We start from the raw sequence: 115,343 nt of genomic DNA, 5'->3' as shown, positions 1-115,343 counted from the left end.
CGCGAGACGAAGTCGCCGCCCGGGAACTCCCCGCCGAACAGGAACATCGAGATGTACGTTCCGACGATCGGCGTGGCGAGGATCGCGCCCTGGGTGAAGCGGACGCCGGTGCCGGAGAGCAGGTCGTCCGGGAGCGAGTAGCCGGTGAACCCGGTGAACATGCCGAGGACGAACAGCAGGAAGCCGAACATCCAGTTGATCTCACGCGGCTTGCGGAACGCGCCGGTGAAGAACACGCGCATCATGTGCACGAACATGCCGGCCAGGAAGACGATGGCCGCCCAGTGGTGGATCTGCCGGATGAGCAGACCGCCGCGGACGTCGAAGCTGATGTCCAGCGTGGAGGCGAAGGCCTCCGACATCAGCTGCCCCTGCAGCGGAACGTAGCTTCCGTGGTACTCGATCTCGTTCATCGAGGGGTGGAAGAACAGCGTCAGATACACACCCGTGAGGATGATGATGATGAAGCTGTAGAGGCAGATCTCGCCCAGCATGAAGGACCAGTGGTCCGGGAAGATCTTGCGCATGTTGGCCTTGGCCAGGGAGTAGATCCCCAGCCGGCCGTCGGCCCAGTCGGCGATCTTCTCGCCGGCCGGCGCCTTCTCGCGCGAGCGCGAGTCGGAAGTGGTCGTAGTGCTCATCCGCGCTCCCAGAATGCAGGACCGACGGGCTCGTCGAAGTCGCCGAGCGCCTCGAGGTACCCCTCGTCGTTCACACCGATCTGCAGCTGCGGCAGGGCGTGACCGGCCGGGCCGAAGATAACTCGGGCACCGTCGGCGAGGTCGAAGGTGGACTGGTGGCACGGGCAGAGGACGTGGTGGGTCTGCTGCTCGTACAGGGAGATCGGGCAACCGACATGGGTGCAGATCTTCGAGTACGCCACGATGCCCTCGTGGGACCACTCGAGCTCACGCTTGTCCTTGATGTCGTCCGGCTGCAGCCGGACGATCATCAGGGCCGCCTTGGCGATCTCGGTCTGGAAGTCGTGGTCGTGCTCCTCCAGGCCCTCGGGCTTGGCGAAGGTGAGCGAGCCCACGGCGACGTCGGAGGGACGCAGCGGCTCGTTCGTGTTCATGTTGACGAGCTGCAGTCCCTTGCGCCACAAGGTGTGCCGCAGCTTGTCCTCCGGCAGCGGACCGAGGTCGCGCAGCAGGACGATGCCGGACAGCGGGAACAGCGTCAGCGCGCCGAACATCGTGTTGCGGATCAGCTTGCGGCGGCCGAGCGCGGACTCCTTGGCGCCCTGCTTGAAGTCGGCCAGCACCTTGGCCTTGACCTCGGGCTCCGCCGCGATGGCGTGGCGCTCGTCGGTCATCTCCTCGTCGGACATCAGGGTGCGGGCCCAGTGGACCGCGCCCGCGCCGATGCAGAACAGCGCCAGACCGAGCGTCATGCCCAGGGCGAAGTTCAGTCCGCTGATGTGACCGAGCGGGAAGATGTAGACGATCTTGTCGGCGGGAATCGTCACGAACGACGCGATGAAGCCGACCGTGGCCAGCATCGACAGCGTGAACAGGAAGGCGACCGTGCGCTCGGAGCGCTTGGCGGCCCGCTCGTCGATGTCCTGGATCCGGTGCTCGTGCGGCGGCAGACCGGGGTCCGCGAACGGGTGTTTCTCGTCCGCGACACTCACGGCGCCGTGCGCGTGCTCGTCGTCGGCCCGCTCGGCGGGCAGGTTCTCTTCTGGGGTCTCTTGGCTACTCATGACTTCTTGGCCTTTGCGGTCCGGGCGGCGACCCACACGGCGACGGCGATCAGACCGCCGAGACCGAAGATCCAGCCGAAGAGGCCTTCACTGACCGGCCCGAGGCCGCCCAGCTCCAGACCACCGGGGCTCTCCGAGTCGTTGCTGTTGACCGCGTCGAGGTACGCGATGATGTCCTGCTTGTTCTTCTCCGTCAGCGTGGTGTCGGGGAAGGACGGCATGTTCTGCGGGCCTGTCTGCATGGCCTCGTAGATGTGCTTCGGGTCGACATCCTCCAGCGTCGGGGCGTACTTGCCGTTCGTCAGCGCGCCGCCCTTGCCGGTGAAGTTGTGGCACTGGGCGCAGTTGGTACGGAAGAGCTCACCGCCCTTGGCGATGTCCGCGCCCTCGGGGTTGTACTGCGCCTCGGTGGGCACCGTCGGACCGGCACCCAGCGAGGCGACGAACGCCGCGAGCTGGTCGATCTCGGCCTGCGAGTAGATGACCTTCTTCTTCGGTACCTGCGCGCCGGGCTGCTGGGCCGGCATGCGGCCGGTGCCGACCTGGAAGTCGACGGCCGCGGCGCCCACACCGACGAGACTCGGACCGTCAGTGGTGCCCTGACCGCCGGTGCCGTGGCAGCTGGCGCAGCCGACGGCGTAGAGCTTCTTGCCCTCGTCGATTGCTAGGGACTGGGCGGTTGTACCGGCCTGCGCCTCGTCCGCGGGCGCGAACGCGGTATACAGCCCCCCGGTGCATGCCAGCGCGAGGAGTAGGACGACGAGCGCCGCCAGCGGATGGCGTCGTCGTGCGGAGAGCTTTTTCACGGATTACCCCGGTGTCAGGATCTTCTGCGTCGATGCTTCTGGAATGTGCTCGGGAACGGGCCCGGCTACTTGATCATGTAGATCGTGGCGAAGAGGCCGATCCAGACGACATCGACGAAGTGCCAGTAGTAGGACACGACGATGGCGGCGGTCGCCTGCTCGTGCGTGAACCTGCGGGCGGCGTAGGTGCGCCCGAGGACAAGCAGGAAGGCGATGAGACCACCCGTCACGTGCAGGCCGTGGAAGCCGGTGGTCAGGTAGAACACCGAGCCGTACGGGTCGGAGGAGAGCGAGAGGCCCGCTTCCTTGACCAGTTCGGTGTACTCGAGGACCTGACCGCCGATGAAGATCGCACCCATGATGAAGGTGACGATGAACCACATCCGGAGCTTCTTCACGTCCCCGCGCTCAGCGGCGAACACGCCGAGCTGGCAGGTGAGGGAGGAGAGCACCAGGATCGTGGTGTTCGTGGCCGAGAACGGGAAGTTGAGATGTTCCGCCATCTCCTTCCAGTGAGTCGGCCCGGTCACCGATCGCAGGGTGAAGTACATCGCGAAGAGGGCCGCGAAGAACATCAGCTCGGAACTCAGCCAGATGATGGTTCCGACGCTGGTGAGGTTCGGCCGATTGACCGACGGGTGCGCGTGCCCGGTTTCTACTGTCGTTGCTGTCGCCACGACCGACATTATGTCGGTCGCTTATCTCGCCCTCACTCCCGGGGGTGCCGTTCGGAGTGTCTGTGGGTCGTGTCCAGCCCATATGGCCCATCGAAGCCCTGTCCGAACCGCTGTTGACCATGTGTTCAAGGGGGTAGCATCCGCGCATCGGACCCTGTCCGTATCTGTCTCTACGACGCTGACGTCCCGGAGGAAGAATGCAGCCGACCGCAACGGTGCTGGTCTACAGCGACGACTCCAACACCCGTGAGCAGGTGCGGCTCGCCACCGGCCGGAGGCCGGCCACGGACGTGCCTCAGGTCGAGTTCATCGAGTGCGCGACGCCCGCCGCCGTCATCAAGGAGCTGGACCGCGGTGGCATCGATGTCTGCGTGCTCGACGGCGAGGCCGTTCCCGCGGGCGGGATGGGGATCTGCCGGCAGATCAAGGACGAGATCTTCAACTGTCCGCCGGTGTTGTTGCTGATCGGGCGGCCTCAGGATGCGTGGCTGGCCACGTGGAGCCGGGCCGACGCCGCGGTGACCTTGCCGGTGGAGCCGGTGGAGTTTGCCTCTGCCCTGGCGGGGTTGCTTCGCAGTAAGCGGGCCCTGAGCGCCTAGTCGCCGCGGAATTGGTGTGATCTCGCGACTGCGGGCCGTGTGTGGCTGGTCGCGCAGTTCCCCGCGCCCCTTCGGGGCCCGTGGCCCCTCAGCCAGTCGAAATAGCTCACACGGACTCCGGGCGTAGCCTCAGGCGGGCTCCCGGGCCGGGGCCCTCCGGGGTGTCGGCCACCAGGGCGCTGCCCGTGCGCCATTTCTTCCAGGTGAGGTTCCAGTCGCCGAAGCCGTTGCCGAACGGGGCCATCATGTCGCCGGACGAGTTGACGACCTGGACGATGTCGCCGGCGCGGATGTTCTCGTAGAACCACTGGGCGTTGGCGGTACTCATGCCGGTGCAGCCGTGGCTGACGTTGGCGTAGCCCTGGGAACCCGTGGACCAGGGGGCGGCGTGAACGTACTCGCCGCTGTTGGTGAGCCTGACCGAGTTGTGGACGATCAGGTCGTAGAAGTCGGAGGAACCGATGCTGGCGCTGGTCATGCGAACGGTACCTTCCTTGCCCAGTACGACCTTGACGCCGTTGCGGGTGTCATAGCCCGGTTTGCCGGTGGTGACGGGGATCGACTTGATCGCCTCGCCGTTCCTGTAGACCGTCATGGAGTGCGCCGAGGCGTCCGTGACGGCCTCCACGCGGTCGCCCGTGGTCAGGGTCAGGGGCTTGGCCCTGCCGCCCCAGAGGCGCTCGGCGACCTTGATCCCGGACAGGTTGCTGTGGGCGCTGATGGTGGCCTGGGTGGGCCAGTACTCCTTGGGGCGGTAGTGCAGTTTCCTGTCGTCCACCCAGTGCCAGGCGCCGTCCACGGCGGGCCGGGAGTCGACCTTCAGTGAGCGCTCCACGACGGCGCGGGCGGCCTTGTCCTTGACCGGGAGGCTGAGCTCGGCGGTGACGGGCTGGCCGACGCCGTACGTGCCCTTGTCGGGCCCGAACTTCACGTCCAGCCGCTTCTTCGTGGTGGGCGTTCCGGTGTCGAAGTCGACAACCTTGCGGCCGGGAGCGCCGTCCTCGTCCTCGGTGCTCACGCGGAGCCTGTAGTGGACGCCGGCGGCCAGCGGGGAGGTGCTGTGCCAGCGGCTCCCGTCGGCTGAGAGTTCGCCCGCCACATACCGTCCTGTGGCGTCCGTGGCGGTCACGTCGGTGATGCGGCCGTCGGAGTCCTCCGCGGTGATCTCCAGGGGCTTGTCCGGGTCGGCCTTCTTGCCGTCGTCCACGGGGATGTTGAAGGAGATGTCCTCTGCGGCGTCGTACGGCTTGGCCGAGAGCGGGTGGCCGTCGGAGCCGCAGGCCGTGACCCCGGCGCCGAGGGCGACTATGAGTGCCGTGCTGACGGCTGTGCGGTATCGCGGTGTGTGGCTCATGACCTCACGCTAGGAAGCGGGGCCGGACCCGGCGCGTCGAGTGGGCCGTGCGAGGGATGAGCGGTGTGGCAAACGAGGGAAGCCCGGACCTCCTGACGGAGTGTCCGGGCTTCCTGTGCTCTGCGCGTGTTACTGGTTCTGGCTTTCTCCGCGGTAGTACTCGAAGACCCAGCCCCACAGGCCGATCATGATGATCGGGGCCGAGAAGTAGAGCAGCCACCAGCCGAAGATCACGCCCATGAAGGCGAGCGCGCCACCGATACCGAGGGAGAGCGGCTGCCAGCTGTGCGGGCTGAAGAAACCGACCTCACCGGCGTCGTCGGCGACGTCGGCCTCCTTGTTGTCCTGGGCGCCCACGTCGACACGCCGGGCCGTGAAGGCCAGGTAGTAGCCGATCATGATGCACAGGCCGAAGCCCAGGAAGAGCGCCGTGGTGCCGGCGGGCTCCTTGGACCACACGCCGTAGACGATGGCCATGGCCAGCACGAAGACGGCCAGCCAGATGAACATCTTGCCTTGGACCTTCACTTGCCGGCCTCCTTGCCACCAGCGAGGGCCTTCTCACCGTGACCGGCGTTCTCGAGCTGGTCGAGAGCGGCGATCTCCGGGTGGTGCAGGTCGAAGGCGGGGGATTCGGAACGGATCCGCGGCAGCGTGAGGAAGTTGTGCCGCGGCGGCGGGCAGGACGTGGCCCACTCCAGCGAACGGCCGTAACCCCACGGGTCGTCGACCTCGACCTTCTTGCCGTACTTGGCGGTCTTCCACACGTTGTAGAAGAACGGCAGGATCGACAGACCGAGCACGAACGAGCTGATCGTCGAGATCGTGTTCAGGGCGGTGAAGCCGTCGGCCGCGAGATAGTCCGCGTAACGACGGGGCATGCCCTCGGCACCCAGCCAGTGCTGGACGAGGAAGGTGCCGTGGAAGCCGATGAACAGCGTCCAGAAGGTGATCTTGCCGAGGCGTTCGTCGAGCATCTTGCCGGTGAACTTCGGCCACCAGAAGTGGAAGCCGGAGAACATCGCGAACACGACCGTGCCGAACACCACGTAGTGGAAGTGCGCCACCACGAAGTAGCTGTCGGAGACGTGGAAGTCCATCGGCGGCGAGGCCAGGATGACACCGGTCAGACCACCGAAGGTGAACGTGATCAGGAAGCCCGTCGCCCACAGCATCGGGGTCTCGAAGGACAACGATCCCTTCCACATCGTGCCGATCCAGTTGAAGAACTTCACACCCGTTGGCACGGCGATGAGGAACGTCATGAAGGAGAAGAACGGCAGCAGCACACCGCCGGTGACGTACATGTGGTGGGCCCACACCGTCACCGACAGGCCGGCGATGGCGATGGTCGCGCCGATCAATCCCATGTAGCCGAACATCGGCTTGCGGGAGAAGACCGGGATGACCTCACTGATGATGCCGAAGAACGGCAGCGCGATGATGTACACCTCTGGATGCCCGAAGAACCAGAACAGGTGCTGCCACAACAGGGCACCGCCGTTGGCGGCATCGAAGATGTGTGCGCCGAATTTCCGATCCGCCTCCAGCGCGAACAGCGCGGCGGCCAGGACGGGGAAGGCGAGCAGCACGAGGACCGCGGTGAGCAGCACGTTCCACACGAAGATCGGCATGCGGAACATGGTCATGCCCGGCGCGCGCATGCAGATGATGGTGGTGATGAAGTTGACCGCGCCCAGGATGGTGCCGAAGCCGGAGAACGCCAGACCCATGATCCACATGTCGGCGCCGATGCCCGGCGAGCGGACCGCGTCGGAGAGCGGGCTGTAGGCGAACCAGCCGAAGTCGGCCGCCCCCTGCGGGGTGAGGAACCCGCCGACCGCGATCAGCGAGCCGAACAGGTACAGCCAGTAGGCGAACATGTTCAGACGGGGGAACGCCACGTCGGGCGCGCCGATCTGCAGCGGCATGATCCAGTTGGTGAAACCGGCGAACAGCGGCGTCGCGAACATCAGCAGCATGATCGTGCCGTGCATCGTGAACGCCTGGTTGAACTGCTCGTTCGACATGATCTGCGTGCCGGGACGGGCCAGTTCGGCGCGCATGAACAGCGCCATCACGCCGCCGATGCAGAAGAACGCGAACGAGGTGACCAGGTACAACGTACCGATCGTCTTGTGGTCAGTGGTGGTGAGCCACTTGATCACAACGTTGCCGGGCTGCTTGCGCCGTACCGGTAGCTCGTTCTCGTACGAGTCTTCGGCCGCGGCGGCACCCTGAGGTTCATTGAGGATGCTCACAGGTTGTTCGTCTCCCGGTTCTTCTCGTGGTCCGTCTGCTCGATACCGGCCGGGACGTAACCGGTCTGACCCTTCTCGGCGAGCTCCTTGAGGTGGGCCTCGTAGCGCTCGGGAGAGACGACCTTCACGTTGAACAGCATCCGGGAGTGGTCGACACCGCAGAGCTCGGCGCACTTGCCCATGAAGGTGCCCTCCTTGTTGGGAGTCACCTGGAAGGAGTTGGTGTGGCCCGGGATGACGTCCTGCTTCATGAGGAACGGCACCACCCAGAAGGAGTGGATGACGTCACGCGAAGTGAGGATGAAGCGGACCGTCTTGCCCTTGGGGAGCCAGAGGGTCGGACCGGGGTTGCCGTTCTGCGGGTTCTTCGTGGCAGGCGTGCCGACGTCGTAGACGCCGCCGGCGTTCGCCGGGAACTGCTCCTTGAACCTGTTCGGAATCGCATCGAGGTTCTTGTCGGTCGCCGCGTCACCGGTCGAGCCGTCGACGTTCTCGATGTAGTTGAAGCCCCAGCTCCACTGGAAGCCGACGACGTTGACCGTCACGTCGGGCTTCTTGTCGAGGCTGAGGAGCTTCGTCTCGTCGCGGGCCGTGAAGTAGAAGAGCACCGAGACGATGATGAGCGGGACCACCGTGTACAGCGCCTCGATGGGCATGTTGTACCGGGTCTGCGGAGGAACTTCGACCTTGGTGCGGCTGCGCCGGTGGAAGAACGCACTCCACAGGATCAGGCCCCAGACCAGCACGCCCGTGACGAGCGCTGCAGCCCACGAGCCCTGCCACAGGGAGAGGATCCGCGGAGCCTCTTCCGTGGTCGGGGTGGGCATACCAAGACGGGGAAAGTCCTTGTATGTGCAACCGGTGGCGGTCGCCAGGACCAGGCCCGCAGTCAGTGCCTGCAGCAGCTTCCGCCGCATCGGGCGCCGCGGCATGGGGGTACCGCCCGCGCCCCCTGGGGCGTGGGGGAGGTCGGAGCCGTAGGGACTCACGTAGCGCCTTCCCGAGAGTCTCGCCCGCGCTGTTGGCTGCGGCCTTCTCGCTGGTCGGTCGCCGCCCTGCGTCGGGCAGGGGTTTGGATGTTTATGCGGACCAAACCCTACTGGACGCTTTTTGGGGTCGCGCGGGGAGGGTCCCCAACGCGCCGCGGCTCACCCCGAAGGGGTGGAATGCGGGGCTCCGGGCCGTATGTGACGGCCCGTCGCGGGGCGGCTGTGAGCTCGGGGGGTCCGGTTTGTCGGCGGGTGCGGGCCGTATGTGGTTGCTCGCGCAGTTCCCCGCGCCCCTGAAAGCGGGGCTGCGCCCCAGGCTTTTGCCTTTAGGGGCGCGGGGAACTGCGCGACCAGCCCCCACCCCACCCGCACCCGACGATCAAGCCCAACGCACCCGTCCCCCACCACACCGCATAGCGTGAGGTCGTGTCCTACTTCGACGCCGCATCCTCCGCCCCCCTCCACCCCGTGGCCCGCCAGGCCCTGCAGGCCTCCCTGGACGAGGGCTGGGCCGACCCGGCCCGCCTCTACCGCGAGGGCAGGCGCGCCCGGCTCCTCCTGGACGCCGCCCGCGAGGCCGCCGCCGAGGCGATCGGCTGCCGCCCGGACGAGCTGGTGTTCACCACCTCAGGCACACGGGCGGTCCACACCGGAATCGCCGGCACGCTCGCGGGACGCCACCGCGTAGGACGCCACCTGATCGTGTCCGCGGTCGAACATTCTTCGGTTCTCCATTCGGCCGAGATGCACCGGACCCAGGGCGGCACGGTGTCCGAAGTGCCCGTTCTGCGCACGGGTGCGGTCTCCCCCGACACGTACACCGAGGCCCTGCGCCCCGACACCGCGCTCGCCTGCCTCCAGTCCGCCAACCACGAGGTGGGTACGGAGCAGCCGGTGGTCGCCGTCGCCGACGCGTGCCGCGCGGCGGGCGTACCCCTTCTGGTGGACGCGGCGCAGTCGCTGGCCTGGGGGCGGGTCGAGGGCGGCTGGTCACTGCTGACGGGCAGCGCCCACAAGTGGGGCGGCCCCGCCGGGGTCGGGCTGCTCGTCGTGCGCAAGGGGGTGCGGTACGCCCCTCAAGGCCCGGCCGACGAACGGGAGTCGGGGCGCGCTCCCGGCTTCGAGAACATCCCCGGGATCGTCGCCGCGGCGGCCTCACTGCGGGCCGTACGCGCGGAGGCGGCCGCCGAGTCGGCCCGGCTGCGGGAGCTGACGGACCGGATCCGCGCGCGGGTGCCGGAGCTGGTCCCGGACGTGGAGGTGGTGGGCGACCCGGTGCGCCGGCTCCCCCACCTCCTCACCTTCTCCTGTCTCTATGTCGACGGAGAGACACTGCTGCACGAGCTGGACCGCGAGGGTTTCTCGGTCTCGTCCGGATCGTCCTGTACGAGCAGCACGCTGACGCCGAGCCATGTCCTGAAGGCCATGGGCGTACTGAGCGAGGGCAACGTCCGGGTGTCCCTCACCCTCGGCACCCCGGCACAGGACGTGGACCGCTTCCTGGACGTCCTGCCCGGCACGGTCGCGGCGGTCCGCGAGAAACTGGGCGCCCCGACGAGCGCCCCCGCGGTGACCGTCCAGGACGGCTCCCTCGTCGTGGACACCCTCGGCAAGCGCTGCCCGATCCCGGTGATCGAACTCGCCAAGGTGATCACCGGCGTCCCCATCGGCGGCACGGTCCGCGTCCTCTCCGACGACGAGGCCGCCCGTCTCGACATCCCGGCCTGGTGCGAGATGCGAAACCAGGAGTACGTAGGAGAGGAACCGACAGAGGGCGGAACGGCATACGTGGTCCGCCGCAAGGCGCCGTAGTCGTCTCAGGTGCGCGGGGTCGTATCCATTGCGGCTCCCGCGCACCGGTGTCTTCAGGGGCGCGGGGAACTGCGCGACCAGCCCCCACGCACCCGCAGACACAAACGAACAGCCGCGCCCCACCCAAAGGGCACCGGCACTAAGCCAGGTGCCCTTGGACCTCCGCCGCCGCGTCATGCCCGTACGCCTTCGTGAACCGGTCCAGGAAGTGCGACCGCCGCAACTGGTACTCCTGCGTGCCCTTGGTCTCGATGACGAGCGTCGCGAGCATGCACCCGACCTGCGCGGCCCGCTCGTGCGAGACCCCCCAGGCCAGCCCCGACAGGAAGCCCGCACGGAAGGCGTCGCCGACCCCCGTCGGGTCGACCTTCGCCGTCTCCTCCGGGACACCGACCTCGACCGGGTCGCCACCGACGCTCTCGATCCGCACGCCGCGCGCCCCGAGGGTCGTCACCCGGTGGCCGACCCTGGAGAGGATCTCGGCGTCGCTCCAGCCGGTCTTGGACTCGATGAGCCCCTTCTCGTACTCGTTCGAGAAGAGGTACGTCGCACCGTCGAGCAGCAGCCGGATCTCGTCGCCGTTCATCCGCGCGATCTGCTGGGAGAAGTCGGCGGCGAAGGGGATCGAGCGGGTCCGGCACTCCTCGGTGTGCCGGAGCATGCCCTCGGGGTCGTCCGCGCCGATCAGGACCAGGTCGAGTCCGCCCACGCGGTCGGCGACCGCCTTGAGCTCGATGAGGCGGGCCTCGCTCATGGCGCCGGTGTAGAAGGAGCCGATCTGGTTGTGGTCGGCGTCCGTGGTGCAGACGAAGCGCGCGGTGTGCAGCACCTCGGAGATCCGTACGGACGCGGTGTCGACGCCGTGCCGGTCCAGCCAGGCGCGGTACTCGTCGAAGTCGGAGCCCGCCGCCCCGACCAGGATCGGCGAGGTGCCGAGCTGGCCCATGCCGAAGGCGATGTTCGCACCCACGCCGCCCCGGCGTACGTCGAGATTGTCGACCAGGAAGGAGAGGGAGACCGTGTGCAGCTGATCCGCGACCAGCTGGTCGGCGAAGCGGCCGGGAAAGGTCATGAGGTGGTCTGTGGCGATGGAGCCCGAGACTGCGATACGCACGGCTAGGACACGCTCCTGCGAGGAGGGAGATTGACATCTAACGCTATCGGGTCCGCGCCGCGGCTTCGAAGCAGGCAAAACTACCCAATAGTAGGGCTTTTTTCGTAGGGCATGCGGTGCATACGGTTCCGCTATGACGAACCTCAAGATCCATGGCGATGCTCCGCTCGATCTCGACGGCGGTCTGGCCGAGCTGCGGGGTGACTGTGCCCGCATGGTCCCGCACTGGTCGGCTCCCGCCAGGATCGCGGCGCTTCCGGTGTCGCCGTCACTCATCCATGGCGTGACGGTGCCGTCGGCTTCCGCCCGGATGCTGGATGCGATGTCGGACTACGGCGACTAGTCGCTCCGCGGGGAGGGCCGGATTGAAGCTGCGGGCCCGCTGTGGCTGGTCGCGCAGTTCCCCGCGCCCCTAAAGGACGTAGGGCACCCCTCGCCCCTGAAAGGCGTGGGGAACCGGCCGCCCCTGAAGGCGTAGGGCACTGCCCGCCGCCAAGAAGCAGTATGGCGCCGCGCGCTCAAAAAGGTGAGCGGCGCCAATTAGGGAACCGTGCGCTCCCCCGTCGCGTCCCATCGCTGTCCCCCGTAAAGGGGAGGCAGGATACGACCCTGCTGTGTCCTGACCCGGTCAGGGGCGGGTCTCGTGGGACAGCGGTGCGGCAGAAGGAGCGATGCGGTGGACAGCGAGCGACCCGACAACGACGCGGCCGAGGCCGCCGACGAGGACAAGCCACGCAGGCGGCATTCGCCGGTGGTCGTCGCCTCGGTCGCGGCCGCGGTGCTGCTCGCCGGGGGCGGCGGGGCGTACTTCGCCACGACCGCGTCCGGCGGCGGCGGAAGCAAGGACAGCTCCGGTACTCCGGGCGACGACGGCACACCGCCACCGCTGGCCCTGGACGGCTACACCGAGGGCGGCGCGAAGGGCACGGACGGTACGAACGGCATCGCGCCCGGCGAGCCCGACCCGAACGGTGCGACCTACCGTGCCGAGGGCGAACTCCCCGACGGCCCCTCCTCCGCGGCGGTCCACCGTGCGAAGGGCGAGGTCACCGCGGCCGAGGTGGCGAAGCTGGCCAAGGCCCTGGGCGTGGAGGGCACTCCGAAGGCGGAGGGCGACGCCTGGCTGGTCGGCGCCACGAAGGACGGTTCCGGGCCGGGCCTGCGGGTGAACAAGAAAGCACCCGGCACCTGGACGTTCAACCGCTTCGTGCCCGGCACCGACAACTGCAAGAGCACCACGGTCTGCGCGAGCGGGACCACCAAGGGCACCGAGACCGACGCCAAGGGTGCCGAGACCGACCCGGTGGGCGTGGGCGCCGCGAAGAAGGCCGCCGCCCCCGTTCTCAAGGCGGTCGGCCAGGACGACGCGAAGCTCGACGCGAGCCAGCTCATGGACGCCGTACGCGTGGTGAACGCGGATCCGAAGGTGGGCGGGCTGCCGACGTACGGCTGGTCGACCGGCCTCCAGATCGGCCCGGACGGCCAAGTGGTCGGCGGCAGCGGCCAGTTGAAGACCCCGGTGAAGAGCGACACGTACCCCGTCATCAGTGCCGAGAAGACGCTCGCCCTGCTGAACGGTTCCGGGAGGGGCGGCGACCGCGTGGGGATCGGCGGGTGCGCGAGTCCCGTACCGCTGAAGGACAAGGACGAGAAACCCTGCGAAGCGTCGACCGTGGCGCCGAAGCCCGAGACGGTCGTCGTCGAGGACGCCGTGTTCGGTCTGGCCACGCACTTCGTGGACGGTCGGCAGGCACTGGTGCCGTCCTGGCTCTTCGAGGTACGGCCCTCGGGGGCGGGCGCCGGCTTCACGGTCACGCATCCCGCCGTCGACCCGCGCTATCTGACCTCTGCGCAGCCTCCGAGCGGCACCCCGAGCGACGACCCGACGGTGGCTCCGAGCCCGCGGACCAGCGAGCCGGGCGGCGGGACGACGGAGGCGCCGAAGACCGAGACCCGGGATGTCCGGGTCGAGGGCTACAGCGCGGACGGCAAGGAACTGACCGTGCGCTTCACGGGCGGAGTGTGCAGTGACTACAAGGCCTCGGCGCAGGAGTCCGGCGGCAAGGTGACGGTCAGGGTGACCGAGACGCTGAAGACGGACAAGGTCTGCATCCTGATCGCCAAGGTCTTCCACGAGAAGGTCGAGCTCAAGCAGTCGCTCGCGGAGCGGAAAGTCGTCGACACGGACGGCAAGGCGGTCCCGCTGGAGAAGGACCTGCCGAACCCGACCGGGACGAGGTAGCCGGGCACACCGGTACGCGAAAGGCGGCGCCCTGTTGGAGGGGGCGCCGCCTTTCGGTGTCGTCCGGGACGACGGACCCGGCCGTCATCCGTCAAACGCAAGCAGCAGGCTTAGCTGAAGGAGTCGCCGCAGGCGCAGGAACCCGTCGCGTTCGGGTTGTCGATCGTGAAGCCCTGCTTCTCGATGGTGTCCACGAAGTCGATGGAGGCGCCGCCCAGGTACGGAGCGCTCATGCGGTCGGTGACGACCTTCACGCTGCCGAACTCCTTGACGACGTCGCCGTCGAGGGAGCGCTCGTCGAAGAAGAGCTGGTACCGCAGGCCGGAGCAGCCGCCGGGCTGAACGGCGACACGCAGCGCCAGGTCGTCGCGGCCTTCCTGCTCCAGCAGGCCCTGGACCTTGGCCGCGGCGGCGTCCGACAGGAGGATGCCGTCGCTCACGGTGGTGGTCTCGTCCGATACGGACATCTGCTTCTCTCCCGGGTTGTACGGAGACTGCTTGCCGACGGTTGCAACCGGCGGAGCCGCGGATTCATTCCGCGCCGAGCGTTAAGTCTTTGGCTTCTCTCTTCATGCTCGCACACCCACCCGGAAGCGGAAAACGGCCTGTGGACAACCACCGCCCCCACCTCGCCGAACACGCCACGACCACCCCGTCGACCACCCCACGGGATTCACGTCACATGGACGCTATGGGCATCGTCAAAGTGACGTGAAGCGGTTATGATAGATAGCGTCATTTCGACGAAAAGGCTTGTTCTGCTTGATCGTCCCAGCCGGTCGATCCAAGCGGGCCGCAGAACAGAAAGGGTGCGTGTCGTGACCACCGCCCAGACCCAGGAGCTCGACGTACAGCCGACGCCCCTCGCCCTGCTGCTCCTCGGCCGTGAGGCCGACCCGAGGAGCGAGCGCGGCGTCGAATGTCCCGGTGACCTGCCCTCGCCGTCCGACCCGGACCTGGTCGAGCGCGCCCGCGCGGCCAAGGAGAAGCTCGGGAGCAAGGTCTTCGTCCTCGGCCACCACTACCAGCGCGACGAGGTCATCCAGTTCGCGGATGTCACGGGGGACTCCTTCAAGCTGGCCCGGGACGCGGCCGCGCGCCCCGAGGCCGAGTACATCGTGTTCTGCGGTGTGCACTTCATGGCCGAGTCGGCGGACATCCTGACCTCCGACGACCAGAAGGTCGTCCTGCCCGACCTGGCCGCCGGCTGCTCGATGGCCGACATGGCCACCGCCGAGCAGGTCGCCGAGTGCTGGGACGTGCTGACCGACGCCGGGATAGCCGAGCAGGTCGTGCCCGTCTCGTACATGAACTCCTCCGCGGACATCAAGGCGTTCACCGGCAAGCACGGGGGCACGATCTGCACGTCGTCCAACGCCCAGCGGGCCCTGGAGTGGGCCTTCGAACAGGGTGAGAAGGTCCTCTTCCTGCCCGACCAGCACCTGGGGCGGAACACCGCAGTCCGGGACATGGGCATGACGCTGGAGGACTGCGTCCTCTACAACCCGCACAAGCCGAACGGCGGGCTCACCGCCGAGCAGCTCCGCGACGCCAAGATGATCCTGTGGCGGGGCCACTGCTCGGTGCACGGCCGTTTCTCCGTCGACTCGGTCAACGACGTGCGCGCCCGGATCCCCGGTGTGAACGTCCTGGTGCACCCCGAGTGCAAGCACGAGGTCGTCGAGGCGGCCGACTACGTGGGTTCCACGGAGTACATCATCAAGGCCCTGGAGGCGGCTCCGGCCGGTTCCAAGTGGGCGATCGGCACGGAGCTGAATCTCGTACGGCGGCTGGCGAACCGTTTCGCGAGCGAGGACAAGGAGGTCGTCTTCCTCGACAAGACGGTCTGCTTCTGCTCGACCATGAACCGCATCGACCTCCCCCACCTGGTCTGGACCCTGGAGTCCCTGGCCCAGGGCAACCTCGTCAACCGCATCGAGGTGGACCGGGAGACCGAGCAGTTCGCGAAACTGGCGCTTGAACGGATGCTGGCGCTGCCGTAGGGCACGCCTCAAGGCAAAAAGATTGCGCAGTTCCCCGCGCCCCTGAAAAGGGGCGCGGGGAACTGCGCAATCGGTGACCTACACCCCCACTGCCTCCCGCTCGGCGGCAACCTCCCGCTTCGCCGCCTTCTTCTTCGCGCGGCGCTCCTTGCGGAGTTCGACCATCGCGTAGAGCGTCGGCACCAGGAGCAGCGTCAGCAGCGTCGACGTGATCAGGCCGCCGATCACCACCACCGCGAGCGGCTGGGCGATGAAGCCGCCCTCGCCGGTGATGCCGAGCGCCATGGGCAGCAGCGCGAAGATGGTCGCCAGGGCCGTCATGAGGATCGGGCGGAGCCGGTGCCGGCCGCCTTCCACCACGGCCTCGACAACCCCGTACCCCTGCTTGCGGTACTGGTTGATCAGGTCGATCAGCACGATCGCGTTGGTGACGACGATGCCGATGAGCATCAGCATGCCGATCATCGACGGCACACCCATCGGCGTACCGGTGATGACCAGCAGACCGATCGCACCCGTCGCCGCGAACGGGATCGAGACGAGCAGGATCAGCGGCTGGATCAGCGACCGGAAGGTCGCGACCAGCAGCATGAAGACGATCGCGATCGCCGCGAGCATCGCGAGGCCGAGGGACGCGAACGCGTCGTCCTGGTCCTCGGACACACCGCCGATGGCGGCCGTGGCACCGGCCGGCAGCTTCAGCTTGTCGAGCTTGGCCGTGAGGTCGGCGCTGACCGCGCCCGTGTTGTCACCGGTCGGCTTCGCCGAGATGGTGGCGGCGCGCTGACCGTCGATACGGGTCATCGAGACCGGCCCGTCGACCAGCTTCACCGTCGCGATGTCACCGAGCTTCACGGACCCGAGGCTGAGGCTCCTCAGCTCGGACAGCGTCTCGGCCGGCTTCGCCGACCTGATGACGACGTCGCGCTCGGTGTCGTCCAGGATCGCCTTGCCGCTGTCGGTGCCGCGCACCGCCTGGGCGACGGCCGCACCGAGGGTCGTGTCGTTGAACCCGGCCGCGGCGGCCTTGTCGTTGGCCTTGACCGAGATCCGCGGCACGGACTGGGCGAGGTCGCTGGTGACGTCGGTGACGTCGTCGAGCCCGGCGACAGCGTCCCGGACCTCCTCCGCGGCCTCGCGCAGTACGGCGGCGTCGGCCGACTTCACCACGACGCTGAGGTCCTGGCTGCCGAAGCCGTCACCGGCCGCGACCGTCGTCGTACCGATCCCGGAGAGCTTGCCGAGCCCCTCCTCGATACCGTCCTGGACATCGTCGAAGGAGGCCGAGTCGGCGACCTTGACGGTGTAGGAGGCCTGGTTGGTGTCCGTGCCCCCGCCGAACGCGGCCATGAAGCCGGAGGAGCCGACCGTGACCTGGTAGTCCTCGACGCCCTTGACGCCGTCGAGCATCTTCTCGACCTTCTTGGCCTCGGCGTCGGTCGCCGCCAGGCTGGTGCCCGGCTTCAACTCCTGCTTGACCGTGATGACTTCCTGCTCGCCCTGGTCGAAGAAGTTCGTCTTCAGCAGGGGCGCCATACCGAACGTACCGACGAGGACCACCACCGCGATCGCCACGCTGGTGAGGCGGCGCCGGGTCGCGAAACGCAGCACGGGCACGTAGAAGCGCTGGAGGCGGCTGCGCGCCTCCTTCTCCTCGGCCTTGCGGCGCGCTTCCTCCGGATCGATGCCCCGCACGTCCTTGGGGGCGCGCAGGAACCAGTACGAGAGCACCGGTACGACCGTCAGCGAGACGATCAGCGAGGCCAGCAGGGCCGCCGTGACGGTCAGGGAGAACGAGCCGAAGAGCTCGCCGACCATGCCGCCGGTCAGACCGATGGGCAGGAACACCGCGACCGTGGTGAGCGTCGAGGAGGTGACCGCGCCCGCGACCTCGCGTACGGCCTTGAGGATCGCCTCCTGGCGCTCCTCGCCGTAGCCGAGGTGCCGCTTGATGTTCTCAAGGACCACGATCGAGTCGTCGACGACCCGGCCGATGGCGATGGTCAGGGCGCCCAGCGTGAGGATGTTGAGCGATTCGCTGCGGGTCCACAGCACGATCAGCGCGAGGACGACCGACAGCGGGATGGAGACCGCGGTGACCAGCGTCGAGCGGATCGACGCCAGGAAGACCAGGATGACCAGGACCGCGAAGAGCAGACCGAGGGCGCCCTCGGTGGTCAGGCCCTTGATGGACTTGGAGACGGCCGGGCCCTGGTCGCTGACGACGGTCAGCGTGGCGCCGGAGCCGAGGTCCTTGCGCAGGCCGGACAGCTTGTCCTGGACCGCGTCGGAGACCGCGACCGCACTGCCGTCGTGGTCCATGGTGACGGAGACGGCCAGGCTGGGCTTGCCGTCGGTGCGGGTGATGGAGTCCGCCGTGGCGGGCTCCTCCTCGACGGTGGCGATGTCACCGAGGCGTACGGGCTTCTTGCCGCCCTCGCCGGTGACCATCAGGTCCTGGATCTGCTTGAGCGAGGTGAAGCCGCCGCCGACCTGGACCGTGCGGTTGCTGCCGCCCTCGTCGAAGGAACCGGCCGGGAGGGTCGCGCCGCCCGCCTGAAGGGCCTGGCCGAGCGCGGCCGTGGTCAGGCCGGCCTTCGCCAGCTTCGCGTCGTCGGGCGTGACCGCGACCTGAAGGTCCTGTACGCCGTCGACGGTGACCTGGCCGACGCCGTCGATGTCCTTCAGCGCGGGGACGACCGTGCGGTCGAGCTGGTCCGAGAGGGCCTGCTGGTCCTTGTCGGAGGTGACCGCGAGGACCACCGTCGGGATGTCGTCGGTGGAACCGGCGACGACCTGCGGGTCCACGTCGTCCGGGAGCTGTACACGGGCGCGGTTCACGGCCTGCTGGACGTCGGCGACGATCCGGGCGGAGTCGTTGCCGTAGTCGAAGGAGGCCATGATCAGGGCGTTGCCCTCGCTGGCCGTGGAGGTGACGCCGGAGATCCCGTCGACCGCTTCGAGGTTGTCCTCGATGGGCTCGACGACCTGCTTCTCGACCACGTCGGGGGACGCGCCCTGGTACGGCGCGATCACCGACACCATGGGCAGTTCGATGGTGGGCAGCAGCTGCTGCTTGAGCTGCGGGATGGCTATCGCCCCGAAGGCCAGGGCGATGATCGACATGAGCCCGATGAGGGCACGTTGGGCGAGGCTGAAGCGGGACAGCCAGGACATGGGTGGCGGGTCTCTCTTCTGTGGCTTGAGTCTTTGGAGCGGCAGAATGGGCTCATGTGAGCGTCCGCCTATCACTCTGAGCCATGGGTGAGGCCCTACCCTCGCCCCCAAGTCCCGTTTCCTTATGCCGCGCATACCGCGACCGCAGTATGTGCGGGTGGAGCTCACTCCACCCTTGGGCGTACCAGTCCGGACTCGTACGCGATGACCACCAGCTGTGCCCGGTCGCGGGCTCCCAGCTTGGCCATGGCCCGGTTGACGTGCGTCTTCACCGTGAGCGGGCTGACCGTGAGGCGCTCGGCGATCTCGTCGTTGGAGTGCCCGCCGGCGACCTGGACGAGGACCTCGCGCTCGCGGACGGTCAGCGCTTCGAGGCGTTCGGCGCGGCCGGGGTCCCGGTCGTCGTCATCACCGTCGCCCTGGGCGAGGAACTTCGCGATCAGTCCCTTGGTGGCTGCCGGTGACAGCAGCGCCTCGCCGCCGGCCGCGATCCGGATCGCGTTGAGCAGTTCGTCGGGCTCGGATCCCTTGCCGAGGAACCCGGAGGCTCCGGCGCGCAGCGACTGCACCACGTACTCGTCGACCTCGAAGGTCGTCAGCATCACGACGCGTACGTGGGCGAGGCCCGGGTCGGCGCTGATGAGCCGGGTCGCGGCGAGACCATCCGTGCCGGGCATGCGGATGTCCATGAGCACGACGTCGGCCCGCTCGTCACGGGCCAGCCGCACGGCCTCCGCCCCGTCCGAGGCCTCTCCCACGACCTCCATGTCGGGCTCGGAGTCGACCAGCACGCGGAACGCGCTGCGCAGCAGTGCCTGGTCGTCGGCGAGCAGGACGCGGATGGTCATGCGGGGTCCCCCGTGGGTGCCGTGGTCGGTGCCGCCGGTCTGGCTGCCGCTGCGGGTGCGGGTGCCGCCGCGGTGGACGCGGTGCTTCCGGTGCGGCTCTTGACCGGCAGGATCGCATGGACCCGGAAGCCGCCTCCGTATCGGGGTCCGGCGGTGCAGACGCCGTTCAGCGCGGTGACCCGCTCGCGCATGCCGAGCAGTCCGTGGCCGCTGTTCTCCTCAAGACGGGCCTCGGCGTCGTCGCCCGGCCCGTTGTCGAGGACGGTGATCTCCACGTTCGGTCCCACGCGTACGACGCTGACCTCGGCCTTCGCCTCGGGGCCCGCGTGCTTCTGCACATTGGTGAGGGCTTCCTGGATGACGCGGTACGCGGCCAGGTCGACGGCGGCGGGGAGGGTCGTGCCGTGGTCGGTGCGGGCCACCTCCACAGGCAGGCCCGCGTTGCGGAAGGTGCCGACGAGTTCTTCGAGGCGGTGCAGGCCCGGGGCCGGTTCGGTGGGGGCCTCGGGGTCGCCGGACTGTCTCAGCAGGCCGACCGTGGCGCGGAGTTCGTTGAGCGCGGAGCGGCTGGCCTCGCGGACATGGGCGAGGGCTTCCTTGGCCTGGTCGGGGCGCTTGTCCATGACGTGCGCGGCCACTCCGGCCTGCACGTTGACGAGGGCGATGTGGTGGGCGACGACGTCGTGCAGGTCGCGGGCGATGCGGAGGCGTTCCTCGGCGACGCGGCGTCTCGCCTCCTCCTCGCGGGTGCGTTCCGCACGCTCGGCGCGCTCTCTTATGGCGTGCACGAAGGCGCGGCGGCTGCGGACCGCGTCGCCCGCGGCTGCGGCCATGCCGGTCCAGGCGAAGATGCCGAGGTTCTCCTGCGCGTACCAGGGCAGGGGGCCGGCGAGCATGGCGATGCCGGTCAGGACCGTCATCGTGAGGAGGCCCACGCGCCAGGTGGTGGGGCGGTCGGTCGCCGACGCCACCGTGTAGAGGGCGACGACGGCGGACATCACCACGGGGGCCCTGGGGTCGCCCGTCACGAACTCCACGGCCGACAGGGCGCTCGTCGCGGCGAGGACCCTCAGGGGGTGGCCCCGGCGGAAGACCAGGGCCGTCGCGGCCAGCAGCATGAGGGTGAGGCTGAGGGCGTCGGGGGTGCGGGTGCCCCAGTCCGGGCCGCCGTGTCTTCCGTTCGGCTCCGCGAACGAGCCGACGACCATGCAGGCGAGGACTGCTGCCGCGAGGGCGCCGTCCACCACCAGCGGGTATGCCCGCAGACGGTTCCGGGCGCGCTCGAGTGTGCTCACGGTTGTTTACGGTACGGGGCCCTTGCGGGGGGCGGAACTGGTGCCACCGGTAATCGGGCCGGGGCCCACATTTTTCGCCCCCGCCGCCCCTACCCATTCCCGTCCCCCGGGGCTCCGCCCCAGACCCCGTGGGGGTGTGATTTCGGGTGCGGGCCCGGATGTGGCTGATCGCGCAGTTCCCCGCGCCCCTTGGGTATTTCAGCCTCTCCGGCGTTTGAGGAGCGGGGGTTCGGGGGCCGGCCCCCGAGTAGTGACGGGAATGGGTAGGGGCGGCGGGGGCGAAGAAAAATCAGCCCGGGATCAAGCCGTCGTCGTTCAGCATCTCCCGGACCTCGGAGAGCGTCGCCTCCGGGGACGGGAGGATCAGTTCGGAGGGTTCGAGGGCGGCGTCGGGGAGTGGCGCGCCGAGGCGGCGGACCGCCTCGAGGAGTGCCCCCAGCGTGCGCCGGAAGCCCTCCTCGTCACCGGACTGCATCTCCGCGAGGAGCTCGTCGTCCAGCTTGTTCAGTTCGGTGAGGTGGCCGTCGTCCAGCCTCACCTGTCCCTCCCCCATGATCCGTACGATCATGACGCCCTCCTCGGCGTGGGACTACCGCCTGCGACTACTGCTTGTCGAAGCGCGGAGTGTCCTGCGGCTGCTGCTGGGACTGAGTCTGGTCCTTGCCGCCCTCGATCGCCTGCTGGGACGAGGAACCGCCGGCCAGCTCGGCCTTCATCCGCTGGAGCTCCAGCTCCACGTCCGTGCCGCCGGAGAGCCGGTCGAGCTCGGTCTGGATGTCGTCCTTGGCGAGCCCGGAGGAGTCGTCGAGGGCGCCGGAGGCGAGCAGCTCGTCGATGGCACCGGCGCGCGCCTGGAGCTGCGCGGTCTTGTCCTCGGCGCGCTGGATGGCCATGCCGACGTCGCCCATCTCCTCGGAGATGCCGGAGAAGGCCTCTCCGATGCGGGTCTGCGCCTGGGCGGCCGTGTACGTCGCCTTGATCGTTTCCTTCTTGGTCCGGAAGGCGTCGACCTTGGCCTGGAGCCGCTGCGCCGCGAGGGTGAGCTTCTCCTCCTCGCCCTGGAGGGTCTGGTGCTGCGTCTCCAGGTCGGTGACCTGCTGCTGGAGCGCGGCACGGCGCGACAGCGCCTCACGGGCCAGGTCCTCCCGGCCGAGCGCGAGCGCCTTGCGGCCCTGGTCCTCCAGCTTGGAGGACTGGTTCTGGAGCTGGTTCAGCTGCAGCTCCAGGCGCTTGCGGGAGGTCGCCACGTCGGCGACTCCCCGGCGCACCTTCTGCAGCAGCTCCAGCTGCTTCTGGTACGAGTAGTCGAGGGTTTCGCGCGGGTCCTCGGCCCGGTCAAGGGCCTTGTTCGCCTTCGCGCGGAAGATCATCCCCATACGCTTCATGACACCGCTCATGGGCTTCGCGCGCCCCCTTCTGACGGACTCCAGCTCCAGCGACTGCAACAGAACCCACAGTACGGGCCCTGCATCCATTACCGCACTGTTCGGGGACGGATGCGCTCATCCCCAAGGACGACTGTGAATGATCTTGCTCCGGCGTAGGGAGTAGGTGTCCCCCTGGGTTCGTCCCGGGGTCGGCCCGGAGAACCGTGGGCAGCCACCCCTTTTCAGGCTCCCTTGTCCCCCTACAGACGACCGGTGTTGCCGGATCGTTCCCCACTCGGCTGACGTCCATGCCTCCGTACCCATTACCCTTGGGTTTTGTGTTCCGTAGCCGTGCCAAGGATGAGAAGGCCCCCGCCGACAAGGCGCTGACCGACTCCACTCAGCCCCGTGACCCGCAGGCCCCCAAGGGTCGGCCCACGCCCAAGCGCAGTGAGGCCCAGTCCCAGCGCCGCAGCGTGGCCAATACGCCGACGACGCGCAAGGAGGCCGCCAAGCGGCAGCGTGACGATCGCCGTACCCAGATGGCGAAGCAGCGCGAAGCGCTCGCCAGTGGGGACGAGCGCTATCTGCCCGCCCGTGACAAGGGCCCCGTGCGCAAGTTCGCGCGCGACTTCATCGACTCGCGGTTCTGCATCGCCGAGTTCTTCCTGCCGCTGGCGGTGATCATCCTCGTCCTGAGCATGGTCCAGATCGCCCAGCTGCAGAACGTGGCGCTGCTGCTGTGGCTCTTCGTGATCGTGATGATCATCGTCGACTCGATCGGCATCGCGATCCGCATGAAGAAGCAGCTGAACGCGCGCTTCCCGGACGAGCCCAAGCGCGGCGCGGTCGCCTACGCGCTGATGCGCAGCCTCCAGATGCGTCGCCTCCGGCTGCCGAAGCCGCAGGTCAAGCGCGGAGAGCGGCCCTGAGCGCGGGATCTTTCGCGGGGGGCGCCGCCGAAGCCTGGCTGAGCAAGCTGGGCGGCCTGCGTGATGTCGTACGACAGGAACTGGTCGCCCGGCAGCTCGACGAGCAGATAGCCGGGCGGTTCCCGGTGGGGCAGCGGCTGCGTGTGCTCGACGTGGGCATGGGCCAGGGCACGCAGGCGCTGCGGCTGGCCCGGGCCGGGCACCAGGTCACGGGGGTCGAGCAGGACTCCACGATGATCGCCGTCGCGCGCGAGAGCCTCGCCGCCGAGCCGGAGGGGATCCGCAGCCGTGTGCGGCTCGTCGAGAGCGACGGGCGCGACACCGGAGTCCACTTCCTGCCGGGCAGCTTCGACGTGGTGCTCTGCCACGGCGTGCTGATGTACGTCGAGGAGCCCGACCCCCTCCTCGCCGGTCTCGCCCGGATGCTGGCCCCCGGCGGACTGCTCTCCCTGCTCGTACGGAACGCCGACGCGCTGGCCATGCGGCCGGGGCTGGCCGGCGACTGGGCGGGCACCCTGGCATCCTTCGACACCAGCGCGTACACGAACCGCCTCGGACTCGACGTACGGGCCGACCGGCTCGACGCGCTCACCGGCACGCTCGCCGGGATCGGGGCGCCGCTGCACGCCTGGTACGGCGTGCGGGTCTTCACGGACACCGCGGCCGACGACGCGGCCGTCCCGGACGACGTGGAGACGCTGCTGGCCGCCGAGGAGCGGGCCGGGCGGACGGATCCGTACCGCCGCGTGGCGGCCCTGCTTCACCTGTGCGGCGTACGGGGCTGAGAACCCCCTGTTCGGCCCCGCACCGCAGGCCGGACCCACCGCCCGAGGCAAGACTCGGGGCATGGATGTTGCGTCGTCTGCCCGGCCCCGTGGCCGCGCCCTTGCCCGGGTCCTTCCCTTGATCGCCGGCTGCAGCGTGGTCCTGCTCGGCGGGTGTTCCGGCGGTGGGGCGTCGGCCGGGACCGAGAGTGGCACCAAGGCCGCCCGGGCCGCCGCTCCCCGGGCCGCGAACGATCTGCAGGACGACTACCAGAGGGTGATCAAGGACGTTCTGCCGTCGGTCGTGCAGATCCAGGCGACCAGTGATCTGGGCTCCGGGGTCGTGTACGACGACAAGGGGCACATCGTCACGAACGCGCATGTGGTCGGGGACGAGAAGACCATCAAGGTGACGACGGCCAACAGCGAGGACGAGCTGACCGCGAAGCTCGTCTCCACGTACCCGCAGCAGGATCTCGCGGTCATCAAGCTTGACCGGAAGCCGAAAGGGCTGAAAGCGGCCGGGTTCGGGAACTCCTCGAAGGTGGACGTCGGCCAGATCGTGCTGGCGATGGGCTCGCCGCTCGGGCTTTCGTCCAGCGTCACCCAGGGCATCGTGTCGGCGACCGGACGCACCGTCAGCGAGGGCAGTACGGACGGAGGCACGGGCGCCACCATCGCCAACATGGTGCAGACATCGGCCGCGATCAACCCGGGCAACAGCGGTGGCGCCCTCGTCGACCTCGACGGGCAGGTCATCGGCATCCCGACGCTCGCCGCGACCGATCCCGGCATGGGCGAGGGCGCGGCGGCGGGCATCGGCTTCGCGATTCCCGCGTCGATGGTGCGCACGGTCGCCGACCAGATCATCGAGGACGGCAGGGTCACCGATTCGGGGCGGGCCGCGCTCGGCATCACCGCCCGGACCGTGGTGGGCGCCGACTACCGGCCCGCCGGGGTCGCGGTGGTCGAGGTCAAGGACGGCGGCGCGGCCGCGAACGCGGGGATCGAGCGCGGGGACGTCATCACCGGGCTGGATGACACCGAGGTCACCACGGTCACCTCGCTCTCCGAGGCGCTCGCGGCCCGGAAGCCGGGCGAGAAGGTGCGGGTGACGTACACCCGCGACGGTGACGAGAAGAGCGCCGAGGTGACGCTCGGCGAGCAGTGACCCGGCGAATGGCCGGCCGTTTCACGGCCTTCGGCGGGTGGTGCGGGCGGGCGGCGGAGGGGCCGCGGTCGTTCGTACGGCCGCGGCCCTCACGCGTATGGGCTACGGGGGCCTAGGAAGCCTCGGCGTGCAGGCTCATCGGACCGTAGATCTCCGTGGCGTCCTCGGAGAGCCGGACCTGGTCCGCCCCCGCCTCGGCCAGCGCCTTCCAGTGTTCGCCGAGCCAGGACTCCGCGTCGCCCTGGGTGGTGAACTCCTCGGGCTGGACCGCGGGCTGGACTTCCGTCCCGTCGGCCTTCTCGAACCGCCACGTCCATGCCGCCATGTCAGCCTCCCAAAGTTCCCAGCAAGATCGGGCTCTCGCCCTGAAGCCTAGGCGGTCTGGTGGTTGTCCGGTGTTCAAAGGTGCAGGTCGAGAAGTGTTGTGTGCTGTCTGCGGGTTGGTGGGGGCTGATCGCGCAGTTCCCCGCGCCCCCAAAAAACAAAAGACAGGGCCCGTTCTCGCACCCCCTGACGCGCAGGACCCTGAGTGACGCGGGAAAATCAGAGTCGTGGAAGTGACTTTGCTTGGTACCGGTGGGCCCTCGGGGCTGCCTCGGCCCGACTGTCCCTGTGCTGCTTGTGCGGTGGCGCTGGGTGTGGATGCGCGGGCGGCTGCCGCCTTGTTGGTCGACGGGGCCCTGTTGCTGGATCTGACGCCCGGGGCGGCCTTTGCCGCGGCTCGGGCCGGGCGGTCGTTGGGCGGGGTGCGGCAGGTGCTGTTGTCGCATCCGCACAACGGGCCCGCGGTGGAGGTGCCGGCGGGGCTGCCGCAGCCGGGGCGGGTAACGGACGGGCGGGAGCTGGCGCTGCTGACGGGGCATCGGGTGCGGGCGGTGCCGATGGACGCGCCGGGCACCGGGTACGCCGTGACGGGGCCCGACGGCCAGCGGCTGCTGTATCTGCCGCCGGGCGCGGCGCCCGCGGGTCTTGAGGAGGCGGCCGGGGCGTACGACATGGTGGTCGCCGATGTCGTCGGGCGGCCGGACGCACTGGCCCGGCTGCGGCTGGCGGGGGCCGTCGGGCCGGCCACGGACGTGATCGCGGTGCACCTCGACCACGACGTGCCGCCCGGCCGGGAGCTGACGCGGCGGCTCGCGGCGGCGGGGGCACGGGCGGTGCCGGACGGTACGACGCTGACGGTGGGGGTGTACGAGGACGTGCCCGACGTGCCCCGGCGGACTCTGGTGCTCGGCGGGGCCCGGTCCGGGAAGTCGGTGGAGGCCGAGCGGCGCCTGGAAGCCTTTCCCGATGTGCTGTACGTGGCGACCGGCGGGACGCGGAACGGGGACGGTGAGTGGGCCGCCCGGGTGCACGCCCATCGTGAGCGGCGGCCCGGCTCCTGGCGTACCGCCGAGACCTGCGACCTCGTACCCCTGCTGAAGGACGACGGGGCGCCGCTGCTCGTGGACTGTCTGTCGTTGTGGCTGACGGACGCGATGGACTCGGTGAACGCGTGGGACGACGACGAGTGGGGCGGTGGCGGCGAGCGCGCGCTGCGGGCCCGGGTGGAGGAGCTGACGGCCGCCGTCCGCGAGACCCGCCGCACGGTGGTCGCCGTCTCCAACGAGGTCGGCTCCGGCATCGTCCCCGCCACCCCCTCCGGCCGCCGCTACCGCGACGAACTCGGCCGCCTCAACGCGGCGTTCGCGACCGAGTGCGAGCACGTGCTGCTGGTGGTGGCGGGGCAGGCGCTCACCCTGAAGGGCTAGGAGTCGAAGGGCTGGGCGTCCGGGCGGGGAGTGTGCCTGCCCGCCGTCTTGCGGGCGATGACGCGGTACGCGTTCGAGAAGCGGGTGCGGCGCAGGAGCGGGGCCAGGACGTGGTCCAGCGCGAAGGCGGAGGCCAGCAGCGGGGTGGTGGCCCGGGTCAGGGCCGTACGGAGGGTGCGCTGGAGGTCGGTCGGCGGGCTCGGGCGCCAGGGCTCGTCACCGCCCGGCAGCCGGTTGCCGATCGCCAGCGCGAGGGCGCCCGTGAGGTCGTACGGGATGTGGGGTTCGCGGCGGTCGGTGGAGACGACCGTGCAGCCGAGCTCGTCGAGTTCGTCGAGCAGGTTGCGCAGCGGCATGAGGTGGAGGTGCTGCGGCTGGCAGTAGGACACCCACCACTTGCCGAGCAGCGCGCCGAACGCGCAGTCCGGGTCCGGGACTTCGACGAGCAGATGCCCGCCGGGACGCAGTACGGCGAGCGCGGCGCGCAGTTCCTCGCGCGGGTCGGGGCTGTGCTCCAGGTGGTGGAACATGCTGACCACGTCGTAGCGGGCACGCAGCCGGTCGACCAGGTCGGGCAGCCGGCCGTGATGTGCCTCCTCGACCCGGCCCTCCGTCCGCGCCTGCTCGACGCGCGAGGTGGGGTCGAGCCCGTCGAAGGACGTGTACGTGTACAACTCCTTGGCCGCCGCCGGGAAGTGGCCGTGGCCGGTGCCGACGTCCAGCCAGCTCTCGGGCTCCGGGTACGGGAGCATCGCGCGGGCGGCGGCCTCGTGGCGTCTGCGTCCGGCGCGGGACCGCAGGATCCGCTCGGCGAAGCCCTCGTGGGTGTCGTGGTGCTCATGGCCCTCGTAGAAGTCCCGGTAGTAGAAGGCCAGGCCCTCGGCGGTGAGGCGGGGGTTCTGGAAGGCGTGGGCGCAGTCCTCGCACTCGTCGACGACGAAGGTGCCGGGCTTGTGCTGGAGCAGGTCCGGGGTGCGCAGGCGGGTGCGCAGCCGCCGGGAGCCGCACCAGGGGCAGTCGGGCCGGCGGGGCTCGTGGAAGTGGTCGGTGCCCCGGGCGAGTTCGCTGAGATACGCGGCGCGGCGCCGGGCGACGGTCTGCTGGGCGGGAGGTGTGGGGGGTGTGGCGGGTGCGGGAGATGTGGCGGGTGTGGGGGGCATGGTCTGTCTGCTCCTGCCGGTCCGACGCGGTACGACCCTGTAGAGGCTGATATGAGCTACTACCGGTCGATACAAACCGGTATGACAATCCACTGCAAACCGGAACGTATGGGATGGCGATCTCCGATGCAACGACCCCGTGCAGCGCACTGACCGACCGTCAGGAGACCGGCCCGATCACTGCCGGTACTGTTCGGCGAATGAGCTCGCTTAATCTCGACGACTTCACCGATCTGATCGAGCGCCCCGACGGCGGTGTGCGCCGTGACGCCGAGGCGCGCCGGGAACGGCAGATCGTGCCGCCCGGGGCCCTGGGACGCCTCGACGACCTCGGTGAGTGGCTGGCGGCCGCGCAGTCGGCCGTGCCGGTGCGGGCGATCGAGCGTCCGCGGGTGGTGCTGTTCGCGGGTGACCACGGGGTCGCAGGACTGGGAGTGTCGGCGCGGCCCGCGGGGAGCGCGGACGAGCTGGTGCGCTCCGTGCTCGACGGCGCGAGCCCCGTCTCCGTACTGGCCCGGCGGCTCGGGGTGCCCGTGCGCGTGGTGGACATGGCGCTCGACTGCGAGCCGGAGAGCCTGCCCGACGAGGTCGTACGGCACCGGGTGCGGCGTGGCTCCGGGCGGATCGACGTGGAGGACGCGCTGACCCTGGAGGAGGCGGAGGCCGCCTTCCTCGCGGGGGTCGCCGTCGCGGACGAGGAGGCGGACTCCGGGACCGATCTCGTCGTGCTCGGGGACGTGAGCGTCGGGGGGACCACCGCCGCGGCCGTGCTGATCGCGGCACTGTGCGGCACCGACGCGTCCGTCGTCACCGGGCGCGGGGGGCGGGCCATCGACGACCTCGCCTGGATGCGGAAGTGCGCGGCGGTGCGGGATGCACTGCGGCGGGCCCGGCCCGTTCTCGGGGATCAGCTGCAGTTGCTCGCTGCGGTGGGCGGGGCGGACCTTGCCGCGATCACCGGGTTCCTGCTGCAGAGTGCCGCGCGCAAGACTCCCGTGATCCTCGACGGGGTCGTGTCCGCGGCCTGTGCGCTGGTCGGGCAGCGGGTTGCCTTCCGGGCGCCGGACTGGTGGCTGGCGGGGCAGACCAGTGGTGAGCCCGCCCAGGCGAAGGCGTTCGACCGGATGGCGCTTGAGCCGCTTCTCGATCACGGGGTGACCGTCGGGGAGGGGGCGGGGGCGTTGCTCGCCCTGCCTCTGGTGCAGGCCGCGGCCGCGTTGGCGGCGGAGCTCCCCGAGGGTCCTGAGAAGGAGTAGCGGCTCGGGGTCAGTTCGTCGGGTGCGGGGCGGTGGGGGCTGGTCGCGCAGTTCCCCGCGCCCCTAAAACGCGCCCCTTGCTTTTAAGGGGCGCGGGGAACTGCGCGACCAGCCCCCACTCACCCGCACCCGCCCCTCAACGCAACCACCCCACCCAGTAGGCACCCACACGCAACGGCGCCCCATATGATCCCGTTTCATGGGAAGCGCCCGAATCGCCGTCAAGCAAACCCCGGCTCCGGAGCCAACGCGGGCCCCCGCCCGCACAGGCGACGTCGCCCGCCCGACCACCCCGGCCTCACGGCGAGCAGCCGCATTCGCCGTCTGGTACCTCCGCCTCGTCGCGTTCCTCAACTTCCTGAGCGCCGTCTGGGTCTCGCTCGGCCAGGACGTGCGCCGCCACAACACCGAGAACTACTTCACCCCGTACCTCCTGACGGCAGGCTTCGCGTCGGGTGCGTTCACGATGTTCCTGGCGATCACGATGCGCCGCCGCAAACGAGCCGCCTGGATCCTCAACCTCGTACTCAGCGGGCTCTTCCTGCTGCTGTTCGCCTTCGCGATGGTCTTCCCGGAGATCCGCGAGTACCCGCAGAACTGGATCTCCCTCGCCCTGACGGCCGCCTTCGTGGCGTCCCTCTTCGTCGGCCGGCGCGAGTTCTACGCGAAGGGCGACCGCTCTAACCCGAAGCTGGCGGCGGCCGTCGCGGTCGGCGGACTGCTGCTCTGTTCGCTGCTCGCCGCGCTCCTGGTGACCGTCACCAACGACGCGCACGACGCCGATCGTTCGACGTTCCCCGACCGCTGGCGCTACGGCACCCTGCGGCTGATCTCGGTCGCCGCGGACGACGCCCGCTTCCCCGGGATCACCACTCCCAACTGGGCAAACGTCACCATCAATGTGCTCAGCACCCTGCTGGTCCTCGCCGTCTTCTACGCGGCCTTCCGTTCCCGTCGCGCCGTCGACCCGCTCACCGAGGGCGACGAGGAACGGCTGCGGGCACTGCTCGACCGGAACGGCGACCGCGACTCGCTCGGCTACTTCGCGCTGCGCCGCGAGAAGAGCGTGGTGTGGTCGCCGACCGGCAAGGCTGCCGTCGTCTACCGCGTCGTGAGCGGTGTCTCGCTGGCCTCCGGCGACCCGATCGGCGATCCCGAGGCGTGGCCCGGCGCCATCGACCCCTGGCTCGCCGAGGCACGCGCCCACGGCTGGATCCCTGCGGTGATGGGCGCGAGCGAGGAGGCGGGGACCATCTACGCACGCCATGGCCTCGACGCGCTGGAGCTCGGCGACGAGGCGATCGTCGAGACGGCCGAGTTCACCCTCGACGGGCGGGCCATGCGGACCGTCCGCCAGGCCTACAACCGCGTCCAGCGCGCGGGCTACCAGGTCCGCATCCGGCGTCACGAGGACATCCCGGCCGACGAGATGGCGTACCTGCTGAAGCGGGCCGACGACTGGCGGGACGGGGCGACCGAGCGGGGCTTCAGCATGGCGCTCGGGCGGCTCGGGGATGCGGGCGACGGGCGGTGCGTGATGCTCGAATGCACGAACAGCCGCGCGGGAGAAGGCACGGACGAACTGAGAGCGGTGATCTCCTTCGTGCCCTGGGGGCCGCACGGGCTCTCCCTCGACCTCATGCGGCGGGACCGGGACTCCGAGAACGGGCTGATGGAGTTCATGGTCATCCAGCTTCTCCAGCGGGCCCCCGAGATCGGGATCACGCAGGTCTCGCTCAACTTCGCGATGTTCCGTTCCGTCTTCGAACGTGGCGCGCGTCTCGGCGCGGGCCCGGTGCTGCGGCTGTGGAGGTCACTGCTCAGCTTCTTCTCGCGCTGGTGGCAGATCGAGTCGCTGTACCGCGCCAACGCCAAGTACCGGCCCATCTGGGAACCGCGGTTCCTGCTCTTCGAGAAGAGCGGCGACCTGCCGCGCATCGGCATCGCCGCGGCCCGCGCGGAGGGGTTCCTGGAGGCGCCGGGCCTGCCGAAGTGGCTGCACCGCAAGCACTTGGAGTCGCACAGATGAGTACGCGCAGATGAGTACGTACGGACCCGTGGTCGCCCGCCGATGAGCGCGCGCGAACAGAGCGGCGCGCGCCCATGAGCACCCTCGCCCGTCTGGCCCGCGCCGAATGGGGCCCGCTGTACGCGGGCGCCGAATGGGGCCCGCTGTACGCGGCCGTACGCGCGGGTCTCGTCGAGCGGCGCCTGCGGGCGATCCCCATGACCGTCGCCGCGGTGTGCCTGACGGCGCTCACGCAGTACGTGCAGAACCAGCCGTGGGGTTACCAGTTCGTCCAGAACATCGGTGCCGTCCGCGCCGAGGACCCGCTCTGGCCGGCCCTTCTGCGCACCCCTCTCTCCCTCTTCGTACCGGCCCTGGATCTGCCCGTGTGGGGTGCGCTCGCGCAGATCCTGCTCGTGTTCGGGATCGCCGAGATCTGTCTGGGCCGGTGGCGCACGCTCGTCATCGCGTACGTCGCCACGCTGGCCGGCACCCTCTACGCGCGCGTGGGCATCGCGCTCGGCCCGCACGGCTTTCTGGGGCTGCCCGCCTCGGACTCGCTGGTCGTGGACACCGGGCCGTCGGCGGCCGTGGTCGGGCTCGCGGTCTTCCTCTGCTGGCGGTACCGCGCGTACGTCACCGCGGGGGTGGTCGTCGCGGCCATGGTGGTGGAGGTGCTGCTCAAGGAGAACCTGGCGGGCAGGGAGCATCTGGCCGCGATCGCGGCCGTACTGGTGCTGTGCGGGATCTCCGACCTGCGTCACCGGCCTCCGGGCAGGGACCGGACGGGCTCCGGGTCCGGTTTGCCGCCGATCCAGTCCTGAACCTTGCGGCGGGGGCCCGCCCAGCGGCGGTCGTGGCGGTAGGCCCGCAGCTGGGCCTTGGCCCGGGCGCGGTGCCGTCTGCGGTAGAAGCGCTTGGCCCACGGCGAGCCGGGACGGGCGAGGCGGATCGCGCCGACCAGGGCGACGAGCGGCAGGATCACGCCGAAGATCGCCATACGTGCCTTGCCCTTGCTCAGGGCCAGCAGCGAGATCAGGAAGTTCACCGCGATGCTCACGATGACGCCCGCGCGGTCCTGCAGCTCGTCCTCGGTGAGGTCGTTGACGCCGAACGGCAGGAAACCGCTGAGCATCAGGCCCACCAGGGCCGCCGTGACCACCACGACTTCGACGCTCTTTCGGCCCTCCTCGCTCCAGTAGACGTCGTCGAGATGCATGATCAGCGCGAACTCGTCGAGGACAAGACCCGCGCCGATCCCGAACACCACGGCGAACACGGCCGCGCCGAAGCCGTGCCGGCCGCTCGCCACCGCGCCGAAGCCGCCGATCACGGTCAGGACGACTCCGGGGACCACGTGATGGATGTGGACGCCGCCCGCCTCGACGTTGCCGAAGGGGCCCTTGCCCGCGCGGATCATCCGGACGACGATCCGGGTGATCACAAAGGTCAGTACGAAGGAGGAGAGCGCCAGCAGCAGCGGCAGCTTTCCCGGTTCGGTGATGTTCCGTGTCCACCAATGCCCCATGTGCGCACTTTATCCGCGGCTGCCGTGGGCGGCTCTCGGGCCGCCGGGTAACCTGCGCCGGTGTCCACGCCCCCGCCGGAAACTCCCGGGACCTCCTGGCCCGACGGCCTCCGTTTCGCCTTCGGCACGCTCACCGTGCTGCCCGTCAAGGTGACGCGGTGGGACCGTGAGGCGGCGCGGGCCGGGATGCTGTGCGCGCCCGTCGCCGGGCTGGTCGTCGGTCTCGCCGCCGCGGCGCTCGGCCTGTTCCTGCTGGTCCTCGGCGCGGGGCCGCTGCTCGCGGCCGTGGCCTCCGCCGCCGTGCCTGCCGCCCTGACGCGCGGCCTCCATCTCGACGGGCTCGCCGACACCGCCGACGGGCTGGGCAGCGGCAAGCCTGCCCAGGACGCGCTGCGCATCATGAAGCAGTCGGACATCGGGCCGTTCGGTGTCATCACCCTTGTGTTCGTACTGTTCGCCCAGGTGGCGGCGCTGGCGGAGGCCTACGGCGCTTCTTGGGGGTGGGGGGCTTTCGCGGCCGTCGTGTCGGCGGTCGCGGCCCGGCTCGCGCTCACGCTGGCCGCGCGGGTTGGCGTGCCGCCGGCTCGGCCGGAGGGGCTGGGGGCGGCGGTCGCCGGCACGGTGCCCCTGCGTGGGGCTGTGCTGGTGGGGGTCGGTGTGGCCGGCCTCGCGGGGGTGGCGGGGCTGTTGTTCGGGACGTACGGGCTCGTCCTGGGCGGGGTTGCCGTGCTGGTCGCGTGCGGGTGCGCCGAGCTTCTGCTGCGGCACTGTGTTCGCCGGTTCGGCGGGATCACTGGGGACGTGTTCGGAGGCTTGGCTGAGACTGCCGCTACCGCGGCGCTGGTGGTTCTTGCTGTGTGGTGACAGTGCGGGCCCGGTGGGGGCTGGTCGCGCAGTTCCCCGCGCCCCTAAAAAGCGGGGCTGCGCCCCTGGCTTTTTGTCTTTAGGGGCGCGGGGAACTGCGCGCTCAGCCACGGACGACCTGCACGTCGCGAACCACCGAACCCCCACCCACCCAGGGGCGCGGGGAACTGCGCGACCAGCCCCCACAGGCCCGCAGGCGAAGAGTTCAGCCCGCCTGCAAGGCATGCGGCAGGGTGCCCCAAGGGTGGGCCCCCTCGCCCGGGACCGCGCAGTGGATCGTGGCGCCTCGGGTGCGGGCCAGGTCGCCCACGGGGGCGCCCGGTGGAACGCCGTGGACCAGGTGGCACTGGCGAGTGCGGCCGACCGCGAAGGGGGCCGGGCGGAGCCTGCGGTAGGTCTCCCACGTGCCCTCGAAGGTGACGAGGACGTCGGCGAGGCGGGCGTACGCGGGATGCGGCGGCGCCCCGTGGTTGAGGGCAATGGTCGTGCAACCCGCACCCCACGCGGACGTGGCGAGCCGCTGGTAGTAGCCGAAGTCGCCCAGCCCTGAGGTGACTTGGTCGAAGAAGGCGCCGTCCACGCCGTACCAGTCGCGGTACCGCGCGAGGTCCCGGACGACCTCCGCGCGCGGCCTGCGGCCGTAGTCGGTGTCGGCGTACCCGAGCACCCGGACGTCCCTCCCCCGCAGCCGCTCGGCGACCTCGGCGAAGGCCGCATCGGGCCGCTCGCCGGGCCCGCTGGCCGGGTTGAGTACGACCCCGTAGAGGCGGGGCGCGGCCTCGACGATCGCTTCCCATTCGGCGGGGCGGACGGAGGGGTGCTCGTAGTACGGGACGAGGAGGGTGCTCATCTGTGGGCCGTTGCCCTTCCCAGTTGCCAGCAGACCAGGGTCGCCAGCACCGCGGCAGCCGCGCCGTACACGACGAGGCCGACCAGGTGCGGGCTCACTCCGTCCGCGAGGAGTGCCCCGGCCTGGGCGAGGCCCGCGGCGCAGCAGACCACGGCGGCGCTCAGGACGGCGCCGAACGACTGGAGCAGCAGGCCGGTCCAGAGGACGACCCCGAGGAGCAGCAGCGCGGTGAGCCGTACGCCGTCGAGGCCGGGCGCGTTCGGCCAGAGCGCGGCCGTGGCGAGGCTGAGCAGGAACAGCGCGGCGAGGTAGGCGCTGAGGCATTTGACGAGGGTGCTCGCGGTGGTGCGCAAGAACTCGCGTGAGGTGCTGCTGGAGCGCAGCCCGGCGAGGCTTCCGCTGCGGAAGCGGTAGAGCAGCCACTCGGCGGGCCCCATGCTCAGCGTGAGCGCCACGGCGGCCGGCGCGGCGACCGCGGCGGTCGACGACCCGTCGGCCAGGACGTCGCCGAGCGCCACGAACACGACGAGGACGCCGCTGCCGAGGCCGAAGAAGGCGTACGGCAGGGAGCCGGCGAGCCAGGGCGAGGCGCTGCGCGGCCGTTTGGTCTCCTGGGCGCCGCCGAAGGGCAGCAGGGCCGCGAACCCGGCGGACCAGCCGATCCGGGTCCCGTCCCCCGACCGCCGTACGGCCGGGGCGACTTCGATCGCGGCGAGCGCGCCGACGATACCGAGCGAGCCGAGCAGCAGGGCCAGTCTCGCCGCCTCCGGGACCGGCTGGGCCATCGCCAGTACGGCACCGGCCGCCATGGGCAACAGGGCGGCCAGCAGGGCCCGTTCGCGGCCCATCACCAGCAGTACGGTCGCCGCGGCGAGGTAGCAGGACTGGCCGGCGGCGAAGGCGACCGCGCCGAGGTGGCCGGGAGCGACGGCGAGTGCGACGAGCGAGCCGAGCAGCGCGCCCATGGGTGCCCCGACGAGGAGCGAGCGGCGGGAGGCCGCCTTGTCGCCCAACCCGAGCCAGGAGTAGGCCCGGTGGGCGAGACCCTGGTTCCAGGTCCAGCCGCACAGGGCGCCGGCCAGCAGCGGGACCGTACCGGCGGGGAGCCCGAGGCCGTCCTGCGGTCCCGCGAGAAGAGGCGCCCCGAGGACGTAGCCGAGGCCGGGCAGGGCGAAGACGACGCCTCTCAACAGGCAGCCCAGCAGGCCGATTTCCCAGGGGTCGTGGGCCGGTACCGAGGGTTCGGGATGGCGGCGCTCGACCCGCTCGTACAGCTCCTCGGCGAGCGAGAAGGAGTCCTTGCAGCCGTACTTCTCGCGTATCTGGTCGTCCGACATGCCGTCGGACTCCAGGAGCGCCGCTATCTCGTCCGGGTGGACGGCGGCGGCTATGAACTCCTCCAGCCGCTTGGCGAGTTCGTCCACCGGGTCGGGCTCCGCCCAGCTGGGACGGCGTTGGCGCGGCACATAGGGCAGGGTGTCGGGCCGCGAGCCGGGCGGCATCCGGATCGATCCGCTCACCAGCCGGTCCCGTCCGTCGCGACGGCCTGGTACCAGGGGTCGCGCAGTTCGAGGGTCCAGTCGGCGACGGTCTCCAGCGTGGGCTCGTACACCTCGGGCAGGCCCGCGAGTTCCTGGTAGATGGTCCGGAAGGCCTCCACGGAGCGGCGGAGCGTGAAGCGCTCGATGACGCGCTGGCGGGACAACCGGCCCAGTTCCAGGCGTCGTTCGTCGTCCCGCAGCAGGACGAGCGCGGCGGCGGCCATCTTCTCGGGCTCGCGCGGCGGCACCACGATCCCGGTGTCGCCGACGGCCTCGCTGACACCGCCCACGTCGGTGGAGACCGTGGTCCGGCCGCACGACATGGCCTCGATGATCGAGAAGGGGAAGCCCTCCGAGATGGAGGAGAGCATCACGACGTGCCCGGCCGCGTAGGCCCGCCACACCTCGCTGATCCGGCCCTCGAAGGTGAGCCCGTCCGTGACGCCGAGTTCGGCGGCGAGCTTCTCCAGTCTGGTCTTGTACGCCTCTCCGCCGGGCGGTACCGGGCCGAACAACCGCAGCCTGGTCTCGGGGAGTTCGGCGCGCACCATGGCGTACGAGTGGAGCAGCGTCTCGAGGTCCTTGATGGGGTCGACGCGGCCGCACCAGGTGAGCGTGGGCACATCCGGCTCGGGTCCGGCGTGCGGGAAGGCGGCGGGGTCGACGCCGTTGTAGACGGTACGGATCTTGTCGGGGTCGGCGCCGCCGCGCTCTTCCCAGCGGCGGTTGTACTGGTTGCACGGGGTGATCAGGTCGGCGGCCTGGTAGCCGAGGGTGTTGAGCTCGCGGTAGAAGCCGAGCATCAGGGCCTTGACGGGCCAGCGCTGTGCGTCGCTGCGGTAGCCGAGGTAGCGCTCGCGCAGATAGATGCCGTGTTCGGTGAGCAGGAACGGGATGCCGTCCAACTGCCGTGCGGCCAGGGCGGGAAGGGTGGCCAGACCGCTGCCGGTGGCGTGCGAGACGGAGTTCTCGGGCAGCCGGACGCCCAGCGGGCGCAGCGCGTGCTCCAGTAGGTCGGTGGCGGTCAGCGCGTCGTGCACGGTGGGGCACGCCTGGGCGATCTGGAGGTGCGGCATGGTCCAGATCCACATCAGCGAGCGCAGCGCGGCCTCGGTGCGCAGGGCCGCCGACAGCCGTCCCTCACGGGCGAGTTGGGCGAGTTCGTAGAAGGCCTCACCGAAGTCGCAGTGCGCCTCGGGGTCCAGGAAGGACAGCAGGAACCGCTCGTAGGTGTCGATGAAGCGGCGGCGGGCGGGGCCGCGCGGTGCTCGCCGGGATCCCTGCAGCGTGCCCCACAGCGGTACGGACGTGTGCTGGTAGACGTTGCCCGGCAGCTCCCAGGTCACGGGTTCACGACCGTTGCCGGCGAGCGAGACGACGTTGAACCCGACTTCGGGCATCCCCTTCACGAGCTGGTCGCACCAGGTGCTGACCCCGCCGTGGACCAGTGGATACGTGCCCTCAGTGAGCATGGTGACATGACGGCCTTTGCTCATCATGCGTGTTCCCCCCTGGAACATTTCTTACGGCTCGGTGGCGCGCCCCGGCCGGTCTTGGCCGGGGCGCGCGTCGTGCTGCGGCGCTTGTCTCCGTTATGCGGGCAGTCTCAGGGTGAGGGCTGTCTGCAGAGCTTCCGGCGTGGTCCAGGCCGATCGCTCTCCCGCGTACGGCGTCCCGAACGCGGTGGTGCCGAGCAGGAGTTGCTTGAGTGTCCCTTCGGGTGCGGTCACCGGGATCTGCGTCCCGGTCGGGGCGGTGACGGTGACGGTCGTGCCGACGCGGTACGCCGTGACGTCACCGTCGGCGACGGCCTCCTGCCAGGCGGCGCGGCGCTTCAGCTCGGTGCCGATGATGCTCTGCCGCGGGTTCTCCAGCGGGGCGTTGTCGGCGTAGAGCGCACGGTAGTCGGCGAGCACCTTGTCCAGGACCGGGTAGAGCAGCCGGTCCTCGGCCAGGTTGGACTGGTGCACGTAGTGCGGGCGCGGGTCGTTGCCCACGGCGTGGCCGAGGGCGGTGCGGGCCTCCTGCGGGAGGATGTACGACTCGAAGCCGGTCGCCGTGTCGAGCGGGTCGTCGAGGCAGGTCGACGTGGGGTTGTTCTCGCAGACGCCGCTGCCGCCGTCGGCCTTCGAGGTGTAGATCCAGTTGTACTCGTCGGTGATCTCCTCGGCCGTGCCGACGTTGTAGTACACGTTCATCGGGTAGCGGGGCACGGTCAGGGCGCTGCCCACCGAACGCTGCTGCGGTTCACGGGAGTCGTCGGAGGCGGTCCAGTCGATGCCGTTGTCCGCGAGGGCGCCCGCGAGGTTCGGGTTGTCGTCCGGCTGCTGCGGCAGGGTCTTCAGGCCCGAGTGCTCGCCGGTCACCAACTCGCTGCTGTCGACGGGCAGTCCGTGGCTCGCCGCCCAGAGGCTGTTGTCGCGGATCTCCGCCGAGATGTCGGCGCGGCTCACGTACCGGGTCGAGCCGTCGGCGTTCTTCGCGCAGCTCCACGGCACGGTGCTGGTGTCCTGGACGCAGCCGAGGAAGGGGTGCGTGTAGGTGTGGTTGACCCAGCGGTACTCGCCCTTGTCGGCGAGGAGTTGGTCGGTCAGCGCGTCGACGTTGCCGTTCTCGCTCTTCCACTCCTCACCCGCCCCGGCGTTGTAGACCATGTCGAGGGTGAAGCCGCTGTCCCGCTGCCACTGGGCGGCGTAGACCGCGTCGGCCGCGGTCATACGGATCGGCGTGGTCCCCTCGCCGTCACCGCCCACGCAGTCGAAGTCACCGGGTGTGCAGTTGCGTTCGGTGTCCCAGCGGCTGTCGGGCGCGAAGACGTCGTCGACATGGACAGAAAAGTAGTTCCTGTTCTGACCGAGGTGCACGCCCTGCGTCAGCCATTCGACGATGCCGCGGGCGAGGACGCGGAACTGCTGCTGGTAGTGGTTGTAGGCGAAGGTCACGACGAGTTCGCGACGTCCGTCGTGCGCGTACTCGCCCACCAGGCTGCCACGGCCGCTCCCGCCGGGCACGGCGGTGTCCACGTAGCTGGTGAAGCCCGCGCGGGGCCGGGCCACGTAGCCGTAACTCTCCTGGACGGAGGGCGAGTTGTCCTCGAATGCGAGGGGGCCGTCGAGGTAGCCGAAATAGCCCGCCCCGCCCTCCGTGGTGACCGCCGCCTCGCGGCCGTCGAGCGTTCCGGCCCAGCCGCCCGCGTCCGTGTAGTCGAGGCCGACCCCGGGGTGCGCCCACGTGTAGGCGTCGACCTGGGGGATGCCGAAGGTCCTCTCGTACGCCTCCAGGACCGTTTGCTCGGCCGAACCGGACCCGAACGGCGCCTCGTTGGGCAGCACGACGCCCTGGTACTTGGCGCGCGGTGTGCCGCCGGATCCGTCGGCCGGTTCGCTCAGGAACGCCTCGGTGATGGCCGGGCGGCCGGAGTCGTTCAGGTCGACGGTCGTATACGGGATGCCGGTGGTCTTCAGCTCCTCCGTGATGGCTTCCACGGGGCTGTCGCCGTTGTCCACGACGAGCACTTTCAGATCGATGCGCGGCTCGTCCGCCGCCGACGCTCCGGGGACTCCCAGCCCCAGGCTCAGCAGACCGGCAGCCGCCATGACAGCGGCCGCGTTTTTCCATCTGCGCGCACTCTGCGCCATGTTCGCCCCTCCCCCAACAAGATCCCCTGATGGTCAATTCGAGGAGGATCCGTGGAAATCATGCAAAGCGACGAGTGGGTTACTCATCGCAAACAGCAGGAGTGTGGCTCAGGTCACAGAAGTGAGGGGTGATAAGTGGCCAGGCCACCACGCACGGATGAACGGCCGCTGGAATGAGCGAAACGCGCCACCGCGCGTAGGCTCGTGCCCGGGACTCCACCGCCCCGGCCGACCTCACCCCTGACGGCCACAGCAACTCAATGGAAGCGAGATTTCACCACCGTGACTGCTCTCACTCTCAGCACCGCCGCGGCGCCCGGCCTGCGGGTCGACGCCATCGTCGTCGGTGTCGCCAAGGGCACCGGGCCCAAGTCCGGGGACCTGGTCGTGGCACCGGGCGCCGAGGCCGTGGACAAGGCGTACGACGGCAGGCTCGCCGGCGTTCTGGAGACCCTCGGCGCCTCGGGCGGCGAGGGCGAGGTGACGAAGCTGCCGGCTCCGTCCGGCTTCAAGGCCCCGCTCGTGCTGGCGGTCGGTCTCGGTGCTCTGCCGGAGAAGGACGGTTCCTTCTCCGGGGAGACCCTGCGCCGCGCGGCCGGTGTCGCCGCACGTGCCCTCGCCGGTTCGAAGAAGGCCGCCTTCGCCCTGCCGATCGAGGACGCCGCCGACGCGGGCGCCGTCGGCGAGGGCGCGCTGCTCGGCGCGTACTCCTTCGACGTCTACAAGGAGAACGGCAAGAGCAACGGCAGCGGGAAGGACGCCAAGAACGGCAAGGCCCCGCTCGCCGAGGTCACGCTGCTCGGCGGCAAGCCCCGCGACAAGGCGTTCAAGGCGGCCATCGAGCGCGCCACCGCCGTGTCCGAGGAGCTGAACCGCGCCCGTGACCTCATCAACACCCCGCCGAACGACCTGAACCCGGAGGCCTTCGCGGCCGTCGCGCAGGCCGCGGCCAAGGAGCACGGCATCAAGGTGCAGGTGCTCGACGAGAAGGCCCTGGAGAAGGGCGGCTACGGCGGCATCCTCGGCGTCGGTGTCGGTTCCACGTCCGCGCCCCGCCTGGTGAAGCTCTCGTACACCTCCTCCAAGGCCAAGAAGCACCTCGCCTTCGTCGGCAAGGGCATCACCTACGACTCGGGCGGCATCTCGCTGAAGCCGGCCGGGCACAACGAGACGATGAAGTGCGACATGAGCGGCGCCGCCGCCGTGTTCGCCGCGGTCGTCGCCGCCTCGCGGCTGGGCCTCGAGGTCAACGTGACCGGCTGGCTCGCGCTCGCCGAGAACATGCCCTCCGGTTCCGCGACCCGCCCCGGCGACGTGCTGCGCATGTACAGCGGCAAGACCGTCGAGGTCCTCAACACCGACGCCGAGGGCCGGCTCGTCCTCGCCGACGCGCTCGCCAAGGCCTCCGAGGAGACCCCGGACGCGATCGTCGACGTGGCGACGCTGACCGGCGCGATGATGCTGGCGCTGGGCAACCGGACTTTCGGCGTCATGGCGAACGACGACTCGTTCCGTACGGCGGTGTACGAGGCTGCCGAGGAGGTCGGCGAGGCGGCGTGGCCGATGCCGCTGCCGGACCACCTGAAGAAGGGGATGGACTCCCCCACCGCCGACATCGCCAACATGGGCGAGCGGTACGGCGGCGGACTGGTCGCCGGACTCTTCCTCAAGGAGTTCGTGGGCGAGGGGATCACGTGGGCGCACCTCGACATCGCGGGGCCTGCCTTCAATGAGCAGGGGCCGTTCGGTTACACGCCCAAGGGCGGGACGGGGTCTGCCGTACGGACTCTCGTGCGGCTGGCGGAGATCACGGCCGCGGGTGATTTGGGCTGAGGCCCGCCCAGTGGCCCGGTCCGCACCCGTTGTACGGCGGGTGCGGACCGGGGGGGCTGATCGCGCCCACACGGCGGAGCCGTAAATCGATACAGCCCCGCGCCCCTCACGGGGCGCCGTGTGATCGATCAGACGTCTCACTGCCCGGCCCGGCGTCCCGCTCGGCGCCGACAGGTGCGAAGATGGGTTCTCGGCAGGACAGGGCCCACCTCAGGGCCGAAGAAAGAGCGGCCGGACACCAGCCGCCGCCCGGTCGACGCAGACCGGCGTACGGCGCACATGCATGGAGGACGTGACGTGGCGAACGACGCCAGCACCGTTTTCGACCTAGTGATCCTCGGCGGTGGTAGCGGCGGCTACGCCGCGGCCCTGCGCGGAGCGCAGCTGGGCCTGGACGTCGCCCTGATCGAGAAGAACAAGCTCGGCGGCACCTGCCTGCACAACGGCTGCATTCCCACCAAGGCCCTGCTGCATGCCGGCGAGATCGCCGACCAGGCACGCGAGGCGGACCAGTACGGCGTCCTGACGACTTTCCAGGGCATCGACATCAACGCCGTCCACAAGTACAAGGACGACGTGATCAGCGGCCTCTACAAGGGCCTGCAGGGCCTCGTGGCCTCGCGCAAGGTGACGTACATCGAGGGTGAGGGCCGTCTGTCGTCCCCGACCTCCGTGGACGTCAACGGCCAGCGCATCCAGGGCCGTCACGTGCTCCTCGCGACCGGCTCCGTGCCGAAGTCGCTGCCGGGCCTGGAGATCGACGGCAACCGCATCGTCTCCTCGGACCACGCGCTGAAGCTGGACCGCGTCCCGCAGTCCGCGATCGTGCTGGGCGGCGGCGTCATCGGCGTCGAGTTCGCCTCCGCGTGGAAGTCCTTCGGCACCGACGTCACGGTCATCGAGGGCCTCAAGCACCTCGTGCCGGTGGAGGACGAGAACAGCTCCAAGCTTCTTGAGCGCGCCTTCCGCAAGCGCGGCATCAAGTTCAACCTCGGCACGTTCTTCGAGAAGGCCGAGTACACGCAGGACGGCGTCCGCGTGACCCTGGCCGACGGCAAGACCTTCGAGGCCGAGATCCTCCTGGTCGCCATCGGCCGCGGGCCGGTCTCCGCCGGTCTCGGCTACGAGGAGCAGGGCGTCGCGCTGGACCGCGGCTACGTCCTCGTCGACGAGTACATGCGCACGAACGTGCCGACCATCTCGGCCGTCGGTGACCTGGTCCCGACGCTCCAGCTCGCGCACGTCGGCTTCGCCGAGGGCATCCTGGTCGCGGAGCGTCTCGCCGGTCTGAAGACCGTTCCGATCGACTACGACGGCGTGCCGCGGGTGACGTACTGCCACCCCGAGGTCGCCTCCGTCGGTATCACCGAGGCCAAGGCCAAGGAGATCTACGGTGCGGACAAGGTCGTCGCTCTGAAGTACAACCTCGCGGGCAACGGCAAGAGCAAGATCCTCAAGACCGCGGGCGAGATCAAGCTCGTCCAGGTCAAGGACGGTGCCGTGGTCGGCGTCCACATGGTCGGCGACCGCATGGGCGAGCAGGTGGGCGAGGCCCAGCTGATCTACAACTGGGAGGCGCTGCCCGCCGAGGTCGCGCAGCTCATCCACGCTCACCCCACGCAGAACGAGGCGATGGGCGAGGCCCACCTCGCTCTCGCCGGCAAGCCGCTGCACTCGCACGACTGACCGACCCTCGGTCAACTCACGACGCGACGACACAGACTTCCGCAATTCGTAAGGAGCAACCGAAACCATGGCGGTTTCCGTAACCCTTCCGGCGCTCGGCGAGAGCGTCACCGAGGGCACTGTCACCCGCTGGCTGAAGGCCGAGGGCGAGCGCGTCGAGGCCGACGAGCCGCTGCTCGAGGTGTCCACCGACAAGGTCGACACCGAGATCCCCTCCCCTGCCGCCGGCGTGCTCGCCTCCATCAAGGTCGCCGAGGACGAGACGGTCGAGGTCGGCGCCGAGCTGGCCGTCATCGACGACGGCTCCGGCGCACCTGCCGCCCCGGCTCCCGCTGCCGCCGAGGCTCCGGCCCCGGCCGCCGCTCCCGAGCCGGCTCCGCAGGCCACCCCGTCCACCGAGGCCGCCGCTCCGGCGCCGGCCCCGACCGCCGCAGCCGCCTCCGGTGGCGGCAGTGCCGAGGGCACCGACGTGGTCCTCCCCGCGCTGGGCGAGTCGGTCACCGAGGGCACCGTCACCCGGTGGCTCAAGGAGGTCGGCGAGGAGGTCGCGGAGGACGAGCCGCTGCTCGAGGTCTCCACGGACAAGGTCGACACCGAGATCCCCGCGCCGGTCGCCGGCGTACTCCTGGAGATCGTGGTCGCCGAGGACGAGACCGCCGAGGTCGGCGCGAAGCTCGCCGTCATCGGCGCCCCGGGCGCGGCTCCGGCCGCCGCACCGGCCCCGGCCGCCCCGGCTCCGGCGCCCGCCGCCGCTGCCCCGGCCCCGGCTCCGGCAGCTCCCGCGGCTCCGGCTCCGGCCCCCGCTGCTCCGGCTCCGCAGGCGCCTTCGGCTCCCGCCCCGCAGCAGCAGACGACCCCGGCCCCCGACCCGGCTCCGGTCGCGCCGGTGCCGGCTCCCGCTCCCGTCACCCCGGCCCCGGCTCCCGCCGCGGCCTCCGGTGACGACGGCGCGTACGTGACCCCGCTGGTGCGCAAGCTCGCCGCCGAGAACGGCGTCGACCTGGGCACCGTCAAGGGCACCGGCGTCGGCGGCCGTATCCGCAAGCAGGACGTCCTCGCCGCCGCCGAGGCCGCGAAGGCCGCCGCGGCCGCTCCGGCTCCGGCCGCTGCCGCCCCGAGCACCGCCAAGAAGGCGCCGGCCCTGGAGGCCTCTCCCCTCCGCGGCCAGACCGTGAAGATGCCCCGCATCCGCAAGGTCATCGGCGACAACATGGTCAAGGCCCTGCACGAGCAGGCCCAGCTGTCCTCGGTCGTCGAGGTCGACGTCACGCGGCTGATGCGGCTGCGCGCGCAGGCCAAGGACTCCTTCGCCGCGCGCGAGGGCGTCAAGCTCTCCCCGATGCCGTTCTACGTGAAGGCGGCGGCCCAGGCGCTGAAGGCCCACCCGGCCGTCAACGCCCGGATCAACGTCGAAGAGGGCACGATCACCTACTTCGACACCGAGAACGTCGGTATCGCGGTGGACTCCGAGAAGGGCCTGATGACCCCGGTCATCAAGCACGCGGGCGACCTCAACATCGCCGGCATCGCGAAGGCCACCGCCGACCTGGCGGGCAAGGTCCGGGCCAACAAGATCACTCCGGACGAGCTGTCCGGCGCGACCTTCACGATCTCGAACACCGGCTCGCGCGGCGCGCTCTTCGACACGATCATCGTGCCGCCGAACCAGGTCGCGATCCTGGGCATCGGCGCGACGGTCAAGCGTCCGGCCGTCATCGAGACGGAGGAGGGTACGGTCATCGGCGTCCGCGACATGACCTACCTGACGCTCTCCTACGACCACCGCCTGGTGGACGGCGCGGACGCCGCCCGCTATCTGACGGCGGTCAAGGCGATCCTGGAGGCGGGCGAGTTCGAGGTCGAGCTCGGCCTTTAGGCTCCGCCGCCGCATCGCACGACGAGGTGCCCCTGCCCGGGTTTCCGGGCGGGGGCACCTTTGCGTTGTGGCCAGGCCGCGGGCCGGTGGGGGCTGGTCGCGCAGTTCCCCGCGCCCCTAAAAGATAAAAGCCAGGGGCGCAGCCCCGCTTTCAGGGGCGCGGGGAACTGCGCGACCAGCCACAACGAACCCGCACCCGCCGTACCACCGCAGCACCCCCCCCGTCACGCGCCCCCGGCGGAGCACCACGTGTAAGTCTCATCTCACCTGCACCAAAGCACCCCCGCACACCCTTCCCGAAGGGACCCACGGCTTTATTGTCTAGAAGTCAACGCCTCGGGGCCCGAGCGGCCCCCGCCGAAGGAGCCCCAATGACCGCGCCCGTCGTCCACTCGCTCCGCGAACAGATCCGCGAGCACATCGTGGAGGGGATCGTCAGCGGTCGCTGGAAGCCGGGCGAGCGGATCGTGGAGCGCCGGATCGCCACCGAGCTGGAGGTCAGCCAGACCCCCGTGCGGGAGGCCCTGCGCGAGCTGGAGTCGCTGCGCCTGATCGAGTCGGCCCCCAACAAGGGCGTACGCGTACGCAACCTCACCGCGGCGGACCTGGAGGAGAGCTACCCCGTGCGGGCCGGTCTGGAGGCCATCGCGGCCGAGCTGGCCGCCGAGCGGCTGGCCGCCGACTGCACGTCGCTGGAGCCGCACGTCACCGCCCTGTACGAGGCCGACCGCAAGGCCGACGGCACCGGCCAGGTCCGCCACACGGTGGCCTTCCACCGCGAGCTGGTGCGTGCCGCGGGCAACTCCGTGCTGCTGCACACCTGGGAGGGCCTCGGCATCGAGGTCTTCACGGCCCTGTCGATCCGCTGGCTGGGCACGGTCCAGCAGTCGTACGCGGAGGAGCACGAGGCCCTGGTGGAGGCGTTCCGCCGCCGGGACCCGCTGATCGCGGAGCTGGTGAAGGCGCATGTGCTGGGCTGCGCGCCGAGGACGGGCAGCGAGCCTTCCTAGCCACGCCCGCCGCGCGGCGGGCCCGGAACACCGGAGCACAAGCCCGCTCAGAAGTACCCTCACCTGCGAAAACAAGGCACGCGGTGCCCTGCGCCGAGACACCCCGTGCCTACTTTCTCGTGATCAAGAGGTTTTGCCCTTCAACCCTTTGATCGATCATCGATCAGCGAGTTACAGTCATCGGCGGGCTCCCACCAGAGCCTGCCGCCCTGTCCTGCCAAAGACCAAGGGCACCCCCGAAAACCCCTTGCCGACGAGGGAACCCCCCTCCGCATCCGGAAGGCGGCGCAATGACCGACCCCACCGCAATCCAGCCGAGCGAGCTCGACCAGCTCCCGGACCGTGATCCGGAGGAGACCGCCGAATGGCAGGCCTCCCTGGACGCCGTCGCCAAGGCGGCCGGGCCGCACCGTGCCGCGTACCTGATGCGGCGCACGCTGGAGCGTGCCGAGGGCAACGGCCTCGCGCTGCCCAAGCTGCTTGAGACCGACTACGTCAACACCATCCCGACCGCCGCCGAACCCACCGTGGACGGCGACGAGGCGATGGAGCGCAGGATCACCGCGTGGAACCGCTGGAACGCGGCCGCGATGGTGACCCGGGGCGCGAAACACGGCGTCGGCGGCCACATCGCCACCTTCGCCTCCGCGGCCTGGCTCTACGAGACGGGCTTCAACCACTTCTTCAAGGGCAAGGAGGCCGACGGGTCCGGCGACCAGCTCTACATCCAGGGCCACGCCTCCCCCGGCATCTACGCCCGCGCCTTCCTCGACGGCCGGCTGAACGAAACGCACCTCGACAACTTCCGCCAGGAGGCGGGCGGCAACGGCCTCCCGTCGTACCCGCACCCGCGGCGCCTACCGTGGCTCTGGGAGTTCCCGACGGTGTCGATGGGCCTCGGCCCGCTGTCGGCGATCTACCAGGCGCGCTTCAACCGCTATCTGACCAACCGCGGCATCAAGGACGTGTCCCAGTCGCACGTCTGGGCCTTCCTCGGTGACGGCGAGATGGACGAGCCGGAGTCGACGGCGGCACTCGCACTCGCCTCCCGCGAGGGTCTGGACAACCTGACCTTCGTCATCAACTGCAACCTCCAGCGCCTCGACGGCCCGGTCCGCGCGAACTTCAAGATCGTGCAGGAGCTGGAGGCCCAGTTCCGCGGCGCCGGCTGGAACGTCATCAAGTCGCTGTGGGGCAACGCCTGGGACGAGCTGTTCCGGCTCGACACCACCGGCGCCCTCGTCCGCCGCCTCCGTGAGGTCCCGGACGCGCAGGTGCAGACGTACCAGACCCGTGACGCCGCCTACATCCGCCAGGACTTCTTCGGCTCCGACCCGGCGCTCGTCGAGCTGGCGAAGCTGCTCAGCGACGACAAGATCCTGGAGTGCTTCCACCTCTCGCGCGGTGGTCACGAGGCGCGCAAGGTGTACGCGGCCTACAAGGCGGCCGTCGAGCACAAGGGCGCGCCCACGGTCATCCTGGCCCAGACGGTCAAGGGCTTCACGCTCGGCGAGGGCTTCGCCTCGAAGAACGCCAACCACCAGATGAAGAAGCTGTCGACGGACGAGTTCAAGCAGATGCGTGACCTGCTCGAACTGCCCATCAAGGACAGCGACTTCGTCGACGGTGTGGTCCCCTACGGCCACCCGGGCGCCGACTCCCCCGAGGTCCGCTACCTCCAGGAGCGCCGCGCGGCCCTCGGCGGTCCGGCCCCGGCACGCCGTACGCACGCGGTCGCCCCGCTGCCCGCCCCCGCCGACAAGGCGTTCGCGGCCTTCGACAAGGGCTCCGGCTCGCAGAACGTGGCGACGACCATGGCCTTCGTACGCCTGGTCAAGGACCTGGTCCGCGACAAGACGTCCGGCAAGCGCTGGGTGCCGATCGTCCCCGACGAGGCGCGCACCTTCGGCATGGAGAGCCTCTTCCCGTCCCTCGGCATCTACTCGCCGAAGGGTCAGACGTACGAGCCGGTCGACCGTGACCAGCTGATGTACTACAAGGAGGCCAAGGACGGCCAGATCCTCAACGAGGGGATCACCGAGGCCGGTTCGATGGCCGACTTCATCGCCGCGTCCACCGCGTACTCCACGCACGGCGAGACGATGATCCCGTTCTACATCTTCTACTCGATGTTCGGCTGGCAGCGCACGGCCGACCAGATGTGGCAGCTCGGCGACCAGCTCGGCCGCGGTTTCCTCGTCGGCGCCACCGCGGGCCGTACGACGCTGACGGGCGAGGGCCTGCAGCACGCGGACGGGCACTCGCCGGTCATCGCGGCGACCAACCCGGCCGCCCTGTCGTACGACCCGGCGTTCGCGTACGAGGTCGCGACGATCGTCAAGGACGGTCTGCGCCGTATGTACGGCGAGGCGGCGCCCGGCGAGGACCAGAACGTCTTCTACTACCTCACCGTCTACAACGAGCCGATCCCGCAGCCCGCGAAGCCGTCGGGTCTCGGTATCGACGAGGGCATCGTCAAGGGCCTCTACCGCTTCAACACGGCGGAGTCGGCCGGCGTCCAGGTCAACGCCGCCAACGCCTCGCGCATCCAGCTGCTGGGCTCCGGCACGGCGATCCACTGGGTCCTGGAGGCGCAGAGGCTGCTCGCCGAGGAGTGGGGCGTGGCCGCGGACGTCTGGTCCGCCACGTCCTGGACCGAGCTGCGGCGGGACGCCCTGGAGGCCGACGCGGCGCTGCTGCGCGGCGAGGACCGGGTGCCGTACGTCCGTCAGGCGCTGCAGGGTGCCGAGGGGCCCGTCCTCGCGGTCTCCGACTACATGCGGCAGGTGCCCGACCAGATCGCGCAGTGGGTCGAGCAGGACTACTCCTCGCTCGGCGCGGACGGGTTCGGCCTGTCCGACACCCGTGAGGCCGCTCGCCGGCACTTCGGTGTCGACGCGCAGTCGATCGTCGTGGCGGCGCTGGCGCAGCTTGCTCGGCGGGGTGAGGTGCCGGCTTCCGCGGTGAAGGAAGCGCGGGAGCGGTACGGGTTGTAGTTGTAGTACGCCGGCTGCGGGCCGGTGGGGGTTGTTCGCGCAGTTCCCCGCGCCCCTAAAGGACAAAAGCAGGGGCGCAGCCCCGCTTCCAGGGGCGCGGGGAACTGCGCCACCAGCCCAGGACAACCCGCACCCGCCCACCCGGCATCATGAACGTATGCGTGCTGCTCGCCTCATCAAGATGGTGCTGCTTCTTCAGGCCAGGCCCTCCATGACCGCCGCCGAGCTCGCTCGGGAGCTGGAGGTGTCGGAGCGGACGATCACCCGGGACGCGCAGGCCCTGTCGGAGGCCGGCGTCCCGGTGTACGCGGACCGCGGCCGGGCCGGCGGGTACCGGCTGATCGGCGGGTACCGGACCCGGCTGACCGGGCTCGCCAGGAGCGAGGCCGAGGCCCTGTTCCTCTCGGGCGTGCCAGGCGCGCTCCGGGAGATGGGCCTGGAGGACGCCGCCTCCGCCGCCCGGCTCAAGGTGTCCGCGGCCCTCCTCCCCTCCCTCAAGGACGCCTCCCGCACCGCGTCCCAGCGTTTCCACCTGGACGCCCCCGCCTGGTTCGCCGAGCCCAAGACGCCCGAGCTGCTGCCCGAGGTCGCGGAGGCGGTGTGGGACGACCGTCGGATCACCGCCCGCTACCGGCGCCAGGAGACCGGCGTGGAGCGCGAGTTGGAGCCGTACGGGCTCATTCTCAAGGCGGGCGTCTGGTACGTCTGCGCCCGCGTCCCCGATCCCGGGTCCTTCCGTGTCTACCGCATCGACCGGTTCACGTCGGTCGAGTCCGGCGACGAGCGCTTCAGCCGCGACGAGGGGTTCGACCTGCCGGGCTTCTGGGCGGAGCGGGCGGCCCAGTTCGCGCGCTCGCTCCTGCGGGCGACGGTCGTGGTGCGGCTCACCGGGGCGGGCGCGCGGCGGCTGAAGCACACCGTCGATCCGCTCTCCGCGCAGGAGGCCCTGGCCGTGGCCGGCCCGCCCGACGACGCGGGCCGGGTGACGGTCACGTTGCCGGTCGAGTCGTACGACGTCGCGTTCACCCAGTTCCTCTCCCTCGGCCCCGAGGTGGAGGTCCTGGAGCCGTCCGAACTCCGTGAACGCTTCGCCGAGGCGGCGGCCAGGACGGCGGCGTACTACGGCACGCAGGGGTGAGGACTCGGCGCCGCGGGCTACCGGTAGCCCGTCACATCCGCCGGCTTGCCCTGTGACTCCACCTCGATCATGTAGCGCCACGCGTCGGGCGCCGAGCCGTCGACGTCCGTGAAGCCGTACTCCTGGGCGAGGCCGCCGCTGGAGAGCGACTGTCCGTTCCAGCGGGCCACGTCGGGGTCGGCGGCGAGCGCGACCAGGGCCCGTCCGACGTAGGTGGGCGTCTCGGAGATCGCGAAGTGCGGGACGTGCGCGCAGGCGTCCCGCCAGTTCTCCTCGGTGACCTTGAAGGCGGTGTCGAGCATCGTCTCCGAGCGCAGCCAGCCCGGGGTGAGGCAGACAGCGGTGCAGCCGTGCTCCTTGAGCTCCTCGCCGAGGTCGTGGGCCATGCGGATGGGGGTCGTCTTGGCGAGGTCGTAGAAGAACGGTTTGCGGTAGCGGCGGTTGTACTCCTCCGTGCCGTCGGTGACCTCGACGAGCAGCCCGCCGGGGTTGCGGACGAGGAGCGGCAGGGCTGCGTGGCTGGTGATGATGTGCGACTCGATGCCGAGGCGCATGATCCGCAGCCCCTTGTCGAGGTCCATGTCCCACATGTCGGGCTGCTTCTCCGCCGACCAGTCGAGGAGGACGTCGCCGCCCCACATGTCGTTGACGAGGATGTCGAGGCGCCCCTGTTCGCGGTCGATGCGGTCGACGAGGGCGCGTACCTGTGCGGGCTCAAGGTGGTCCGTCGGGACGGCGATGCCCCGGCCGGTGGCGCCCGCGGCCTCGTCGACCAGTTCGGCCGTCCCCTCGATGGTCTCGGTGGTCCGGCCGACCTCGCTGACGTGCTCGCGGGTCGTACGTCCCGTCACGTACACCGTGGCTCCGGCGCGGCCCAGTTCCACCGCCATGGCCCGTCCGGCGCCGCGTGTGGCGCCCCCGACCAGGGCGACCTTTCCCTTCAGTTGTGGGGCGGACTGCTGCGCTGTGGTCTGTGCTGTCGTCTCCATGGTCCGAGCATCGCGCCGAATGCCGACATCTGCTGTCGGACTTTCCGTGGGCATGTGCGCGCATAACGATCTGCCTGTCCCCGGGTGCGCGGGCCGGGTCGAGGCCCGATGCTTGTCCCGTGATGGACGAGACGGAGTTCTGGGAGCTGGTGGACGCGACCCGCGAGGCCGCCGAGGGCGACCCCGAGGAGCAGGCCGACCTGCTCGTGGAGCGGCTCGTCCAGTTGGACCCCGAGATGGTCCTGGACTTCGCCCGTCATTTCGAGGCCCGCTACAACCGTGCGTACATGTGGGACCTGTGGGGCGCGGCCTGGATCCTGCTCGACGGTGCCAGCGACGACGCCTTCGACTTCTTCCGCTGCTGGCTGATCGGCCAGGGCCGCGAGGTGTACGAGGCCGCCGTGCACGATCCCGACAAGCTCGCCGAGCTCCTCACGGACTTCGACGACGAGGTCGACGGGGACGGTGAGGAGCTGGGCTACGCGGCGGACGAGGCGTACGAGCAGCTCACCGGCACGGTCGCCCCCGACCTCGGTATTCCGGCCGCACCGCCCGAGCCGCTGGGCACCGCGCTGGACCTGGAGAACCAGGCACTGCTGGCGGAGCGTTTCCCGCAGCTGTGGGACCGGTTCGCGGACTGACGGGCCGTCCCACCGGGAGAACCCTCTTCACCAGGAGAACCCCTCTCACCAGGAGGAGCCGCGCGGGCCTGCCGTACGGATCTGGTGCGCGGGGGCGACCACGGCGGCGGGCCAGGCGGCTGCCGTGGGCGAGCCGTCCTTGCGTGCGCCGATCGGCGGCGCCGCGTTCGCCCGGTCCAGTGCGGACGCGGTGGCGGCGGACGGCCCCACCACCACGGCGGCCACCACACAGGCCACGGTCCACGGGCTGCGTGCGGCCCGTCCCCACAGCGAAGTCCCCCAGGTCTGCTGCTCCTTGCGACTGCTCATGATCCCCACCTCCGGTCAGTGCGTGCCTCGACGCTAGAAGGCGTGGCTCGGGGTGATCCATGAGCCGCCTGTGGCGTACCTGTGAGGCGCTACGGGGAGTCGCGGGGCGAGGAGCGCTACGGGCGGGCGGGAGGCGGACGACGGGGCCCAGGCCCCTAGCGCCTGCCCTGGAGGTGGGCCGCGTGTTCCCTGATCTCGGGCAGCCTGGCCATCAGGGCGGCGCCCGGACAGGCGGTCCAGTAGCCGTCGGTGTGGCCGGAGACGGCGGTGAAGGTCCCGCGGGTGCCGGCCGGGTACTTACTCAGGCTGTTGGTGGAGACGAGCCGCACCGGAGCTCGCGGGTCGATGCCCACGAGGCCGAGTTTCCAGGCGGCGACGGCCGCTATGGCGTCGGTCATGGCCTTCGGGACCGGCACGCCCGCGGTGAAGGTCCCTATCGCGGCGATGCCCGCCGTGCCCACGTTGAAGCCCTGGGTGTGCGCGCCGACGACGGCGCGGTCGATGCCGCCCGCCCGGCCCTCGTAGATCGTGCCGCAGCGGTCGACGAGGAAGTTGTAGCCGATGTCGTCCCAGTGCCGGACCCCGGCCTGTCCCGCGTACAGATAGCGGATGATCTTGGGAGCGTCCGTGCAGTCGTAGTCGTTCGGCGAGTCGGTGTGGTGCACGAACACGGCGGTCACACGACCGGCGTACCGGGTCGGCGGCCGGGTGTAGGCGGCGTCGGCCAGCCAGCGTTCCCTCGGCACGATGGGGGGCCGGGCGGCCTGGTGTCCCACGGCGGCCCGCGCCGCGACGGGACGTCTGGCCTCACCCGGCGTGCGGTCGACCCCCACGGCACACAGCACGAGACCGGTGACGGCGGCCAGGCCGGGGACACAGGCGAGGGCGATGCGCGCGGGGCGGGGTATGCGGGCCAGGGCCGACGGACGGGGCCCGGTGTCCGCCGACGGACGCGGCCCGGTGTCGGTGGACGGACGCGGCCCGGTGTCGGTGGACGGACGCGGCCCGGTGTCGGCGTCGGCTTCGGGTCCGGTCCGCCGGAGCGCCCTTCGCCACCGTGCCCGAACCACCAGCAGCGCGCCACGGGCGCGGTGTGGCGGAGGGGTTCTGTGGGCGCACATGGGATCCACTCTCCGGGACAGTCGGGCCGTCCGCGATGTGTGCTGTGCCACCCGGTGGAACCAACGTCCCGGTCCGAGACGTTTCTACAGGTCCACGCACGCGTGCCGGATGGCCGGTTTCCACGTGCGCGTACCTGATCACTGGGCCCTCCCGGCACGTACTAGGAGACCCAAGAGAAAGGGAGCTCCGTGGACCTGCTCGACATCCTGCTGCTGCTGGTGATCCTCGGTTATGCGGCGTCCGGCTACCGGCGCGGGCTCGTCGCGGGCTGTGTGTCCCTGGCCGGCTTCGTGGGCGGTGCCGTGATCGGCGTATGGGTGCTGCCCTGGATGATGGACCTGGTGGAACCGGGGACCACTACGGCGACGGTCACGGCGGTGCTCACAGTGCTGCTGCCCGCCGCCGCGGGCCACGAGCTGGCGGGCCGGCTGGGGGTGAAGCTCCGGCGCGAACTGGACCGGGGCCCCTTGCGCACGGTCGACGGCGTGGGCGGCGCGGCGGCCAACGCGGTCGCCGTGATGCTGGTGGCGTGGGTCGCCGCGAGCGTCCTCGGCGCGTCCGCCTCGCCCGTGGTCACCTCGTCGATCCGTAACTCCGCGCTGCTCGGCGCGGTGCAGGACTCGATGCCGGACGCCACCCCGGCCTGGTTCTCCCGGGCCACCTCGGCGCTCACGGAGGCGGGCTTCCCGCAGGTCTTCAACCCCTTCGAGAACGAGCCGGCGGCCAGCGTCGCCAAGCCCTCGGGGGACAGCGTCACCGCGGCCGCCACCCGGGCCGCCCAGCGCTCCACCGTGAAGGTCGAGGGCGCGGTCGGCACCCAGGGCCGCGAGGGCAGCGGTTTCGTGTACGCGCCGGAGCACGTGATGACCAACGCGCACGTGGTGGCGGGCATCGACGAGCCGACCGTCCGCGTGGGCGGCACGGGCAAGGCGTACGAGGCGAGGGTCGTCCTCTTCGACCCGGAGAAGGACGTGGCCGTGCTCGACGTCCCGGGCCTGAAGGCACCCGTGCTGCCCTTCGACGACAGCGCGACCCGAGGCGACGCGGCCGTCGTCGCGGGCTACCCGCAGGACGGCGGCCTCGATCTCCAGGCGGCCACCGTCGCCAACAAGATCAACGCCAGGGGCCAGAACATCTACGGCTCCGACCCGGTGACCCGCGAGATCTACTCGATCCGCTCCACGGTCCGCCCCGGCAACTCCGGCGGCCCCCTGCTGACCACCACCGGCAAGGTCTACGGCGTCGTCTTCGCCCGCTCCACGAGCGACAACGAGACGGGTTACGTGCTGACCGCCGACGAGGTCGCGGCCGACGCGCAGCGCGCGGCGAAGGCCAAAGCCGCGGTGGACACGGGCGACCTCGTCACCTCCTGAGCCCCGGGCGGCCCGACACGGCCCGGGGCGGGCGGGCCCGGCGCGGCGTCGGGCGGCACGGCACGATGTCGGGCGCAGGTGGACGACCAGCCAGTTGGCACGTTTTGCCAGCCAGGCGAAACATGCCCCCACCTGCCTCCGGGCGTACGCTTCCCCGCGTGAGCACCAAGTCGTCCGCAGCGACCAGGACCCCGTCGCTGACCGAGCGCCGCAAGGCGGCAACCCAGTTCGACATCGCCCGCGCCGCCGCCGAGCTCTTCACCGAGCGCGGCCCCGACGGCACCACGGCCGAGGAGATCGCCGTACGCGCCGGTGTCGCGCTGCGGACCTTCTACCGCTACTTTCGCAACAAACAGGACGCCGTCGGCCCCCTCCTCGCGATCGGCGGCGACCACTGGCGTGAGCGGCTGGCGGCGGTCGAGCCGGGCACCGAGCTCCCCCGGGCGCTGGAGTCGGCCGTCACCGCGTCGCTGACCGTCCCCCACGAGGCCAAGGCGGAGGGGCTGCGCTGGACCCGGGGCCTGCTGCGGGCGTCCGCCGAGGACCCGGCGCTGCGCGCGGTCTGGTACCGCGTGAACCAGGAGTCCGAGGACAAGCTCATCCCCCTGGTGGCACGGCTGGCGGGCGACGCCGACCCGCTGGAGTTCCGCCTCACCGCCGCGGCCGCCACGGACGCGATCCGGGTCGCGCTGGAGACCTGGGCCGAGCCGGACGCGGACGTCGAGGGCCCGGGCTCACCCGCGGAGCTGGCGGTGCGCTGTCTGCGGGAACTGACGGGTGGGATGCGGTTGCTGGCGGAGCCGCGGAAGGGCTGATCCGCGGACGGGCCGGGCCGAGGATCACAGGATCACTCGGACCGCGGTCCGGTCGGGCTCAGAGGCCGCGCCCCATGAGTACGTCGTCCACGTACTCCCCGTCGAGGTAGAACTCCCCCGGCTGGATCCCCTCGATCACGAAGCCCTCCGACTCGTACAGCTTGCGGGCGGGGGTGTTGTGGCTGAGGACGCGCAGAGTGATCCGCAGGGCGCCCTGGCGGCGGGCCTCGGTGACGACCGCGCGGAGCAGGGCCCGGCCCACGCCGTGACCGCGTGCCTCTTCGGCGACGGCGAGGCCCTGGATCTGCCGTACGTGCGCGTTCGAGACGAGCGGGGTGGGGAAGCCGAGCCGTACATAGCCGATGACGCGCCCGTCCAGCTCCGCCACCAGGTGGTCGCGGGGGCCGAAGCGCTCGTTGAAGAAGGGATCGTACGGCGGCTGTTCCTGGGGTCTGACGGCGTGCAGATAGGACCAGATCGCGCGGTCGAGACGGCCCAGCACCTCTTCGTCATCGGGCCGGGCGGTGCGTATGGACGGCTCGGGCATGACGTCACTTTACGACCGGCGCCCGCGACGCCGTCCGGTATGCCGGACACCCTCGGCGTGCTCCTCCCAGGGTGGTTGGCGGAGGATGGGGGCCATGGAGACTTCCCGAATCGCCGTGGCCGGTGCGTCCGGCCTCATCGGCAGCGCCCTGGTGCGCTCGCTGACCGCCGACGGGCACGAGGTGGTGCGGCTGGTGCGCCGTACGCCCCGGGCGAAGGACGAGGTCGAGTGGGACCCCGAACGGCAGTACGTCGACGCGGCGGGGCTCGTCGGCTGCGACGCTGTGGTGAACCTCGCGGGCGCCGGCATCGGCGACCACCGCTGGACGGACGAGTACAAGCGGAAGATCCGGGACAGCCGGCTGCTCGGCACGGCAACGCTGGCGGAGGCCGTCGCCTCGCTCGACCGGCCGCCGCAGGTCTTCCTGAACGGCAGCGCGATGGGCATCTACGGAGACACCGGCGAGCGGGCCGTGGACGAGACCGCGCCTCCCGGGATCGGGTTCCTGCCCTCGCTGTGCGTCGAATGGGAGGAGGCGGCGGCTCCCGCGGAGGAGGCGGGCGTACGGACCGTCTTCGCGCGCACCGGCCTGGTGGTGGCCGCGAAGGGCGGCGCCTGGGGGCGGCTCTTCCCGCTCTTCAAGGCGGGTCTCGGCGGGCGGATGGGCAACGGGCGGCAGTACTGGAGCTACATCGCGCTGCACGACCACGTGGCCGCGCTGCGGTATCTGATCGACTCCGAGTCGCTGTCCGGACCCTTCAACCTGACGGCTCCTGAGCCGCTCACCAACCGGGAGATCACCGCCGCGATGGGGCGTGTGCTGCACCGGCCCGCGGTCTTCGCGGTGCCCGCGCCTGTGCTGAAGGTTGTGCTCGGGGAGATGGCGCAGGAGGTTCTGGGGAGCCAACGAGTGGTGCCTGCCCGGCTGTTGGAGTCGGGGTTCACTTTTGCGTTTCCGGGGATCGAGGAGGCGATCAGGGCGGTTCGGTAGCGCTCCGCCCGGCTGCGGTCATGTAGCTGCGGGCCGGTGGGGGCTGGTCGCGCAGTTCCCCGCGCCCCTATCGGGGCGCAGACCCATGCGACCCGTGTGCGACCGTGCCCTGTTCATGCGCGAGTTCCCCTGGCCGTCGGCGGCCCTACCCTCGTGCCGAACTCGGGTATTCCTGAAGCCCGTTGGGGGCATCACGTCCCCAGCAGTCACGCGACCTCGGGGAGGGGCACGTGCTTGAGCCCGCGTATCAGGCGGACGTCGTCATCGTGGGAGCCGGAGTCGCCGGACTCGCGGCCGCCCATCGGCTGAACAGCGCAGGTGTAACGACCGTAGTCCTGGAGGCCGCCCCTTACGTGGGCGGCCGAATGACGACCGAGAAGGTCGACGGCTTCCGTCTCGACCGCATCGGCCAGCTCCTCTCCACGTCGTATCCCGAGCTGCGGCTGACCCCGGTCCTGGACAGGCTCGCCCTGCGGCCGTTCGCCCCCGGCGTGCTCGTCCACGCCGACGGCCGCGTCCACCGGGCCGGCGAACCCGCAGGCGCCGGGGGCGCACGGGGCGCACTCGACGCGGCGCGCGCCCTGGTGAGCCCCCCTCGCAGGGTCAGGCAGATACCGGCGGCCGCCGTGCCGCCCGTGTCGCGGGCGTTCCCGCCGCTCGGCGGCGCCCTCGACCAGGCCCGGCTCGCGGCGGCCCTCGGACGGATCGCGTCCGTCCCCGTGGAACGGCTGCTGGCCCGGCCCGAGCGGCCGGCGGGGCGCGCGCTCGCGGCCCGCGGCATGCCGGCCCGTACGGTCGAGGGTTTTCTGCGCCCGCTGCTGGCCGCGCTGCTCTGCGACCCGGATCTGACGACGTCCAGCCGGTGCGCGGACCTCGCGCTGCGCGCGTTCGCCTCGGGCCGGCTGTGCGTCCCGGAGGGCGGCGCAGACACGCTGCCGGAGCTGCTGGCGTCGGCCCTGCCGCCCGGGACGGTCCGCACCGGGGTACGGGTCACCTCCGTGTCCACGACCTCCGTGACGACGGCGGACCACGGCGAACTCCGTTGCCGGGCCATCCTGGTGGCGACCGACGCCCACGCCGCGGCCGAACTGCTGCCGGGCCTGCGGGTACCGCCGTTCCACCAGGTCACCGTGGTGCACCACACGGCCGACGAAACACCACTGACGGAGCCCGCGCTGCTCCTGGACGCGGACCGCCGGGGCCCGGTGGCCCACACCGCGGTCATCAGTCAGGTCGACCCGACCCGCGCCCCCGTCGGCCGCGCCCTGATCTCGTCCACGATCCTCGGCGCGCCGCCCGCGGACACGGACCGGGCCGTACGCGCCCACCTGGCCGCCCTCTACGGCACCGCCACGCACCGCTGGGAACTCCTCGCGGTCCACCACACCCCTGACGCGGTCCCCGCGATGCCGCCCCCGCACGACCTCCGCCGCCCGGTCCGCCTCCTCGCCGGCCTGTACGTCTGCGGCGACCACCGCGACACCAGCACGGTCCAGGGCGCCCTCCACTCGGGCCACCGAGCGGCCACCGCCCTCCTGACAGACCTGGGCGTCAACTCGGCACCCACGGCAACCCCGTTAACGGCCTCGACCGCCGCGTAGGCGAGCGAGAGCCAGGGGGCGGAGGTCCCGCCGCGGGGCAGGACCTCCTCCCCATCCACGCGCCCCATCCCCGTGCCCCGTAAGGGGCGCGGGGAACTGCGCGACCAGCCCCCACCGGCCCGCGGCCTCGGCACCACCCGCACCGCCCTGCCCGTGGAGCAACCGTTCAGCCAAGCGCAGCGACCTTGTCGCGGTACCCCCTGACCGGCGCCGCATCCTTGTACGGCTCGAGCCGCCGCTCGAAGTCCCGCACATACTCCACCGCCCGCACCGACCGCATCTCCGAAGCCTGCGTCGCGGCCTCCGCACCCAACTGGCAGGCCTGATCCAGCTCGCCGAGTCCGAGCCGCGCCGAGGCCAGGACGACCCGGCAGAAGAGACGACTGCGCGCATACCCGGGGGCCCGCAACTGCAGGGACCGCTCGGCATGCTGGGCGGCCGCCCGGTACTGCTGGAGATCACGGTGGCAGTGCCCGAACTCGTCCGCAAGCTGCGCCTCGTCGAAGAACCGCGCCCAGTACGGCACTTCGTCACCGGGCCGGGCGGTCTCCAGGGCCCGCTCGGCCCGTACCAGCGAGGCCGTGGCCGCCCGCACCTCGCCGAGGACACCGTGCCCCCGCGCCTCGACCGCGTACAGCAGCGCCTGGACGACGGGCGGAGCCGACGAGCCCACGCCCTGCTGGGCGACCCGGGCCAGCTGCACCGCCTCCCGGCCGTGCCCCAGATAGACGGCTTGTCGACTCATCGTCACGAGCACGTACGAGCCGTACGCCCGGTCCCCCGCCGCCTGCGACAGCCGCAGCGCCTGGACGAAGTACCGCTGGGCGAGTCCGTGCGCGGCGATGTCGTACGAGGTCCAGCCCGCCAGCCGGGTCAGATCGGACGCGGCGGCGAACAGGCGGCGCCCCGTCTGCTCCCCGTAGGTGCCGCGCAGCATCGGCTCCAGCTCGTGCTCCAGGTACCGCACGAGGGCCTGCCGGGCGTGCCCTCCGCCGTACGCGTTGTCGAGCGTGCGGAACAGTTCCCCGACCGAGCGCAGCGCCGCGATGTCGCCCGCGGTGACCCGCTGCCCGGGGCCGCGTTCGGTCTGCGCGCGCTGCCGGGGCACGGCCGGGCGGCCCTGTACGGGGATCCGCACGGCACCGGGGTCGCCGCGGCCCACCCGGTCGTCGGCCCGGCCGATCAACCAGTCCCGGCTGGGCACGACGAGCCCCGCCGGGGTGAACGCGATCTTGCGGAGCTCCGCGTGGCTGCCGGAGTCCTTGCGCCACAGACCGCCAACGATGTCGACGGCCTCCTCGGGGGTGGCCGCGAATTCGAGCCCGGCGTACACCGGGGCGCACGCGTCGAGTCCGAGGTCCTGGGCGGTGAGACGGCGGCCGAGGCGGCGGGTGAAGACCTCGGCGATCAGCGCGGGTGTGGTGCCTCTTGGCTGCTGGCCGCGCAGCCAGCGGGTCACGGATGTCTTGTCGTATCTGAGATCGAGCCCGTGTTCGAGGCCGAGCTGGTCCACTCGGCGGGCTAGCCCCGCGTTGGAGAACCCCGCTTCTGCGATTAGTGCGGCGAGCTGACGGTTGGGGGTGCGCTGCGCGGGTCGTTCCGTCATCTGCGGTGCGAACTCCTGCCTTCCGGGCTGGGGGCCTGCGGGAACAGGCCCGGGCGAGGTCGGCCGCCATGCCTTGAGCAGCCCTTGAAAGCCTCGTGAACGGCGCGAATGTAGCGGTCCGTAAGCACCCGATCGCACACTTCGACACGCATTCATCCGATCGTGTGAGGATTGCCCCCAGGGCTGACGAGGTTCGACCGGACGTACAGTGGCGTGAGGCTGTTATGAGCCTTACGACTCTTTCAGGGAGGCGCTTGCCGTGAGTGAGTTGCGGTTCGTCCGCATGGGGTTCGGTGCGGACGCCGTCGAGTACCAGGAGGCCTGGGACGAGCAGCGCCGTGTACACACGGCCCGCTTCCAGGACGAGATCCCCGACACCTGTCTGCTCCTGGAACATCCGCCGGTCTACACGGCCGGCCGGCGTACGGCGGACAGTGAGCGGCCCCTCGACGGCACGCCCGTCGTCGACGTGGACCGTGGCGGCAAGATCACCTGGCACGGGCCGGGGCAGCTGGTCGGCTACCCGATCCAGAAACTTCCTCGCCCTGTTGACGTCGTCGCCCACCTCCGCCGCCTCGAGGACGCGATGATCCGGGTCTGTGCGGAGTTCGGTGTCGGGACGAGCCGGGTGGAGGGGCGGGCCGGTGTCTGGGTCCTCGGTGACCCGGTGTCCGAACGGCCCTCTCTCGGCGGGCTCTCCCTCGACTTCGATCCCCGGCTGGCCGACGAGGAGTTCGATCCTCGGCTCAACGGGCCCGAGTACGCGCCGTCCAACGCGGGGCAGCGGCGTGAGGACCGGAAGATCTGCGCCATGGGGATCCGGGTCGCCAAGGGCGTCACGATGCACGGTTTCGCGCTGAACGTGAACCCCGACACGTCCAGCTTCGACAAGATCATCCCCTGCGGCATCCGTGACGCCGGTGTCACGTCGCTCGCCCACGAGTTGGGCCGCGACCTCACCATCGCGGAGGTCCTGCCGGTGGCCGAGCGGCACCTGCGGGATGTCCTCGCGAACGCGGAGTTGAGGCCGCGGGAGGTTGAGCGGGTAGTGGTGTAGGGGCTTTTTTCGCCCCCGCCGCCCCTACCCGTCCCATCCCGTTCCTGGGGCTGCGCCCCAGACCCCCATCGGCCTGAACGGCCTCGTCCTCAAACGCCGGACGGGCTGGGTATTTCAGCCCCTCCGGCGTTTGAGGAGCGGGGGTTCGGGGGCGGAGCCCCTGAGTCAGGGACGGGAATGGGTAAGGGCGGCGGGGGCGAGGAAAAGCCCCGGGAATGCACCCCCGCTCCCGAAGGTTGCCCACCCCGGGGGCCGAGAAGCGAACGGGCGTACCCTGGTGTACGCCGAAGAATCGAAGCTACAGGGAGCCGATGTGTCCGCAGTCGCACCCGACGGACGCAAGATGCTGCGCCTGGAGGTCCGGAACGCCCAGACCCCCATCGAGCGCAAGCCCGAGTGGATCAAGACCCGGGCGAAAATGGGCCCCGAGTACACGAAGATGCAGAACCTCGTGAAGAGCGAGGGCCTGCACACGGTCTGCCAGGAAGCGGGCTGTCCCAACATCTACGAGTGCTGGGAAGACCGCGAGGCCACGTTCCTCATCGGCGGCGACCAGTGCACGAGGCGCTGCGACTTCTGCCAGATCGACACGGGCAAGCCCGAGGCCCTGGACCGTGACGAGCCGCGCCGCGTGGGCGAGTCCGTGGTCACCATGGACCTCAACTACGCGACCATCACGGGCGTCGCCCGTGACGACCTGGAGGACGGCGGAGCCTGGCTGTACGCCGAGACCGTGCGCCAGATCCACGCGCAGACGGCGAACCGCGAGAGTGGCCCCACCAAGGTCGAGCTCCTCGCCCCCGACTTCAACGCGGTCCCCGAGCAGCTGGCCGAGGTCTTCTCCTCCCGGCCGGAGGTCTTCGCGCACAACGTGGAGACGGTCCCGCGCATCTTCAAGCGCATCCGCCCGGGCTTCCGCTACGAGCGCTCGCTGAAGGTCATCACGGACGCCCGTGACTACGGTCTGGTCACGAAGTCGAACCTGATCCTCGGCATGGGCGAGACCCGTGAAGAGGTCAGCGAGGCCCTGCGCCAGCTCCACGAGGCCGGCTGCGAGCTCGTCACCATCACGCAGTACCTGCGGCCCTCCGTGCGCCACCACCCCGTGGAGCGCTGGGTGAAGCCGCACGAGTTCGTCGAGCTGAAGGAGGAGGCCGACCAGATCGGCTTCTCCGGGGTCATGTCGGGCCCGCTGGTCCGCTCCTCGTACCGCGCGGGCCGCCTGTACCAGATGGCGATCGAGAAGCGGGGCTCGTACGTCGCCTCGCAGGCCGTCTGAGACGAGGCGAGAGGGGGTCGCGCGACACGTTGCGCGACCTGGGAGATGGCACGCAGTGCCACCCTCGGCGTGTGAATCCGAGCACAAGCAACTACCCACCGGTAGTGGCCAATACGACGCGGTCCTGACCGTCCCCGCAGATGGGGACCCCATCAGGGCCGCGTCAGTGTTTTCGGCCCGCGCATCAAGGCTTCATTGGCGTTTGACCGGTCGGTCACGCCCTGGTAACACCATTCAGTGACCCTGGTCTTACGCCACGTAGAGCCCTAGCCAGAGCCGCCATCCCGAGGGGGGACCTCCACCATGCAGACCGCGCCCGTTCGCGCCACACCGATTCCGTCGTTCGGCGATGCACTCCGTGCCGTCGAGTCACTGCTCCTGAGCAGCGGCCAGCGCACCGCCCGCCGCAACGCCTGGACCTCCGTCCTGGAGGACCGCCGCCGCGCCAAGGACCGCGTCGAGGCACAGCTCGTCATCGAGAAGAGCCTCAGCGGCCGCCACTGAGCCGCCGACCCGGCACCGCCGTCGTCGGCGCTTCCCGCGCCACGTAGACTTCACGGCATGGCGAGGAAGGAATCCGCAGCGGACGCTGCGAACCCCGGGCGACTCAAGCAGATCGCCCTGACTTACAAGATGACCCGCAAGGCCGACAAGATGATCGGTCTTGTACTCGCGGCTGTCGGAATCGGCACCCTCGGTGTCTTTCTCGCGATCGGCTTCTTGATCGGTCACCCGATCTATCTCGGCAGTCTCGGCCTCCTGCTCGCCTTCCTCGCGTCGGCGATCGTCTTCGGACGCCGGGCCGAGCGTGCGGCGTTCGGGCAGATGGAGGGCCAGCCCGGTGCGGCCGCCGCGGTACTCGACAACATCGGGCGCGGCTGGACGACCACCCCGGCGGTGGCGATGAACCGCAGCCAGGACGTGGTCCACCGGGCCGTCGGCAAGGCCGGCATCGTCCTGGTCGCCGAGGGCAACCCGAACCGGGTGAAGAGCCTGCTGGCCGCCGAGAAGAAGAAGATGGCCCGCATCGTCGCGGACGTGCCGGTGCACGACATCCTCGTCGGCACGGGCGAGGGCCAGGTCGAGCTCAAGAAGCTCCGCACGACGATGCTGAAGCTGCCCCGCGTCCTGTCCGGCCCCCAGGTCACCGCGACCAATGACCGGCTGCGCGCGCTCGGCGACCTCATGTCCAACATGCCCCTCCCCAAGGGCCCGATGCCCAAGGGCATGCGCATGCCGCGCGGCGGCCCGAAGATGCGGTAGCGCTGTCGCTGGACTCGACTGAACGGGGGCGCTCCCGAACCTCAGGTTCCGGGGCGCCCCGTAAACATTGGGCAGGGCCCACACGTGGGGGCCCGGAACCGATCGGTTCCGGGCCCCCGTCGTACGAGTCCGCTCAGATCCTGACCTCGACCGTGCGGGCCAGGCGGTCGTGCAGTCCCCTGCCGTCGCGGTCCCAGATCAGCGCCGGGAGGGCGACGCACAGGAGGGCCGTGCGCAGGAGGGCGCGGAGCGGGTTGACCGTGCCGGTGTCCAGGGCGAGGACACGGAGGCCGAACAGGCGCTTGCCCGGGGTGAAGCCCAGCGTGCCGACGGTCAGGACACTCACCACGAAGAAGACGGCCAGCGCCCAGTTGCCCGTCGCCTGGCCGTAGCCGTCGGTGATCAGGCCGTATGCGATCAAGAGGCACAGGCCCCAGTCGACGGCGAGGGCCGCCAGACGGCGCCCGGGGCGGGCGATCGAGCCGGGGCCCGACTCGGGCAGACCCAACTGCTCGCCGCGGTATCCGAAGTCGGCACCGGCTTCCTCCGCGGCCGCGCGGGGTCCGGAGAGCCACGATCCGATTGCTTGCCTGTTGTCCACCCGTCCACGGTACTGCGCCCGTTTTGGCATGCGTACAGGTGGGGTGTTCCCGGCCCGGTCCGGTTAACTTGGGCGAAACAAATGGGTCACGCTTGAGAAATCACCCGTCCCTAAGGTCGGGATCAGCGTGTGCCACCGCACTGGCCGCACGAACGAACTACCACCCCGGTCGGACATGGTCGGGAGTAGGAGGAGCTGGATGTTCCAGAACGCCGACGAGGCCAAGAAGTTCATCGCGGATGAGGACGTCAAGTTCGTCGACGTCCGCTTCTGCGACCTGCCTGGCGTGATGCAGCACTTCACGGTGCCGGCAGAGGCCTTCGACCCGACCGAGGAACTGGCCTTCGACGGCTCCTCGATCCGCGGCTTCCAGGCCATCCACGAGTCCGACATGGCGCTCCGCGCCGACCTGACCACCGCGCGCGTCGACCCCTTCCGCCGCGACAAGACGGTCAACATCAACTTCTTCATCCACGACCCGATCACGGGCGAGCAGTACTCCCGTGACCCGCGGAACGTGGCGAAGAAGGCGGAGGCGTACCTCGCGTCGACCGGTATCGCCGACACCGCGTACTTCGGCCCCGAGGCCGAGTTCTACGTCTTCGACAACGTGCGCTTCGAGACCAAGTCGAACGAGGCCTTCTACCACATCGACTCCGAGGCGGGCGCCTGGAACACCGGTGCGCTGGAGGACAACCGCGGCTACAAGGTCCGTTACAAGGGCGGTTACTTCCCGACCCCGCCGGTCGACCACTTCGCCGACCTGCGTGCCGAGATCTCCCTGGAGCTGAACAAGTCCGGCCTCCAGGTCGAGCGCCAGCACCACGAGGTGGGCACCGCAGGACAGGCCGAGATCAACTACAAGTTCAACACGCTGCTCGCCGCGGCCGACGACCTCCAGCTCTTCAAGTACATCGTGAAGAACGTCGCCTGGCGCAACGGCAAGACCGCGACCTTCATGCCGAAGCCGATCTTCGGTGACAACGGCTCGGGCATGCACATCCACTCGTCGCTGTGGGCCAACGGCGACCCGCTGTTCTACGACGAGGCCGGTTACGCGGGCCTGTCGGACACCGCCCGCTACTACATCGGCGGCATCCTCAAGCACGCCCCGTCGCTGCTGGCCTTCACCAACCCGACGGTGAACTCGTACCACCGCCTGGTCCCGGGCTTCGAGGCCCCGATCAACCTGGTCTACTCGCAGCGCAACCGCTCCGCGGCCATGCGTATCCCGATCACGGGCTCGAACCCCAAGGCCAAGCGCGTCGAGTTCCGCGCGCCCGACTCCTCCGGCAACCCGTACCTCGCCTTCTCGGCGCTGCTGCTCGCGGGCCTCGACGGCATCAAGAACAAGGTCGAGCCGGCCGAGCCGATCGACAAGGACCTCTACGAGCTGGCTCCCGAGGAGCACGCGGGCGTCGCCCAGGTCCCGACCTCCCTCCCGGCCGTCCTGGACCGCCTCGAGGCCGACCACGAGTTCCTGCTCGCGGGCGACGTCTTCACTCCCGACCTGATCGAGACGTGGATCGACTACAAGCGCACCAACGAGATCGCTCCGCTGCAGCTGCGTCCGCACCCGCACGAGTTCGAGCTCTACTACGACGTGTGATCGACTCCGTGACCGACACGTACGCGTAGCGCGTCACGGCTGACGAACGAAGCCCTGTCACCGCCCCTCGGGCAGTGACAGGGCTTTGTCGTTCTTTGCGTGGTGGAGGGCCGATCCAGATCAATTCGTGGAAAGGCCCGGGTGCACACTGGAATCGGGACGAGTGCCCGATTCCGAGGTGATCGATATGCAGAGCCGCTTCCAGGCCGACCGGGGACTGACCGCGAGGATGGGCATCACACTGTTCCTCCTCGGGCTCCTGTACGTGGCCTTCGTGGCCGTGCTGATCGTGCTGCTGAAGTCCTGGGTGCTGGTCGTGGTCATCGCCGCGGCGCTGCTCGGCGCGCAGTACTGGTTCTCGGACCGGATCGCGCTGTACGCGATGCACGGGCGGGTCGTCGAGCGCGAGGAGTATCCGCAGCTGCACGGGGTGATCGACCGGCTCTGCGCGACCGCCGACATGCCGAAGCCCGTGGTCGCCGTCTCCGACATGGAGATGCCGAACGCCTTCGCCACCGGGCGCAACGCCGACCACGCCGCGATCTGCGTCACGACCGGGCTGCTGCGCCGACTCGACCCCGCCGAGCTGGAGGGCGTACTCGCGCACGAGTTGTCGCATGTGGCGCACCGCGATGTCGCGGTGATCACCGTGGCCTCGTTCCTGGGCGTGCTCGCCGGGCTGGTCGTGCGCTTCACCCTCTACTCGCAGGTGTTCGGCGGGCGGGGGCGGAAGGACCAGAACACGGTCGTCGTCCTGATGACGGTGATGGCGGTGTCCGCGGCCGTCTACGCGCTCAGCTTCCTGCTCATCCGGGCCCTGTCCCGGTACCGCGAACTGGCCGCCGACCGGGCCGGGGCCATGCTCACCGGGCGTCCTTCGGCGCTGGCCTCCGCGCTGACCAAGCTGACCGGGGACATCGCGAAGATCCCCACACGTGATCTGCGGACCGCGCAGGCCTTCAACGCCTTCTACTTCACGCCCGCGTTCGGTGCCGCGCCGGGCGGCCGCCGGCTCTTCTCCTCCCTGCTGTCGACGCACCCCAGCCTGGACGACCGGCTTGATCAACTCGGCCGTATCTCCGGCGAGTTGGGTGAGGCGCCGGCGCCCGGGAAGGCGGGCTGAGCATGGGGTTCCTCGACATCCTCCTCGGCCGCAGCAGGCCCGTCGCGCCCGATCTCGACCAGCTCTTCGGGCTGCCGTCGGCCGCCGTGACACTGGAGGCGGCGGCCGGTTTCACGCCGACCGGGCACGGTTCGGTGTGCTTCGCGTCCGTCGAGGGGGCCGCCTTCGACGACGTACGGGAGGAAGTGCGGGAGCTGCTCGACGCGGACTCGGAGCCGCCGGTGGAGGTGAGCCGGGACGACTACGGGTACACCTGGCTGGTGTCGCGGCGGGAGCCGGACGATCTGCCCGCGCTCGTCGGTGATCTGCACGCGGTGAACAGCACGCTGGAGGGCAGCGGGTTCGGCCCGCAACTGCTGTGCTCGGTGGTCGGGTTCCAGCACGGCGACGGGCGGCGGCTCGGGCTCGTCTATCTCTACAAGCGCGGGACCTTCTACCCGTTCGCGCCGCTGCCCGGTGACGGCCGGCGGCGCGACAACGCGCTGGAGCTGCAGGTCAGGGCCGCCCTCGGAAACGACCTGCGGGTGGAGCAGGACCTGGGCCGGTGGTTCCCGCTGTGGGGAGCGCCGGGCCTGGGTTAGCGCGTCCCCGGACTAGTTCCTCTTCTGGCGGGTCATCCAGGGGCGTTCGCGACGGTAGCGACGCTCCCACCTGGCCTGCTGGTCACGGCGCTGGCGGTACGCGCGGTAGTCGTTGTCGCCGCGTGCCGACGAGCCGGCCCCGCGGGGCGACGAGGAACCCGACGGCCCCTGGCCGGTGCGGCCGTAACGGAAGTGCAGGTAGAGCAGGGCTGCCCCGGCGAACCACCAGAGCGGGTTGTTGAAACCGAGGACGACCAGAGCGAGGATCGCCAAAATGATCAAGGTACCCATGATGGGTCTCCTTGTGCGTGGGTGGTGGGACCTTGAGATGTCCGACGCGGCGCTGGGTCGTGTCCGCAAAGTCCCGTCGTCCGCCCGGAGGGCGGGCCCGGCGTCGCCGGGCAGGCGCGACTTTGCGGACACGGCCCAGGGGCGGGCACCCGTCCGTCGGTGCGTTGAGAGTAGCCCTCAGGATGCCGGGTGATGCCTGTCCGACGGAAACGAATAACGCCAGCATCGGAGGGCGAACGCTCACAGAACTCCTGAAGTCGAACAAAATCGATGCTCCGAGAGAGAATCCAGGGCGGGACCCGGACAGGACAGGGCTGCGGAGCTACACAGGGGATCGAGTGAGCGGACAGTTGCGGTACATCGAGGTGGCGGAGCGGCGGGCCCGGCTGGCTGTCGGGCATCGGCTGGCCGGTGCCGCGCGGGCGGACTCGCCGGAGGAGGTCGCGGAGTCGCTGGTGGCGCTGCACGGGACGGATCCCGCGAGCGTCTTCCTCGCCGTGGGCGCGCGCCTGGCGGACGCGGCGAAGACCGTGCCGGAGATGGAACGCGCGCTGTACGAGGACCGGACGCTGGTGCGGATGCACGGCATGCGGCACACCGTGTTCGTGTTCCCCACCGGGCTCGTTCCGGTCGTGCACGCCTCCACCGGGCTCACCGTCGCCGCCCGGGCGCGGGCCGCGCTGATCAAGGACATGGCCAAGGCGGGAGCACCGGACGCGCGGTGGCTCGCGGAGGTGGAGGCGTCGGCGCTGGCCGCGCTGGCCCGGCGCGGAGAGGCCACCGCGGTGGAACTGGCGCAGGACGAGCCCCGGCTGAGGGAACAGTTCGTGTACGCGGCGGGGAAGAGCTACGAGGGCGTGCACACCGTCTCCTCGCGGCTGTGGAGGGTGCTGGGGGTCGAGGGCCGGGTCGTACGAGGGCGGCCGCTGGGCTCGTGGACGTCCACGCAGTTCCGGTGGGCGGTGGCCCCGCCCTCCCCCGAACTGCCGGTCGCCAAGGCCCAGTCGGAGCTGATGCGGCGGTGGCTCGGCGCGTGCGGGCCGGCCACGGAGGCGGACCTGAAGTGGTGGACGGGCTGGAAGGTCACTGACGTCCGCGCCGCGCTCAAGACGGTCGGGGCGGTGACCGTTTCGGTTGACGAGGGCGTCGGACACGTCCTCGCCGACGCCGTGGAACCGGTCGGGGCGGCCGAGCCGTGGGCGGCGCTGCTGCCCGGGCTGGATCCGACGGCCATGGGCTGGCAGGAACGGGACTGGTACTGCCCGCCGGAGCTGCGGTCCGCGCTCTTCGACCGCAGCGGGAACATCGGGCCCACCGTGTGGTGGGACGGGCGGATCGTCGGAGGGTGGGCCCAGCGGCCCGACGGCGAGATCGCCTGGCGGCTGCTGGACACCGAGGGGGTGGGCCACGAGGCGCGGGAGGCGATCGAGGCGGAGGCCACGCGGCTGCACGCCTGGGTGGGCCCGACCAGGGTCACACCGCGCTTCCGGACGCCGCTGGAACGGGAGTTGGCGTCGGTCTGACGTCGAAAGCCGTCGCTTTCACCGACTCGCGGCCCGTCACAGGGCCACGACCCGGTGCGCCGTCCGCCCCGACAAGCGGGCGGCGCACCGGGCGTGAGCTCAGCGGGCGTACCTCATCAGGGCTCGGACCATGTGGCACGTGGTGTCCGACGGCGGGTGGATCCCGATGAGCCGGGCCGTGCTGCGGATCTTCTCGTTGCGGGCCTGGTTCGGTACGTACACACCCGAGTCGAGGAGGGCGATCGCGAGTCGCATCGCCTTCAGACGGCGGTTGTGCGTCACGTACCAGTCGCGCGGGCGCCCCGGTGGCAGCGGACGCTTCTCGACGGGCTCGTACGGCAGGTCGAGCAGGACCGCCCTCTTGGATGTGGACTGGGTGGGCAGCGGGCTGAGTGCGGCAGCGGGCACAGGCATCCTCCTGTCGCGATCAGGGAACCGTCCGGCGTCTCCGGCGGCCCCCTCGAACACTACTTATAGTTTACCGGCCGCCACTGACAATCAGCGAGCCCAGAACGTCCAGCAAATGCCCAGGTGGGCAAGGCAATTGGCGCCATGTCACACATGGTTTGCGAGATGTGTGTGAGGCAGTGCAAATTCGAACAGAGCGACCCCTCGCCCTGCGTCGTTCTTGTCCCGGCGGCCGAGCTGTGGCTGACTGGCGATCCGGTCGAGGGGGAGGGTGCATGGGCAACTGGGTCGTGATCGTGCAGTACGACAACGACACGTACAGGACCGAGTTCATCCGTCGTGGGCTGGAGACGAAGGAACAGGCGCTGGAGGAGCTCCGCGCCGCCGTCCACACGTACGTACCGAGCAAGCATGTCGTCGAGCAGTGGCGTCAGGTGTACCGCTTCGCCGACCAGGAGTCGTACCTGGTGGTGATCAAAGGCAGGCTGACGAAGTGGGAGTGCACCCTGCGCGTCGCGGAGCTGGTCTCGGACACGAACGACGCGGCCGTGACCGGGCGGGCGCAGGCGGAGGGCGGTACGGCGGACGAAGGCGCGGTGGACGACGGTGCGGTGAATGACGGTGCGGTGGATGACGGTGCGGTGGAGGTGGCCGACGAACCGCAGGACCGGATTCCGCCCGGCTACTGAGCGGCACGCCGAACTCCGCCCGGATCGAGGGCCCTGCGGGAACCGTGGCCGGCCGGCCACGACCCTGGGCGGCCGGGTGGCCACCGTCGCCGGCCAGCCGGTGAACGAGTTGGGGCCGAAGCGGCCCCATGCGATGAATGCCGCGAGTGCGAGGTAGGTCAGGTTCAGCAGCACGAACCTGGATTCGCCGAGTCGGCCGTGGGTGACCATCGCGCCGATCATCAGCAGGACCCAGCAGGCGGCGGTCACCGGCACCAGGACGGGTGCGATGCCGAGTGCGGCGGGCAGGATCAGGCCCGGCGCGGCGAGGAGTTCGAGGACGTCGAGGGTTTTGACGAAGCCGACACCGGCGTCCTCGGTCCATCCCCCGCCATGGGTCGCGGCCAGTGTCTCCTTGGGCACGAACGTCTTGCTGATGCCGCCGGCCAGGGCTACCGCGGCCAGCAGTCCGGCACAGATCCACAACGCGAGGTCCATGGGGTCACGCTCCTGTTGCTCGGCATCTCCGCTCCACCTCTCCGGTGGGGTTCGGGCATGGAGACGCCGGACGGCTGAGATTTGTGACATGGCCGGCGCCACCCCTGGGGCGGGGGCGAAGTGGCCGGACATACCTTGTGCGGTATGGAGATCTGGATCAATCCGGCATGTTCGAAGTGCCGCAGCGCCATCAATCTGCTGGACGAGGAGGGGGCCGCGTACACGGTTCGGCGGTACTTGGAGGACGTGCCGAGCGAGGCCGAGATCCGGGAGGTCCTGGAGCGGCTCGGTCTTGAGCCCTGGGACATCACCCGGACCCAGGAGGCCGCCGCGAAGGAGCTGGGGATGAAGGAGTGGGCCCGGGACGCCGGTTCACGGGAACGGTGGGTCGCGGCGCTCGCGGAGCACCCTCGGCTCATCCAGCGGCCGATCATCACCGCGGAGGACGGAACCGCCGTGGTGGCACGCACGGACGAGGCCGTACGGGACGCGTTGGGCCGAAGTCAAGATGAGGGTCCCTCAACTCCTGCGTGATCTACGTTACTTAGGTGACTCGTGTGAACTGCTGAGTAACTCCGTTCGGTATCTCGTACATAGCGGCGGACGGTCACCGCCAGGGGTGGCCGGGACAGCCACCGCCAGGGGTGGCCGGGGACAGGAGCCGTTCATGTCACGCAGGAGAACTCTCGGTCCGAAGAAGAAGATCGCACTGCTGGTGAGCGCCGCGGCCGTGGCCGGCGGCGGGGCCTTCGCCTTCGCCGCCACTTCGAACGCGACCACCTCGAACGCGAGCACCAACGCCCCGGCCGCGCAGTCCTCCGTGGTCTGCGACGGGCTGGCCACCGCGCTCGGCAACAACGAGAAGTTCATCGAGGGGCAGCGCACCAGCCCGGACGCCCAGTCCGAGGCGCGTATCGCCAACCGGGAAGCGGTGATCGCCCAGATCAAGGTCCAGCAGGAGGCCTCCGGGTGTGAGGTCGGCGAGTCCTCGCAGGCGGGCGCGCCCCAGGGGACGCCCGCCGAGTCGGCCCCGCCCGCCGCCGCCGACCCCGCGGACCCCGCCGAGCAGCCCTCGCAGAGCGCTGCCCCGCCCGCCGCCGGTGACACCGGCGATGACAACGCTGTCGGCGGCCAGCAGGTCTGCAACGGTTCCACCGTCACCCTCTCCGGCGAGGACGGCGCCCCCGCGGCGTCCAGCAACCAGTTCCCGGCCGGTACGAAGCTGAAGGTCACGAACCTGGACAACAACAAGTCCACGACCGTGGAGGTCACTTCGGTCTCCGGCAGCTGCGCGCTCCTGAACAACGCGGCCTTCGAGCAGGTCCGCGAGCCCGGCAAGTTCCTGATCCGCAAGGCCCTCATCGAGAAGGTGGGCTGACGGGACGACCTCCGTCGGTGGGACCTCGCCGCAGTGACGGTTCAGGCTGCCAGGAAGCCGGTCAGTCTGCGGTTCAGCTCGGCGGAGTCCGTGTGGGGCAGCGCGTGGTGCGACACGTCCGGCAGGACGGTCACCTCCGCGCGCGGCAACAGGGTGGCGGCGCGAGCCGCCACCCGTCGCGCGTCATGGGCCCTGCTCCTCCCCGCCAGCAGGACCAGGACCGGCAGTCCGAGCGCGCGCAGGGTCTCAGGCTCGGGCGCCGGGCCCGTCACCGGCCGTACGAGCGGAAAGGTGCCCGCCTCCTCCTGGAGCCGCAGCCAGTCGTGGTCGAGCGGGACTCCCCCGGTCTCCCACTCCAGGAAGGCGCGCAGTCGGCGGGGCGAGCGCCGCAGCATCATCGACCCGGCACGCAGCAGGTACACCGTCCTGAACCCGGAGAAGCACTTCGTCGGGTCGAGGAGGAACAGACGGCTCACCCGCTCCGGCACGTGCAGCGCGTACTGCAGGGCGATCCAGCCGCCATACGAGTGTCCGCCCAGGTGGATCCGGGCGGCCGGGTCGGCGCCCATGTCGTGCAGAAGCGCGCCGACGAGTTCGTCGAGCCACGCGGTGAGGTCTTCGACGGTGCGCAGGGGGCTCTCGGTATCGCGTACGCTGCGGCCCGGTTCGCCGATCAGGTCGACGGCGTGGACCCGGTGCGTACGGGCGAGTTCGGCCGCGTTGGCGAACCAGGAGGCCGAGGTGGCGCCGCCTCCGCCAGGTAACAGGAGGAGCGGGGTGCCGTCGCGCGGGCCGCAGACGTTGACGACCGTCTCGCCGAAGGCGGTGCGGACGCTGATCTCCTCCCGGTCGGCGGGCCACTTGGCCATGACCTTGTCGTACGCCACGCAGAAGTTCATGCTCACCTTCCCCTCCCTCTATTATCTCGCTGAACGAGATACTCACTCATCGAGATGATAGACGGGGACGCTGCGTGAAGGACCAGGGACCCGAGGTGGAGATCATCCATCTCCTGCGCGCGGTCACCGTCGAACTCGGCCTGCACAGCGCCCGGTTCGCGAACGAGAACAGCATGCACGCCACGGACGTCAGGGCACTGATCTGCCTCATGGACGCCCACAGGGACGGGACCGAGATGACGGCGGGACGGCTGGGCGGCCTGCTCGGGCTCAACTCGGCGGGGACCACGGCCGTCGTCGACCGGCTCGAACGGCTGGGGCATGCGCGGCGGGTACGGGACGGGCGCGACCGGCGCCGGGTGCTCGTCGAGGTGGAGAAGCGGGCGGTCGAACTGGGCCAGGCCTTCTTCGGCTCGCTGATCGGCCGGTCCGTGGAGCTGCTCCGGGGGTACGACGAGCGCGAACTGGCCGCGATCCGGGGCTTCCTGACGGGCGTACGGGAGGCGGCTTCGGGCGCGGAGCCGGATGTGTGATCCAGCCCTGCGGACGAGTCCGGTGGTCGTTTGCCCGCGTGACCCGTCCGGCGGCCCGTCCGGCCGCGCGGGCGAAACCCATCGCATACGAGGTCCGGGGCGAGGGTCCGGGGCGGGGCGGGCGTCGTACGGAATCCGCTGTTCGGGAGGCGGGTACGCGGCGCGCGAACGCTCTCAGCGAGTGAGTCGCAGCACAGAGGCACCAGGTAACACGGGGTTCACATTCGAGCAATGATCGGGAAATCGCCTGTTGACAGGCTTCCCGGCATCCCCGCGGCGCCCCAGTGCCGCAGCGCCGCAGCACCCGCATTGCGCTGAGAGACCCACCCCGAAGGATGTGGCCCGTGACCTTCAAGGCTGAGTACATCTGGATCGACGGCACCGAGCCGACGGCCAAGCTCCGTTCGAAGACGAAGATACTGGCCGACGACGCCAAGGGTGCCGAGCTGCCGATCTGGGGCTTCGACGGGTCCTCCACGAACCAGGCCGAGGGTCACGCCTCCGACCGCGTGCTCAAGCCGGTCGCCGTCTTCCCGGACCCGATCCGCGGCGGCGACGACGTGCTCGTCATGTGCGAGGTCCTCAACATCGACATGACGCCGCACGAGTCCAACACCCGTGCCGCGCTCACCGAGGTCGCGGAGAAGTTCGCCGCGCAGGAGCCGATCTTCGGCATCGAGCAGGAGTACACCTTCTTCAAGGGCTCGCGCCCGCTCGGCTTCCCCGAGGGCGGCTTCCCGGCCGCGCAGGGCGGCTACTACTGCGGCGTCGGCTCGGACGAGATCTTCGGCCGTGACGTCGTCGAGGCACACCTGGACAACTGCCTCAAGGCCGGTCTCGCCATCTCCGGCATCAACGCCGAGGTCATGCCCGGCCAGTGGGAGTTCCAGGTCGGCCCGGTCTCGCCGCTGGAGGTCGCCGACCAGCTGTGGGTGGCCCGCTGGCTGCTCTACCGCACCGCCGAGGACTTCGACGTCTCCGCGACGCTGGACCCGAAGCCGGTGAAGGGCGACTGGAACGGCGCGGGGGCGCACACCAACTTCTCCACCAAGGCGATGCGCGAGGGTTACGACGCGATCATCACCGCGTGCGAGTCGCTGGGCGAGGGCTCGAAGCCGCTCGACCACGTCAAGAACTACGGTGCCGGGATCGACGACCGGCTGACCGGTCTGCACGAGACCGCTCCGTGGAACGAGTACTCCTACGGTGTGTCCAACCGTGGTGCCTCGGTGCGGATCCCCTGGCAGGTGGAGAAGGACGGCAAGGGGTACATCGAGGACCGGCGGCCCAACGCCAACGTCGACCCGTACCTGGTGACTCGGCTGATCGTCGACACGTGCTGCTCTGCCCTTGAGAAGGCCGGGCAGGTCTGATTCGGCTGTTGTTCTTTGGAAGGGGCGCCCACCCTTGTGGTGGGCGCCCCTTCCGCGTTCTGTCAGGGGTGGTGTCGGGTGCGTGGGCGAGTGCGGGTGGGTGGGGGCTGGTCGCGCCCCGCGGCGGAGCCGCAAATCGACACAGCCCCGCGCCCCTGAATAGTTGGCGTCCGACCAGTGAGAGGAGGCTGCTGTGGTGGCGGGTGTCTGCTTCAATGAGGGCATGACCGGCTTCCAGGAGTTCATCGCGACGGGGCGTCGTGATCTTGAGCCCTTCTGGCCTTCCCGGCAGCATCACGACTTCGACCGGGTGTGTTGTCGCGCGGTGAACGCGCGGGCCCTCTAAAGCCGTACATCCCGGCCTTCGGCCAGCGCGCACGACGTACGTCCTCCGACGACCTCTCGCGCGAAAGAGCTGACCTCTCATGGCGAACACCCGTTCCTTCTCCTCCGTTGCCACCGCCCCCTCCACAGCGCCCTCCGTGGCCCCTTCCACGGGCTCGGCCCGCCCTCGACTGCGTGCGGTCGACCGGGACGAGGTGGTCGACGTCACGGCCCTTCTCCCGCCGGGTGCCACCTGGCTGCCCGCTCCCCCGCACACCCTGCCCACGCTGCCGGGCCGGCCGCCGATGATCGGGTACCTGGTCCTCGTACCGGCCGACCAGCCGTCGCTCCTGCCGGTCGCGGACCCGGCGGAGTCGCAGGGCGAGGGCGACGACTCCCTCGTACGCGTCGACACCGTGCAGCGCACGGCCGAGGTCGGCGGGCGGCCGCTGGATCTCACGTATCTGGAGTTCGAGCTGCTCGCGCATCTCGTGGCGCACCCGCACCGCGTGCACAGCCGCGACCAGCTGGTCACCACGGTGTGGGGCTACGGGCACGTGGGCGACGGCCGGACCGTGGACGTCCACATCGCCCGGCTGCGCCGCAAGCTCGGGGCGGAGCACCGGGATGCGATCAAGACGGTGCGGCGCGTGGGGTACAAGTACACGCCGCCGACCGCGAGCTGATCCCGGACCGGTACCAGAACCCATACCCCTGCCCGTACCCGTGCCGCTCGCGGATTCGTCCGTCGGCGGAACGGTTCGCCTGTCGGCAGATTCCCGTTCCGTCGCGCGGGACCGCCGGGCAGAGTCACCCGCATGAGACTTCTGATGCTGGGTGGTACGGAGTTCGTGGGCCGCGCCGTCGTGGAGGCGGCGCTCGCCCGCGGCTGGGACGTGACCGTCTTCCACCGGGGACGCCACGAACCTCCGGCGGGAGTGCGGTCCCTGCACGGCGACCGCACCGCGCCCGACGGGCTCGCGGCCCTGGCCGGGACCGAGGAGCAGTGGGACGTCGTCGTGGACACCTGGTCCGCGGCCCCGCGGGTCGTCCGGAACGCGGCGCGGCTGCTGGCGAACCGCGCCCGGCGGTACGTGTACGTGTCGAGCTGTTCCGTGTACGCCTGGCCGCCCGCGGCGGGGTACGACGAGGGCAGCCCGGTGGTGGAGGGCGCCTCCCCGGACGCCGAGCACACCGACTACGCGCGCGACAAGCGGGGCGGCGAACTGGCCGTGCTGGAGGCCTTCGGCGAGGAGCGGGCGCTCCTCGTACGGGCCGGCCTGATCCTCGGCCCGTACGAGAACATCGGGCGCCTGCCGTGGTGGCTGGACCGGATGGCGCGCGGCGGGCCCGTCCTCGCGCCGGGTCCCCGTGAACTGCCGCTCCAGTACGTCGACGTCCGCGATCTGGCCGAGTGGACCCTCGGGGCGGTGGAGGCGGGCGCGGACGGGGCGTACAACGTCATCAGTCCGTCGGGGCACGCGACCATGGGGGCGCTGCTCGACGCGTGCGTCCAGGTCGCGGGAGGCACGGCTGCCGGAGGCACAGCCGCGGGAGGTCCGGCCGAGCTCCGGTGGACCGATCCCGAGGTGGTTCTCGCGGCCGGGATCGAGCCGTGGATCCAGCTTCCGGTGTGGGTGCCGCCGGGCTCGGAGTCGCATGACGCGATGCACCGGGCGGATGTCTCCAGGGCGGTACGGGACGGACTGCGGTGCCGGCCGGTCGCCGAGACGGTGGCCGACACCTGGAGCTGGCTCCAGGGCATAGGAGGCACCGCTCCCCAGCGCCCCGACCGGCCGGTGGTCGGACTCGACCCCTCGGTGGAGGCGAAGGTCCTGGGCGACTGAGGGCCGCGGGGGGGGTGGCGTTGGCACCACCCCCGCCGGGTGGTTCGGCCCAGTGACCGAGGCGGCGGGCTCGGCGAGACTGAGGGCATGAACACGAACGGGGACAACACGAACGGGGACAACGAGACCGTCGGCGGCAGGCTGCGTACCGTCGCGGTCACCGGGGCGCGGGCTCTGTTGCTGGCCGTCGTGGCGCCGGCCGGGTCGATCACCCTCTTCGTCCTGTCCGTCGTGTCGATCGTCCTCGTGCCGCTGGGCATCGGCATCGTCACGACACCGTGGGTGCTGGCGGGCGTACGCGGCTTCGCGAACTGGCGGCGGCTGGTGGCGGCCCAGTGGTGCGGGGTGCGGATCCCGCCCGCGTACCGGCCGGTGCCGAAGGACGCGAACCCCTGGACGCGGTGCTTCCGGCTGCTCGGCGATCCGGCGACCTGGCGGGACCTGATGTGGCTGCCGGTCGACATGATCGCGGGTTTCGTCACGGCGCTGCTGCCCGCCGCGCTGCTCACCTATCCCTTCGAGGGGTTCGCGCTCGGCGCCGGGCTGTGGCGGGTCTTCACGGACGGCACGCGCGTCGGCTGGTGGTACGGGTTCGTGCCCATCAGCGGGCAGCTCAGCGCCCTCGCCGCGGCCGCGCTGGGAGCGGCCCTGCTCGTCACCGGTGTCCACACCGCTCCCCTGCTGCTGCGGGTCCACTTCCTGCTGACCCGGTCCGTCCTCGGATCCGGCCAGGGCGAGCTGGCCGAGCGCGTCCGTGTGCTCACCGAGACCCGGCGCGACGCCGTCGACACCTCGGCGGCCGAACTGCGCCGTATCGAACGGGACCTGCATGACGGGGCACAGGCCAGGCTGGTCGCGATGGGCATGGATCTCGGCACCATCGAGGCCCTGGTCGAGAAGGACCCGGCGAAGGCCAGGCAGTTGCTCGCGCAGGCCCGCAGGTCCTCCGCCGAGGCGCTCACCGAACTGCGTGACCTCGTACGCGGTATCCACCCGCCCGTGCTCGCGGAGCGCGGACTCGGCGACGCCGTACGGGCGTTGGCACTGCGGCTGCCGATCAGCACGGAGGTGGACGTGGAGTTGCCGGGCCGGGCGGGCGAACCGGTGGAGGCGGCCGCGTACTTCGCCGTCAGCGAGGTCCTCACCAACGCCGTAAAGCACTCGGGGGCGGACCGGATCTGGGTCGACATCCACCATGCCCCGGAGCACGGCGGCATGCTGCGGATCGCGGTCACCGACGACGGCGGCGGGGGCGCCTCGATCGGCGCGGGTTCGGGACTCTCCGGAGTCGAGCGGCGACTGGGTACATTCGACGGCGTCCTGGCCGTCAGCAGTCCCGCGGGCGGCCCCACCATGGTGACCATGGAGATCCCTTGCGAGTTGTCCTAGCCGAAGACCTGTTCCTGCTGCGCGACGGACTGGTCCGGCTGTTGGAGGCGTACGACTTCGAGATCGCCGCGGCCGTCGAGACCGGGCCCGAACTCACCCGGGCGCTGGCCGAGTTGAACCCGGACATCGCCGTCGTCGACGTACGTCTGCCGCCCTCGCACACGGACGAGGGGCTGCAGTGCGCGCTGGCGGCCCGGCGGGCGAGACCCGGGCTGCCGGTGCTGGTCCTCTCGCAGCACGTGGAGCAGTTGTACGCGCGTGAGCTGCTCGCCGACGGGGCCGGCGGGGTCGGCTATCTGCTCAAGGACCGGGTGTTCGACGCCGAGCAGTTCATCGACGCCGTGCGGCGGGTCGCGGCGGGCGGTACGGCGATGGATCCGCAGGTCATCCAGCAGTTGCTGACGCGCCGACAGGCGGACGACCGGCCGCTGGGCCGGGTGACTCCGCGCGAGCTGGAGGTTTTGGAACTGATGGCGCAGGGCAGGTCGAATGCGGCGATCGCGGGCCAACTGGTGGTCACGGAGCGGGCGATCGCAAAGCACACGTCCAACATCTTCGCGAAGCTCGGCCTTGAGGTCTCGGACGATGACAACCGTCGCGTCCTGGCCGTTCTCGCCTATTTGGACCAGGACCGCTGAAAGGGTCCCGAACGAGGATCGGGAAAGATCGGCGGCGGTCGTCAGGAGATCCGTCAGGAGGCGGGTCCGACGTTCCGCTTTCGCTGAATGATATTCAATAAATCCCGCACAACTGTCGTTGTTTCAGGGGCTTCTGGGCCCCTTGCGCCGGGATTGCGTCCCCGAACTCTCACCAATTTCTTGGACCACTGAACGCCTCAGGAACCCCCTCCGTATTGAACGGAGCCGCTTCACCTCCTGTCGGGCGCCTCAATGCCCCCGCAAGGAAGCCAGAGGAGTTCCATGGGACGCACAAACCGTAAACGCCGCTCCACGCTCGCCAACCGGGCGATAGCCGCATCGGCGGCTCTCGCGCTGGGTGGCGGCGGTCTGCTGGCGGCCAACATCTACGCTTCTGCGGGCGAGGGCAAGAACTCGACGCAGAACGCGCAGACGACGGCCGCCGGAGTGGCGACGATCAAATGTCCGGACGTCGGCCAGCAGCTGACCGACGTGCCGAAGGGGGCACGCGCCGGTGTCGACAAGGAGCTGGCGAAGCTCGACCAGCAGGTCACCGAGGCCTACAAGCGCCTCGCCGACACGCGCCAGGCCCAGGCGGGGGACTCCAGCTACGTCAACAACGCCATCCTCAGTCCGCTGAAGTCCAAGCGGACCGCCACGATCGACCGGATCGGCAACAACATCCAGCGCTCGGGCGGCAAGGCTCCGCAGCAGCAGGACCAGCTCGCCGAGTGTGAGGGCGTGCCGGCCGACCAGCCCGCCGCCGGCGAAGGCCAGGGCGGTGACGGTCAGGATCAGGGCCAGGACAACGGCCAGGACCAGGGTCAGGACCAGGGCGACGGTCAGGACCAGGGTCAGGACCAGGGCGACGGTCAGGACCAGGGCAACGGTGGCCAGGACGGCAACGGTCCGGTGGCTGCCGACTTCCAGGACATCACCCAGGTCCAGCCGACCGGTGGCGCGAAGGGCGTCGGTCCGAACGGGCTTCCCGCGAACGGGGACTCCGGTTCGACGGGCACGTTCACCACGAACTGTGGCACGAACGAGAACGAGAACCGCAACTCGGACAACGTGATCGTCGCTCCCGGTGTCAGCAACGGTGCGCAGCACCAGCACGACTACGTCGGCAACCAGGACAACGACGCTTTCGCGAGCGACCAGGACCTGGCGGCGGCCGACACCAGCTGCCAGAACCAGGGTGACAAGTCGTCGTACTTCTGGCCGGTGCTGCGTGTGCAGGACGGTCAGGACGACATCGACGCGAACGCCCCCGGTGGCGGTCAGGACGGCAACGTCGGCACGATCCTCCAGCCGGCCGAGGCCCAGCTGAAGTTCGTGGGCAACCAGAAGGGCGACGTGGTCGCGATGCCCACTGCCCTGCGCATCATCACCGGTGACGCCAAGTCCTTCGTGAACGGTCTCGCCAACGCCAACACCAACTGGAGCTGCACCGGCTTCGAGGACCGTCAGCTGACGGACAAGTACCCGATCTGCCCCGAGGGCAGCTCCGTGGTGCGGACGACCAACTTCCAGAGCTGCTGGGACGGTCAGAACATCGACTCGGCCAACCACCGCACGCACGTGTCCTTCGTCCAGGCGGACGGCACCTGTGGCAACGGTTTCCAGGCCATCCCCCAGCTGCAGGTCCGTCTGGTCTACGACGTAGCGGCCCCGCAGATCCAGGGCGATCAGGTCACGAACCCGTTCGCGGTGGACTCCTTCCCGGACCAGCTGCACAAGCCGATCACCGACCACAACGACTTCATCAACTTCTTCGACGAGAACACGATGAACCAGGTGGTCGACTGCATCAACAGTGGCCAGGACTGCCAGTGACACAGAGGCAGTGAGCAACAGGCAGTAAGCACGAGAAAGCCGGCGGTGGGATTTCCCACCGCCGGCTTTCGCTTGTCCCCGAATCCCTGAATGCCTTCGACCGAATGTCCTCGGCCCCGCGTGGCCGGCGCGCGGGGCGATGCCGTCCGTCAGCTGCTGTGACCGCCGCTGTTGTGGCTGCCACCGGGGTTCATGTGCTCGGAGCCTTCCTCCATGGTCCCGCCGAGCTGGCCGCGCAGTGCCGTGACCGTCTTCTGCTCGCCGACGGCGACCCACTTGCGGCCGACGAGGTAGTAGCCGCCGTAGTCCTTCGCCCCGTTCAGCCACTCGCGCTGACCGCGGTCGGTGGCGAACGTCGCCAGGATGTACTTGCCGCCGGAGGTCTTGCAGATGGCCTGCCGGATCGTGTCGGCGTCCGTCTGCATGTCCGGCTTGCAGCCCGCCTCGCTCGCGATCTGCTCCAGGCTCCCGCTCGCGGTCTCGGGGACCTTCTTCTCCCCGCCGCCGTCCGAGCCGCAGCCGGTCACCGCCAGCAGTGCCGTGACCGCCCCGGCCGTACCGACCGCGAGCCTCTTCCTCGTCAAACGCATTCGTACGTACCTCCGGGTCGGTTCCGGCCCACGCCGTTGAGAGCCCCGGTAGAGGGCTCTGCCTTCGGATACGGCTCCCGCACGCCCGGCGCTCAATCGCCTCCGTGTTTACGGCATCACCGGACACATCACAGTGACGCGCGCCACATCGGTGGTCCTCCGCCGTCGGACAGGGCCGGGGCACAGGGCTGTCGATGGGCGCGTAAAGCCGATGTCGTTCGCGGGCACGCCTGTGCGAGGGTGGGCCCGTGACGACCATCGATGCTGACTGGGACGAGCGAGTGACGGCCGCCTGGGCCACCTTCGACGAATACGCCGAGGCTGAGGAGGCCGACTTCCGCGCGGTGATCGACGCGCTGGTCGCCGAGCTGCCCGCCGACAGCCCGGTCGGCCCGTTCGAGCGGGCCTGCGCCTGGGACTCGACGGGCCACTCCGACCGTGCCGTGCCGCTGTACCAGGAGGCGCTGGCGCGCGGGCTCGACGGCTACCGCGGCCGGCGCGCGAAGATCCAGCTCTCCAGCTCGCTGCGGAACACCGGACAGCCGGAGGAGGGCGTCAAACTGCTGACGCCCGAACTCGACGCGCCCTCCGACGAGTTGGACGACGCCGTACGCGCCACACTCGCGCTGTGCCTGGCGAGCCTGGGCCGGGAGCGTGAGGGGCTCTCGCTCGTGCTGGGCGCCCTGGCCGCTCATCTGCCGCGGTACCAGCGGTCCATGGCGAACTACGCCCGTGCTCTCGTGGAGCCGGAGGGGTAACTCCCCATGGACTCGGGGCAGTCCAGGTGACCAACCACGGATTCGCTCGTTTTGCTGAACGTGCAGTCACAGGATGTCGCCCCGCGCCCCGCACCGGACCCCCACCCCGGACCGGTCGTCGACGTCGAGCAGGCCGAGGCCGCGCTCGTCGAGCACTATCCGCGGCTCGTCCGGCTCGCCTATCTGGTGCTGCCGCCGAGCCTCGGCCGCAACCGCCGGGTGCTCACCGCGCACGCCCTCACCCAGCGCGCGCTGCCCCGGGGCCGGACGTCCGGCGACGCCTCGGTCCTCCCCGCCCAGAAGACCGCCGAGGGCCGCGACGCCGATCCCGGATACGCGTACGTACGCCTGCGGGTGCTGCGTACGGCGCTGGAGGCCGGCCGCCCGCTGACGTTCAGGGCCTGGCCGAAGCGGGCGCAACTGCCGCCGCTGCTCCCCCAGGTGTGGGGCCTGCGGCTCTTCCCGCGCTCGGGCGGCGCCGACGAACTCGCCCTGGACCAGCGGCTGTCGGCGCTGTCGGCCCCGGCGCGCGCCGCCTACGTCCTGCGCGGTCTGGAGCGGCTGGCCGACGCGGACGTGCGCAGGGTGCTGGCCGCGGCGGGCGAGGAGGACCCGGCCGACGCGCTTGACGAGGCCGACGAGATCGAGGCGAAGTACGGGCTGCTGACGTCCCCCGAATTCGACCCGTGCTCGCTGCAGGCCCGGCCGCCGGACCTGATGCGCCGCCGCCAGCACATGAAGGCGGCGCTCGCCGCGGCCGCCGCCGTCGCGGTGTGCGGGGCGCTGCTCGGGCTGCCCGGCGACGGCTGGGGTCCGGACGGCGCGGCCGCCCCCTCGTACGCGCAGAACCCCTCGGCCCAGGCCGCTTTGGATCCGGGCAAGCTGACGCTCGTCCCGGCCGCCGCGTGGCAGACGTCCACGCGCACCGACTTCTCCGTGTGGCCCGCGCGCGGCACCCTCACCGGCGACAAGGCTCTGCTTCGCCGCGCGCTCGCCGTCTGGGCGCGCCCCGGCGAGTCCGTGCAGGTCTCGGCCACCCCCGGCACCCCGGCGGGTGCCCCGCCGGGACCGCCCCAGCTGCTGTACGCGGGCGAGGTCGACCAGAGCCGGGTCGTGCTGCTCCACGACGGGCTTCGCATCGTGCGCTACGCCGAGGCGAAGGAGGGCACGCAGGGCGCCGCCCTGGACTTCGCCCGGGTCGACGGCGCCACGGGTGCCGAGGCGAACGCGGTGGTCCTCGGCCGCTCCGACGGCAACGTCCGCTATCTGACGGCACCGTGGGTGCGTAAGGCCGTGGTGCGCGACCTGCTGAAGTCGGCGGCCGGCGCATCGGGTGCCGCCGACTCCGCCGGGGCTTCCGGGGCGACGCGTCTCGGCCGCTCGGCGGACGGGGTGACCGAGCCGTTCGCCAGCCCCGCTCTGCAGACCGGCGAGTGCCGCTCGTGGAACGCGCTGGAGCTCACGGACCGTTCGGGCACGCGGCTGACGACCGACCTCGGTGAGCTGACCCCGGCCCGTCTCACCTCGGGCCGCCCCGGGGAGCCCCACGAGGCGTCGGCGGCGACCTGGGCCCCGCTCGCCTGCTCCCTGGCGTCCGTCCGCGGCCAGGGCGTACGCGCGGTGAACGCCTGGCAGTACGCCCGGCAGCCGCTGCCCGGCGCGAGCGGCACCGCGAACTGGCTGTGCACCCGCGCGGACACCTGGCGCGGCGGCGGGACCCGGGTGCTGGCCCAGTTCCACGCCCAGGGCCAGCCGTACGGCGCGGTCGTGGCGAAGGCGGAGAACGTGGCCGCCTGCGGCGCGAAGGACTCCCACGTCCTGGCGGGCGTGCTGTGGAAGTCCGGTACCGGTGACTGGTATCTCCTCGCCGCCGGAAGCAAGGACACCGAGTCGATCCGCGCGACGGGCGGAGTCGACGGATCCACCGAGGGCAATCTCCTTGCCGTACGGGCCGAACAGGGCGCGCAGGCAGGCCTGAAGGGGACCCTGGCCGACGGGAGGTCGATCGGCGGCCTGCGGTGACGCGGGTGAACACCTGCGCGGCTCCGACCCGTTCGCGGCCGGATCCGATCGGTAAGGTGTTCGCATGACTACCGGGGTACGCCGCAGGATGGGTGTCGAGGAGCGGCGGCAGCAGTTGATCGGCGTCGCCCTCGACCTGTTCAGCCGACGCTCGCCCGACGACGTCTCCATCGACGAGATAGCGGCCGCCGCGGGCATCTCGCGCCCGCTCGTCTACCACTACTTCCCCGGCAAACTCAGCCTGTACGAAGCCGCGTTGAAGCGCGCCTCGGACGATCTGGCGGAACGTTTCATCGAGCCTCAGGAAGGCCCGCTGGGGGCGCGGCTGCTGCGGGTCATGCGACGGTACTTCGACTTCGTCGACCAGCACGGGCCCGGCTTCTCGGCCCTGATGCGCGGCGGCCCCTCGGTCGGCTCGACCAACACGAACGCCCTCATCGACGGCGTACGGCAGGCCGCGTACCTCCAGATCCTGGCGCATCTGCGGATCGAGCGGCCGCCCGCCCGCCTCGAACTGGTCGTCCGCTCCTGGATCTCCCTGGCCGAGTCGACGGCCCTCATCTGGCTGGACGGCCGCCGGATCCCCCGCGCCGAGCTGGAGGCCCAACTCGTCCACGACTTCGCGGCCCTCGCCGCCGTCAGCGCCGCCTACGACCCCGAAATGGCCGACCTCCTACGCCACATGCTCGCGGAGGAACCGGCAGAGGGCCCGTTCACAGACTTGATAGGCCGCTTGGTCTCACTGGCGTCGTAGCCGGGCGCTCAGAGGCACCCCGTCAGGGCCGCGGCGACCAGCGCAGTCTTTCGGCTTTCAGGGGCGCGGGGACCGGCGCAGTCTTGGGGGCGCGGGGAACTCCGCATCTTTTAGGGGCGCGGGGAACTGCGCGACCAGCCCCACCGCCCCGCGGACAACAACGAACCGCCCCGGACGTCAGTCCACGAACTTCTGGTAAGACGCGTCAAGATCCCGCACCTCAGCAGACGCATGCAACACCACACCATCAACCGGCTTCACATACGCCCGCAGAACCTCAAGCGTCCGCTCGGTCAACAGAAGCTTCGTCTCGTCGGACCGCCCGGCCAGTAGCGCGAGCGTGACATGGACGAGCCCATGCCCGGTCACCTCCGCACCCACAACGGTGTCGACGGTCGGCCGGAACCTGGACTTACACGCCTCGATCTTCGCGGCAGCCGTCTCCACCACCACGGCGTGCAGCGCGACAGCGAACCCCTGCCGGTCGAACGCGTCGGTGAGGGACGTCGAGTAGTCAACGGTGATCTGCGGCACGGGCACTCCAGTTCTAGGTCAACGCGCTCACCCTAACCGGAGGGCAAGCATCGCGATGTCGTCGTCCGGGGCCCCGCCGAACCGCTCCAGAAGGGTGTCGCACAGGGCGGACACCCCGGGCGGCGCCTCGGCCGCGGCCGTGCGGAGCTCCTCCATGGACACCGCCAGATCGATGCCGCGGGTCTCGATGAGCCCGTCGGTGACCATGAGGAGGCGGTCCGTGGGGTCGAGGAACAGTTCGACGGGCGGCTGTCGCGGCAGACCGAGGCCGAGACCGAGAAGCGGCCCGGCGGCCTTGGCGTACTCCGCGTTGCCCGAGTCACGGACGATCAGCGGCGGGATGTGGCCCGCGTTGGCGATCCGGGTGCGCCCGGTGGCCGGGTCGACGTGGACCAGGCAGACGGTGGCTGTGACCTCGGGGTGGTAGCGCTGCAGCATGTGGTCGAGCCGGTCGGCGAGCACCGCGGGATCGGATTCCTCGACGCAGTATGCGCGCAGGGCATGGCGCATCTCCACCATGACGGTGGCCGCCTCCAGCGAGTGCCCGACGACGTCCCCGACCGCGGTGAGCACCCCGTCGTCGGTGCGCAGCGCGGCGTAGAAGTCGCCGCCGATCTCGGTCTGCCGGGACGCGGGCACATAGCGCACCACGACGTCGACGCCGGGCAGGTCGGGCAGCCGGTGCGGCTGGGGCAGGAAGCTGTGCTGGAGCGTGAGGGCGACATGGCGCTCGACCTGGTACATCAGCAGGGGTTCGGCGGCGAGCGCGGTGGCCTGGGCGAGGCGGCCGACCGGCTCGGCGTCGTCGGGTTCGCCGGGCCGGGGTATGCGCAGGAGCGTCGCGAAGCACACCGGCGCCCGGCCGTCCTGGGTCAGGGTGAGCACGAGGCGGGCGTCGTCCCGGACGCCGGGCCGGAAGAAGCCCATGGGCCACAGGCGCGCGGGCACGACGGTGCGGAACACCCCGGTGCGCCCCTTGCTCATCTGGTTGATCAGCCGGACGACGGCCTCCTGCGCGTGGCTGTCCGGCACGGCGAAGGCGCTGCGGCCCTTGGAGGTGCTGTAGTACAGCTCGCCGTCCGGGCCGAGGACGAAGACGGCGGCCGGGCCGCCGGTGAGCCGGGCGGCGCCCTCGGCGGACGCGTCGGCGAGTTCGGTGAGGTTGCGCGCGCCCTGGACGGTGACGATGATCCCGGACAGCAGGGTCAGCCGGCGCACGAGCGTCTCGGCGCCGAACCGCATCTGGGCGGCGCGTACCGCGGCCCGTACTACGGCCTGGATCTCCTCGGGTTCGGCGGGCACCGTCAGATACGCCTCGGCGCCCGTGTCCAGGCCCTCGCAGCGGTCGGCGGGTGCCACGGCCGCGGCGGAGAAGTGGACGATGGGCAGCGTGGACGTGGGCGGCTGTGCCTTGAGCCGGCGGCACAGTTCGAAGCCGCTCATGTCCGGCAGGCCGACATCGATGAGGGCCACGTCGGGCAGGGATCCCGCGCGCAGCCGTACGTCGAGTTCGACGAGCGCCTCGTCGGCGGTGGCGACGGGCACGACCCGGTGACCGGCCCGACGGAGCACCGACCCTATGGCGTAGCGGCTGGCCGGCATGTCGTCGACGATCAGCACGGTCGTGCGTGTCCTGTTGGCGTTGCCGTCCATCTGCGCGGCCCCCGAGGCACGGTGGTGGGGCGGAACAGGGTTCGGGTTCCGCCCCACCAAATTAATGCCTTGTCAGGCGGTCCGGGTGAATACGGCCACGCTCCGCCCCGGAACGGCGAAACTGCCCGATTCCGGATCGTACGAAGAGGACTTGACGGTGGAGTCCGCTCCCGTCCGCTGCACCGGGTGCAGGGTGTACGCCGTCCCGGCCAGGGAGGCGATCCGCTGCTCCTGCTTCTCGGGGGTCGCGTTGAACACCACGACGAGATCGCCGAGTTCCATGGTGATCACCCCGGGTGTCTCGTCCTTGCCGGACAGCGGGAAGGACAGTTTCGACTGCACCTGCTCGGCGGTGCCGAGCCCGAAGACGCTCTCGCCGGTACGGATCCTCAGCAGGTCCTGGTACGCGGCGGAGGCGCCCTCGATCTGCGGGCAGCCCACCTGGACGGACGTCAACAGGGGCTTGGCGTAAGGCCACTTGGACTCGTTGTCGGTCGCCATCGGCAGCCCGCGCCCGAAGCCGTTGCCGTCCCGGCAGTCCCAGTGGATCGCGTTGAACCAGTCACCGCTGTCGTACGAGTTGCGGTCGAGCGACTTGGAACGCAGCAGGTCGGTGCCCGACTGGGACAGTGCCGGGCCCTGTGAGAGGACTGCCGTTGCCATCGCGAGGACCTGCATCCGGGCCCGGTCGGCGGCCGAGGTGCCCTTGGGCAGCTTGAACGCGAGCGCGTCGAACAGCGACTCGTTGTCGTGCGCGTCCACGTACGCGAGGGCGTCCCCTGGCGCGTCCGCGTATCCGGCGGGCGCCCCGTTGTAGTCGACCTCGGAGCCCTTGACCTCCTTGCCTGCGGTGTCGGTGAAGGTGTACTTGGCGAGGTTGCCGGACAGCCCGACCTTGATCAGGTCCTGGTAGTGCAGGAGGCGGGCCTTCTGCTCGGCCGAAGTGCCGTTGCCGTCCGAGGAGTTGGGGTCGGTGTAGAGGCCGGACGCGAAGCCCTGGATGCCCGGGTCCTCGTCGAACGGACCGCCGCCGCGCACGGCGTCACGGGCCCGGTCGGAGAAGGTGGCAATGCCGGTTCCGGCCATGTTCTTCTGGGTGGCCTGGACGAAACGGGCACCGTCCGCGATCTCGCCGAAGTTCCAGCCCTCCCCGTAGAGGATGATCTTCTTGCCGTCGACGCCGTCCTTGGCGGGGGTGAGTGCGTCGAGGGCCTTCCTGACCGCCAGGATGTTGGCCTTCGGGTGGTGGCCCATCAGGTCGAAGCGGAAGCCGTCGACCTTGTACTCCTTGGCCCAGGTGACGATCGAGTCGACGACCAGCTTGCCCATCATGGCGTTCTCGGGTGCCGTGTTGGCGCAGCAGGTGGAGGTGGCGACGCTGCCGTCGGCGAGGAGCCGCTGGTAGTAGCCGGGGACCACCTTGTCGAGCACGCTCGTGTCGGCCTGACCGCTCGCGGTGGTGTGGTTGTAGACCACGTCCATGACGACCCGCAGACCGTCCTCGTTCAGCGACTTGACCATCCTCCGGAACTCGACCGTGCGGTCCGTCCCGTCGGGATCGGTGGCGTACGAGCCCTCCGGCACCGTGTAGTGGTACGGGTCGTAGCCCCAGTTGTACGCGTCCTTCGCGGCCACCTTCGCCACGCACTCCTGCTGCTTCTCGGAGTCGGCGGCATAGGAGGAGAGGTCGCAGTCGGTCGTCGCCTGGTCCGCCTTCTTCTCCGGGATGGTGGCGATGTCGAAGGCGGGCAGGAGGTGGACGTACGAAGTCCCGGACTCCGCAAGCTTCTTGAGGTGCCTGGAGCCCGTACTGTCCTTGTCGGTGAAGGCGAGGTAGGTGCCCTTGTCCTTCGCCGGGACCGTCTTGTCGTCGACGGAGAAGTCCCGGATGTGCAGTTCCTGGATCTGCGCGTCCTTCAGTGGGACGGCCTTGGGCTTCCGCAGGCCCGACCAGCCGCTGGGGGCGAGGGACTTGGCGCCCAGGTCGACGACGAGACTGCGCTCGGAGTTCGCGGTGAGGGCGACCGAGTAGGGGTCGGTGACCTTGTTGGTGACGACCTCGCGGACGCTGGGCGCCCACACCTTCACGACGTACCGATAGGCCTTGTTCTGCCAGGACTTGGGGCCGGACACGGACCAGACGCCGGTGGCGTCGTCCCGCTTCATCGGCACGGTCCTGGCGGGCGCTCCCTTGTCGCCGATCTCCAGCTTCACGTCCTGCGCGGTGGGCGCCCACACGGAGAGCGTCGGCCGTCCCTTGTCGAACGTCGGACCGAGGTCCGCCTTCGTGGCGCCGCCGTACAGGTCGTCGAGCACGCCCGCGATCTGTACGCCAGTGGCCGCCAACACGGCACCGTTGGCGGCCCGTTGGGAGGCGACGAGCTGGCCGCGCAGCGCCTCGCGCACCCGGTCGCGGTCGCGCGGGTCGACGGACCAGGCCTGGTAGTCCTTGAGGTGCGGGAACTTCGCCTTCTGGGCGTCGGTGAGCGTGGCCTTGTCGAGCCGCAGCCATCGCTCGTCGTCGCCGGCGAGTGCGCCGTCCTCGACCTTGATGGACCCGTCGCGCGAGTACAGCAACTGGGTCGACGCGGCGGCCTCGTTGCCGTTCCAGGCGACCGTGTTCCGGTCGATCCAGACCGCCTTGGAGGTGGTGAGGTCGAGCGCGGCGGCGCTGCCCGCGGGCTGCGGGAGGAGGTACTTCTCCTGGCCGCTCAACAGCCACACCTCATGGCCGTTCGCCGTGAGGTCGAGCGACTGGTCGGTGGGCAGGTCCTTCTCGTCGGCCTTGTGGATGATGTAACTGAGGCTGGTGGCACCCTCGGCGAGCGGCACCTCGAAGACAGCGCCATACGTGTCAGTCTTCACCGGCTCCAGGGGCTTCGACCAGTCCGTGGGGTCCGCGGCACCGGTCCAGGTGTGCAGCCCCCAGCCGTCGTAGTTCCCGTCGGCGCGCTGGTAGTGCAGTACGGCCTTGGTCTTGTCCGGCGCCGGATAGTCGGCGGCCGGCCGCTCGGTCCGTACGGCCTCCTTGCCCTGCTCGACCCAGATCTCGCCGGTCTTGGTGACGTCGATCGTGCGGTCGGCGGAGACGTCCTTGTTGCCGTCCTTGTCGATGACGAGGTAGCTCACGTTCGACGCGCCGGGCTTCAGTTTCACGTAGGCGAAGGCCCCGTAGGTGTCCCGGCCGATGAAGTCGTGCCCCTCCGGCCAGGTGGTCGCCTCGCCGTCGGCGAGGTCGCCCCAGGCGTACAGCCGCCAGTCCGCGTAGTCGCCGGCCTCGCGCTTGTAGTGGACGACCGCGTACTCGCGCGAGGAGGCGCTCGGGATCTCCTCGGCGGGCGGGGTGCCGGTGGTGGAGGCCGCTGCCGTACTCGCCGTACGCCCGGCGGAGTCGATCACAACGGCCTTGTAGCGCAGGGCGGTTCCGGCCGGTACGTCCTTGCCGACGACCTGGGTGACCTTGTAGGGGGCGTGGTCGGCGGAGCCGAGCGTCTTCCACTTGCCGTTGCCGACCTGGGCGGCGAAGACGACGCGGTTGAGCTCTCCGCCGTCCGCATCCGCAGAGATCTCAACCGTGCCGGTGGCGCCCTCGGCGGGGGCCTTCAGCGTGAGGGCCGGCTTGGTCGCGGGCGCGGCGAGCCTGCCCGCGGCCTTGAACACGACCGAGGAACCGGCCGGGACGGTGACGGTGACCTTCTTGTCCGCGCCGCTCTTGAGGGACTCGCCCCCGTCGCCCGTACCGTCCGTGCCGTAGATCCCGCGGAACGTCATGTTCGCCGAACCGGTCGCGAAGGTCGCCTCGTTCGCCTTGTCGGCGTTGTTCACGGCGACGACGTACTCGATGCCGGTCTTCGCGTCCGTGCGGGAGAAGGCGTAGATTCCGGCACCGTCGGCCGCGTACCGCTCCGTCTGGACGCCGTCCGCGAGGGCCGGGTTGGCCTTGCGAAGCCTCGCGAGAGCACTGATCTGCTTGTAGAGCGGTGCACTCGTGTCGTACGCGTCCTCGGCATGCGTGCGGTCCGTGCCCAGCTCGTCGTCGTCCAGGTAGTCGGCCGTCTTCGAGGCGAACAGGGTCTGGCGGGCGTCCTTGTCGCCGCCCGCGCCGGTGAAGCCCTGCTCGTCGCCGTAGTAGACGACCGGGTTACCGCGGCCGAGGAACATCAGCTCGTTGGCGAGCCTGTCCTTCTTCACCAGCTCGGCGTCGGACGCCCCCGGGTTGTCCTGTTTGAGGAAGGTGCCGATGCGGCCCATGTCGTGGTTGCCGAGGAAGGTGACCTGCTCGTACGCGTTGGCCTTGTCGGTCGTGTACTTGTAGTCGTCCCCGAAGACCGAGGCGAGCCGCTTCGCGCTGCCGCCCTGGGAGGCGTACGCCCGTGCCGCGTCCTGGAAGGGGAAGTCCAGCGTGGAATCCAGGCGGCCCTCGGTGACGTACGGCGAAGTGATCGACGTGTCCGCCGAGTACACCTCGCCGAACATGAAGAAGTCGTCACGCCCCTGCTGAGCGGCGTACTTGTCGAGGGCAGTGGCCCACTGGGTCCAGAACTCCGTGTTGACGTGCTTCACCGTGTCGATCCGGAAGCCGTCGATGTCGTAGTCCCTGACCCACCGCTGGTAGATCTTCTCCATACCGCTGACGACCTCGGGACGCTCGGTCCACAGGTCGTCGAGGCCGCCGAAATCGCCGTACGTGGAGTTCTCGCCGGCGAAGGTCGAGTCGCCGCGGTTGTGGTACATCGACGTGTCGTTGAGCCACGACGGCACCTTGACGTTCTTCTTCGCGGCGGGCACGACGGGCGTACGCGGGAAGGAGCCGGAGCCCACGGACGGGAAGTCCGCCTCACCGGCCGTCCCGTCCGCGTGGTCGGCGTCGTCGAAGGGCTCTCCGCCCTTCGTCAGATACGGGAAGGCACCCTTGGAGAGGTACCCGTAGGACTTCTCCTCGTAGTCGACGACGTCGGCCGTGTGGTTGGTGATGACGTCGAAGAAGACCTTCATGCCCTTGTCGTGGGCCTTGTCGATCAGCCGCTCGAGGTCCGCGTTCGTACCGAAGTGTGGGTCCACCTGTGTGAAGTCGGTGATCCAGTAACCGTGGTAGCCGGCCGAGGCGTCCTTGCCGGTGCCCTGCACGGGCTGGTTCTTGAAGATCGGCGCCATCCAGATGGCGGTGGTGCCGAGGTCCTTGATGTAGTCGAGCTTCTTCGTCAGGCCCTTGAGGTCGCCGCCCTGGTAGAAGCCCTTGTCGGTGGGGTCGTACCCGGTGTCGAGGCGGGAGCCGGTGAGGCCGCCCTTGTCGTTCGACGTGTCGCCGTTGGCAAAACGGTCCGGCAGGACGAAGTAGAACTGCTCGCGGGTCAGGTCGTTGCGGGCGGGCGCCTTGGCCAGTGCCGCGTCGGACGGGGGTGCGGGCGGGGCTGCCGCCCATGCGGCGAGGGGCTGGACGAGCGCTGCGGCGAGCGCTGCCGTGAGAGCGGTCGCGGCGACGGCCGCGGCCCGTCTGCGCTGTACGGATCGGTGCCCGCTGGGCACCGGCCATCTTGGTATCACAGGCCTGACTCCTTGCGATTACGGATCCGCGTGAACGTATCGCCACCGAAACCCTTTCAGCAAGAGTCCTGCAAAGGGTGGAAAGAACTTTCAGTTGCTGTCCGGGGCGGCGCCGGTCAAGGACAAAGGACTGCGCAGTTCCCCGCGCCCCTGAAAGGGGCGCGGGGAACTGCGCGAACGGCGGCCGTCAGCAGCTGGACTTGCCCGAATACACCGCGAGCGCGGCATTCGCGCCCAGCGTCGCCGTGAGCTGGCCCGAACTGTTCACCGTCACCGTCGTGTTGCTCTGGACGTTGCAGTACGTGCCCGCCGCGAGCGAGGTCTGGTAGGTGCGGGTCAGCGAGGAGGACTCGTGGTTGATGGCCGCGAAGCCCTTGCTGCCGCGGCCGAAGGCGATGGCGTCGCCCCCGTTGTCCCACCAGTTGGTGACGGACTCGCCCCGGGTGGTGTTGCGGAAGGCGACCATGGACTGGATCTCCGGCCAGGCGTGCTGGCACTTCCAGCCGTCCCGCCAACAGGCGTTGACCGTACCGCCGTTGGGCGGGCCCGCGTCCGTGGAGGAGAACTCGAAGCCGGAGTTGATGTCGGGCGCGCCGTACGGGTACGCCAGCATGAAGACGTTGGCCAGGGTGTAGTTGGCGTTGTCCTTGTAGCTGAGCGTGGAGCCGTTGCGCTCGGTGTCGTGGTTGTCGACGAAGACGCCCGAGACGCCGCTGCTCATGTAGCCCCAGCCCTCGCCGTAGTTCTTCAGGTAGGCGAGGTTCTCGTTGTTGAAGACCCGCTTGAGGTCGAACGCGTACCGGAACTCCTGGACGTCGCCCGTGCCGGTGTACTCGGTCGGCTGGACGGCCTCGCCGGCGCCGTGGATGGCCTCCTGCTTCCAGTACACGGACGAGTTGCTCAGCCTGCCCTTGATGTTGGCGAGGTCGGCGGCCGGGATGTGCTTGGCCGCGTCGATGCGGAAGCCGTCGACGCCCAGCGAGAGCAGGTCGTTCATGTACTTCGCGATGGCCCCGCGGACGTACTCCTCACCGGTGTCCAGGTCGGCGAGCCCCACGAGTTCGCAGTTCTGGACGTTGCCGCGGTCCTGGTAGTTGCTGATCTGCGAGGTGCAGTTGTCGAAGTCGGGCGAGGAGTACAGGCCCGGGTAGTCGTACTTCGTGTAGGACGAGCCGCCCGTACCGGAGCCGCTGCCCGCCGACATGTGGTTGATCACCGTGTCGGCGACGACCTTCACGCCCGCCGCGTGGCAGGTACTGACCATGTTCTGGAAGGCCGTTCGGTCGCCGAGCCGTCCGGCGATCCTGTAGCTGACGGGCTGGTACGAGGTCCACCACTGCGAGCCCTGTATGTGCTCGGCGGGCGGCGAGACCTGGACGTATCCGTAACCGGCGGGGCCCAGACGGTTGGTGCACTCCTTGGCGACCGAGGCGAAGGTCCACTCGAAGAGGACGGCGGTGACGTCCTTGGTGCCGGGCGGGGAGGCGTACGCGCTGCCCGCGGTGCTCGCGGGGACGACGAACGCGGCCGCGGCGAGGGCGAGCGCGCCGGACAGAGCTCTCTTGGCCATGTGGGGGTCCTTCTCCATTGAAGGGAGGGCCGTTGACGTTTCTTGCTGCAAGATTCAACGGCCGTGCGGTGCGCCAGATAGTAGAAGCCCGCCTCCCGAAGCGGAAGGCGGGCTTCTGAAAATTCCGGAAAGTTCTTGCAGAACCCCCGAGTTGATGAACGGTCAGTCAGCGATCCACCACACTGTGGTGTCGGCCGGCAGCTTCGCCTCGCCGTCGTCCGTCACGGTCACCTCGCCGCTCGCGAGCAGCACACGCCCGTGCGCCGGGACGGTCGCAGCCTCGCCGCCGGTGTTGGTCGTGCACACGAACGCCCCGCGGCGGAAGGCGAGCACGCCCTCGGGAGCCTTCAGCCACTCGACACGGTCGCCCGCGCCGAGGTCGGCCTGCTCGCTCCGTACGGCGAGCGCGGACCGGTACAGCTCCAGGGTCGAGCCCACGACCCCGCTCTGCGCCTCGACGCTCAACTCGCCCCAGCCGGACGGCTGGGGCAGCCAGCTGCCACCACTGCCGAAGCCGTACGACGAACCGTCCCGGGTCCACGGGATCGGCACCCGGCACCCGTCGCGGAACCCGTCCTGGCCCGCGCCCCGGAAGTACGCCGGGTCCTGGCGCACCTCGTCCGGCAGGTCGACGACGTCCGGCAGGCCCAGCTCCTCGCCCTGGTACAGGTACGCGGACCCGGGCAGCGCGAGCATCAGCAGCGTGGCCGCCCGCGCCCGGCGCAGCCCCAGCTCGCGGTCTCCGGCGGTACGGATCTGGGTGCCGAGCCCGGCCGGGTTGGCGAACCGGGTCGCGTGCCGGGTCACGTCGTGGTTGGACAGCACCCAGGTGGCGGGCGCGCCCACGGGCCGCATCGCGTCGAGGGTCCGGTCGACACAGGACCGCAGCTCCTCGGCGTCCCAATGGGTGCTCAGGTACTGGAAGTTGAAGGCCTGGTGCAGCTCGTCGGGGCGCACGTAGTTGGCGGTGCGCTCGATGGTCGGCGTCCACGCCTCGGCCACGAAGATCCGGTCGCCCGCGTACTCGTCGAGGACGATCCGCCAGGCCCGGTACACCTCGTGGACGCCGTCCTGGTCGAAGAACGGCATGACATCGTTGCCCAGCAACTTCACCTGGTCGTGGGATCCCAGGTCCGGCAGTCCGTCCGCCTTGACCAGCCCGTGGGCCACGTCGATACGGAACCCGTCGACGCCCATGTCGAGCCAGAACCGCAGGATCGAGCGGAACTCGTCGCCGACGGCCGGGTGGTCCCAGTTGAAGTCGGGCTGCTCGGGCGCGAAGAGGTGGAGATACCACTCGCCCGGGGTACCGTCCGGCTCGGTCACCCGCGTCCAGGCGGGGCCGCCGAAGATGGACTCCCAGTCGTTGGGCGGCAGTTCACCGTCCGCGCCCTTGCCCGCACGGAAGTGATAGCGCTCCCGCAGCGGCGAACCCGGCCCCTCCGCGAGGGCCCGCTTGAACCACTCGTGCTGGTCCGAGGAGTGGTTGGGCACGAGGTCGACGATGATCCGCAGGGCGAGGTCGTGGGCGTCACGGATCAGCGCGTCGGCGTCGAGCAGGTTGCCGAACATGGGGTCCACGGCCCGGTAGTCCGCCACGTCGTAGCCGGCGTCGGCCTGCGGCGAGGCGTAGAAGGGGCTGAGCCACACGGCGTCCACGCCGAGGTCGCGCAGATACGGGAGTCGGGAACATACGCCCTCCAGGTCGCCCATGCCGTCGCCGTTGCTGTCGGCGAAGCTGCGCGGATAGACCTGGTAGATCACCGCGTCGCGCCACCAGTCGCGACGGTCGGCGACAGTGGCGAGCGCGGAGGTCGGGGCCGGGTCGGCGGAGTGCTGGCTCATAACATCCTTGAGGCGTAAAGGAGTTCGGTCATGGAGTCGTTGTCGGGCGGGCTTCTTCGTATGTGGGTTCGTGTCCGGGACGGCTGACGAGGCGGCCGCGGTGTCAGCGGGGTCTGGGGGTCCCCCCGGCCGGAGGCTGGGGGAGGACACCGCGACCGCCACCCACGCCCCGAAGGGGCGCGGGGAACTGCGCGATCAGCTACGACGGCGCCGCAGCCGATCGACGGCGGACACATCGCGGCCCTCCCAGCGGAGCGTCACCCCTTCGTACCGCCGGCGGTCAGCCCGGTCACCAGGTTCTTCTGCACAAGGTAGAAGAACGCGGAGACCGGAATCGCCACCAACACCGCCGTGGCCGCCATGAGGTTGCGCTGCGCGTCGTGCTCGCTGACGAAGCTCTGCAGACCGACCGCGAAGGTGTACTTCGTGTCGGACAGCATGAACGTCGAGGCGAAGGCGACCTCGCCGAACGCGGTGATGAAGCTGTAGAAGGCGGCAACGGCGAGGCCCGGCTTGGCGAGCGGCAGGATCAGCCGGAAGAACGTGCCGAAGGGCGAGAGCCCGTCGACGCGCCCGGCCTCGTCGATCTCGAAGGGGATGGTGTCGAAGTACCCCTTGAGCAGCCAGGCGCAGTACGGCACGGCCGTCGAGCAGTAGACGAGGATCAGGCCCAAGTAGTTGTCGATGAGCTGGAGTTCCGAAAGGATCTCGTACATCGGGACCATCAGCACGGCGACCGGGAACATCTGGGTGACGAGCAGGACCCACATGAACTTCTTGTAGCCGGGGAAGCGCATGCGGGAGACCGCGTAACCCGTCGTGGCCGCCACCAGGACGCCGATGACGGTCGTGCCGAGCGACACGAGGAGCGTGCTCCACATCCAGTCGAAGAACGGCGTGTGCTGCAGCACGAACGAGTAGTTGTCGAACGTCATCTTGCCGAGGATGTCCCCGGGGTGCAGGTAGTCGTCCTTGTCCGGGCCGAGGGACAGATAGACGAGCCAGGCGATCGGGAAGAGCGCGATCAGGCTCGCGACGACGAGGATGCCGTGCGAGGTCAGGGAGCCGGCGAGGCTGCGCTCGCCGCGCCGCGGCCCCTTGCCCGCCGGGGCGGTGTCCGCGGGGTCCCGGTCCGCCGGGGCGGGGGACGTGACTGTGGTGGTGCTCATGGGGACTCCTGCCTCAGATCGCGAGCTGCTGCTCATTGCGGGCCAGCCAGCGGCGGTAGACGGAGGTGAAGACGATCAGGATGGAGAGCAGCAGCACGCCGTACGCGGCGGACTGCGCGTAGTCGCGCGGCTGCTGGCCGAAGCCCAGTTGGTAGGCCCAGGTCACGAGGATCTGCGCGTCCGGCGCGGTGTCGCCGAAGAGCAGGAAGATGATGGCGAACTGGTTGAACGTCCAGATGATGCCCAGCAGTACGACGGTGGAGCTGACCGACCGCAGCCCCGGCAGGGTCACATGCCGGAAGCGCTGCCAGGCGCCCGCCCCGTCCATCTCGGCGGCCTCGTACAGGACGCCGTCGATGGACTGCAGGCCGCCGAGCAGCGAGACCATCATGAACGGCACACCGCACCAGGTGTTGACCATGATCGCGGCGAACCGCTGCCAGAAGGTGTCCTCCAGCCACAGCGGCGAGGGCAGATGCACCGCGTCGAGCATGGAGTTGATGACGCCGCCGTCGGCGAGCATGAAGCGCCAGCCGAAGACGGTGACGAAGGTCGGCACCGCCCACGGCAGGACCAGGATGAGCCGGTAGAAGGTCCGGCCGCGCAGCTTCTGGTTGAGCAGCAGCGCGAGGCCGAGGCCGATGACGTAGTGGAGCAGCACGCACAGGGCCGTCCACACGATCGTCCAGATGAAGTGCGACCAGAAACGGTCGTACGCGGTGGGGCCCCACAGGATGTCGGCGTAGTTGTCCAGCCCGATGAACTGGTACGTCGCGTCGATGTGGTTGACGCCGATCGTGCGGGCCGAGTTGAGGCTCGTGGCGTCGGTGAACGTCAGGTAGATGCCCCGCGCCAGCGGATAGAGCACCAGCACACCGAGCACGACGACGACCGGGGCGATCATCGCGTACGCGTACCAGTACCGCTGGTACGAGTGCTTCAGGCGCTGGAGCGGGCCGGGGCGCGGAGCCCGCTCACCGCGGCGCTTGCCGGTCGCGCGGTCGATGACGACTGTCATGGTTCGACAACCTTCGTGAAGATCTGCAAATCAGGGGTTGGGCGCACGTTCTGGAGACACGGCCGGTGGCCGCCGGATCCGTCCCCCCTGACCCCCGTCTCGCGGGGGCCCGGCGGATCCGACGGCCACACGGGTCACTTGCTGAAGTCGGGCACCAGCTTGGCGATCGCGGTCTCCGCGTTGCCCAGGCCCTTGTCCAGCGACTCCTTGCCACCGGCGATCTTGGGCAGTTCGGTGTCGAGCGGACCCCACAGCGAGCTGTACTCGGGCAGCGCCGGGCGCGGCTGGGCGGCGGAGAGCACGCCCTGGTAGCCGGCGATGCCCGGGTCGGCCTTGACCTCGGTGGTGTAGGCGTCGTCGCGGGTCGGCAGCGTGGAGTTCTTGAGGGCGATCGTCTCCTGGGACTTCGCCGAGGTCATGAACTTCACGAACTTGAGCGAGGCCTCCTGGTGGGCCTTGTCCGAGCCCGCGTACACCGAGAGGTTGTGGCCGCCTGTCGGGGCGCCCGCCTTGCCGCTGGAGCCGGCCGGGACCGTGGCGATGCCGAGGTTGCCCTTGTCCTTGAAGGCGGAGCCCTTGTAGAAGTTCGTGATCTCCCACGGGCCCTGGACGATCGCGGCGACCTTGCCGTTGACGAACGCGTCCTGGATGTGGGCGTAGGCGTCCGCGGTGGTGTCGGCCTTGTGCAGGCCGTTGCCGTCGAAGAGGCCCTGCCAGGTCTTGTAGGCCTTCTTGGCCTCGGGCGAGGCGACGGTGATCTTCTTGGCGTCGGCGTCGACCGTGTCGGTGCCCTCGCCGTAGAGGAACGACTGCGCGTAGTAGGCCTGGGTGGAGCCCCAGTAGCCGTCGACGCCCGTCTTCTTCTTGATGGTGCCGGCGTCGGTCTTGAGGTCGGCCCAGGTGGCGGGCGCCCCGTCGATGCCGGCCTTCTCGAAGAGGGCCTTGTTGTAGACGAGCGCGAGGGTGTCGGTGACCAGCGGCACACCGTACGTCTTGCCGTCGTACTTGGCCTGCTCGATCAGGCTGGGCTGGAACTTGCCCTGGTCCGCGAGGGCCTCGGTGCCGTCGAGCGGCAGGAAGAAGCCCTTCTTGGCGAACGCGGGGGTCCAGCCGACCTCGGAGCGCAGGATGTCCGGGGCGCCCTTGGAACCGGCGGCGGTGTCGAACTTGTTCTGCGCCTGGTCGAACGGCACGTTGACGTACTTGACCTTGATGCCCGGGTTGGCCTTCTCGAATTCCTTCGCGAGGGCCTTGTAGACCGGTGCCTCGTTGGTGGCGTTGGACGTGTCCCACCACGTGATGGTGACCGGGCCGTCCGCCTTGCCACTGCCGTCGCTGTCGCCGCCGCAGGCCGTCGCCGCGAGGGCGAGGGACGCCACCAGTGCGGTGGCCGCTATGCCACGCCGCATGAGTTCTCCTTGAGGGTGAAAGCCCGTGTGCTTGAGGGAACGGCCCCGTCCGCCGTCCCCGCCGACTCTCCGACCGCACCGTTGCCGCCGCCGGGCGACGTGAACGTAACAGCGATGTAAGCGCCGCGAAAGACCTTGCAGCAAAAAAGTGCAAGAACGACAGACAGTTACCCGGGCGTGACCTCTTCTCGACCGTCCCGAGGCCTTGTTTCACAGGCATTCACCGGGAACGGGACCACTGTGCAAGACTCTGCAAGCTCTTGCCATACCCGTCGGTCACGGGGATCATCGCCCCGGCGGCGCCTTGCAGGAACCACCCCTTCCCGCAGGCGCACACGGCGTGTACGCGACGGACACAGCCCGGAATGCCGACCGAAGTACCGACCGAAGTGCCGACCAGAATCACGAGGGAACGCGATGACGCAGCAGCCCCGAGCGGGCCGATCAAGTGCCCGCACCCGTCGTTCGTTCGGTGGGCAGGGCGAGACCCGGCCGGTACAGTCCAGTCCTGTGACCACACGGCTTGCCGACATCGCAGCCCAGGCGGGCGTGAGCGAAGCGACCGTCAGCCGCGTCCTGAACGGAAAGCCGGGCGTCGCCGCGACCACCCGCCAGTCCGTATTGGCCGCGCTCGACGTACTGGGCTACGAGCGCCCGGTCCGCCTACGACAGCGCAGCGAGGGGCTCGTCGGACTCATAACCCCTGAGCTGGAGAACCCGATATTCCCGGCCCTGGCCCAGGTCATCGGTCAGGCGCTGACGCGGCAGGGCTACACGCCGGTCCTCGCGACCCAGACTCCGGGCGGTTCCACCGAGGACGAGCTGACCGAGATGCTGGTCGACCGGGGCGTCGCCGGCATCATCTTCGTCTCCGGACTGCACGCGGACACCTCCGCGGACATGCAGCGCTACGAGCAGTTGCGCGGCCAGGGTGTGCCGTTCGTCCTCGTCGACGGTTTCTCGCCAAAGGTGCAGGCGCCCTTCATCTCGCCGGACGACCGGGCGGCGATGGCGCTCGCGGTCACCCACCTCGTCTCGCTGGGTCACACCAACATCGGTCTCGCTCTGGGCCCGAAGCGGTTCGTACCGGTCCAGCGGAAGATCGAGGGCTTCGTCCGCACGATGCAGGACCTGCTGAGCCTCACCTCGGCCGACATCGAGGAGCGACTGGTCCAGCACTCGCTGTACACGCTGGAGGGTGGCCAGGCGGCCACCGCGGCGCTCATCGACCGTGGCTGCACGGCCATCGTCTGCGCGAGCGACATGATGGCGCTCGGTGCGATACGGGCCGCACGACAGCGCGGCCTCGAAGTCCCCAAGGACATCTCCGTCGTAGGTTTCGACGACTCCCCTCTCATCGCGTTCACGGACCCGCCCCTCACGACGGTCCGCAAGCCGGTCCCGGCCATGGGTCAGGCCGCGGTACGTACGTTGCTGGAGGAGATCGGCGGGACACCCGCGCCCCACAGCGAGTTCGTGTTCATGCCGGAACTGGTGGTGCGGGGTTCCACCGCTTCGGCTCCTGGGGACCGAAATCGTACGTAAGCAGTAGTGCCCCACATACTCCGGGTGTAGAACGTGCGGGCAGGACCCACCCGAGGGATGATCGGTGGGGAAGGGCTTATCTGGCAGACTCTGTCTCTATGGGTGAGAGCACCGTGACGACACTGGAAGGCCAGGAGCAGGCCACACACCAGCCCGTCGCGGACGAGGCGAACAGCCGCGCGGGGCAGGGTTTCCTGCGCCGCTTGCGTACGCCTCGCCGCCCCCGGCTCTGGTTCGAGATCCTGCTGATCGCGGTGAGTTACTGGACGTACTCACTGATCCGCAACGCGGTCCCCGAGCAGCGGACGAAGGCGCTGGAGAACGCCGACTGGATCTGGAAGGTCGAGCACCACCTCGGCATCGCCGTGGAGGAGGCCGTCAACCACGGCGTGAACTCGGTGACTTGGCTGATCGTTGGCATGAACTACTACTACGCGACGCTGCACTTCGTGGTGACGCTGGGTGTCCTGGTGTGGCTCTACCGCAGCCACCCGGGCCGTTACGCGGCAACACGCATGGTCCTCTTCGCCACCACCGGTGTGGCCCTGGTCGGCTACTACCTGTATCCGCTGGCCCCGCCCCGCCTGATGAACGGCAACGACTTCATCGACACGGTCGTGGTCCACCAGACCTGGGGCTCCATGGCCTCCGGCGACCTGAAGAACATGTCGAACCAGTACGCCGCGATGCCGTCCATGCACATCGGCTGGTCCCTCTGGTGCGGCCTCACGATCTTCGCCCTGGCCTCGGTGCCGTGGGTCCGCGTCCTCGGCCTGCTCTACCCCACGCTGACCCTGGTCGTCATCGTGGCCACGGCCAACCACTTCTGGCTGGACGCGGTCGGCGGCATGATCTGCCTGGCCTTCGGCTACACAGTGGCAAGGCTCTGGTACGGATCGCTGCCGTACGCGCTGCCGCGGCTGGTCCCGGAGACGCCACCGAAACGCCGCTTGCTGCCGACGAAGGCGTAGGGCCCCCGGGGCCCGAACGGTCCGGCACAGGCCGGTCCGGGGCGCGTCCGCCGCGGTTGGGCAGCGCCCCCGAAGGGGCGCGGGGAACTGCGCGCCAAGCCCCCACCGCCCCGCAGCCACAGCCCAACCAACTGCTTCAGGTCGCGCCACCGGCATCCCGCAACGCCCCCAGGAAACTCCGCAAAGCCGGCGACTGCGGCGCCCCCTCCCTCACCACGGCAAAAATCGACCGCACAGGCTCCGGCCCCCGAACCTCCCGCACCACCACACCGGGATGCCGACTCCCCAGCCCCAGCCGAGGCACAAGACTGACACCCAGCCCCGCCGCGACGAACCCCTGCGCGGTCGCGTAATCCCCGCTGTCCACCACGAACCTCGGCCGGAACCCGGCGGCCTCGCACGCCAGGAGCTGCGCATCAAGACACGGCCCGGGCCACTCGCTCCCCACCCACGGCTCCTCGGCGAGGTCGGCCAGCGAGACGGTCCGCCGCCCGGCCAGCGGATGCCCCTTGGGCAGCACGGCGAGGTAGGGATCGTCGAGCAGCCGGACGAGCCGCACACCGTCGGGCCCTGCTTCCTCCGAGGGCCGGACCACGAGCGCCAGATCCGCCCGCCCCTCCTTCACGTCCGGCAGCGAGTCCTCGTAGTCGACGAGCTTCAACTCGACCTGCACACCGGGATGTTCGGCCCGCACCTTCGCCACGGCCGGAGCCACGAGCGCGGCCCCCGCCGTGGCGAAGTACCGCACGGCGAGCCGCCCCGTACGCCCCTCCAGCAAGTCGACCAGCGCGGTCTCGGCCTCGGCGACCTGCCGCCCGATGACGTCCGCGTACTCGGTGAGCATCAGCCCCGCCGCGGTGGGCCGCACCCCGCGCCCGACCCGTTCGAGCAGAGGCGTACGAGCCTCCTTCTCCAGGACGGCGATCTGCTGACTGACGGCGGACGGCGTATAGCCGAGCCGCGCGGCAGCGGCCGTCACGGACCCACTGGTCACCACGGCCCGCAGCATCTGCATGCGTCGCACATCAAGCATGCAGCAGAGCTTAACAGTGCATGCAAGATCCTTCACTTGTCCTTACACCACCCTCTGCCTCACCGTGGACGCATGCCGCTCACATCGACCCTCCGCATGGCCGCCCTGGCCCTCCTCTGGGGCTCGGGCTTCCTGTGGATCAAACTGGCCCTGAACCACGGCCTGTCCCCCGCCCAGATCACGATCACCCGCTGCGCCCTGGGCACGGCGGTACTCCTCCTCCTGGCCCGCTCGGCAGGGCAACGCCTCCCCCGCGACCGCGCAACCTGGACCCGCCTCGCCATCGCGGCCCTCTTCTGCAACGCGATCCCCTTCGCCCTCTTCAGCATCGGCGAGCAGACGGTCGACTCGGGCATCGCGGGCGTACTGAACGCGACAACTCCCCTGTGGTCCCTGCTGCTCGGGATCCTGCTGGGCACGGACCGGGGACTGGGCCGCATCCGCCTGACCGGCCTGTTCCTGGGCTTCGCGGGCACACTCCTGATCTTCGCCCCCTGGCAGCGCTCGGCCGGCCTGCTGACCTGGGGCGCCCTGTCCCTCCTGGCCGCCGCGGCGAGCTACGCCATCGCCTTCGCGTACATGGCCCGCAAACTCACCGACCGGGGCGCCCCGATCGCCATGTCGGCGGCCCAGCTCCTGGCCGCCACAGCCTGGACGACCCTCTCCGTCCCCGCCTCCGGCCCCCTGCACACCGACGCCACGGGCCTCCTGGCGATCACCGCCCTGGGCATCCTCGGCACGGGCGTCACCTTCTACCTCAACTACCGCCTCATCGCGGACGAGGGCCCCACCAGCGCGGCAACGGTCGGCTACCTGCTCCCGGTCGTCTCCGTAGCACTGGGCGCCCTGGTCCTCGACGAGTCCACCGGCCCCCGTATCTGGGCAGGCATGGCCATAGTCCTGACCGGTGTGGCAATGACCCGCACCCGCAGGACGTCAGAAGGGGACGCGGCGGGGTGTCCGCCCGCAGCGGCTGGCGCGTCCGCGCCGGGTTCCCTTTCGAAGGCCCCCCAATCGCGCCTGACCTAGGACGGATACCCCGCCGCGTCCCCGACCCGTCACCAGGGGCAGGCGCCCGACGACAACCCGCAGAATCAGCGACGGCCCAAACCACCCCAGGGGCGCGGGGAACTGCGCGACAAGCCCCCACGGCCCCGCACCCGAACGCGCACCCTCTGAACAACCACCACCGACCCCCTACCGTTCAGCGGCCCCATAGAACAACTCCTCGACAACGGCCCGAGCCCGCCGAGTGGTACGCCGATAGTCATCGAGCATGTCCCCCACATGCCCCGGCCCATACCCCAAGTACCGCCCCACGGCAGCAAGTTCACGCCCGTCCGAAGGGAACGTATCCCCCGCCCGCCCCCGCACCAGCATCACGGCATTGCGCACCCGCGTAGCCAGAACCCACGCCTCGTCCAGCGTCGATGCATCCTCACCAGAGATCAGCTCCGCGGCACAGGCCGCCGCGAGAGCCTCCCGCGTACGAGTGGTCCGCAGCCCGGGCTCCGCCCACCCGTGCCGCAACTGAAGCAACTGAACGGTCCACTCCACATCGGACAGCCCACCCCGCCCCAGCTTGGTGTGCAACGTCGGGTCCGCCCCGCGAGGCATCCGCTCGGACTCCATCCGGGCCTTCAACCGCCGGATCTCCCGCACGGCATCCTCGCCAAGCCCCTCCGCCGGATACCGCAACGGATCAACCAGCTCGATGAACCTCTGCCCCAACTCCTCGTCCCCGGCGACAACTTCGGCCCGCAGCAACGCATGGGCCTCCCACACGAGAGACCACCGCCGGTAGTACGCCTCGTACGACTTCAGCGTCCGCACCAGCGGCCCGGACTTCCCCTCGGGCCGCAGATCCGCGTCGATCAACAACGGCGGATCGGCACTGGACACCTGCAACAGCCGCCGCATCTCGGAGACCACGGAGTTCGCGGCCCGAGAGGCCTCCTGCTCATCGGCCCCTTCCCGGGGCTCGTGCACGAACAGAACATCAGCGTCGGACCCGTAGCCCAGCTCGTGCCCCCCGAAGCGCCCCATCCCGATGACCGCGAACCGGGTGGGCAGAGTGTCCCCCCACCCGTCCCGTACCACGGCCCGCAACGTGCCCGCGAGTGTCGCCGCCGTCAGATCCGAGACGGCCCCGCCGACCAGATCCACCAGCGCACCCTGGTCGGCGTTGGCCGGCGTCTCCTCGGTCCCGTAGGAGTTCACGATGTCGATGGCGGCCGTACGGAACAACTCCCGGCGCCGCACGCCACGCGCGGCGGTGACCGCGGCCTCGCCGCCACTGGCGCGCCCGACGGCCGCGAGGATCTCCTGTTCCAGATGGGCCTGGCTGCGGGGTTCGAGCCCGCCGCCGTCCCCGTCGCCGAGCAGTGCCACGGCCTCGGGCGCCCGCATCAGCAGGTCGGGCGCCAGCCGCCCGGCGGACAGCACCCGGGCGAGGTTCTCGGCAGCGGCCCCTTCGTCCCTCAACAGCCGCAGATACCAAGGGGTCCTGCCCAACGCGTCGGACACCTTGCGGAAGTTGAACAACCCGGCGTCGGGGTCGGCGGAATCCGCGAACCACCCCAACAGAACAGGCAGCAGGGTCCGTTGGATGGCGGCCTTCCGGGAGACCCCGGAGGCGAGCGCCTCCAGATGCCGCAACGCGGCGGCAGGATCGGCGTACCCCAACGCGACCAGCCGTTCCCGGGCCGCGTTCGTACTCAACCGGCTCTCGCCGGGCGCGAGTTGGGCGACGGCGTCGAGCAACGGCCGGTAGAAGAGCTTCTCGTGCAGCCGCCGCACCACGGAGGCGTGCCGCTTCCACTCCCGGTTCAGCTCGGCGATGGGGTCGGTGCGCAGCCCCAACGACCGCCCGATACGCCGCAGATCGGCGTCCTCCTCGGGCACCAGATGCGTACGCCGCAGCCGAAAGAGCTGTATGCGGTGCTCCATGGAACGCAGGAACCGGTAGGCGTCCTCCAGCAGCACGGCGTCGACACGCCCCACGTATCCGCCCGCGGCCAGCGCCTTCAACGCGTCCAGCGTCGTCCCGCTGCGCAACGACGTGTCGGCCCGCCCGTGCACCAACTGCAGCAGCTGCACGGCGAATTCGACGTCCCGCAGACCGCCGGGACCGAGCTTCAGCTCGCGCCCGATCTCGGCGACAGGGATGTTCTCGACCACCCGCCGACGCATCTTCTGCACGTCGGGGACGAAGTTGTCCCGCTCGGCGGCCTGCCAGACGAGCGGCGCGAGCGTGGCGACGTACGACTCGCCCAGTTCGACATCCCCGGCAACGGGCCGGGCCTTCAACAGGGCCTGGAACTCCCAGGTCTTGGCCCACCGCTGGTAATAGGCGAGATGGCTGCTGAGGGTCCGAACAAGCGGCCCATTGCGCCCCTCGGGCCGAAGATTGGCGTCGACGGGCCAGATCGACCCCTCCACCGTGGTCTCGGAACAGACCCGCATCAGATGCGAGGCAAGCCGGGTGGCGGCCCGCAGGGCCTTCCCCTCGTCGGCTCCGTCGACGGCCTCCCCGACGAAGATGACATCGACGTCGGAGACGTAATTGAGCTCGTGTCCCCCGCACTTGCCCATCGCGATCACCGCGAGCCGGCACATCGCGGCGTCCTCGGGCGCGGCCGCCCGGGCGATGGAGAGCGCGGCCCGCAGGGTGGCGGTCGCGAGATCGGCCAGCTCGGCGGCGGTCTGCGCGACGTCGGTCGTCCCGCACACGTCGCGCGCGGCGATGGACAGCAGGCACCGCCGGTAGGCGATCCGCAGTGTCACGGGGTCGGAGGCGTCGGCGAGCCCGCGTTCGAACTCCGCGGTGCCCGGGTGCAGGTCCTGTGGCTCGTACATCACGAGGGCCTGCCAGTCGAGCGGATGCCGCGCGAGGTGGTCGCCGAGCGCGGCGGACGCGCCGAGCACCCCGAGCAGCCGGTCGCGCAGCGGCTTGGCCGCGATCAGCGTGTCGAGCAGCTCGCGCCGGGCCGTGCGCCCGTCCTGCGCCTCGACGAGCCGTACGAGCCCGAGCAGTGCCAGGTCCGGATCGGCGGTGGCTCCGAGCGCGTCGAGCAGCACCGGATCGTTCCGTATCGGCGCGAGTTCCGCGCTCTCCATGAGCCGTTCCGCGGCGGACGGATCGGTGAAACCGTGCCGCAGCAGCCGCGAGAAGGTGCTGCTCCTGCGCCCCGGCGCCATCATCCCCGGCCTCCTGTTACTCCCACGGGATCAAGGTCGTACGGCCCTGAGCCTAACCGGAGAGCCTGAGGGAAGCGCCTGGACGCGGGTCAGCGGTTTCAGCGGGCCACGACCATCGTGGCCGGTCGGCGCGGGTCCACGAGCACCGTGCTGCCCGCCGTACGGCCCGGAAGCTCGGTGCCGCCGACGGTCGGCACGGCCACGAGCACGTCCGGACGGCCGGCGAGCGGGACCAGGACCCGTTCCACGGTGCCGGGGCGCGCGCCGCCCGGCAGCGACGCGTACTGCACGTCGAGGCACTGCTTCCGCAGCCGTGCCAGTACGTCGGCGACGGGCGCGCCCGCCTCGACCGCCGGGAGCACCGCGTCGCGCGTGGCCCAGTCGTCCAGTCCCTCGCACGAACGGTTGCCTGCCGGCGGTGTGGGCTGTCCGTCCCGACCCCTGTGCGGCGCGGACAGCGTGAGGCGGGCGGTGTCCCCGGCGGCGATGTTCGTCGCGTCGATCCGGATCGTGTCCCGGCGGAGCCACTGCAGCGGGTGTCCGTCGAGGTCGGCCCGCACCCAGTTCGCGGTGTCGACCAGGAACGCGGTCTCGACCGCGGCCTCGTCGAGGGGCGGCAACCGCGGCACCCGGCCGCGCGAGGCCCGCTCCGCGCCCGGCCCGGACCAGTGCCGCAGCACGACCAGGAGCCTGCCGTCGGGCCGGTCGAACGCGTGCGCCCGGCCCGCGGACGCCGGGTGGGCCCCCGCCGGAGCGACGGCGTCACGGGACGCCCCGGAGACCTGGATGCCCCCGCGGGGACCGAGCTCGAACCGCACGGTCGAGAACGCCGAGTCGTCCGCCGCCCCGGTGGTGGCGTCGGGCGCGCTGCCGCACCCGGTGGCGAGCAGTGCGGCGACGAGGGCGGTGGCGCCGCCGACGAGGGGCACGGGGTGGCGAAGCCGGGGGTACGGGTGCGTACGAGCGTGATGGGTGCGCCGGTGAGCATGCATGGGATGCACTTGTCTCTTCTGTCTCGTCTATCTCGTCTGTCTCTTCCGACGGCCGAGGCGGCCGCCTTCTTCGAGACTGCGCCCGCCAACGGCCTTGGCCCATTCGTCATTTGGCGAATCTCCGGCACACGGCCGCACAGAAGGGGCGTACATTCGCGACAGGCGAGAACCGGCCCCGGGAGGCCGTCATGACAGCGACCGGCACGACGGCCGAGGCACACCTGCGGCGGATGGCGGACATCCTCGACGAGGCCCGCCGCGACCTCTCGGACGCGGTACCTCCGCAGTCACTGCTGCTCGGGCTGCAGCGCCTCATCCCCTGCGACTGCGCCTGCTTCTCGGAGCTGGACATCCCGACCCGGATCCACGTCAACGAGCAGGAGACCCCGTACGACAACTGGGGCAACATGGGCGGGGACGACGGTTCGCTGGACGGGTACTGGCGCTGGCGGCACCAGCATCTGCAGTGCACGTGGGTCGCGGGCCCGCACAGCAGTCCCGACGCGCACCAGATGACGGACTTCATGTCGGTGCGCGAGCTGATGAACCTGCCGATCTACACCGAGTGCCTGAGCCCCTTCAAGTGCATCGCGGCCGTCGCCCTGCCCACGGCGCCCAACCGCACCCGGGTCTTCCAGTTCCTGCGCGAGGAGCCGAAGCCCTTCACCGAGCACGAGATGACCACGCTGCGGCTGATGGCGCCCCACCTGTACACGCTCTACCAGGAGGCCGCCCTCAGGCGCGGACCGCGTGTACGGCTGACCCGGCGCGAGCTGGACGTCCTGCGCTGCGTGGCCCGCGGCCTGGCCACCCCGCAGATCGCCGAGCAGCTCGTCGTGTCCCCTAGCACCGTCCGCAAGCACCTGGAGAACGCCTTCGCCAAGCTGGGCGTGTCGAGCCGGACCGCCGCCGTGGCCCGGATCTTCCCGGAGGCGGAGGTCCTGTGACCGGCCGCCGGCCCATGTGGTGACCGCGGGACCGATGAGTTCCGTCGGCGGGCGGGGTCTGTCCTGGTGAGGAATCATCCAGACATCCGCCGGGTCACAGGAGGAGAGCTCATGGAACCACGGACCGAGCTGGACACGCGCTACAGCGACGAGACCGCCACCGCACGCCCCTGGTCCGAGGCCGAGGCGCTGCTGGCCGAGGCCGAACTGTTCTGGATCTCGACGGTACGCCCCGACGGACGGCCTCATGTGACGCCCTTGCCGACGGTGTGGTCGGACGGCGCGCTGCACTTCTGCACCGGACCCGAGGAGCGCAAGGCGCGCAACCTCGCGCTGAACCCGAGCGTCGTACTGACCACAGGAACCAACACCTGGAACAAGGGGTACGACCTCGTGGTGGAGGGCGAGGCGGTCCGGGTGTCCGACGACGCCAGGCTGCGCGAGCTGGCCGATGCGTGGGAGCGCAAGTACGGCAGTTTCTGGCACTTCGAGGTCGGCGACGGGCACTTCCACCACGGCGCCGGGAAGGCTCTTGTTTTCTCGGTGGCGCCCGGGACCGTTTTCGGCTTCGGTAAGGGAGAACCGTTCAGCCAGACCCGCTGGCGGTTCGACGGACGCACGACCTGACGGCACAGCGCACGCGACACCACCTACGACAGACGCCTTACGACAGACGCCTAAGACAATGCGTACGACAAAGGAGTCGCTCCATGGACATGGCCCTTGAAGTGATCACGCTTCCCGTCACCGACATCGACCGGGCGAAGGCCTTCTACCAGGACAAGGTCGGATTCCACGTCGACATCGACACCGAGGTGATGCCGGGCGCCCGCGTGGTCCAGCTGACACCCCCCGGTTCCGGCTGTTCGATCGCGCTCGCCGATGGGATCCCCATCCCGACGGGAACACCGCAGCCGGGCACGTACCACGGCCTGCAGCTCGTCGTGGCGGACGCCAAGGCGGCCTACGAGGAACTGACCGCCCGCGGCCTGGAGGTCAGCGAGCCCGTCCAGTACGCCCCCCAGGACGGCGGCACCTTCATGCACTTCACGGACCCGGACGGCAACGGCTGGGCCATCCAGGAATTCCGGGAGCGCGCCACAAAGCCCTTGCACAAGCTGATGACGGACCTGGCCGAACAGACCCCGTGACAGGTCCGCACACCGGCTGACCCCGTGGTCAGAGACCCTCGGGGAGGATCCGGAAGTGGGTGTGCCTGCCGCCGAGCGGACGGACGGTCCGGAAGTCGCGGAGGTCCCGGGTCAGGACGGCGTCCGTGCCGTACTCGGCGGCAAGTGCCGCAGGAGAGGCGTTCCGGGTCCAGCGCCGGGACGGTCACAGCCAGTCCAGCGCATTCGTGATCGCCGACCAGACACGGTTCCGCCGGCGATGGCTCTTGCTGCAGAAACGCCGCCTGCGCCACCGGCCCCTCGGCTGCGGCACCGGAACACCACACCACTTGCACGGCCGCGTTCGCCCCACTGGATCCCCACCCATGCCGCGACTTTAGCGGCCACCCCGGTCCGGTCCCGTCATGGTGAGCCTTGCCGATGTCGAAGAGGCGGATTCCGAGATCGGTCGGATCCCCCTGCACGAGGCGTCGATACATCGATACATCGATACATCGAGTGGATCACCCATCGGAGATCTTCGAAGTCGGCCAGGAGATCAACACCCAGCAGATCGGGCACCGGCGCCAGGGCCGCCTTCAGCCGGGCAACCGCGTCCATCCCGCCATGCGCGGAATCGCGCGCCTGCACAACCTCAACCTCGCCGGGCAGAGGGACAGTTCACAGCGCGATCAGCCACGCCGCCACACCCAAGATCCTTTTACCGGACAAGCCTTGGCTGCAGTGTCGCCCGGGCTGGGCACGGGGAACGCGCTGAGCTGCTGGTTCAGCTCGGGGTGGTGGCGGTGACGGGGCTGCCGAATCTGCGGCTGCCCCGGGTGGTCGGCTGAGACGCGGGTGGTTGGCCAAGAGCTGAGCTGGAGCGGCCGCGCGCGGTACGACAGCAGGGCCCCGGACCGCGAGGCGCGGTCCGGGGCCCTGCCCCGTGCGGTGCCGCCGCCCCTGTGGCGGCGGTGCGTCAGCTCTGTGTGGTGTCGTCGCCCGTCTGACCGGCGCCCTCAGCGGCGGCTGCCTTCTCGCGCATCTTGCGCACCAGCTCCGCCTTCTGGTCGGCTGCGCCCTGGCGGTCGAGGTTGCGGTACGGGCCGTTGTTCTGCCGTTCGGCGCGGGACAGCTTCTTGCGCTGGCCGCCGCCCATGCCCACGGGGTTGTTGATGTTCTTGCTCACGGTCACGGGTTCTCCCGGTAATGAAGTGAAGTGATCTACGGATTCGTCGGTGGGGGACGGGCGGCGACGTCGAAGGACGTCGGCAGGGGCCCGTCACGCTCTCACTCGTAAATCGGCGTCTGGAAGAACATGACAAAGACGGTACCCGGTTCCGTCGGCCCCGCGCACCAACCTTTTCGCCGCCCCGGCATCGGCCGGGCCTTCGGCGAGCGCCTGGGCCAGCCGTTTCCTTCCGGGAACAGGGGCGGCCCAGGGGCAATAAAACACCTTGGGGCCGCCGGTCCACGACCGTCGGCCCCAAGGTGTCGAATCGGCTGATCAGCTGGATACCTCGCTGACCTGCGCTTACAGCACCGGCAGGTTCTTCCGCAGCTCGAACGCCGTCACCTCGGAGCGGTACTCCTCCCACTCCTGGCGCTTGTTGCGGAGGAAGAAGTCGAAGACGTGTTCGCCGAGGGTTTCGGCGACGAGGTCGCTGCGTTCCATGAGGGTCAGGGCCTCGCCGAGGTTCTGAGGGAGGGGCTCGATCCCCATCGCGCGGCGTTCGGCGTCGGAGAGGGCCCAGACGTCGTCCTCGGCGCCCGGGGGGAGCTCGTAGCCCTCCTCGATGCCCTTGAGGCCGGCGGCGAGGAGCATCGCGTAGGCCAGGTAAGGGTTCGCGCCGGAGTCCAGGGAGCGGACCTCCACACGGGCCGAGCCTGTCTTGCCGGGCTTGTACATGGGAACTCGGACCAGGGCCGAGCGGTTGTTGTGACCCCAGCAGATGTACGAGGGGGCCTCGCCACCGGCACCCGCCGTGCGCTCCGAGCCGCCCCAGATCCGCTTGTACGAGTTGACCCACTGGTTCGTCACCGCCGCGATCTCCGCCGCGTGCTTCAGCAGGCCCGCGATGAAGGAGCGGCCGACCTTGGAGAGCTGGTACTCGGAGCCCGACTCGTAGAAGGCGTTGCGGTCGCCCTCGAAGAGGGAGAGGTGCGTGTGCATGCCGCTGCCCGGGTGCTCCGAGAACGGCTTCGGCATGAACGTCGCGTTCACGCCCTGCTCCAGCGCCACCTGCTTCATGACCAGGCGGAACGTCATGATGTTGTCCGCCGTCGAGAGCGCGTCCGCGTAGCGGAGGTCGATCTCCTGCTGACCCGGGGCGCCCTCGTGGTGGGAGAACTCGACCGAGATGCCCATCGACTCCAGCATGGTGATCGCCTGGCGGCGGAAGTCCATGCCGACGTTCTGCGGGGTGTGGTCGAAGTAGCCGGAGTTGTCGGCGGGCGTCGGGCGCGAGCCGTCAACCGGCTTGTCCTTCAGCAGGAAGAACTCGATCTCGGGGTGGGTGTAGAAGGTGAAGCCCAGGTCGGAGGCCTTGGCCAGGGCCCTCTTCAGCACATACCTCGGGTCCGCGAAGGACGGCGAGCCGTCCGGCATCAGGATGTCGCAGAACATCCGGGCCGTGCCGGGAGCCTCCGCACGCCACGGCAGGACCTGGAAGGTCGAGGGGTCCGGCTTGGCGATCATGTCGGACTCGTAGACGCGGGCGAAGCCCTCGATGGCCGACCCGTCGAAGCCGATGCCCTCGTCGAAGGCCTGCTCCAGCTCGGCCGGGGCCACGGCCACGGACTTGAGAAAGCCCAGCACGTCCGTGAACCACAGGCGTACGAAACGGATGTCGCGCTCTTCCAAAGTACGGAGCACGAACTCCTGCTGCTTGTCCATCTTCCGCTTCCACCCAATCTTGCTGGTCAGGCCGCCTGCTCCCGTCCCAGGGAGGCGGTCGGGCACCTGCGCATCACACCACAACAGCATTTCATGCGCGTTGCGGACCCAGATCGCCCGGCCGACCTCCGCCTGAACGCCTGACATACGGCAGGTGTACTGCTCTGACGCCCATCTTGCCCGCTGAGCGCCGCGCATGTAATGGCCGGCCGCTGCTGTCTCCGGGCAGGTGACGAAACCCTCATTTGGCCATTCCTCCGGCCTCCCCGCGTACATCCACTTCTCCCCCACTACGATCAGCGGACCACACGACTGTCCCTTTCCCCCAGAAGGACCACCCCATGGGTTCCGCCAAGAAGACAGAGTCCAAGTCGCGCAAGGCGCGGATAGAGGAGATGCGGCGCGCCGAGCAGGCCCGTGAGCGCCGCAGCCGGATCCTCACGATCACCGCGAGCGTGATCGTCGTCGCCGGTCTCGTCGCCGGCGGTGCCTTCCTCATCAACTCGCAGTCCGACGACAAGGACAGCGCGTCGGGCGACTCGAAGTCGACGTCGGGGAAGTTCGTCACGGGCAAGGACGGGGTGAAGACGTGGAGCACCAAGCTCACGCAGAACCACGTCACCAAGGACGTGAAGTACCCGATGGAGCCCCCGGTCGGCGGTGACCACAACCAGGTGTGGATGAACTGCAACGGCGACGTCTACACCAAGGCGGTCAAGAACGTGAACGCCGTGCACTCGCTCGAGCACGGCGCGGTCTGGGTGACGTACAACAGCAAGGCGTCGGACGCGGACGTGAAGACGCTCTCGGAGAAGGTCAAGAAGACCCCCTACACGCTGATGAGCCCGGTCGAGGACCAGAAGGACCCGATCATGCTCTCCGCGTGGGGTCATCAGCGTACGGTGACGAGTGCGAGCGACCCGAACGTCGCCAAGTTCTTCGAGACGTACGTCCAGGGCAAGCAGACGCCCGAGCCGGGCGCCGCCTGCACCAACGGCCTGTCGCAGTGAGGAAGATGAAGTTCGCCGGCTGGATCTCCGGAGTCGCCGCGGCCGTGGTCGTGGCGGCCGGGGCGATCACGTACGCGGTCGCCGACGGCGACGACTCCGGCATGAAGCCCCCGGCGGCGGACTCCGCGGACGCCGGCTTCGCGCGGGACATGGCGGTGCACCACCAGCAGGCCGTCGAGATGTCGTACATCGTGCGCGACCGGACCAAGAACGAAGAGGTACGCCGTCTCGCGTACGACATCGCGCAGACGCAGGCCAACCAGCGCGGCATGATGCTCGGCTGGCTGGACCTGTGGGAGCTGCCCAAGGTGTCGGCCGAGGAGCCGATGGCGTGGATGGACATGAGTGGCATGCCGTCCGCCGGGGACGGTTCGCTGATGCCTGGCATGGCGACGACGGCCCAGATGGAGT

General features: G+C 70.0%; 99 protein-coding genes and 1 pseudogene (2 of these 100 cut by a window edge). 54 read left to right on the top strand and 46 right to left on the bottom strand.

Annotated elements, in window-relative coordinates:
- The 4 genes from qcrB to ctaE form a co-directional block, all read right to left on the bottom strand.
- Nucleotides 1-641: the start of a cytochrome bc1 complex cytochrome b subunit gene (gene qcrB / locus QF035_RS37410; protein WP_307525346.1), read on the bottom strand. Its footprint begins 997 nt before the window's first position; the window shows 641 of its 1,638 coding nt (coding positions 1-641); the start codon lies at nt 639-641; the stop codon falls past the left edge of the window.
- Nucleotides 638-1,705 (bottom strand): cytochrome bc1 complex Rieske iron-sulfur subunit, encoded by a 1,068-nt coding sequence (gene qcrA, locus QF035_RS37405; RefSeq protein ID WP_307525344.1) that lies wholly within the window; start codon nt 1,703-1,705, stop codon nt 638-640. Before qcrA ends, qcrB begins: the two co-directional genes overlap by 4 nt.
- Nucleotides 1,702-2,511: a cytochrome bc1 complex diheme cytochrome c subunit gene (qcrC, locus tag QF035_RS37400; RefSeq protein ID WP_307525342.1), complete on the bottom strand. Its 810-nt coding sequence runs from the start codon at nt 2,509-2,511 to the stop codon at nt 1,702-1,704. The genes qcrA and qcrC overlap by 4 nt, the downstream gene beginning before the upstream one ends.
- Before the next feature lie 65 nt (nt 2,512-2,576).
- Nucleotides 2,577-3,197 (bottom strand): aa3-type cytochrome oxidase subunit III, encoded by a 621-nt coding sequence (gene ctaE, locus QF035_RS37395; protein WP_307525341.1) that lies wholly within the window; start codon nt 3,195-3,197, stop codon nt 2,577-2,579.
- A gap of 188 nt (nt 3,198-3,385) precedes the next feature.
- Here ctaE and QF035_RS37390 point away from each other — a divergent pair, with 188 nt between their 5' ends.
- Nucleotides 3,386-3,787, top strand: coding sequence for a hypothetical protein (locus tag QF035_RS37390; protein ID WP_055615512.1), 402 nt, complete (start codon nt 3,386-3,388; stop codon nt 3,785-3,787).
- A gap of 106 nt (nt 3,788-3,893) precedes the next feature.
- Here the strand turns inward: QF035_RS37390 and QF035_RS37385 are convergent, their stop codons facing one another.
- The 4 genes from QF035_RS37385 to ctaC form a co-directional block, all read right to left on the bottom strand.
- Nucleotides 3,894-5,141 carry a L,D-transpeptidase gene (locus tag QF035_RS37385; protein WP_307525339.1) on the bottom strand — a complete coding sequence of 416 codons (1,248 nt, stop codon included), beginning with the start codon at nt 5,139-5,141 and terminating at the stop codon, nt 3,894-3,896.
- 129 nt (nt 5,142-5,270) lie between these two features.
- Nucleotides 5,271-5,669, bottom strand: a complete 399-nt coding sequence (locus QF035_RS37380; RefSeq protein ID WP_307525337.1) for a cytochrome c oxidase subunit 4 — start codon at nt 5,667-5,669, stop codon at nt 5,271-5,273.
- On the bottom strand, nt 5,666-7,402 hold the full coding sequence (gene ctaD / locus QF035_RS37375; RefSeq protein WP_307525335.1) for an aa3-type cytochrome oxidase subunit I: 1,737 nt from the start codon (nt 7,400-7,402) through the stop codon (nt 5,666-5,668). The genes QF035_RS37380 and ctaD overlap by 4 nt, the downstream gene beginning before the upstream one ends.
- Nucleotides 7,399-8,391, bottom strand: coding sequence for an aa3-type cytochrome oxidase subunit II (gene ctaC, locus QF035_RS37370; protein WP_373466795.1), 993 nt, complete (start codon nt 8,389-8,391; stop codon nt 7,399-7,401). Before ctaC ends, ctaD begins: the two co-directional genes overlap by 4 nt.
- 426 nt (nt 8,392-8,817) lie before the next feature.
- Between ctaC and QF035_RS37365 the strand changes: the two genes are divergently transcribed.
- Nucleotides 8,818-10,203: a cysteine desulfurase/sulfurtransferase TusA family protein gene (locus QF035_RS37365; RefSeq protein WP_307525331.1), complete on the top strand. Its 1,386-nt coding sequence runs from the start codon at nt 8,818-8,820 to the stop codon at nt 10,201-10,203.
- Nucleotides 10,204-10,342: 139 nt separating this feature from the next.
- Here the strand turns inward: QF035_RS37365 and QF035_RS37360 are convergent, their stop codons facing one another.
- Nucleotides 10,343-11,317, bottom strand: a complete 975-nt coding sequence (locus tag QF035_RS37360) for a carbohydrate kinase family protein (RefSeq protein ID WP_307525329.1) — start codon at nt 11,315-11,317, stop codon at nt 10,343-10,345.
- A gap of 133 nt (nt 11,318-11,450) precedes the next feature.
- Between QF035_RS37360 and QF035_RS37355 the strand changes: the two genes are divergently transcribed.
- Both QF035_RS37355 and QF035_RS37350 read left to right on the top strand, forming a co-directional pair.
- Nucleotides 11,451-11,660: a hypothetical protein gene (locus QF035_RS37355; protein WP_307525327.1), complete on the top strand. Its 210-nt coding sequence runs from the start codon at nt 11,451-11,453 to the stop codon at nt 11,658-11,660.
- A gap of 333 nt (nt 11,661-11,993) precedes the next feature.
- Complete coding sequence (locus QF035_RS37350; protein ID WP_307525325.1) at nt 11,994-13,559, top strand: hypothetical protein; 1,566 nt, start codon at nt 11,994-11,996, stop codon at nt 13,557-13,559.
- Nucleotides 13,560-13,669: 110 nt separating this feature from the next.
- Here the strand turns inward: QF035_RS37350 and QF035_RS37345 are convergent, their stop codons facing one another.
- A complete protein-coding gene (locus QF035_RS37345) occupies nt 13,670-14,026 on the bottom strand; it encodes a HesB/IscA family protein (RefSeq protein WP_055617203.1) in 357 nt (118 codons plus the stop codon).
- Between the two features lie 342 nt (nt 14,027-14,368).
- Between QF035_RS37345 and nadA the strand changes: the two genes are divergently transcribed.
- On the top strand, nt 14,369-15,562 hold the full coding sequence (gene nadA, locus QF035_RS37340; RefSeq protein WP_307525323.1) for a quinolinate synthase NadA: 1,194 nt from the start codon (nt 14,369-14,371) through the stop codon (nt 15,560-15,562).
- A 78-nt stretch (nt 15,563-15,640) separates the two neighbouring features.
- Here nadA and QF035_RS37335 read toward each other — a convergent pair whose 3' ends face one another.
- The 5 genes from QF035_RS37335 to QF035_RS37315 all read right to left on the bottom strand — a co-directional run bounded on the left by QF035_RS37335 (nt 15,641) and on the right by QF035_RS37315 (nt 22,279).
- On the bottom strand, nt 15,641-18,739 hold the full coding sequence (locus tag QF035_RS37335; protein WP_307525320.1) for an efflux RND transporter permease subunit: 3,099 nt from the start codon (nt 18,737-18,739) through the stop codon (nt 15,641-15,643).
- A gap of 164 nt (nt 18,740-18,903) precedes the next feature.
- Nucleotides 18,904-19,587, bottom strand: a complete 684-nt coding sequence (locus QF035_RS37330) for a response regulator transcription factor (RefSeq protein ID WP_189838320.1) — start codon at nt 19,585-19,587, stop codon at nt 18,904-18,906.
- Nucleotides 19,584-20,882 (bottom strand): sensor histidine kinase, encoded by a 1,299-nt coding sequence (locus tag QF035_RS37325; RefSeq protein WP_307525317.1) that lies wholly within the window; start codon nt 20,880-20,882, stop codon nt 19,584-19,586. Before QF035_RS37325 ends, QF035_RS37330 begins: the two co-directional genes overlap by 4 nt.
- A 289-nt stretch (nt 20,883-21,171) precedes the next feature.
- The gene (gene pspAA, locus QF035_RS37320) at nt 21,172-21,450 is read right to left on the bottom strand and encodes a PspA-associated protein PspAA (protein WP_307525315.1); all 279 of its coding nucleotides are present in this window, start codon (nt 21,448-21,450) and stop codon (nt 21,172-21,174) included.
- Between the two features lie 34 nt (nt 21,451-21,484).
- Entirely contained in the window at nt 21,485-22,279 is a 795-nt protein-coding gene (locus QF035_RS37315) for a PspA/IM30 family protein (RefSeq protein ID WP_055618414.1), read from the bottom strand.
- Nucleotides 22,280-22,557: 278 nt separating this feature from the next.
- Here QF035_RS37315 and QF035_RS37310 point away from each other — a divergent pair, with 278 nt between their 5' ends.
- The 3 genes from QF035_RS37310 (at nt 22,558) to QF035_RS37300 (ending at nt 25,116) form a co-directional block, all read left to right on the top strand.
- Entirely contained in the window at nt 22,558-23,181 is a 624-nt protein-coding gene (locus QF035_RS37310; protein WP_079053646.1) for a DUF3043 domain-containing protein, read from the top strand.
- Between the two features lie 80 nt (nt 23,182-23,261).
- Nucleotides 23,262-23,966: a class I SAM-dependent methyltransferase gene (locus tag QF035_RS37305; protein ID WP_143632796.1), complete on the top strand. Its 705-nt coding sequence runs from the start codon at nt 23,262-23,264 to the stop codon at nt 23,964-23,966.
- 61 nt (nt 23,967-24,027) lie between these two features.
- The gene (locus QF035_RS37300) at nt 24,028-25,116 is read left to right on the top strand and encodes a S1C family serine protease (RefSeq protein ID WP_307525312.1); all 1,089 of its coding nucleotides are present in this window, start codon (nt 24,028-24,030) and stop codon (nt 25,114-25,116) included.
- 112 nt (nt 25,117-25,228) lie between these two features.
- Here the strand turns inward: QF035_RS37300 and QF035_RS37295 are convergent, their stop codons facing one another.
- Nucleotides 25,229-25,441: a hypothetical protein gene (locus tag QF035_RS37295; protein WP_055618417.1), complete on the bottom strand. Its 213-nt coding sequence runs from the start codon at nt 25,439-25,441 to the stop codon at nt 25,229-25,231.
- 226 nt (nt 25,442-25,667) lie between these two features.
- Here QF035_RS37295 and QF035_RS37290 point away from each other — a divergent pair, with 226 nt between their 5' ends.
- Nucleotides 25,668-26,867, top strand: coding sequence for a bifunctional adenosylcobinamide kinase/adenosylcobinamide-phosphate guanylyltransferase (locus QF035_RS37290; RefSeq protein WP_307525310.1), 1,200 nt, complete (start codon nt 25,668-25,670; stop codon nt 26,865-26,867).
- On the opposite strand, the gene QF035_RS37285 is transcribed toward QF035_RS37290, so the two are convergent.
- Nucleotides 26,864-28,027: a class I SAM-dependent methyltransferase gene (locus QF035_RS37285; RefSeq protein ID WP_307525308.1), complete on the bottom strand. Its 1,164-nt coding sequence runs from the start codon at nt 28,025-28,027 to the stop codon at nt 26,864-26,866. The two genes, QF035_RS37290 and QF035_RS37285, sit on opposite strands and share 4 nt — an antisense overlap.
- A 200-nt stretch (nt 28,028-28,227) precedes the next feature.
- Between QF035_RS37285 and cobT the strand changes: the two genes are divergently transcribed.
- The 3 genes from cobT to QF035_RS37270 all read left to right on the top strand — a co-directional run bounded on the left by cobT (nt 28,228) and on the right by QF035_RS37270 (nt 32,115).
- Nucleotides 28,228-29,283, top strand: a complete 1,056-nt coding sequence (cobT, locus tag QF035_RS37280; RefSeq protein ID WP_307525306.1) for a nicotinate-nucleotide--dimethylbenzimidazole phosphoribosyltransferase — start codon at nt 28,228-28,230, stop codon at nt 29,281-29,283.
- A 199-nt stretch (nt 29,284-29,482) separates the two neighbouring features.
- Nucleotides 29,483-31,312 (top strand): phosphatidylglycerol lysyltransferase domain-containing protein, encoded by a 1,830-nt coding sequence (locus tag QF035_RS37275; RefSeq protein ID WP_307525304.1) that lies wholly within the window; start codon nt 29,483-29,485, stop codon nt 31,310-31,312.
- Between the two features lie 74 nt (nt 31,313-31,386).
- A complete protein-coding gene (locus tag QF035_RS37270; RefSeq protein ID WP_307525303.1) occupies nt 31,387-32,115 on the top strand; it encodes a hypothetical protein in 729 nt (242 codons plus the stop codon).
- On the opposite strand, the gene QF035_RS37265 is transcribed toward QF035_RS37270, so the two are convergent.
- Nucleotides 32,052-32,819 (bottom strand): hypothetical protein, encoded by a 768-nt coding sequence (locus tag QF035_RS37265; protein WP_307525301.1) that lies wholly within the window; start codon nt 32,817-32,819, stop codon nt 32,052-32,054. The genes QF035_RS37270 and QF035_RS37265 overlap by 64 nt on opposite strands.
- A gap of 60 nt (nt 32,820-32,879) precedes the next feature.
- Between QF035_RS37265 and QF035_RS37260 the strand changes: the two genes are divergently transcribed.
- On the top strand, nt 32,880-33,683 hold the full coding sequence (locus QF035_RS37260) for an adenosylcobinamide-GDP ribazoletransferase (RefSeq protein WP_307525299.1): 804 nt from the start codon (nt 32,880-32,882) through the stop codon (nt 33,681-33,683).
- Nucleotides 33,684-33,888: 205 nt separating this feature from the next.
- Here QF035_RS37260 and QF035_RS37255 read toward each other — a convergent pair whose 3' ends face one another.
- The 4 genes from QF035_RS37255 to QF035_RS37240 form a co-directional block, all read right to left on the bottom strand.
- The gene (locus tag QF035_RS37255; RefSeq protein WP_307525297.1) at nt 33,889-34,533 is read right to left on the bottom strand and encodes a spherulation-specific family 4 protein; all 645 of its coding nucleotides are present in this window, start codon (nt 34,531-34,533) and stop codon (nt 33,889-33,891) included.
- Nucleotides 34,530-36,053: a hypothetical protein gene (locus tag QF035_RS37250; RefSeq protein WP_307525294.1), complete on the bottom strand. Its 1,524-nt coding sequence runs from the start codon at nt 36,051-36,053 to the stop codon at nt 34,530-34,532. Before QF035_RS37250 ends, QF035_RS37255 begins: the two co-directional genes overlap by 4 nt.
- On the bottom strand, nt 36,050-37,573 hold the full coding sequence (pelF, locus tag QF035_RS37245) for a GT4 family glycosyltransferase PelF (RefSeq protein ID WP_307525292.1): 1,524 nt from the start codon (nt 37,571-37,573) through the stop codon (nt 36,050-36,052). Before pelF ends, QF035_RS37250 begins: the two co-directional genes overlap by 4 nt.
- Nucleotides 37,574-37,666: 93 nt before the next feature.
- Nucleotides 37,667-39,712 carry a hypothetical protein gene (locus tag QF035_RS37240; RefSeq protein WP_307525290.1) on the bottom strand — a complete coding sequence of 682 codons (2,046 nt, stop codon included), beginning with the start codon at nt 39,710-39,712 and terminating at the stop codon, nt 37,667-37,669.
- 282 nt (nt 39,713-39,994) lie between these two features.
- On the opposite strand from QF035_RS37240, the gene QF035_RS37235 reads away from it, so the two are divergent.
- The 6 genes from QF035_RS37235 (at nt 39,995) to QF035_RS37210 (ending at nt 50,251) form a co-directional block, all read left to right on the top strand.
- Nucleotides 39,995-41,545 carry a leucyl aminopeptidase gene (locus QF035_RS37235; protein WP_307525288.1) on the top strand — a complete coding sequence of 517 codons (1,551 nt, stop codon included), beginning with the start codon at nt 39,995-39,997 and terminating at the stop codon, nt 41,543-41,545.
- A gap of 297 nt (nt 41,546-41,842) precedes the next feature.
- Entirely contained in the window at nt 41,843-43,231 is a 1,389-nt protein-coding gene (gene lpdA, locus QF035_RS37230; RefSeq protein ID WP_055618698.1) for a dihydrolipoyl dehydrogenase, read from the top strand.
- A 67-nt stretch (nt 43,232-43,298) separates the two neighbouring features.
- Nucleotides 43,299-45,107: a 2-oxoglutarate dehydrogenase, E2 component, dihydrolipoamide succinyltransferase gene (gene sucB / locus QF035_RS37225; RefSeq protein WP_307525286.1), complete on the top strand. Its 1,809-nt coding sequence runs from the start codon at nt 43,299-43,301 to the stop codon at nt 45,105-45,107.
- Nucleotides 45,108-45,478: 371 nt separating this feature from the next.
- Entirely contained in the window at nt 45,479-46,117 is a 639-nt protein-coding gene (locus QF035_RS37220) for a GntR family transcriptional regulator (protein ID WP_307525285.1), read from the top strand.
- Between the two features lie 290 nt (nt 46,118-46,407).
- A complete protein-coding gene (gene aceE / locus QF035_RS37215; protein ID WP_307525283.1) occupies nt 46,408-49,113 on the top strand; it encodes a pyruvate dehydrogenase (acetyl-transferring), homodimeric type in 2,706 nt (901 codons plus the stop codon).
- 157 nt (nt 49,114-49,270) lie between these two features.
- Nucleotides 49,271-50,251 (top strand): helix-turn-helix transcriptional regulator, encoded by a 981-nt coding sequence (locus QF035_RS37210; protein WP_307525281.1) that lies wholly within the window; start codon nt 49,271-49,273, stop codon nt 50,249-50,251.
- Between the two features lie 17 nt (nt 50,252-50,268).
- Here the strand turns inward: QF035_RS37210 and QF035_RS37205 are convergent, their stop codons facing one another.
- Complete coding sequence (locus QF035_RS37205; RefSeq protein ID WP_307525280.1) at nt 50,269-51,240, bottom strand: SDR family oxidoreductase; 972 nt, start codon at nt 51,238-51,240, stop codon at nt 50,269-50,271.
- A 122-nt stretch (nt 51,241-51,362) separates the two neighbouring features.
- Here QF035_RS37205 and QF035_RS37200 point away from each other — a divergent pair, with 122 nt between their 5' ends.
- Nucleotides 51,363-51,881 (top strand): DUF4240 domain-containing protein, encoded by a 519-nt coding sequence (locus tag QF035_RS37200; protein ID WP_307531723.1) that lies wholly within the window; start codon nt 51,363-51,365, stop codon nt 51,879-51,881.
- 45 nt (nt 51,882-51,926) lie between these two features.
- Here the strand turns inward: QF035_RS37200 and QF035_RS37195 are convergent, their stop codons facing one another.
- Together QF035_RS37195 and QF035_RS37190 are read right to left on the bottom strand one after the other, a co-directional pair.
- Nucleotides 51,927-52,190, bottom strand: coding sequence for a hypothetical protein (locus tag QF035_RS37195; protein ID WP_307525279.1), 264 nt, complete (start codon nt 52,188-52,190; stop codon nt 51,927-51,929).
- 155 nt (nt 52,191-52,345) lie between these two features.
- Entirely contained in the window at nt 52,346-53,080 is a 735-nt protein-coding gene (locus QF035_RS37190) for a peptidoglycan recognition protein family protein (protein WP_444968459.1), read from the bottom strand.
- Between the two features lie 420 nt (nt 53,081-53,500).
- Here QF035_RS37190 and QF035_RS37185 point away from each other — a divergent pair, with 420 nt between their 5' ends.
- The gene (locus tag QF035_RS37185; RefSeq protein WP_307525278.1) at nt 53,501-54,685 is read left to right on the top strand and encodes a MarP family serine protease; all 1,185 of its coding nucleotides are present in this window, start codon (nt 53,501-53,503) and stop codon (nt 54,683-54,685) included.
- Nucleotides 54,686-54,843: 158 nt separating this feature from the next.
- Nucleotides 54,844-55,500, top strand: coding sequence for a TetR family transcriptional regulator (locus QF035_RS37180; RefSeq protein WP_307525277.1), 657 nt, complete (start codon nt 54,844-54,846; stop codon nt 55,498-55,500).
- A 58-nt stretch (nt 55,501-55,558) separates the two neighbouring features.
- On the opposite strand, the gene QF035_RS37175 is transcribed toward QF035_RS37180, so the two are convergent.
- Nucleotides 55,559-56,047, bottom strand: coding sequence for a GNAT family N-acetyltransferase (locus QF035_RS37175; RefSeq protein ID WP_307525275.1), 489 nt, complete (start codon nt 56,045-56,047; stop codon nt 55,559-55,561).
- Between the two features lie 94 nt (nt 56,048-56,141).
- Between QF035_RS37175 and QF035_RS37170 the strand changes: the two genes are divergently transcribed.
- Complete coding sequence (locus QF035_RS37170; RefSeq protein WP_307525273.1) at nt 56,142-57,038, top strand: TIGR01777 family oxidoreductase; 897 nt, start codon at nt 56,142-56,144, stop codon at nt 57,036-57,038.
- Nucleotides 57,039-57,268: 230 nt separating this feature from the next.
- Nucleotides 57,269-58,639: an NAD(P)/FAD-dependent oxidoreductase gene (locus tag QF035_RS37165; RefSeq protein WP_307525271.1), complete on the top strand. Its 1,371-nt coding sequence runs from the start codon at nt 57,269-57,271 to the stop codon at nt 58,637-58,639.
- A 166-nt stretch (nt 58,640-58,805) separates the two neighbouring features.
- Here the strand turns inward: QF035_RS37165 and QF035_RS37160 are convergent, their stop codons facing one another.
- On the bottom strand, nt 58,806-60,245 hold the full coding sequence (locus QF035_RS37160; protein ID WP_055616296.1) for a hypothetical protein: 1,440 nt from the start codon (nt 60,243-60,245) through the stop codon (nt 58,806-58,808).
- Nucleotides 60,246-60,504: 259 nt separating this feature from the next.
- On the opposite strand from QF035_RS37160, the gene lipB reads away from it, so the two are divergent.
- The 4 genes from lipB (at nt 60,505) to QF035_RS37140 (ending at nt 63,844) form a co-directional block, all read left to right on the top strand.
- Complete coding sequence (gene lipB / locus QF035_RS37155; RefSeq protein WP_307525270.1) at nt 60,505-61,302, top strand: lipoyl(octanoyl) transferase LipB; 798 nt, start codon at nt 60,505-60,507, stop codon at nt 61,300-61,302.
- A gap of 313 nt (nt 61,303-61,615) precedes the next feature.
- Nucleotides 61,616-62,581, top strand: a complete 966-nt coding sequence (lipA, locus tag QF035_RS37150; RefSeq protein ID WP_143631183.1) for a lipoyl synthase — start codon at nt 61,616-61,618, stop codon at nt 62,579-62,581.
- A 303-nt stretch (nt 62,582-62,884) separates the two neighbouring features.
- Nucleotides 62,885-63,085, top strand: coding sequence for an SCO2195 family GlnR-regulated protein (locus tag QF035_RS37145; protein WP_055611120.1), 201 nt, complete (start codon nt 62,885-62,887; stop codon nt 63,083-63,085).
- A gap of 57 nt (nt 63,086-63,142) precedes the next feature.
- Entirely contained in the window at nt 63,143-63,844 is a 702-nt protein-coding gene (locus QF035_RS37140) for a DUF4191 domain-containing protein (RefSeq protein ID WP_307525266.1), read from the top strand.
- 133 nt (nt 63,845-63,977) lie between these two features.
- Here the strand turns inward: QF035_RS37140 and QF035_RS37135 are convergent, their stop codons facing one another.
- Nucleotides 63,978-64,445, bottom strand: coding sequence for an RDD family protein (locus QF035_RS37135; protein ID WP_307525265.1), 468 nt, complete (start codon nt 64,443-64,445; stop codon nt 63,978-63,980).
- A 199-nt stretch (nt 64,446-64,644) separates the two neighbouring features.
- On the opposite strand from QF035_RS37135, the gene glnA (QF035_RS37130) reads away from it, so the two are divergent.
- From glnA (QF035_RS37130) to pspAB, 3 genes are all read left to right on the top strand, one after another.
- Nucleotides 64,645-66,054, top strand: a complete 1,410-nt coding sequence (gene glnA, locus QF035_RS37130; RefSeq protein WP_307525263.1) for a type I glutamate--ammonia ligase — start codon at nt 64,645-64,647, stop codon at nt 66,052-66,054.
- Between the two features lie 187 nt (nt 66,055-66,241).
- Nucleotides 66,242-67,177: a zinc metalloprotease HtpX gene (gene htpX, locus QF035_RS37125; protein WP_307525262.1), complete on the top strand. Its 936-nt coding sequence runs from the start codon at nt 66,242-66,244 to the stop codon at nt 67,175-67,177.
- A gap of 2 nt (nt 67,178-67,179) precedes the next feature.
- Entirely contained in the window at nt 67,180-67,758 is a 579-nt protein-coding gene (gene pspAB / locus QF035_RS37120; RefSeq protein ID WP_269652333.1) for a PspA-associated protein PspAB, read from the top strand.
- A gap of 12 nt (nt 67,759-67,770) precedes the next feature.
- Here the strand turns inward: pspAB and QF035_RS37115 are convergent, their stop codons facing one another.
- Nucleotides 67,771-68,049: a hypothetical protein gene (locus tag QF035_RS37115; protein ID WP_307525258.1), complete on the bottom strand. Its 279-nt coding sequence runs from the start codon at nt 68,047-68,049 to the stop codon at nt 67,771-67,773.
- A gap of 338 nt (nt 68,050-68,387) precedes the next feature.
- On the opposite strand from QF035_RS37115, the gene QF035_RS37110 reads away from it, so the two are divergent.
- Nucleotides 68,388-69,572, top strand: coding sequence for a winged helix DNA-binding domain-containing protein (locus QF035_RS37110; RefSeq protein ID WP_307525256.1), 1,185 nt, complete (start codon nt 68,388-68,390; stop codon nt 69,570-69,572).
- 99 nt (nt 69,573-69,671) lie between these two features.
- Here QF035_RS37110 and QF035_RS37105 read toward each other — a convergent pair whose 3' ends face one another.
- Nucleotides 69,672-69,980 carry a hypothetical protein gene (locus tag QF035_RS37105; protein WP_307525254.1) on the bottom strand — a complete coding sequence of 103 codons (309 nt, stop codon included), beginning with the start codon at nt 69,978-69,980 and terminating at the stop codon, nt 69,672-69,674.
- 275 nt (nt 69,981-70,255) lie between these two features.
- On the opposite strand from QF035_RS37105, the gene QF035_RS37100 reads away from it, so the two are divergent.
- Nucleotides 70,256-70,669, top strand: a complete 414-nt coding sequence (locus tag QF035_RS37100) for a hypothetical protein (RefSeq protein WP_307532062.1) — start codon at nt 70,256-70,258, stop codon at nt 70,667-70,669.
- 96 nt (nt 70,670-70,765) lie between these two features.
- On the opposite strand, the pseudogene QF035_RS37095 reads toward QF035_RS37100, so the two are convergent.
- A pseudogene (locus tag QF035_RS37095) lies at nt 70,766-71,146 on the bottom strand (DoxX family protein); the annotation flags it as partial.
- A gap of 144 nt (nt 71,147-71,290) precedes the next feature.
- Between QF035_RS37095 and QF035_RS37090 the strand changes: the two are divergent.
- Complete coding sequence (locus QF035_RS37090) at nt 71,291-71,680, top strand: arsenate reductase family protein (protein WP_307525252.1); 390 nt, start codon at nt 71,291-71,293, stop codon at nt 71,678-71,680.
- A 133-nt stretch (nt 71,681-71,813) separates the two neighbouring features.
- Nucleotides 71,814-72,524, top strand: coding sequence for a hypothetical protein (locus QF035_RS37085; RefSeq protein WP_307525250.1), 711 nt, complete (start codon nt 71,814-71,816; stop codon nt 72,522-72,524).
- A gap of 41 nt (nt 72,525-72,565) precedes the next feature.
- Here the strand turns inward: QF035_RS37085 and QF035_RS37080 are convergent, their stop codons facing one another.
- A complete protein-coding gene (locus QF035_RS37080) occupies nt 72,566-73,423 on the bottom strand; it encodes an alpha/beta fold hydrolase (protein WP_307531719.1) in 858 nt (285 codons plus the stop codon).
- 74 nt (nt 73,424-73,497) lie between these two features.
- Here QF035_RS37080 and QF035_RS37075 point away from each other — a divergent pair, with 74 nt between their 5' ends.
- From QF035_RS37075 to QF035_RS37045, 7 genes are all read left to right on the top strand, one after another.
- The gene (locus tag QF035_RS37075) at nt 73,498-73,956 is read left to right on the top strand and encodes a MarR family transcriptional regulator (RefSeq protein WP_307525248.1); all 459 of its coding nucleotides are present in this window, start codon (nt 73,498-73,500) and stop codon (nt 73,954-73,956) included.
- Nucleotides 73,957-74,300: 344 nt separating this feature from the next.
- A complete protein-coding gene (gene glnII / locus QF035_RS37070) occupies nt 74,301-75,329 on the top strand; it encodes a glutamine synthetase (RefSeq protein WP_307525247.1) in 1,029 nt (342 codons plus the stop codon).
- A gap of 425 nt (nt 75,330-75,754) precedes the next feature.
- Nucleotides 75,755-76,339, top strand: a complete 585-nt coding sequence (locus QF035_RS37065) for a winged helix-turn-helix domain-containing protein (RefSeq protein WP_307525245.1) — start codon at nt 75,755-75,757, stop codon at nt 76,337-76,339.
- A 132-nt stretch (nt 76,340-76,471) separates the two neighbouring features.
- Nucleotides 76,472-77,500, top strand: coding sequence for an NAD-dependent epimerase/dehydratase family protein (locus QF035_RS37060; protein ID WP_307525243.1), 1,029 nt, complete (start codon nt 76,472-76,474; stop codon nt 77,498-77,500).
- A gap of 87 nt (nt 77,501-77,587) precedes the next feature.
- A complete protein-coding gene (locus QF035_RS37055; RefSeq protein WP_307525241.1) occupies nt 77,588-78,889 on the top strand; it encodes a sensor histidine kinase in 1,302 nt (433 codons plus the stop codon).
- Nucleotides 78,874-79,527: a response regulator transcription factor gene (locus QF035_RS37050; RefSeq protein ID WP_307525239.1), complete on the top strand. Its 654-nt coding sequence runs from the start codon at nt 78,874-78,876 to the stop codon at nt 79,525-79,527. The genes QF035_RS37055 and QF035_RS37050 overlap by 16 nt, the downstream gene beginning before the upstream one ends.
- A 282-nt stretch (nt 79,528-79,809) precedes the next feature.
- Nucleotides 79,810-81,363 carry a DUF1996 domain-containing protein gene (locus tag QF035_RS37045; protein WP_307525237.1) on the top strand — a complete coding sequence of 518 codons (1,554 nt, stop codon included), beginning with the start codon at nt 79,810-79,812 and terminating at the stop codon, nt 81,361-81,363.
- 149 nt (nt 81,364-81,512) lie between these two features.
- On the opposite strand, the gene QF035_RS37040 is transcribed toward QF035_RS37045, so the two are convergent.
- Nucleotides 81,513-81,953, bottom strand: coding sequence for a hypothetical protein (locus QF035_RS37040; RefSeq protein ID WP_055611138.1), 441 nt, complete (start codon nt 81,951-81,953; stop codon nt 81,513-81,515).
- Nucleotides 81,954-82,201: 248 nt separating this feature from the next.
- On the opposite strand from QF035_RS37040, the gene QF035_RS37035 reads away from it, so the two are divergent.
- The 3 genes from QF035_RS37035 (at nt 82,202) to QF035_RS37025 (ending at nt 85,487) form a co-directional block, all read left to right on the top strand.
- Entirely contained in the window at nt 82,202-82,711 is a 510-nt protein-coding gene (locus QF035_RS37035; protein WP_373466794.1) for a tetratricopeptide repeat protein, read from the top strand.
- Between the two features lie 60 nt (nt 82,712-82,771).
- Entirely contained in the window at nt 82,772-84,733 is a 1,962-nt protein-coding gene (locus tag QF035_RS37030; RefSeq protein WP_307525235.1) for a hypothetical protein, read from the top strand.
- 64 nt (nt 84,734-84,797) lie between these two features.
- Nucleotides 84,798-85,487, top strand: coding sequence for a TetR/AcrR family transcriptional regulator (locus QF035_RS37025; RefSeq protein ID WP_307525233.1), 690 nt, complete (start codon nt 84,798-84,800; stop codon nt 85,485-85,487).
- 177 nt (nt 85,488-85,664) lie between these two features.
- Here QF035_RS37025 and QF035_RS37020 read toward each other — a convergent pair whose 3' ends face one another.
- The 8 genes from QF035_RS37020 to QF035_RS36985 form a co-directional block, all read right to left on the bottom strand.
- A complete protein-coding gene (locus QF035_RS37020; protein WP_307525231.1) occupies nt 85,665-86,021 on the bottom strand; it encodes a 5-carboxymethyl-2-hydroxymuconate Delta-isomerase in 357 nt (118 codons plus the stop codon).
- A gap of 27 nt (nt 86,022-86,048) precedes the next feature.
- On the bottom strand, nt 86,049-87,674 hold the full coding sequence (locus tag QF035_RS37015; RefSeq protein WP_307525230.1) for a SpoIIE family protein phosphatase: 1,626 nt from the start codon (nt 87,672-87,674) through the stop codon (nt 86,049-86,051).
- Nucleotides 87,675-87,746: 72 nt separating this feature from the next.
- Nucleotides 87,747-93,218: a pullulanase-type alpha-1,6-glucosidase gene (gene pulA, locus QF035_RS37010; protein WP_307525228.1), complete on the bottom strand. Its 5,472-nt coding sequence runs from the start codon at nt 93,216-93,218 to the stop codon at nt 87,747-87,749.
- A 187-nt stretch (nt 93,219-93,405) separates the two neighbouring features.
- Nucleotides 93,406-94,788: an alpha-amylase gene (locus QF035_RS37005; RefSeq protein ID WP_307525226.1), complete on the bottom strand. Its 1,383-nt coding sequence runs from the start codon at nt 94,786-94,788 to the stop codon at nt 93,406-93,408.
- Nucleotides 94,789-94,950: 162 nt separating this feature from the next.
- Nucleotides 94,951-96,633, bottom strand: a complete 1,683-nt coding sequence (locus QF035_RS37000; protein ID WP_307525223.1) for a glycoside hydrolase family 13 protein — start codon at nt 96,631-96,633, stop codon at nt 94,951-94,953.
- 257 nt (nt 96,634-96,890) lie between these two features.
- The gene (locus tag QF035_RS36995; RefSeq protein WP_055611145.1) at nt 96,891-97,802 is read right to left on the bottom strand and encodes a sugar ABC transporter permease; all 912 of its coding nucleotides are present in this window, start codon (nt 97,800-97,802) and stop codon (nt 96,891-96,893) included.
- 13 nt (nt 97,803-97,815) lie between these two features.
- Nucleotides 97,816-98,820: a carbohydrate ABC transporter permease gene (locus tag QF035_RS36990; RefSeq protein ID WP_307525222.1), complete on the bottom strand. Its 1,005-nt coding sequence runs from the start codon at nt 98,818-98,820 to the stop codon at nt 97,816-97,818.
- Nucleotides 98,821-98,954: 134 nt separating this feature from the next.
- On the bottom strand, nt 98,955-100,229 hold the full coding sequence (locus QF035_RS36985) for an extracellular solute-binding protein (RefSeq protein WP_307525221.1): 1,275 nt from the start codon (nt 100,227-100,229) through the stop codon (nt 98,955-98,957).
- Nucleotides 100,230-100,739: 510 nt separating this feature from the next.
- On the opposite strand from QF035_RS36985, the gene QF035_RS36980 reads away from it, so the two are divergent.
- Both QF035_RS36980 and QF035_RS36975 read left to right on the top strand, forming a co-directional pair.
- The gene (locus QF035_RS36980; RefSeq protein WP_307525220.1) at nt 100,740-101,774 is read left to right on the top strand and encodes a LacI family DNA-binding transcriptional regulator; all 1,035 of its coding nucleotides are present in this window, start codon (nt 100,740-100,742) and stop codon (nt 101,772-101,774) included.
- 98 nt (nt 101,775-101,872) lie between these two features.
- Nucleotides 101,873-102,745, top strand: a complete 873-nt coding sequence (locus tag QF035_RS36975; RefSeq protein WP_307525219.1) for a phosphatase PAP2 family protein — start codon at nt 101,873-101,875, stop codon at nt 102,743-102,745.
- Nucleotides 102,746-102,881: 136 nt separating this feature from the next.
- Here QF035_RS36975 and QF035_RS36970 read toward each other — a convergent pair whose 3' ends face one another.
- A complete protein-coding gene (locus tag QF035_RS36970; RefSeq protein WP_307525217.1) occupies nt 102,882-103,778 on the bottom strand; it encodes a LysR family transcriptional regulator in 897 nt (298 codons plus the stop codon).
- A 72-nt stretch (nt 103,779-103,850) separates the two neighbouring features.
- Here QF035_RS36970 and QF035_RS36965 point away from each other — a divergent pair, with 72 nt between their 5' ends.
- Nucleotides 103,851-104,807 (top strand): DMT family transporter, encoded by a 957-nt coding sequence (locus tag QF035_RS36965; RefSeq protein WP_307525215.1) that lies wholly within the window; start codon nt 103,851-103,853, stop codon nt 104,805-104,807.
- Nucleotides 104,808-104,975: 168 nt separating this feature from the next.
- Here the strand turns inward: QF035_RS36965 and QF035_RS36960 are convergent, their stop codons facing one another.
- Both QF035_RS36960 and QF035_RS36955 read right to left on the bottom strand, forming a co-directional pair.
- A complete protein-coding gene (locus tag QF035_RS36960; RefSeq protein WP_307525213.1) occupies nt 104,976-107,981 on the bottom strand; it encodes a bifunctional [glutamine synthetase] adenylyltransferase/[glutamine synthetase]-adenylyl-L-tyrosine phosphorylase in 3,006 nt (1,001 codons plus the stop codon).
- A 95-nt stretch (nt 107,982-108,076) separates the two neighbouring features.
- Nucleotides 108,077-108,970, bottom strand: a complete 894-nt coding sequence (locus QF035_RS36955; RefSeq protein ID WP_307531715.1) for a hypothetical protein — start codon at nt 108,968-108,970, stop codon at nt 108,077-108,079.
- Between the two features lie 188 nt (nt 108,971-109,158).
- On the opposite strand from QF035_RS36955, the gene QF035_RS36950 reads away from it, so the two are divergent.
- The 4 genes from QF035_RS36950 (at nt 109,159) to QF035_RS36930 (ending at nt 111,836) form a co-directional block, all read left to right on the top strand.
- Nucleotides 109,159-109,917 carry a response regulator transcription factor gene (locus tag QF035_RS36950; protein ID WP_307525211.1) on the top strand — a complete coding sequence of 253 codons (759 nt, stop codon included), beginning with the start codon at nt 109,159-109,161 and terminating at the stop codon, nt 109,915-109,917.
- A 111-nt stretch (nt 109,918-110,028) separates the two neighbouring features.
- Nucleotides 110,029-110,544, top strand: a complete 516-nt coding sequence (locus QF035_RS36945; RefSeq protein WP_307525210.1) for a pyridoxamine 5'-phosphate oxidase family protein — start codon at nt 110,029-110,031, stop codon at nt 110,542-110,544.
- 83 nt (nt 110,545-110,627) lie between these two features.
- On the top strand, nt 110,628-111,068 hold the full coding sequence (locus tag QF035_RS36940) for a VOC family protein (RefSeq protein WP_307525208.1): 441 nt from the start codon (nt 110,628-110,630) through the stop codon (nt 111,066-111,068).
- A 477-nt stretch (nt 111,069-111,545) separates the two neighbouring features.
- The gene (locus QF035_RS36930) at nt 111,546-111,836 is read left to right on the top strand and encodes a hypothetical protein (protein WP_307525206.1); all 291 of its coding nucleotides are present in this window, start codon (nt 111,546-111,548) and stop codon (nt 111,834-111,836) included.
- Between the two features lie 169 nt (nt 111,837-112,005).
- Here QF035_RS36930 and QF035_RS36925 read toward each other — a convergent pair whose 3' ends face one another.
- Together QF035_RS36925 and glnA (QF035_RS36920) are read right to left on the bottom strand one after the other, a co-directional pair.
- Nucleotides 112,006-112,221 (bottom strand): DUF6243 family protein, encoded by a 216-nt coding sequence (locus QF035_RS36925; RefSeq protein WP_307525204.1) that lies wholly within the window; start codon nt 112,219-112,221, stop codon nt 112,006-112,008.
- 339 nt (nt 112,222-112,560) lie between these two features.
- Complete coding sequence (glnA, locus tag QF035_RS36920) at nt 112,561-113,922, bottom strand: type I glutamate--ammonia ligase (protein ID WP_307525202.1); 1,362 nt, start codon at nt 113,920-113,922, stop codon at nt 112,561-112,563.
- Nucleotides 113,923-114,263: 341 nt separating this feature from the next.
- On the opposite strand from glnA (QF035_RS36920), the gene QF035_RS36915 reads away from it, so the two are divergent.
- Both QF035_RS36915 and QF035_RS36910 read left to right on the top strand, forming a co-directional pair.
- Nucleotides 114,264-114,932 carry a DUF3105 domain-containing protein gene (locus QF035_RS36915; protein ID WP_307525200.1) on the top strand — a complete coding sequence of 223 codons (669 nt, stop codon included), beginning with the start codon at nt 114,264-114,266 and terminating at the stop codon, nt 114,930-114,932.
- A 5-nt stretch (nt 114,933-114,937) separates the two neighbouring features.
- Nucleotides 114,938-115,343, top strand: partial view of a DUF305 domain-containing protein gene (locus QF035_RS36910; RefSeq protein ID WP_307525198.1) — the 5' portion only. 218 nt of this gene lie beyond the right edge of the window; only the first 406 of its 624 coding nucleotides appear in the window; the start codon lies at nt 114,938-114,940; the stop codon falls past the right edge of the window.

Origin of the sequence: Streptomyces umbrinus, assembly GCF_030817415.1 — a bacterium.
Taxonomy (GTDB): domain Bacteria; phylum Actinomycetota; class Actinomycetes; order Streptomycetales; family Streptomycetaceae; genus Streptomyces; species Streptomyces umbrinus_A.
This window is presented reverse-complemented; position numbering and strand designations above follow the sequence as displayed.

Excerpts from the sequence above, each read along its gene's own strand:
- QF035_RS37100 (WP_307532062.1), top strand. The coding sequence starts at position 70,256 with ATGGGCAACTGGGTCGTGATCGTGCAGTACGACAACGACACGTACAGG.
- qcrA (WP_307525344.1), bottom strand. The coding sequence starts at position 1,705 with ATGAGTAGCCAAGAGACCCCAGAAGAGAACCTGCCCGCCGAGCGGGCC.
- QF035_RS37240 (WP_307525290.1), bottom strand. The coding sequence starts at position 39,712 with ATGGCGCAGAGTGCGCGCAGATGGAAAAACGCGGCCGCTGTCATGGCG.
- QF035_RS37210 (WP_307525281.1), top strand. The coding sequence starts at position 49,271 with ATGCGTGCTGCTCGCCTCATCAAGATGGTGCTGCTTCTTCAGGCCAGG.
- QF035_RS37065 (WP_307525245.1), top strand. The coding sequence starts at position 75,755 with ATGGCGAACACCCGTTCCTTCTCCTCCGTTGCCACCGCCCCCTCCACA.
- QF035_RS36915 (WP_307525200.1), top strand. The coding sequence starts at position 114,264 with ATGGGTTCCGCCAAGAAGACAGAGTCCAAGTCGCGCAAGGCGCGGATA.
- QF035_RS37175 (WP_307525275.1), bottom strand. The coding sequence starts at position 56,047 with ATGCCCGAGCCGTCCATACGCACCGCCCGGCCCGATGACGAAGAGGTG.
- QF035_RS37200 (WP_307531723.1), top strand. The coding sequence starts at position 51,363 with ATGGACGAGACGGAGTTCTGGGAGCTGGTGGACGCGACCCGCGAGGCC.
- QF035_RS37300 (WP_307525312.1), top strand. The coding sequence starts at position 24,028 with ATGGATGTTGCGTCGTCTGCCCGGCCCCGTGGCCGCGCCCTTGCCCGG.
- QF035_RS37355 (WP_307525327.1), top strand. The coding sequence starts at position 11,451 with ATGACGAACCTCAAGATCCATGGCGATGCTCCGCTCGATCTCGACGGC.
- QF035_RS36990 (WP_307525222.1), bottom strand. The coding sequence starts at position 98,820 with ATGACAGTCGTCATCGACCGCGCGACCGGCAAGCGCCGCGGTGAGCGG.
- QF035_RS36940 (WP_307525208.1), top strand. The coding sequence starts at position 110,628 with ATGGACATGGCCCTTGAAGTGATCACGCTTCCCGTCACCGACATCGAC.
- QF035_RS37145 (WP_055611120.1), top strand. The coding sequence starts at position 62,885 with ATGCAGACCGCGCCCGTTCGCGCCACACCGATTCCGTCGTTCGGCGAT.
- QF035_RS37330 (WP_189838320.1), bottom strand. The coding sequence starts at position 19,587 with ATGACCATCCGCGTCCTGCTCGCCGACGACCAGGCACTGCTGCGCAGC.
- QF035_RS37265 (WP_307525301.1), bottom strand. The coding sequence starts at position 32,819 with ATGGGGCATTGGTGGACACGGAACATCACCGAACCGGGAAAGCTGCCG.
- QF035_RS37040 (WP_055611138.1), bottom strand. The coding sequence starts at position 81,953 with ATGCGTTTGACGAGGAAGAGGCTCGCGGTCGGTACGGCCGGGGCGGTC.
- QF035_RS37315 (WP_055618414.1), bottom strand. The coding sequence starts at position 22,279 with ATGAGCGGTGTCATGAAGCGTATGGGGATGATCTTCCGCGCGAAGGCG.
- QF035_RS37205 (WP_307525280.1), bottom strand. The coding sequence starts at position 51,240 with ATGGAGACGACAGCACAGACCACAGCGCAGCAGTCCGCCCCACAACTG.
- QF035_RS37195 (WP_307525279.1), bottom strand. The coding sequence starts at position 52,190 with ATGAGCAGTCGCAAGGAGCAGCAGACCTGGGGGACTTCGCTGTGGGGA.
- QF035_RS37270 (WP_307525303.1), top strand. The coding sequence starts at position 31,387 with ATGAGCACCCTCGCCCGTCTGGCCCGCGCCGAATGGGGCCCGCTGTAC.
- aceE (WP_307525283.1), top strand. The coding sequence starts at position 46,408 with ATGACCGACCCCACCGCAATCCAGCCGAGCGAGCTCGACCAGCTCCCG.
- pelF (WP_307525292.1), bottom strand. The coding sequence starts at position 37,573 with ATGATGAGCAAAGGCCGTCATGTCACCATGCTCACTGAGGGCACGTAT.
- QF035_RS36985 (WP_307525221.1), bottom strand. The coding sequence starts at position 100,229 with ATGCGGCGTGGCATAGCGGCCACCGCACTGGTGGCGTCCCTCGCCCTC.
- QF035_RS37045 (WP_307525237.1), top strand. The coding sequence starts at position 79,810 with ATGGGACGCACAAACCGTAAACGCCGCTCCACGCTCGCCAACCGGGCG.
- QF035_RS37295 (WP_055618417.1), bottom strand. The coding sequence starts at position 25,441 with ATGGCGGCATGGACGTGGCGGTTCGAGAAGGCCGACGGGACGGAAGTC.
- QF035_RS37060 (WP_307525243.1), top strand. The coding sequence starts at position 76,472 with ATGAGACTTCTGATGCTGGGTGGTACGGAGTTCGTGGGCCGCGCCGTC.
- QF035_RS36960 (WP_307525213.1), bottom strand. The coding sequence starts at position 107,981 with ATGATGGCGCCGGGGCGCAGGAGCAGCACCTTCTCGCGGCTGCTGCGG.
- QF035_RS37000 (WP_307525223.1), bottom strand. The coding sequence starts at position 96,633 with ATGAGCCAGCACTCCGCCGACCCGGCCCCGACCTCCGCGCTCGCCACT.
- QF035_RS37385 (WP_307525339.1), bottom strand. The coding sequence starts at position 5,141 with ATGAGCCACACACCGCGATACCGCACAGCCGTCAGCACGGCACTCATA.
- QF035_RS37390 (WP_055615512.1), top strand. The coding sequence starts at position 3,386 with ATGCAGCCGACCGCAACGGTGCTGGTCTACAGCGACGACTCCAACACC.
- QF035_RS36965 (WP_307525215.1), top strand. The coding sequence starts at position 103,851 with ATGCCGCTCACATCGACCCTCCGCATGGCCGCCCTGGCCCTCCTCTGG.
- QF035_RS37080 (WP_307531719.1), bottom strand. The coding sequence starts at position 73,423 with ATGAACTTCTGCGTGGCGTACGACAAGGTCATGGCCAAGTGGCCCGCC.
- QF035_RS37115 (WP_307525258.1), bottom strand. The coding sequence starts at position 68,049 with ATGGGTACCTTGATCATTTTGGCGATCCTCGCTCTGGTCGTCCTCGGT.
- QF035_RS37005 (WP_307525226.1), bottom strand. The coding sequence starts at position 94,788 with ATGGCCAAGAGAGCTCTGTCCGGCGCGCTCGCCCTCGCCGCGGCCGCG.
- QF035_RS37090 (WP_307525252.1), top strand. The coding sequence starts at position 71,291 with ATGGAGATCTGGATCAATCCGGCATGTTCGAAGTGCCGCAGCGCCATC.
- htpX (WP_307525262.1), top strand. The coding sequence starts at position 66,242 with ATGCAGAGCCGCTTCCAGGCCGACCGGGGACTGACCGCGAGGATGGGC.
- glnA (WP_307525202.1), bottom strand. The coding sequence starts at position 113,922 with ATGGACAAGCAGCAGGAGTTCGTGCTCCGTACTTTGGAAGAGCGCGAC.
- QF035_RS36970 (WP_307525217.1), bottom strand. The coding sequence starts at position 103,778 with ATGCTTGATGTGCGACGCATGCAGATGCTGCGGGCCGTGGTGACCAGT.
- QF035_RS37140 (WP_307525266.1), top strand. The coding sequence starts at position 63,143 with ATGGCGAGGAAGGAATCCGCAGCGGACGCTGCGAACCCCGGGCGACTC.
- QF035_RS36975 (WP_307525219.1), top strand. The coding sequence starts at position 101,873 with ATGGGTGAGAGCACCGTGACGACACTGGAAGGCCAGGAGCAGGCCACA.
- QF035_RS37160 (WP_055616296.1), bottom strand. The coding sequence starts at position 60,245 with ATGACGGAACGACCCGCGCAGCGCACCCCCAACCGTCAGCTCGCCGCA.
- QF035_RS37275 (WP_307525304.1), top strand. The coding sequence starts at position 29,483 with ATGGGAAGCGCCCGAATCGCCGTCAAGCAAACCCCGGCTCCGGAGCCA.
- QF035_RS37220 (WP_307525285.1), top strand. The coding sequence starts at position 45,479 with ATGACCGCGCCCGTCGTCCACTCGCTCCGCGAACAGATCCGCGAGCAC.
- sucB (WP_307525286.1), top strand. The coding sequence starts at position 43,299 with ATGGCGGTTTCCGTAACCCTTCCGGCGCTCGGCGAGAGCGTCACCGAG.
- QF035_RS37345 (WP_055617203.1), bottom strand. The coding sequence starts at position 14,026 with ATGTCCGTATCGGACGAGACCACCACCGTGAGCGACGGCATCCTCCTG.
- QF035_RS36955 (WP_307531715.1), bottom strand. The coding sequence starts at position 108,970 with ATGCATGCTCACCGGCGCACCCATCACGCTCGTACGCACCCGTACCCC.
- pspAB (WP_269652333.1), top strand. The coding sequence starts at position 67,180 with ATGGGGTTCCTCGACATCCTCCTCGGCCGCAGCAGGCCCGTCGCGCCC.
- ctaE (WP_307525341.1), bottom strand. The coding sequence starts at position 3,197 with ATGTCGGTCGTGGCGACAGCAACGACAGTAGAAACCGGGCACGCGCAC.
- QF035_RS36945 (WP_307525210.1), top strand. The coding sequence starts at position 110,029 with ATGGAACCACGGACCGAGCTGGACACGCGCTACAGCGACGAGACCGCC.
- QF035_RS36950 (WP_307525211.1), top strand. The coding sequence starts at position 109,159 with ATGACAGCGACCGGCACGACGGCCGAGGCACACCTGCGGCGGATGGCG.
- QF035_RS37085 (WP_307525250.1), top strand. The coding sequence starts at position 71,814 with ATGTCACGCAGGAGAACTCTCGGTCCGAAGAAGAAGATCGCACTGCTG.
- QF035_RS37285 (WP_307525308.1), bottom strand. The coding sequence starts at position 28,027 with ATGCCCCCCACACCCGCCACATCTCCCGCACCCGCCACACCCCCCACA.
- pspAA (WP_307525315.1), bottom strand. The coding sequence starts at position 21,450 with ATGATCGTACGGATCATGGGGGAGGGACAGGTGAGGCTGGACGACGGC.
- QF035_RS37055 (WP_307525241.1), top strand. The coding sequence starts at position 77,588 with ATGAACACGAACGGGGACAACACGAACGGGGACAACGAGACCGTCGGC.
- QF035_RS37015 (WP_307525230.1), bottom strand. The coding sequence starts at position 87,674 with ATGGACGGCAACGCCAACAGGACACGCACGACCGTGCTGATCGTCGAC.
- QF035_RS37310 (WP_079053646.1), top strand. The coding sequence starts at position 22,558 with ATGCCTCCGTACCCATTACCCTTGGGTTTTGTGTTCCGTAGCCGTGCC.
- QF035_RS37170 (WP_307525273.1), top strand. The coding sequence starts at position 56,142 with ATGGAGACTTCCCGAATCGCCGTGGCCGGTGCGTCCGGCCTCATCGGC.
- QF035_RS37335 (WP_307525320.1), bottom strand. The coding sequence starts at position 18,739 with ATGTCCTGGCTGTCCCGCTTCAGCCTCGCCCAACGTGCCCTCATCGGG.
- QF035_RS36995 (WP_055611145.1), bottom strand. The coding sequence starts at position 97,802 with ATGAGCACCACCACAGTCACGTCCCCCGCCCCGGCGGACCGGGACCCC.
- glnA (WP_307525263.1), top strand. The coding sequence starts at position 64,645 with ATGTTCCAGAACGCCGACGAGGCCAAGAAGTTCATCGCGGATGAGGAC.
- cobT (WP_307525306.1), top strand. The coding sequence starts at position 28,228 with ATGAGCTCGCTTAATCTCGACGACTTCACCGATCTGATCGAGCGCCCC.
- QF035_RS37025 (WP_307525233.1), top strand. The coding sequence starts at position 84,798 with ATGACTACCGGGGTACGCCGCAGGATGGGTGTCGAGGAGCGGCGGCAG.
- QF035_RS37255 (WP_307525297.1), bottom strand. The coding sequence starts at position 34,533 with ATGAGCACCCTCCTCGTCCCGTACTACGAGCACCCCTCCGTCCGCCCC.